The organism is Paraburkholderia sp. PAMB 6770, assembly GCF_057748135.1.
This window is the reverse complement of sequence record NZ_CM173239.1, coordinates 1,658,731-1,774,073: the sequence shown is the minus strand read 5'-3', so window position 1 is coordinate 1,774,073 and position 115,343 is coordinate 1,658,731. Positions and strand designations below refer to the sequence as shown.

Below are 115,343 nucleotides of genomic sequence, written 5' to 3'. Positions count from 1 at the left end.
GTGCCGGGCAGTACGACCGGCGATCCGCTCATCAAGCCGGGTTATTACGCCGGCGCAACGGTTTTCGTCGATGCGAACGGCAGCGGCACCCTGGAGCCGGGCGAACCGTCGACGACGACCGACGCATCCGGCCGCTTCACGCTGCAGAGCGCGGTCCAGGGTCCGCTCGTGGCCGACGTATCGACGCGCGCGACCAACACCGCGACCGGCGCGGCAGTGGCGAACCATCTGATCCTGCGCGCGTCGGCGGCGCAGATCGCCGATCAGGGCGCGTCGCACGTCGTGATCAGTCCCATGTCGAGCGAGGTGCAGCGTCTCGTCGAGGCGAACGGCACGTCCTACGCGCAGGAAAAATCGAATCTCGGCAGCCGCCTGAGCGGCCCGGTCCCGGGCGTGTCGGGCGGGTCGGTCGAGGTGAGCGGCACGCAGGCGCTGGCCGACGTCAACAGCCTGTCCGGCGCGCAGCAGGCAGCGGTGCTCGCCGAATACCAGCCGCTCACGAACCGCTATACGTACGCCACGACCAGGCTCGAACGCCGCGATCCCTATCCCGACAACCTTGCCGTGCCCGGCGGCGATCCGGCGCTGCCGCCGCTCGCGGCGGCCGGTTCGCACGTGACGGCCGCGACCGCCGTGACGCCGCTCGCGGCGCAGGCCCCCATCACGTTCGCGCAGGCGCAGCAGGCCGCGTTCAACATCGAGGGCATTCCGCGCTACGACGCCGTCTTCGTGATCATGATGGAGAACAAGAGCACGAACGCGATCCTGGGTTCGCCGAACGCGCCGAACATCAATGCGCTGCTGAAGAGCGGCAACCAGTTCACGACCTACTACTCGACGGGCAATCCGAGCGAGCCGAACTATACGGCGCTCGGCGGCGCCGACGACTGGGGAATCACCGACGACAACTGGTGGGGCTGCGGCGCCGGCGCGCCGGGGTCGGGGGTCAGCAACGCGCCGACAGACGTCGCGTTTGCCGGCGGCAGCGCGTCGGACGGCGCGCCGCTGGTGGCCACCGCCGCGATGCCGCCGCTCGACACCGCGCATCTTTCGTCCTATGGCAGCAGCGGCTGCGCGGTGGGCGCGGCCGCGAACCACAACGTCCAGGCGGCGAGCCTGTTCACGCTGATCTCGCAGGCGGGCCTCACGTGGCGCACGTATAGCGAGTCGATGAATCCGGGGCAGGACCCGCGCGCGGACAGCATCGCCGATGCGAGCGTCAAGGGGACTTACACGGGCCCAGGGGGGCCGGGCACGTCGAACTACGCGGTGCCGGCGGGTCTTTACAAGACCAAGCACCATCCGGGCATGGCGTACCAGAGCACGCGCAACCTGCCGGAGTTCTTCGCGGACAACCGCACGGTGGCGGGCACCCAGTGGAGCGCGGCCGCGTGGGCCAACGGGTCCGCTTACCGCATTCCGGCGGGCTACGACTACGATCAGCTCGGCACCGATCTCGCAACGGGCGACGTGGGCAACCTGAACTTCATCATGCCCGACCAGTGCGACGACATGCACGGCGTGGGGTCCGATCCGAGCTGCACCGGGACGAAGATCATCCAGCGCGGCGACGCTTATGTGCAGCAACTGATCAGCCGGATCCAGGCGTCGCCGCTGTGGACGAACCCGCTGCGCCGGGTGGCGATCGTCGTGATGTTCGACGAGGGCGGCGGCAGCAGCACGTCGTGCTGCGGCTGGAACACGTCCACCGCGAGCGGCGACCAGCCGCTGCAGCCAGGTGCGGGCGGCGCGTGGCTGCCGCCCGCGACGCCTGTGGCGAAGTACAGCGCGGGGAACCACGGTCACGGCAATTCGATTTTCGCCGTACTGACGAATCAGCCCGATGCGCCGAAGGGCGTGATCGACAGCGACGCATATAGCCACTTCTCGTTCGTGCGGACGCTGCAGGATATGTTCCAGATCGGCGATCCCGGCAACGACGCGTCCTACCTCAGCCGCGCGAAATACACCGAGCGGTTCATCGCGCAGAACATCGTGAACCTGCCGGAGTATGCGGGCAGTGCCGACACGCACTTCGATTCGGTGCGGCCGATGAATCACGCGTACGTGATTCCGGCGGGCTACACGCAGCGCCTGAATCCGGGCGACGTGTCCGGGACGTCGCTGTCCGCCGCCCAGGTCGGGCCGGACGCGTCGCAGGCCAACGTCTGGGCACTCCGGTAGGCCGGCGCATGAGTCAAGGATTCGCGATGCGCAAGCGGGCTGTCTACGCGTTATGTGCGTATGCGCTGAGCCTGTCGGCCTGTGGCGGCGGGGATGGCGGCAATCCCGCGCAACGCGCGGCAGCGGGCGACGCGTCGCCCGCTGCCGCCGACGGCGCCCCGGCTGCGCCCGCCGGCGCGGCCAGCCCGGTGCCGCCGGGCGCAGCCCCGTCGGCCCCGCTGAGTCTCGCGGCGCAAGTCGGCGGCCAGCTGTTTTTCGACGTCAATCTGTCGGGCAACCGGAACATGTCGTGCGCCACGTGCCATTCGCCCCAGTACGGCTACGGTCCGCCGGACAGCCTTGCCGTCCAGCTCGGTTCGGACGGCGTTTCGGCGGGTGTGCGCGCGGTGCCGTCGCTGCGCTACAAGGACATGACGCCGGCCTACAGCGACGATTCCATGAACCCGGACGGCGTGTCGCAGAATGCGCCCGGCGGCGGATTCATGTGGGACGGCCGCGCGGATACGCTGGCGGCTCAGGCGGCCCTGCCGCTGCTCAACCCGATCGAGATGAACAATGCGTCGAAGGCTGCCGTGGTGCAGAAGGTCCGCGACGCGCCATATGCGGCGCTTTTCGAGCAGGCGTTCGGCACGGGGGTGTTCGGCGACGCGGACGTCGCTTTCAGCGACATCGGCGCGGCGCTGCAGGCGTATCAGAGCGAGGAGCCGAGCTTTCATCCCTATTCGAGCAAGTTCGACCGGTATCTGGGCAACAAGATCGGCGGCACGCTGACGGCGGCCGAAATGCGCGGGCTCGCGCTCTTCAACGGGGCGGCCAACTGCGCGGCCTGCCACTATGGGGGCGCGAACTTCAACGGCACGGTGGCGCTCATGACCGACTTCACCTATCAGGCGCTCGGCGTGCCGCGCAACGATACGTCGATTCCGGGCAACCCGAGCCCGATTCCCGCCAACACCGCCGCGTCGTACTTCGACATGGGGCTGTGCGGCCCCTACCGAACCGACCACCAGCCCGCGTCGGCCGGCGCGGCGAACGCCTATTGCGGGCTGTTCAAGGTGCCGACATTGCGCAACGTGGCCACCCGCGGCGCGTTTTTCCACAACGGCGTGTTCCACTCGCTGCAGCAAGTGCTGCACTTCTACAACACGCGGGATACCAACCCCGAATACTGGTACCCGTCGAGCGGCGGCGAGCGCGGCAACGTAACGCACAATCCCGGTTACGCGCTGTTTCCGACCTATGCGTCGGGCGCCACGGTCTCGACGTTCAACGATTTGCCCGCAGCCTATCGCGGCAACGTGGACGAAGAGGCGCCGATGGGAACCGGCGCGGGCGGAACGAACACGCTCGGCAGCGGCACGCAGCCGCGCCCGGTGCACTCCGCGCCGGTGATGAGCGAGCGGGACATGCAGGACGTGATCTGTTTCCTGGACACGCTGACCGACGGCTACCAGCCGCCCGCGACGCCACCGGCGAGCGGCGTCTGTGTGAACTGATCCGGAATTGATCAAAAATTGATTCGGATTGCAGATAATCGTGCCGTGCCCCTGACGGGGACGGCACGCTTCCCATTTTTATCAGACCGGAAACCGGCCACGACACCATGAAGCAACCCCCTTTCGTTTCGCGGCGCGTTTGCGCGGCCGCGTTCCTGATCGCACTTGGCATGCTCGGCGGATGCCGCGACTCGCGCGAGGAGGCCAACCAGGCGAATTTCACGGCGGCGATCCGCGATTTCCTCGCGAAGCGGGGCCACCTGTGCGTGGCCAAATACGACTGGCCCATCTACGTGAGCGCCCAGGACGCGGCGGCGGGCACACGCGACGCGCGCCAGATGCCTGTGCTCGAACAGGTCGGCCTCGTCGAAAGCAAGGAGGTGATGCTCGAACGCAAGGACCAGGACGGCAAGACGATTCGCGCGCCGGGGCGCGCGTATGCGCTCACCGCGGAAGGCCGGAAATACTATCTGCACCTTCCGGTGGACGTGGCGAGCGCCCCCTCGCGCGTGACGCATCCGGGCGACCTCTGCGTCGCTTCGCTGTCGCTCGACAAGGTGGTGGGTTGGGAAACCCCGGTCACGCAAAACGGACAGCGAGTGAGCTCGGTGCTCTACACGTACCGGATTGCGCCGGCGTCATGGGTGCGCGACCCACGCGTGTTGCGCGCGTTTCCGATGGTGGCGCGCGTGATCGAAGGCGAGGGCACGATGCAGCTTCGCGAAGGCGTTCATCTCACGGACGCGGGCTGGGTCGCCGACGCGGTGTTCCCGCGCTGACGCAAGCAGGCCGCGAACGCGCTACGCGCGCAGCGGGAACCCGTTCACATAGCCGCGCGGATCGGCGCCGGTCCATTCGCGTCCGTCGATCATCAGCGCCGGCACGCGCTCGGGCGGCAGCGCGATACCCATCGCGCTTGCCGCCTCGCGATACAGCTGCGTCTGGTTGATCGACGCGGCGAGGGCCGCATAGTCGTCGCGCGCGTCGATCATGCGCCAGCGCTCGTATTGCGTGAGAAACCAGACGCCGTCGGCCGGGCGCGGGTAGTTGACCGCGCCGCCGTCGAAGAAGCGCACCGGCAGACGGCGCGGCACGGGCGTCGCGATTTCGCGCGCGAGGCGCTGCGCGATCAGCGCCTCGTCGATGCCGATGTACTCGGGCCGCACGAGCCAGCGCGCGATGTCGTTGCGATGACCGTCGCCGTCGAGCCAGCGGCACGCTTCGAGCATCGTCTGCACGAGCGCGCGGGCGGTGTGCGGGTGACGCAGCGCGAAATCGCGCCGGCACGCGAGCACCTTCTCCGGGTGGTCGGGCCAGATTTCGCTGCTGTACGCGACCGTGCGGCCGACGCCGCGCGCCTGCGCCGCCGCATTCCACGGTTCGCCGACGCACAGGCCGTCGAGGCGGTCGCCGGCGAGCGCGTCCACCATCTGCGGCGGCGGAATCACGACGCTTTCGACGTCGCGCAGCGGATGCACGTGCTGCGATGCGAGCCAGTAGTACAGCCACATCGCATGCGTGCCGGTCGGAAAGGTCTGCGCGAACACCGGCTTGCGACCGAGCGTGGCCAGCGCGGCCGGCAGCGAACCGTGGGTGGCGAGCGCATCGGCGAGACGGTTCGACAGCGTGATCGCCTGGCCGTTGCGGTTGAGCACCATCAGCACCGCCATGTCCGTGCGCGGCCCGCCGAGGCCCAGTTGCACGCCGTATGGAAGGCCGTAGAGCGCGTGCGCGGCATCGAGCTCGCCGGCCAGCAGCTTGTCGCGCAGCGCCGCCCACGACGGCTGGCGCGACAGTTCGAGCGTGAGGCCGTGCGCGTGGCCGAATTCGAGCAGCTTCGCGGCGACGAGCGGCGCCGCGTCCGACAGCGAGACGAAGCCGAGCCGGACATGGGTCTGTTCGAGCGCGGACGGGGCAGGGGCAAGGGCGGGCGGTTTCATGACAGGCGTATCAGGAAGCCGGGTCGGCGGCCGTGACGATCTGGCGCGCGATCTCGACGAGCTTCACGCCCTCGTTCATCGCGCGCTTGCGCAGGCTCGCATACGCGGCGGGTTCGGCAAGGTTCTGCTGGTCCATCAGCAGACGTTTGGCGCGGTCGATCAGCTTGCGCTCGGCAAGCTCGCCCTCGACCTGCGCAAGGCGCTCGCGCAACTGCGACTCCTGCGCGAAGCGCGCGAGCGCGACTTCGAGGATGGGCGCGAGCCGTCCGGTCGCGAGGCCCTCGACGAGATAGGCGGTGACGCCGGCGCCCACCGCGTCGCGGATCAGTTGCTGGTTCGCGTCGTGGCTGAACATCAGCACCGGACGCGGCGCGGTGGCGTTCATCACGGCGAGCTGTTCGAGCGTGTCGCGCGACGGCGATTCGGTATCGATGATGATCACGTCGGGCTTCTCGCGCTCGACGATCCGGTGCAGCGCCTGCGAGGTCGCGGTGTCGGCGAGCATGTCGTACCCGAGCCGCGCGAGCGCATCGCGCAGATCGCCAATCGGCTTGTCGGTGTCGGTTACGAGCAGTACACGCAGCATGTCGGGGCGGTTTCGTGCGGGATCGGGAACAAGGGGGCGAGGGGGCGCGACCGGGGCCGGCGGGCCGCGGGCGCCCGTCGAGCGGCTGAGCGCTCGAGCGGCCCGGTCGCTCGCAAGGGCGGGCTGGCCGACGGTGTGGACTGCGGGCGGTGGCGTTCTGGCGTCATGATGGCGTTCAATCGCATGCCGGCGGTGAGGCCGGCGACAGCTGGCGTCGAACGTCATTGCCCGACCGGAGGGACAACGGCGCACGGCGCGCCGCAACGGCACGCGCCGGAGCGGACCGGCGTCCTTGCCGGAACCCGCGCGCCGGTGCGAGGCGGCGCGGGCTCCGTACGGATGGCCCCGCGTCATTGCGAGGGTCGGGCTGTTTCAAGCAAGCGTCATGCCATGCCGATGACGGCGGCTTGGGCGGACCGCTCGCGCGAATGCTGTGGACACCGCGCGGTGGAGGGCGCACCGAAGCGGTGCGGCGCAGCACGTGTGCACCGAGGTGGCGCGAGGCGCGGCGTCATGGCGGACGCGGGTGGGCGCGCGGGAGGCGCGGCGCGTGGCGTTGGCGCGGAAGGCCGGTTTGCGGAGGCAGGCGTGCGGTGCAGCGCGTGGCTTTGGCACAGAGGCAGGCGTGTGGTGCGTGGCGGTGGCGCGCAGGCAGGTATGTGCTGCGCAGCGTTGGCACAGAGGCAGGCGTGCGGTGAGCAGCGCAGCGCGTGGCTTGGGCGCGGAAGGCCGGCGTGCGGTGCGTGGCGCAGCACATGGCGGTGACGCAGAGACAGGTGTGCGCGCAGGCTTACCCCGCTGCGCGCGCCCAAGCGTGAGCTGGACCGAAGGCACGCGCGTAGCTGCGCGGCGAGAGGACCCGCGTCAGCACGATCATTGCGCACAGGGTCAGTGCGAGCAGCAGCCACGCGGCGCGGAAGGTGCCGGTGGCCTCGCGCAGCACGCCTGCGATGAGCGGCGCGATTGCGGCGATCACAAAGCCCACGCCCTGCATGAAGGCCGCGATACGCGCCGCGAGGCGCGGCGCTTCGGCGTGGTCGAGCGCGGTGACGAGCGTGAGCGCGAAGGTGCCGCCGAGTCCCGCGCCGGCACTCGCCACCCATAGCAGCGGTGCACCGAGCGGCCACAGCGCAAGGCCGGCGATGCCTGCGAGTTGCGCCGCGAGACCGAGCACGAGCCACGGCCGCCGGTCGCGAAACGGCGCGGCCGCAAGCGGCAGCAGCACGGCGGCGGCGGCCTGGAAGAGCGTCATCGTCGCGAGCAGCGCGCCGCTTTGTGCGACGCTTGCGCCTTGCTGCTGGTAATACGCGGGCAACCACGCGACGAGCGTCGTGTAGCCGCCGTTGACGAGGCCGAAGTGCAGGCCGAGCGTCCATGCGCGGCGCCGGCGCCACAGCGGCGGACCGTCGGCGGCGGGCGGTGGTGGGAGGGGGGCGGCGCGGGTGGTGTTTGATGTATGCGGGGCGTGTGGGGTGTGTGCGTCGTGTGAGGCGTGTGGGGTGTCTGAGGTGTCTGAGGTGTCTGAGGTGTCTGAGGTGCGTGAGGCGGCGATAACGCGCGAATGCTCGCCGGGGTGTGCCGTGCGAGCGGCATCGGCGGTATCCGCCGCGCCTGCTGCACCTGTCGCCGCGCGCCTCGCGCATCGGCCGAGTGCGAGCCAGCCGGCCAGCGCGAGCAGCGCCGGCAAGGCCCAGAACGCAAGGCCGGCGTGCCATGTGCCTGCCCAGCGGCTGAGCGCGGGGCTGAGGCGCGCGCCGAGTCCGCCGCCGCCCATGAGCGCCGCGGAGAAGATGCCCATCGCGAGCGGGACGCGGTGACCAAAGCGCTGCTTGATGACCCCCGGCAGCAGCGCCTGGATGGCCGCGACGCCGATGCCGGCGAGCGTCGCGCTCGCGAGCAGGGCGGCGCCGCTATCCGCGCGCCAGCGCGTGCCGCACGCGAGCGCGATGGCGAGCAGTCCGAGCGCGACGCCGCGCGTCTCGCCGACTCCGCGTGCGAGCGGGCCGGCCGCGAACGCGCCGAGCCCCATCGCGACCACCGGCAGGCTCGTCAGCAGTGCGGCGCCTGCATAGCTCAGTCCGGTGGCCGCGCGGATCGACGGCAGCAGCGGGCTGATCGATGTCAGCAGCGGCCGCAGGTTCAGGCCGATCGCGACGATCGCGGCCAGCCATACCAGCGGGACGAGCCGCGCCTGGCAGGCTCGGGAAAAGCGGCGCATCACGCGTGGGCGGCCGTCGCGTGCGGCACAAACAGGGTCGGTCATGGGGCTGGGTCGGAAGGCGGAGACGCCGGGTGCGCGGTTTGGGGCGGTGTCCGGCGAGGCGGTTGCGGATCCGTTATGGTCAACCATAATGTCTAAAAATGGTTAACCATAATTGTTATGCCCGGTATCCGGAATCGGCTCGCGCAGCGCTTGAGGCGGCACGCCGGGTCCGCTACGATGACGCCCGTCATCGACTCTTCCATGCTGCTCGAGGCATGCTGCCATGACCACTCGCACCCGCCGGGCACCGGCCACCCATACCGAAGCTGCCGAAGCTGCCGAAGCCGCGCGCGTTGCGCCCGACCCCGAGGCGCGCGTGTACGCGGCGCTCGTGTCCGCGCTGCTCGCCGGCCGGCTGCCGCCGGGCACGCAACTGGTCGAGCGCGAACTCGCCGCGACGTTCGGCGCGACGCGCGGGGCCGTGCGCAAGGTGCTCGCGCGGCTCGGCGCCGAAGGCAAGCTGGTGCTCGAAACGAATCGGGGCGCGTTCGTGCCGTCGCCGACCGAAGCGGATATTCGCGAGGTCTATCGCGCGCGGCAGATCGTCGAAAGCGGCGTAATCGTCGCGCTATGCGGCGCGTGCGGCGCGCAGTCGCTGCGCCGTCTGCGCGCGCATGTGCGAGCCGAGCAGAAAGCGCAGCACGCGGCCCAGGTCGACGAGGCGGTCCGGCTTGCCGGGCAGTTTCATCTGTTGCTGACCGGGCTCGCAAGCGGCGGCGCGGCGCGCACGGAACTGCACGACTGCGTGGCGCGGCTCGTCGCGAAGACGGAGCTTTACAAGGCGCTGTTCGATCCCGCCAAGGGTACGCGTTGCGCGGCGGACGAGCACGCGCAGATCGTCGATGCGCTCGAATCCGGCGATCTGCCGGCCGCGCTCGACGCGATGCGCGCGCATCTGGGCGAACTCGAAGAACGGGTCGTGCGGCAGCGCCGGCGCGGCGCGGACCACGGGCTTGCCGCGGTGTTCAGCCTGTAGCGCCGGCACCGGTGGCGCCGGCCGCGAGTGGGCCCGACCTGGCGTGGCCCAGCGTGTTGAAAACGGGCGTTACGCAGAGCGGCATGGCCCGAGAAGGCGTGGCCGGGCTTGACGCAGCCCGGCATGACGCAGCCCGACGTGGCGTCGCGCAGAGCGGCATGGCCCGAGGAGGCGCAGCCCGGTGTGACGCAGCGTGGTGTAAGGCAGCCCGGCGATGACCGGTGAGCGTGGCGCTCCCGCGCGTGGGGTCGCACCTAGAGGTCGGCGACAGACTGGCCGTCGACGCGGCCGTCGATCAGTTGCTCCGCATGCGCCATGCACGCGATGCGCGCCTTGCCGGCCGCCTCGAAGGGCCACATGTAGGGCAGGCGGAACACGCGGCCGTCGGCGGACGGGTTTGCGCCGACGCGGCAGATGCGCACCGACGCTTCGTAGCCGGTGAGCGCATGACGTGCGCTCGCGGCGGGGCGGCTCGGATAGACGAGCGGGTGAATTTCGAAACCTTTATAAATCTTGACAGCAGAATTCATCGAATACTTGTCCTGTGAGACGGTAGCGCGCAAGCGCTGCGCCGCACGACGCGCGCACGAGGGCGACGGGTCGCGCGCCGCGTGAATAACGGCAGGCTGGGAGCCAGTCAGGGCCGAACGGGTCTGGGCCGAACCCGTTCGGCATGGATGCAAGCCGTCGGGGTTCGGTCGCGAAGAGCCGGCTGCGCCGGTTTCGGGATCCAGTCGGTCAATCGCGCGCCGATGCCGGGTGGACAGAAGGCGCGCAGCGGGTATCGATCCGTCGCACGCAACGCACATCGGGGCGGCGCGTGGCAGCGCGGACGCCGCAGGCGAGGCCTGCCCGGTGTGGGTGAAACGGAAGCGCTGCGAACAGCGGGGAGACAGCCGCGACGGCGTGCGCGCAGCAGCGCGTCGGTCGTGGCTGCTGCCGGATGCCACCCGTGCGGCATCCGGCAATCCCGTAATGATGCACGAAACCGCCGACGATGAATAGCACGGATGCGCGCCTCCCTGATTGCACGCCGTGCGCGGACGCCCGGATTGGCCCGGCCCGGCCTCGCTCCGCTCAGCTTGTGAGGTCGGCGGTGCGGCGGGTGCGCTCGCGCGCGGCTGCGAGCGGAATGCGCGCATCGTCCCAGGCGGCAAGCCATTCGATCTCCCGCGCGGTGAACACCGGCCCGTGATTGCGCAGCGCATATTGCAGCGAATCGATGATGTGATTGCGAATGATCTCGGGCGTGCCGTCATCGTCAAGCACGGCGCGCAGTGCTTCGAGCGTGGCCATCGTGGGCTCCGGGGAAAGGAATACTCCGCGTTATCGCATGAAAAAAATCGGCTCGCCAGGCGGACAAAAATGCGTATCAGCCGGGTGCGCGCGGCTGCGCTGCCGCAGGCCGCGCCGCGCTATGCCGCACCGCGCGCGCTACGATAGGTGCGTTACTCCCCGCACCCCGCACCCCGCACCCCGCACCCCGCACCCCGCACCCCGCACCCCGCACCCCGCACCCCGCACCCCGCACCCCGCACCCCGCACCCCGCACCCCGCACCCCGCACCCCGCACCCCGCACCCCGCACCCCGCACCCCGCACCCCGCACCCCGCACCCCGCACCCCGCACCCCGCACCCCGCACCCCGCACCCCGCAGACCCGCAGACCCGCAGACCTGCACCCCCGCACCCCCATGCATGCATTGCCCCCGATACAATGCCGGCTGGGATCGCACCCGCGCAGCGTTCGCGGCCTCCGCGCGCTGTGCGTCGTGCCTGGCGCATGTCCCGCTCTTTCGACACCTTGACCCGTTGTACGCACCGATGCCGAACACGCCTGCCCCCGACAACCGGGCATTCCTGTTGAGCCGCTATGCGCCGATCGCCGACGGCATTGCCGCATTGTTCTTCCCGTACGCGGAGGCGGTGATCCACGATCTGCGCGCGGGCACGATCGCTCACATCGCGAACAGCCTGTCGAAGCGTGCGGCCGGCGACGCGTCGACCCCCGACGAGACCGGCGATGTAGCCGACGCAGCCGACGCGGCCGGTCCCGGCGCGCGCGTCACCGGCCCCTATGAGAAGCTGAACTGGGACGGCCGGCGCATGCGCTCCGTGAGCAACGTGCTGCTCGACGATGCGGGGCAGCCGGCCGGCGTGCTGTGCATCAACTTCAATATCGCCGTGTTCGACGAGGTGCGCGCGACGCTCGATCTGTTCATCAAGGGGACGGGCACCGTCGCACCCGACGACGCGCTCTTTCGCGACGACTGGCAGGACCGCATCAACACGTTCCTGCACCACTGGTTGCGCGAGCGGCAATTGGGGCTGAACAGCCTCACGCGCGAACACCGGCGCGCGCTCGTCGAAGCGCTGTACGCCGAGGGCGCGTTTCGCGGCCGCAGCTCGGCCAATTACGTCGCGGCGCTGCTCGGCATGGGGCGCGCGACCGTCTACAAGCACCTGAAGGAGATGAAGGAAGCCGGCGGCTGAGCGCCGCGGCCCATCCGGCGCGCGGCAGCGAAGCGCGGCAAGCCGGCTGGCGTGCGATTCTTTTATTCAGGTATGCGAAGGATTGTCATAAGACGCAGCGACACGTCTTCGCCGTTTGCGCGCCCGCGAGAATGCCGCGATGCATCTCTCACGCGGGCGCGGCAGGCATATCCAGCGCGATGGCGTCCGGCGCGTCGAGCACCAGATCGGATTGCGCGATCGCGACACAAGGCAGGATGCAGCCTTCGGCCTTTTCCTCGCGCGACAGCCCGGGCCACTCGATCGTGTACGACACGCGGCCGCTGCGCAGATGACACAGGCACGTGCGGCACGTGCCGTTGCGGCACGAGCGCGGCAGACGCAGGCCGGCGAAGCCGGCGGCTTCGAGCAGCGTCAGCGATTCCGGCGCGTCGAACGTGTGTCCGAGCGGTTCGACGCGCACGAGAAAGGAGCGGGCGGGTTCAGTCATGGCGTGGGACCTCGGGCGAAGGCCGTCACGATACCGCAAAGCGGGGGCGGCGTCGGGGGACGGCGGATGCGCCGGCGCGCATCGGATACGTTTTGATGCTGCGCCGCGGCAAGCGGACCGGCACACCGTTTGCGCACGGCGTGTCCAGCCGGACCGATGCGGCTTGCGCGCCGGAGCGCCGGCGCGGCGCGCGCAACGAATACTTGCGGCGTGCCGCAAGTCGTCTAAAGTGATTGGAATCAGCGGCTTGATGCGGCGAAGCGGCCGGCCGCTGAGGCAGCCCGCGCGTCGCCGGCCGCATCGCGGCTTCCGTGAGGACGGCGCGCGGTTTCGGGTGATCCCGCTGTCAACCGAAGGCGAATCCCATGCAGATCCATTTCCCGAACGAAGCCCCCGAGTATTCGGGGCGCGAACTCACTCTCGCGTTTCCGGCGCTGGTCGATGGGGCGAGGGTCGAGTGCACGATCACGGCCGAAGCGCTCGAAGATCATTACGGCGCCGCGTCGTCGCGGCTCGAGGACATGGTCGGCGCGTTCGCCGAGCATCGTCCGAGGATCGAGGCGGCCACGCGCCGCCTGCTGTCCGAAACCCGCGCGCAATGTGCGGTGCTGCGCAGCGGCTATGTGCGCTTTTACGAGGCGAACTGGCCGAACTAGCGTTGCGTTCCTTTCGCTCCGGCGCATGACCCGGTGCACGGCGCCGGGCAGTGCGCCACCGCTGCCGCGGCGCACAGCGCAAAACGCCCGCGCAGCACGAACGACTTGTGCGCCACGACCCGCGCGCCACGGAGTCACCCGCGCAGCGCGAACTACCGCACCGCCTATTCGGAGCCGAGATAAAAGTAGCGGAACAGGAAAACGGCGGCGATCACCCAGACCACCAGCTTCACTTCGCGCGCGCGCCCGGTCAGCAGTTTCAGCCCCGCGTACGAAATGAAACCGAACGCGACGCCGTTGGCGATCGAGTACGTGAACGGCATCATCAGCGCGGTCAGCGCGGCGGGGATCACCTCGGTCGCGTCGTCCCACGGCAGCGAGCCCAGTTCGCGCAGCATCAGGCACGACACATATAGCAGCGCGGGCGCCGTCGCGTACGCCGGCACCACGCCCGCGAGCGGCGCGAAAAACAGCGACGCGAGAAACAGCACGGCGACCGTGAGCGCGGTCAGGCCGGTGCGGCCGCCCGCCTGCACGCCCGAGGCGCTTTCGATGTACGCGGTGGTCGACGAGGTGCCGAGCAGCGACCCGGCGAGAATCGCGCTGCTGTCGGCGAGCAGCGCCTTGTTCAGGCGGTCGAGCTTGCCTTCGACCAGCAGCCCCGCGCGGTTCGCGACGCCCATCAGCGTGCCGGTCGCATCGAACAGCTCGACGAGGAAGAACACGAGGACCACGTTCAGCACGCCGGTGGACAGCGCGGCGCGGATGTCGAGGTGAAACAGCGTCGGGCTGATCGACGGCGGCGCCGACACGATCCCGTGAAACTGGTTGCCGCCGAAGAAGAAGCTGAGCACCGTCACGCCGACGATGCCGATCAGGATCGCGCCGCGCACCCGCAGGAAATCGAGCGTGACGATCGCGAAGAAGCCGATCACCGCGAGCAGCACATGCACGTCGTGCAGGTTGCCGAGCGTGACGAGCGTGGCCGGGTTGCCGGTCACGACGCCGGACGTCTTCAGCGAAATGATGGCGAGAAACAGGCCGATGCCGGCGGTGATCGCGACGCGAATCGAATGAGGAATGCCCTTGACGATCACCTCGCGCACGCGAAACAGCGTGACGAGCATGAACAGGCAGCCGGAGATGAACACCGCGCCGAGCGCGGCCTGCCACGTGAAGCCCATTCCCTTGACGACCGTATAGGCGAAATACGCGTTCAATCCCATGCCCGGTGCGCACGCAATCGGGTAGTTCGCATACAGGCCCATGATCAGCGACGCGAGTGCCGCGACAAGGCAGGTCGCGACGAACACCGCGTCTTTCGGCATGCCGGCGTCGCCGAGAATCGCCGGGTTGACGAAGATGATGTAGGCCATCGTCAGGAAGGTGGTGAGGCCGGCCAGCATTTCCATGCGCACGGAAGAGCCGGATTCGGAAATCCGGAAAAAGCGCTCAGCCAGATTCATTGTTGTCGTTCCCCCAAGGTGTTGTTCTCGTGTAGCGGTTCAGATCGGATGACGGGTGCGGCAGCGCAAAATCACCCGCCGCCGCGCGGCGCGTACACCGCGCGGCCGGCGTTTGCACGGGGCTCGCTTCGGCGCGCCTATTTTACCGAAACCGGCCTTGCGCGCGAGGGGAACCGGCCGGTCCGCGCCGTGCGGCGGCGGTCCGTCACGTCTGCCGGCCGATGACCCGCGCGCGCCGCGCGAAGCACGGCGCGCACGGGGCGCGCTGGCGGCTTACGGCGCGCAGCGCGGCATGTCGTCGGCGGCGTCGCGCTGTTGCGCGACGATCCGCGCGGCCTGCTGCGCGTTGTCGGGATAGTCGACCCAGTCGAGCGGGTTGAAGCCCGCCGCTTCCCAGCGGATCAGGTCGGCCCTGACTTCGGCGCGGGTTTTCGGCACGGGCTGGCACGGCGCGGCCAGCGTCTGGGCGTGTGCCGCGCCGGCACATGCGGCAGTCAGGATGACACCGGACCACACGCGAAAAATGCCGTTCATGGCAGGCTCCTGTCAAACAGGCAACGGTGATGCTGACATTCTAGAAAGCACGCCGCGCGTTCGCCATGAAGGATTTCGCAATCCAGTATTGCGAGGAGGGCGGGCGACGCACGGTCGCGGCGGCTTGCCTTTGCGGCATCAGCGCCGCCGCCGTGCGCCGCGCGCGGGCCGGTAGTCGGCCGGCCGCATGCCGGTCCACTTGCGAAACGCCCGATGAAAGGCGCTCGGCTCCGCGAACCCGACGTGCGCGGCGATTTCCGCGATCGTGCGGCTGCCGTGCTGCAACTCGCCGATGGCGAGGTCGCGCCGCAAGTCGTCCTTGATCGACTGCACCGTGTGGCCTTCCTGCTTCAGATGCCGCCGCAGCGTCGCCTCGGCCACGTGCAGGCGCTGCGCGATCTCGTGCGCGGCGGGCCAGTGCGCGCCGGGCAGCGTGCGCAGGATCCGGCGGATGCGCGCGGCAAGCGAGTCCGGGTTGCGGTACTTGACGACGAAGCTGCCCGGCGCATCGCGCAGGAACGGCTTTACCGACTGCGCGGTCTGGATCACCGGCAGGTCGAGAAACGCCGGATCGAGGTCGACATGCGTGCCGGGTTCGCCGAAGCGCAGGTCGTCGCAGAACATCAGCCGGTACTCGTGCGCGGCCGCGGGGGCGGCACAGCGAAAACGCGCGGCGTGCAGCGGGATGCGCCGCCCGACCAGCCAGCATACGAGCCCGTAGACGACGATGAAGTAAGTGGCGTACGCAAACATCGTCGGAGGCGGCGCGCCTTCGCGGTGCGCGAACGCAATGCGCGCGTGCGTGGGTTCGATGCGCAGATCGGCGCTCAGGTCGTCGAGCACGAGGCGCATGAAGCCGAGCGCACGCGTGAGCGCCTGCGCACCGTTGCGTGCGGTGAGCGCGCTGTGCGTCATCGCGATGAAGCTGCCGAAGCGCATCGGATGCGAATCCTGGCCGAAGAACTCGTCGTCCATCGCGCGCGCGATGCCGGCCCACAGCGCGCCATATTGCGCGGACGAGATGCGGCTCTTCGGCTCGGCGAGCATGGCCGGCGCGATGCCGGCCGCCGCGACGAGCGGCAGCACGTCGACGCCGCGCGCGCGGGCGAGGGCAAGGGTCTCGTCGACGAGACGGACCGAAATCGTACCTTTGTCGTTCTTCATCGGGGGTGCTTCGGGGTTCGGTGATTGTCCGCCGGGACCACGCGGCGGTGGACGGCACGCTGGCCGATCCGCTCACCGCGCGACGCGGCCGCCGGTACACGATGCATCGTGCAAGACTTCTGCGTGGTCCTGCGCCATGCCGGTATGGCAAATGCGCTCACGCGAAATGATCGGCCAGAGCATCGCGGCTGTCCAGCCGCTTGCCTACACTTGTGCTGCGTTCAGCGTCGTCGCCGGCACGGCCCGCGCTGCGGCACGACATGACACGCATCCCGACAGGCTCCGCCGGATCTCGCAGATGGACGACTTCTACACCGACGAACAACGGATGATTCGCGACGCCGCGCGCGATTTCGCACGCCACCGTCTCGCGCCGCACGCGGCGCGCTGGGACCGCGATGCCCAACTGCCCGACGACGTCGTCGCGCAGATGGGCGAGCTCGGCCTGCTGGGGATGATCGTGCCGCCCGAGTGGGGCGGCGCATACACGGACTACGTGGCCTATGCGCTCGCGCTCGAGGAAATCGCCGCCGGTTGCGCCGCGTGCGCGACGCTGATGAGCGTGCACAATTCGGTCGGTTGCGGACCGATTCTGAACTTCGGCACGGCCGCGCAAAAGGACCGCTATCTGCATGCGCTGGCGAGCGGCCGCACGATCGGCGCGTTTTGCCTGACCGAGCCGCAGGCCGGCTCCGAGGCGAACAACCTGCGCACGCGCGCGCAGTGGCGCGACGGCCAGTGGATCCTGAGCGGCAGCAAGCAGTTCGTGACGAACGGCGCGCGCGCGGGCCTCGCGATCGTGTTCGCGGTCACCGATCCCGAGCGCGGCAAGCGCGGCCTGTCCGCGTTCATCGTGCCGACCGGCACGCCCGGTTTTCAGGTGGGTCCGCCTGAGCACAAGCTCGGCATTCGCGCGTCCGATACGTGCGCGATCACGCTCGACGGCTGCGCAGTACCCGAGGACAGCCTGCTGGGCGCGCGCGGCGACGGCTTGCGCATCGCGCTGTCGAATCTCGAAGGCGGGCGCATCGGCATCGCCGCGCAGGCGATCGGCATCGCGCGCGCCGCGTTCGACGCCGCGCGCGGCTATGCGCACGAGCGCATCCAGTTCGGCAAGGCGCTGAAGGATCATCAGAGCATCGCGAACATGCTGGCCGACATGGCGACCCGCCTGAACGCCGCGCGGCTGCTCGTGCATCACGCGGCGCGGCTGCGCAGCGCGGGGCGGCCGTGCCTGTCGGAAGCGTCGCAGGCGAAGCTGTATGCGTCCGAGCTGGCCGAGCAGGTCTGCTCGAACGCGATCCAGATCCACGGCGGCTATGGCTACCTCGAAGACTATGCGGTCGAGCGTCACTATCGCGACGCGCGCATTACGCAGATCTACGAGGGCACCAGCGAAGTGCAGCGAATGCTGATCGCGCGGCACGTTTGAGCGCAGAATAGGTCGCGGGCAGACCCCAGACAATGCGCGTTCGCGCCATTCAGGAGACGACGATGATCGGGAATACCGCTTCGCTGCAGCGATTTCTGGATGCACGCGACCTGCTGCTGCGCCACCGCACCGACTACGCGCTCGCGTACCGGACCTTCGCGTGGCCGGCGCTCGACACGTTCAACTGGGCGCTCGACTATTTCGACGCGATAGCGCAGCACAACGACCAGCCGGCGCTATGGATCGTCGACGACCCGGCGAGCGACGGCACCCGTTACTCGTATGCGGAGATGGCGCAGCGCTCGTCGCGCATGGCGAACTTCCTGCGCGGCGCCGGCGTGCGGCGCGGCGACCGTCTGCTGCTGATGCTGCCGAACCGCGTCGAACTGTGGGACGTGATGCTCGCGGCGATGAAGCTCGGCGCCATCGTGCTGCCCGCCACCACGCAGCTGACGCCGGATGACGTGCGCGAGCGCGTGCAGGCCGGCGGCGCGACGTTCGCGATCGTCGACAGCGGGGAAACCGCCAAGTTCGACGGCCTCGACGTGCCGCTCACGCGCCTCGCGGCCGGCGTGCCGCGCGACGGCTGGCTCGATCTCGCGGGCGCCGCCGCAGCCGACCCGCAGTTCGTGCCCGATGCGCCGACGCGCGCGAGCGACCCGCTGCTGCTCTACTTCACGTCGGGCACCACGTCGAAGCCGAAACTCGTCGAGCATACGCACGCGAGCTATCCGGTGGGCCATCTGTCGACGATGTACTGGATCGGCCTGCAGCCGGGCGACATTCACTGGAACATCAGCTCGCCGGGCTGGGCGAAGCACGCGTGGAGCTGCTTCTTCGCACCGTGGAATGCGCAGGCCTGCGTGTTCGTGTTCAACTTCGCGCGCTTCGTGCCGACAGACGTGCTCGACGTGCTGGTGCGCTGCGGCGTCAGTACGCTGTGCGCGCCGCCGACCGTCTGGCGCATGCTGGTGCAGGAGCCGCTCGCCGACTACCCGGTGCGGCTGCGCGAGATCGTCGGCGCGGGCGAACCGCTGAATCCCGAGGTGATCGAGCGGGTGCGTCATGCGTGGGGCGTGACGATTCGCGACGGCTACGGGCAGACCGAAACGACCTGCCAGATCGGCAACTCGCCGGGGCAGCCGGTGGTGCCGGGATCGATGGGCCGTCCGCTGCCGGGCTACCGGGTTGCGCTCGTCGACGCGGACGACCAGCCGGTCGGGGAGGGCGAGATCGCATTGCCGCTCGACGCCCGTCCGCTCGGCCTGATGACGGGCTATGCGAACCATCCCGCCGCGACCGCACAGTCGATGCGCAACGGCTACTACCACACGTCCGATGTCGCCCTGCGGCGCGACGACGGCTACTACGTGTACGTCGGCCGCGCCGACGACGTGTTCAAGTCCTCCGATTACCGGCTGAGCCCGTTCGAACTCGAAAGCGTGCTGATCGAACACGAGGCGATCGCGGAAGCCGCCGTCGTGCCGAGTGCCGATGCGCTGCGCCTCGCGGTGCCGAAAGCGTTCGTCACCGTGCGTCATGGTCACGAGCCGGGCGCCGCGCTCGCGCTCAGCGTGTTCCGCTTCTCGCGCGAGAAGCTCGCGCCGTACAAGCGGATTCGCCGGCTGCAGTTCAGCGAGCTGCCGAAGACGATCTCCGGCAAGATCCGCCGCGTCGAATTGCGCCGCCGCGAGCTTGAACGCGGCGCCGAGCCCGCGCGGATGCCCGGCGAGTTCTGGGAGGAGGACTTCCCGGAGCTGGCGGGCACGAACGGCAAATAGACGCGGCGCGTGTCTTCTCGCGGTCTTCTTCCCTCATCGCGGCGGCGCGCAGCCGCTGCGTTCACCCGGTCGGGCCGCCGCGCGGCCCTTGCACAGGAGCATCCAGCATGAGCGCATCGTCTCCGGCCACAGCCGGCTCCTCCCTGACGTCGTCCGCGGACGTGCCGCGCGTCAGGCTGCTGATCAACGGCGAGTTCGTCGAGTCTGCGACGCGCGAGTGGCGCGAGGTCGTCAATCCCGCGACGCAGCAGGTGCTCGCGCACGTGCCGATGGCTACGCTCGCCGAGGTCGACGAAGCGGTCCGCAGCGCGCACGCAGCGTTCTCGTCGTGGAAGCACACGCCGGTCGGCGCGCGCATGCGCATCATGCTGAAGTACCAGGCGCTGATCCGAGAGCATCTGCCGCGCATTGCGCGCACGCTGAGCGCCGAGCAGGGCAAGACGCTGCCGGACGCAGAGGGCGACGTGTTCCGCGGCCTCGAAGTGGTCGAGCATGCGTGTTCGGTCGGCACGTTGCAGCAGGGCGAGTTTCTGGAGAACGTCGCGGGCGGCGTCGATACGTACACGCTGCGGCAGCCGATCGGCGTCTGCGCGGGCATCACGCCGTTCAACTTCCCCGCGATGATCCCGCTGTGGATGTTCCCGATGGCGCTCGTGTGCGGCAACACGTTCGTGCTGAAGCCGTCCGAGCAGGATCCGCTGTCGACGATGCAGCTCGTCGAGCTCGCGCTCGAAGCAGGGGTGCCGAAAGGCGTGCTGAACGTGGTGCACGGCGGCAAGGACGTGGTCGACGCGCTGTGCACGCATGCGCTCGTGAAGGCGGTGTCGTTCGTCGGCTCGACGGCCGTCGGCACGCATGTCTACCGGCTCGGCAGCGAGCACGGCAAGCGCGTGCAGGCGATGATGGGCGCGAAGAATCATGCGGTCGTGCTGCCCGATGCGAACCGCGCGCAGACCCTCGATGCGCTCGTCGGCGCGAGCTTCGGCGCGGCTGGCCAGCGCTGCATGGCGACCTCGGTTGCGGTGCTGGTCGGCGCCGCGCAGCAGTGGCTGCCCGCGCTCGTCGAACGCGCGGCGAGGCTCAAGGTCAATGCCGGCAGCGAGCCGGGCACCGACATCGGCCCGCTCGTTTCGCGCGCGGCCAAAGCGCGCGTGCTCGGGCTGATCGACGCCGGCCTGAACGAAGGCGCGACGCTCGCGCTCGACGGGCGCGGCGTGCGCGTCGCCGGCTACGAGGAAGGCAATTTCGTCGGTCCGACCGTCTTCACGGACGTGACCACGGAGATGGAGATCTACCGCACCGAAATCTTCGGGCCCGTGCTGCTCGTGATCAACGTGCCGACGCTTGACGATGCGATCGCGCTCGTGAACCGCAATCCGTCCGGCAACGGCGTCGGGCTCTTCACGCAGAGCGGCGCGGCGGCGCGCCGGTTCCAGAGCGAGATCGACATCGGGCAGGTGGGGATCAACATTCCGATTCCGGTGCCGGTGCCGTTCTTCAGCTTCACCGGTTCGCGCGGCTCGAAGCTCGGCGATCTCGGACCGTACGGCAAGCAGGTCGTGCAGTTCTACACGCAGACGAAAACGGTGACCGCACGCTGGTTCGACGACGCGTCGGCGAGCGACGGCGTCAACACGACGATCAGCCTGCGCTGAACGCGCCACGCTTCACGCAACGGAGACGACATCATGAGGATAGGGTTCATCGGGCTCGGCAACATGGGCGCGCCGATGGCGCATAACCTGCTGAAGGCCGGCCACGCACTGAGCGTGTTCGACCTGAACGCGCAGGCGCGCGACGCGCTCGTCGCGGCGGGCGCGCGTGCGGCCGGCTCGCCGAAAGCGGCCGCAAGCGACGCCGAATGCGTGCTCACGATGCTGCCGGCGGCGGCCCATGTGCGCAGCGTGCTGGCGGGCGAGGACGGCGTGCTCGCCGGCCTCGCGCGCGGGGCGCCGGTCATCGATTCGAGCACGATCGATCCGGCGAGCGTCGCGGCCTGCGCGGCGCTCGCCGCCGAACACGGCAACCCGTTCGTCGATGCGCCGGTGTCCGGCGGCACCGGCGGCGCGGCGGCCGGCACGCTGACGTTCATGGTCGGCGCGAGCGACGCCGCGTTTGCGGCCGTCAGGCCGGTGCTCGCGGCGATGGGGCGCAACATCGTGCATTGCGGAGCGGTCGGCACCGGACAGGTCGCGAAAATCTGCAACAACCTGCTGCTCGGCATCACGATGGCGGGCGTGGCCGAAGCGATGTCGCTCGGCGAGTCGCTGGGCATCGATCCGCGCGTGCTCGCGGGCATCATCAATACGTCGACCGGGCGGTGCTGGAGTTCGGATACCTATAACCCGCTTCCGGGGGTCATCGACGGAGCGCCGGCTTCGCGCGGCTACAGCGGCGGCTTCGGTACGGATCTGATGCTGAAGGACCTCGGTCTCGCGACCGACGCGGCGCGCGCCGCGCGGCGGCCGGTGTTTCTCGGCGCGCTTGCGCAGCAGCTGTATCAGGCGCATAGCGCCGGCGGCGCGGGCAAGCTCGATTTTTCATCCGTCATCCGGCTGTATCGTCGCGAAGGAGCCGCACAATGATCGGCATCGACTATGCGCACGGCGGCGCCGTGGCGGTCCTCACGCTCGCGCGTGCGCCGGCCAATGCCTTCACGCCTGACGGGTTGCTGCAGCTTCAGCAGACGGTCGAGCGCCTTGATGATGAGGAGTCCGTCAGGTCTATCGTGATCACCGGAAGCGGGCCGAAGTTCTTCAGCGCCGGCGCCGATCTGCACACGTTCGCCGACGGCGACAAGGCCGCCGCGCGGCTTGCGGCCGCCCGCTTCGGCGCGGCGTTCGACGCGCTGCAGCACGCGCGGCCTGTGGTGATTGCGGCGATCAACGGCTACGCGATGGGCGGGGGCCTCGAATGCTCGCTCGCCGCCGATATCCGCATCGCGGAACGGCATGCGCAGATGGCGTTGCCGGAGGCGTCGGTCGGGCTGCTGCCGTGCGGCTGCGGCACGCAGACGCTGCCCTGGCTCGTCGGCGAGGGTTGGGCGAAGCGGATGATCCTGACCGGCGAGCGCGTCGATGCGTCGACCGCGGCGCGCATCGGGCTCGTCGAGGAAGTGGTCGAGACGGGGGCTTCGCTCGACGCGGCGCTGGCGATGGCGGCGCGCGTCGCGACGCTCAGCCCGCAGGCGGTCTCGTTCGGCAAGACGCTGATCCACCAGGCGCGCGACGGCGTGCCGCGCCGCGCGGCGCTCGCGCTCGAACGCGAGCGCTTCGTCGATCTGTTCGATGGCCCCGATCCGCGCGAAGGCGTGCGCGCGTTCCTCGAAAAACGCCCGCCGCGCTGGCATACCGGCGCGCGCAACGACGCACCGGTGCGCGCATGAGCACGGCTGCGCTCGCGCCGCCGCATAGCGGGACGGCGGCCGGCGCCGACGGCGCGGTGCGGTTGCGCGTGATCAACCGCGTGGCGGTGATCACGCTCGACCGGCCGGCGGCGCTCAACGCGCTGTCGCACACGATGGTGCGCGAGCTCGCCGCACGGCTTGCCTGCGTGCGCGACGACCGTGCGATCGTCGCGGCGGTGCTGTGCGGCGCGGGCGACAAGGGCTTCTGCGCGGGCGGCGACGTGCGTGCGCTGTACCGGATGAAAACCCGCGGCGAGACCGGCTGGCTCGACTTCCTTATCGACGAGTACCGGCTTTATTACGCGCTGCGCCGGTTTCCCAAGCCGCTCGTCGCGCTGCTCGACGGCGTGTCGATGGGCGGCGGCATGGTGACAAGGACCACTGTCCGCGCTGGACGCCCGCGACGCTGGCCGATGTCGGCAGCGACCAGGTCCGGCGTTTTCTCGCGTCGCCGTGGGCGCGCGATGCGCATCCGCTCGCCGACCTCGGTGCGCGCGCGGCGTAGCGCCGCGCCGCGTGCTCAGTCGTCGAGGTTTTCGTGGACCGCCGACGCACCCTCGCGCCAGTAAGCCGCCGCGCGGATGCGCGATTTGTCGATGCCGCGCTCGGTGCACAGGTGATAGCGCACCGCGCGCATCGTCGCGGCTTCGCCGGCGGCCCACACATAGCCTTCCCCTTCCGGCAGATAGAGTTCGCGCACCGCGTGCAGCAGCGCGTCGCCGCGATACGGGCTGTCGCTGCGATAGCACCAGAGCGCGTGCAGTTCCGCGGCGGTCGCGAAGTCGAGGCGCGCGGCGCGGTCCGCGACTTCGAGCACGACGGCCGCGCGCGTACCCGCCGGCAGCTCGCCGAGACGGCGCGCGATGGCGGGCAGCGCGGTGTCGTCGCCGATCAGCAGATGCCAGTCGAAGCCGGTCGGGATCACCAGCGAGCCGCGCGGTCCACCAATGCCGAGGGACTGGCCGACGCGCGCTTGCCGCGCCCAGCGGGTCGCGGGACCGGCGTCGTGCAGCGCGAATTCGAGGTCGAGTTCGCGTGCGTCGCGGTCGAAGCGGCGCGGCGTGAAGTCGCGCGCGACGGGCCGCGGTTCGCCTTCGGGAAACACCGGGCCATTCGGCCCGGCGGTGGGCAGCACCGGCTTGTCGGCGCCGGGAGCCGGAAAAAACACCTTCACGTGGTCGTCGAACGAGGCCGACTGGAAGTCGTGCAGATCGTCGCCACCGAGCGTGACGCGCAGCAGATGCGGTGTGACCGCGTGCACGCGTTTTACCTGCAGCAGCCGGAATTTCAGCGGATGCCGGACGCGGGTGACCGCGAGATCGAGCGTTTCGGACATGCGATAAGTCTCCAGAAAGTAGGGGGGTGGCGCGGTGCCGGCATCAGGCCGGCTGGCTGGGCGCGCCGCCTTCGATTTCGGCCGTCGCGCGCGCGAGGATCGCCGCGATGCGGCGCTGCTCGTCGGCCGGGATCGTGTCGCGACGCAGCAGCGCGTGCTTGAGCGCGCGGCGTGCCTCGACCAGTTCCGGCAACCAGCCGCCTTCGGCCGGGTCGAGCGGTTCTTCGCCGGCGAGCGCGCGGCGCACCGAGTCCATCTTGCGCGCGACGTGCGCGAGTTTTGCGAGCATCAGTTCCGCGCGCTCGCGCTGTCCGTCCAGGTACGCGAGGCCCGGCTCGGCGAGCGCATAGCGCTTGCGGTTGCCTTCGACCTGAACGGTCACGTAACCGAGTTCCTCAAGGTAGGTGAGGGCCGGATACACCATGCCGGGGCTCGGACTATAGAAGCCGTTCGAGCGGCTTTCGAGGTCCTTGATCAGTTCGTAGCCGTGACTCGGACGCGATTCCAGCAGCGCGAGCAGCAGCAGTTGCAGGTCGTCCGACGTGAACTTGCGGCCGCGCGAGAAGCGCTCGCCGTCGCCGAAATCGTTCGGGTCGCCCGGGAACCGGCCGCCCCGGTCGCCGCCGCGACCGTGATGATGCCGGCCGATTGCATGCCACCCGCCGTGCAGCGAAAAACGGCGCGACGCAAACGGCTCGCGCGCCGCGTCGACGAACGCGGCGCGGCGCCGCGCGTCGTATATCGCATGCCAGAGCGCGTGTAGCGAGAAGCGGGCGTCGTCCGGGAACGCATCGTGATCGCGATGGGGGCGGCGCAAGGGGTGTGCGTGGCGCATGGGATTCCTCGATGTATCGTAAGATGTGTCTTAAGATATATATCTTAAGACACGTTGTCAAAGGGGAAATGTGGGGCAGGATCGTGTCGGTGGGTCGGTGGGTCGGGCCGGCGGGCGCTGATGGCCGGTCTGAGCGGGTCGCCGGTCCGGGTGCCGGTCCGGGTGCCGTTGTCCTGAGGGCGGCGGGAGCCGCGGACGGGTGCTGGGTGTGTGGCATGCGTCGGCAGGTATTCGCCGGCGGACGCACGTGCGCGGGCGTCCCGGTTGCATCTCGCGGGCTCACCGGGCCCCGCGTCGCGGGCTACGCTTTAAATCACTTTTCCCACATTAAATTCAGAATTTTCTGCTTGTTTGTGGAATTTGGATTGTGAGATTATATTTTCATATAGCGAATTTAATTAATGCGGTTTAATTAAATTGAAAATTTCAGATTGATCTTTATTCGGTGATTTTGTTTGGCGGGCTCGGCAAATTCATGCGGCAAGTCATGCGGGGAAGCGGCGTGTTGCATGCTCGTGCGCCCGCCGGAAAGCCTTTTCAGCTATTCAGGACGCAATCCGTGAGCCGGCCGCTCGCATGCCCGAAGCCACTGCTTGACCCGTAGGTTTGACGCAATTTGACGCAAAATGCGATCGTTCGTCGTCAGGTGGGCGTCCGTATTGCATGTCGATGTGGTTTTCAGCGCAGTTCAATCCGCCGTTCAGTCTATCGCATTGGAATATATGGTCATGCCGCTCAATAAAACCCCGCTTGCTTTCGCCTTGCTCGCTTCCGCCAGCCTGATGCCGCCGGCCCATGCCGCCGGTCTCGCCACCGCCACCTTTCAGGTGCTGATAAAGATTCAGGACGAGTGCTCGGTCACGGCGGGCGCCGCGTCGAACATCAACCTCGGCACCGTGAGCGCTACGGCGGTGAACACCACGGGCAGCAACACGATCAGTGTCACCTGTTCCAAAACCACGCCTTATTACATCGGTCTCGCGCCGTCGGCGGCCAATGGCGGCACCACCACAGGCAGTGGCGCCATGAGCACGGCCGACGCGCTGGCCGGCAACACCGACAAGGTGCCCTATCAGTTGAGTTCGACGCCCGGCCCCTCGGGCACGCCGTGGGGCAATACAGCGACATCGACCGCGGTGGGCAACGGGGTCGGCGGCACGGGCACGGGGCTCGCGCAGACGCTGACGGTCTACGCGACAGCCGCAAGCGCCAACTTCACGCCGGATAGCTATGCCGATACGGTGACCGTCAACGTCAATTTCTGAGCGCCGCGATGAGATTCCCCCGGTCGCGGCACACGCTGTGCAGCGCGTTGCTCGGCAGCGTGCTGGCATGGGGCGGTCATGCTGCAGCAAGCGGTTTGCAGGTCGCGCCCACCAGCGTCACGCTCGAGCCCTCGCAAAACGCGGACGGGTTGTGGCTGAGCAATACCGGCGACACCCCGCTGCACGCCCAGGTGCGCGTCTACCACTGGACTCAGGACCGGCAGGGCGATCAGCTCAGCGAGTCGCGCGGCCTCGTCATCAGTCCGCCGATGCTGCAACTGGAGGCGGGGGATCGCCAACTGGTGCGGGTCATCCGTGTGGGAGCGCCACCGGTTGGCGCCGGCGCAGTCGAAGACGCCTACCGCCTGTCGATCGACGAATTGCCGGTCGACTCGCAGGGCAAGCCGGGGTTGCAGTTCGTCCTGCATTACTCGGTGCCGGTCTTCGTCAGGCCCGTGGGGGTGGCGGCCATTGCGCCAAAACTCGAATGGAACCTGGTGCGCGACGCCGATCATGCGTGGCTGCAGGTGAGCAATCACGGTGACGGCCATGCCCAACTGGCGAGCCTGAGCTACGTCGATGCGGCGGGGCACCGTGCCATCATCGCATCCGGCCTGCTCGGCTATGTCTTGCCGGGCGCAACCATGCGCTGGATGCTGAAACCGTCTGCCGCGTTCCTGACCGATGGCGGCACTCTTGAGGCAATGGTGAATGGTGCGAAGGCCACGCAAAACCTGTCGCCGGCCACACGTTCTTTCTAAAGCCTTCCTGCTGCAGAGTCTGTTTGTGTCCGTTGCTCACGCCGCTGATCATGCTGTGCCGACTGGACCCGCCGCCGCGGCGGCGTACCTCGTCGACAGCCGCGACAGCAATGCCAGCAACGACAGCAATGCCAGCAACGACAGCGTGAGCCGGCTCGGCGGCAGCGACCTGTATCTCGACACGACGGTCAACGGCGCTGCGCATGGTCTCGCGCATTTCGGCTATCGCGACGGCGAGCTTTGGGCGAGTGCCGCCACCTTGCATGAACTCGGTTTCGCGTTGCCTGCGGACACGGCCGATCCACTGCGGCTGGCGAGCCTGAACGAGGTGCAGGTGCACTATGACGCGCGCCATCAGGCCGTGGTCATCGACGCACCGCTCAGCATGCTCCGGCTCGACACCACGGTGCTCAATGCGCCCGACAACCGCCGCCCAGGCGCGACCGCGTCACCCGGCGTCCTGCTGAACTACGCGCTCTTCGGTACCGAGGGGCTGCAGGGCACCGCTTTGAGCGCATTCACGGAACTGCGCGCGTTCGACAGCGGCGGCGTATGGAGTTCCACGGCGCTTTCCGAGGCGATCCGCAACAACGGTGCCGGCTGGCAGGACCATGCCGTGCGTCTGGATACCAGCTGGAGCACCTCGTTTCCCGAGCGCATGCTGACGCTGAGGCTCGGCGACACGCTGACCGATGCGCTGTCGTGGTCGCGCGCCACCCGTATGGCGGGCGTTCAGCTCGGCACCAATTTCTCGCTGCAGCCGTATCGCGTGACGGCGCCGCTGCCGGCGTTCTTCGGTTCGGCCACGCTGCCGTCGAACGTGCAACTGTTCATCGACGGCGTGCAGCAATACAGCGGGAAAGTGCCGGCGGGGCCGTTCCAGCTCAATGCGATTCCCAGCGTCAGCGGGGCGGGCCGCGCGCAGGTGGTCCTGACCGATGCGCTCGGCCGCGCGTCCACCCTGAATTTCTCGCTCTACGACGAACAGCGGCTGCTGGCGCCGGGGCTCTCCGACTGGTCGGCAGAACTGGGCGTGGTGCGCGAAAACTATGGGTTGACCTCGTTCAGCTACGGGCACGATCCGCTTGTCAGCGGGACATGGCGTTACGGCGTCAGCAACTGTCTGACGCTCGAAGGGCACGCCGAGGGCACCGCGCGGCTGATTAACGGCGGCGGGGGCGCGACGTGGCTGCTGGGCAGCGCCGGCGGGGTGGTGTCCGCATCGGTTGCGCAGAGCGCGTATGCCGGCCACGGCGGCACCCTGTACGGCCTGGGCTATAGCTGGCGTAACGAGCGTGTCAGTGTCAGCGTCAGCGGCATCCGCACGCGCGGCCTTTACAGCGACGTCGCGACGCTCTACGGGCCCCCGCCGCCGCGCGTCAGCGCGCAGGCGTCGGCGGGGTACAGCACCCGGCACCTGGGCAGTTTCGGCGCCGGCTACGTCCAGCTGCGCTACCCGCGGCAGGAGGCTGCGCGGCTGCTCAGCGCATACTGGTCCGGCTCGGTCGGGCGGGCGCTGTCGCTCAGCCTCAGCTTCAACCAGGACATCGGCGGCGCGGGCGGCCGAAGCGTATTCCTCGTGGGCACGTTCGCTCTGGAACGCAACATCACGGTGAGCAGCAGCGCGGAACACACCGGGAACGGGACGGCATTCGTCGTCGACGCAAGCCAGTCGCCGCCCAGCGAAGGCGGTTTCGGCTGGCGCGCGGCCGTGCGCGCGGGCGATGACCAGCGCGGCGGGCAAGCGGAACTCGACTATCTGGGGCGTGACGCCCAGGTGCAGGCGGGCGTCGACGCGACCGGTCCGGCCCGCTACGGTTATGTCGGCGCCACCGGCGCGCTGGTGTGGATGGGCGGCGATGTGTTCGCGGCCCGGCAGATCAATACGGGGTTTGCCGTCGTCTCCACCGACGGCATGGCTCACGTGCCCGTGAAGCTTGAGAACAACCTGGTGGGGACCACCGACAGCCGCGGCCTGCTGCTGGTGTCGCCGCTGAACGCGTACCAGAACAACCGGCTCAGCATCGACCCGATGGATCTTCCCGCAAACGTCAGGATCGACCGCGTAAAGGCGCTCGCGACGCCCGCGGACCGCGCCGGAACATGGGTGCGCTTCGGCGTGACGCCGGTACGCGCGGCCTCGGTCGTCCTGCACGATGCCAGCGGTCAGCCGCTGCCCGTCGGCAGCCGCGTGACGATCGAACACCAGGCCGACCGCGGTGCGATGGTCGGCTTCGACGGCACGGTCTATCTGGATACGCTGAATGAGCACAACACGCTGATCGTTCGGACACCTTCAGGATCATGCCGGGCACGTTTCGATTACCGCAGCGATGGCCCGACCATTCCCTCGATCGGTCCGCTTGTATGCCGGCAGGACGCTTCATCATGAGCCGCTGCGGCCGGCGCATGCTGCTGCTCGTCCTGACGCTGCTGACCGGCGTGCTGGGCCTGCCGCTTGCGGCGCAGGCCCAGTCCGTCAGCTGTGCGAATCCGACGATCGGCAATGTCCAGTTCGGCACGGTCGATCTGACGAGCGGTACGGTCAACGTCAGCGGGTCGATCAACTGGTCCTGCACCAGCACCGGGGTTCTCGGGCTCCTGCTGTCGCCCGAGGCCAACATCGTCATGTGCGTGAACCTGAATGCCGGCACCGGGGGGAGCCAGGCCAATCCGCGCCTGCTCGCGAGCGGCGGCAATACCCTGCAATACCAGCTTTATGCGAATGCGGCGAACAGCCAGATCTGGGGCTCCACGGCGACACCCTCGACACCCTTGCCGCTGAGCATCTCCGTTGCCATTCCGGCCGGCCTGATCCTGTCGACCACGGTGACCGGGCAAACGCCGTTCTATGCACAGTTGCCGGCCGGACAGACGGGCGCCGTGGCCGGCACCTACAACAGCACGCTTTCCGCCACCGTGAGCGGTTCCTACAGCATCAACACGGGCACGCCGCCCAACGCCTGCACGAGCGGTCCCCACGCGCTCAATGCCGGAAGTGCCTCGTTCGTTGCCTCCGCAACCGTGCAGAAGGTCTGTATCGTGACGGCGGGCAGCGTCAATCTCGGCACGGTGGCGTCGACGGCCGTGAACACCACCGCCAGCAACACGCTCGGTGTGACCTGCACCAGCGGCACGCCGTATTTCGTCGGCCTCGCACCGTCCAACGGCAATACGGCGGGCGCCGGCGTCATGAAAGGCGCACGCAGCGGCAATACCGACGGGGTGCCGTATCAGCTCAGTTCGACGCCAGGCCCGGGCGGAACCCCCTGGGGCAACACGGCCACGTCGACGACCGCGGGCAACGGGAAAGCCGGCAGCGGCAACGGTCTGGCCGAATCGCTGACGGTGTACGCCACTGCGCCGAGCGCCAATTACACTCCCGACAGCTATTCCGATACCGTGACGGTCTATGTCAATTACTAGATGCGTTCGCGCGGCGCCACGGCCCGGCCCCGCGCGGGCGTGGGCAGGCGAAACCGGCCTCGCGCGGGGCCGCACGCGACGACACCGCGCTTGAAGCACCCCGTCCGCCAACGCCATAATGGCGTGCCGAAACGGCGCTGAACGAACGGGAGACGGGCTCGCCGTCGACGTCAACGTCATCAGGTCCGCTGCGGATCGGCAGGAGGCGTTTCCGGTGAATCACGACGCTGTATATCCCGTTGAAGGCGGCTGCGACTGCCGCACCCTTCGCTATCGCCTGCTGGGTGCGCCGCTGGTCGTGCATTGCTGCCATTGCCGCTGGTGCCAGCGCGAGAGCGGCGCGGCGTTTGCGCTCAATGCGATGGTCGAGAGCGACCGGGTCGAACTGACGGCCGGCGCGCCGAAGTGGGTCGACACGCCGTCCGAGAGCGGACGCGGCCAGCGGATCGCGCGCTGTCCGCACTGCTCGGTTGCGATCTGGAGTCACTATGCGGGGGCCGGCCCGCTGCTCACGTTCATCCGTGTCGGGACGCTGGACGATCCGGACCGGCTGCCGCCCGACATCCACATCTTTACCGCGTCGAAGCAGCCTTGGGTGGTGCTGCCGGAGGGCGCGCCGGCCGTGCCGGCGTATTACGATCGCGAACAGTACTGGTCGCGCGACAGTCTCGAGCGGCGCGCGCTTTTGCTGCCGCAGCTGAATGCCTATCGGGCATCGCTCGCGGCCGGCAAGACCTGATCGCCGCGGCGTAGCGTGCTCGCGCGCCGAACGCCTGCGAAACGTCGGCTGCGCCGTGCGGGCCGCGAGCGATGCGGGCGGCTGCCCGCCCGCATGCGGTCCCGGTCTTCAGAAGATCGACCGTCCGCTCAGCGTGGTCAACCGCTCCAGGGCCTGTACGCCGGCCAGCGAGTTGCCGTTTGCATCGAGTCCCGGCGACCACACGCATACCGCGAACTCCCCGGGCAGCACGGCCACGATGCCGCCGCCCACGCCGCTCTTCGCGGGCAAGCCCACGCGGTAGACGAAGTCGCCCGCGGCGTCATACGTGCCGCAGGTCAGCATGAGCGCGGAGAGCCGCTTGGCCGAACTGGCGTCCAGCACGCGCTCGCCGCTGGCGGGCGCGACACCGCCGTTCGCGAGAAACAGTGCGGCGCGGGCGAGTTCGACGCAGCTCATCGAGATCGCGCACTGGCGGCAGTACGCGTCGACCACGACGTCCGCGGGCATGTCCATGTTGCCGAAGCTGGCCATGAAGTGGGCCATCGCCTGGTTGCGGTGCGCATGCTGCAACTCGGATTGCGCGACACGCAGGTCATAGTCGATGTCCGGCGCGCCGGTCAGGCGCCGCATGAATTCGACGAGCGCCGTCTCCGCGCGCACGAAGCGGCGGCACAGCACGTCCGTGACGACCAGCGCGCCCGCATTGATGAACGGATTGCGCGGTTTGCCGTGTTCCGCTTCGAGCTGCACCAGCGAATTGAACGCCGTGCCCGACGGCTCGCGGCCGACCCGCTCCCATAGCGCGTCGCCCAGCAGGCGAAACGCCATCGTGCAGGCGAACAGCTTCGAGATGCTCTGGATCGAAAAGCGCGTGTCCGCGTCGCCGGTGCGGAACACCTCGCCGCGCGTCGTGACGATCGCCATGCCGAAGCGCTCGGCGGGGACCTTCGCGAGCTCGGGAATATAGTCGGCGACGCGGCCGGTGCCGAGATACGGTTGCAGATCGTCGCGGATCTGTTCGAGGATGCCGGGGTAGTCCATGGGCGTGCGCAAACGGGGGCGGGCACGCATTGTACGGCATGGGCGCCGTGGCGGCGCGCGATGCCGGGGCGGGTCCCAGGCACCCGCTCCTATACCGGCACTGGCACCGGGCCTCCGGTACCCGGTACCCGGTACCCGGCATCGGCAACGGCAACGGGCACCCGGCACCGGCACCCGGCATCGGCACCCGGCATCGGCACCCGACATCGGCAACAGGCCCCGGCCCCCGGCCGCGCGTGCGGCGCGGCTAGTGCGCGCCCGACGCACCCGGTCCGCCGCCGCCGTGACCCGGCCGCGTGATCCAGATGAGCGGAATGATCAGAATGAAAATGATCGCGGATACGTAGAAGATGTCGTTCAGGCCCATCATCGCGGCCTGCGAGTTCACGGTGGCGTCGAACAGCGCGTGCGCGGAGCGCGTATCCAGATGCAGCAGCGTGCGGGTCGTGTCGATCTGCTGGTTGAACAGCGGATTGTCGACGCTCGCGCGCTCGGTGAGGCGCGCATGATGCAGCACAGTCCGGTTGTTCCATTCGGTGCCCGCAATCGAGGTGCCCACCGCGCCGCAGAACACGCGTACGAAGTTCGACAGGCCGGCGGCCGCCGGAATCTTCTGCGGCGGCTGGCCCGCGAGGATGATCGCGGTGAGCGGCACGAAGAACAGCGCCATCGGGATGCCCTGCAGCAGCGTGGGCAGCACCAGATGCCAGGTATCGATCTGGATCACGTACTTCGAGCGCATGTAGAACACGATCGCAAAGCCGATGAACGCGAGCGTCGAGATCACGCGCGCGTCCGAGCGCGGCAGCACGCGCCCCATCACCGGCGCGAGGATCACCGCGAATATGCCGAGCGGCGCGGTGACGAGCCCGGCGTCGAGCGAACGGTAGCCGAGATACTCCTGCATCCATTGCGGCAGCAGCACCAGATTGCCGAAGAACACCCCGTAGGCGACCGAGATCGCGATCGTGCCGCCGAGGAAGTTGCGCTGCGCGAACAGACGCAGATCGACGATCGGATGCGCGTCGGTGAGTTCCCAGATGAGGAAGAACGCAAAGCTCACCGACGCGACCACCGCCAGCGCGACGATCAGCGGCGAGCCGAACCAGTCGAGGTCCTTGCCCTTGTCGAGCAGCACCTGCAGCGACGCGACCCAGCAGATCAGCAGGCCGAGTCCGACGACGTCGATCGGCGGCTTGCGGGTGGGCGTTTCGCGCTGCCGGTAGATCATCCACGTGACGCTCGCGGCGAACAGGCCGACCGGAATGTTGATGTAGAAGATCCACGACCAGCTGTAGCTGTCGGTGATCCAGCCGCCGAGCGCCGGGCCCGCGATCGGGCCGACGGTCGCGGTCATCGCCCACAGCGCGAGCGCGCTCGACGCGCGCTCCTTCGGATAGGAGCCGAGCAGGATCGCCTGCGACAGCGGAATCAGCGGACCCGCGACCGCGCCCTGCACGACGCGCGCGAACAGCAGCATCGGCAGCGACGGCGCGATCCCGCACAGCCACGACGACAGCACGAACAGCAGGATCGCGCCGACGAACAGCCGCACCTGGCCAATGCGCTGCGTGAGCCAGCCGGTCAGCGGAATCGACACCGCGTTGGCCGCGCCGAACACGGTGACGACCCACGTGCCTTCGTCGACCGACACGCCGAGGTTGCCGGAGATGGTTGGGATCGCAACGTTCGCAATCGACGTGTCGAGCACGTTCATGAACGTCGCGAGCGCGACCGCGAAGGTGGCGAGGACGAGCGTGCCGCCTTGCAGCGGCGGTGGAGGTGGGGCCTGGTTTTGCAAAGGCATTCCTGCGAGAGGTCGGGGGCGCGGGACTGTCACGGTCCCGGCAGCCGCGTGGGTGTCCGGCGCGGCGGCACGGCATGTCGCAGGTATCTTAATGAGAAACGCTGAAACGTGCCGGCGCGACGGCATGTGCCTGAGTCTGCGTCTGCTTCCGTGCATGCGCCTGTGTCTGTGCCGATTTCGCCGCCTCGCGAGGGGAAACCGCTCAAGCCGCGCAGCGCCGCGGATGGGGATACTTGTCCTCACCCGACACAACCAGACAGGAGACACGTTCATGCAGGATACCGCCCCCGCGCAGCCTTCCACGCCGCTTGCGCATGCCGCGCGCGCCGACACGGGACACGGCCGCTTCAGACGCCAGCTTTCGCTCGCGGACCTGACGTTCATCGGCCTCGGCGCGATCTTCGGATCGGGCTGGCTGTTCGCCGCCACGCATGTCGCGGCGATCGCCGGGCCGGCCGGCATCTTCTCGTGGCTGTTCGGCGGCGTCGCGGTGCTGCTGCTCGGCATCGTCTATTGCGAGCTGGGCGCGGCGCTGCCGCGCGCCGGCGGCGTCGTGCGCTACCCGGTGTTCTCGCACGGGCCGCTGCTCGGCTACCTGATGGGTTTCATCACGCTGATCGCGTTTTCCAGCCTGATTGCAATCGAGGTGGTCGCCGCGCGCCAGTACGCGGCCGCCTGGTTTCCGGGGCTGAGCGCCGGCCGCTCGGGTGCGCCCACCGCCGCCGGCTGGTGCGTGCAGACCGCGTTGCTGGGCGTGTTCTTCTACCTGAACTATTCGAGCGTGAAGACCTTCGCGAAAGCGAACAACGTGATCAGCGTGTTCAAGTTCGTCGTGCCGCTGTCGGTGATCGTCGTGCTGATGACGTTCTTCAAGCCCGCCAACCTCACGCTGCACGGCTTCGCGCCGTTCGGCGCGCGCGGCATCGAGATGGCGGTGTCGGCGGGCGGCGTGATCTTCGCGTATCTCGGGCTCACGCCGATCGTGTCGGTCGCGAGCGAAGTGCGCCACCCGCAGCGCACGATTCCGGTCGCGCTGATCCTGTCGATCCTGCTGTCGACGCTGATCTACGTGCTGCTGCAACTCGCGTTTGTCGGCGGCATTCCGTCAGCGACGCTCGCGGGCGGCTGGCAGGGGGTCGCGCATGCGTTTTCGCTGCCGTACCGCGACATCGCGCTCGCGCTCGGCGTCGGCTGGCTCGCCTACATGGTCGTCGCCGACGCGATGATCTCGCCCAGCGGTTGCGGCAACATCTATATGAACGCGACGCCGCGCGTCGTGTATGGATGGGCGAAGACCGGCACGTTCTTCCGCGTGTTCACCCGCATCGACGAGGCGTCGGGTATTCCGCGCGCGGGGCTGTGGCTCACGTTCGGGCTCGCGGTGTTCTGGACGCTGCCGTTTCCGTCATGGGATGCGCTGATCGATACGGTGTCGGCGGCGCTGGTGCTCAGCTATGCGGTCGCGCCGGTGTCGGTCGCCGCACTGCGCCGCAGCGCGCCGGATCTGCCGCGGCCGTTTCGCGCGAGCGCGTTCGCGCTGACGGGGCCGGCATCGTTCGTGGTCGCCGCGCTGATCGTCTACTGGTCCGGCTGGCACACGGTGTCCTGGCTGCTCGGCTTGCAGCTCGCGATGTTCGTCGTCTATCTGCTGTGTCGCCGCTGGGTGCCCACCGCGCATCTGAGCCTGCGCGAGCAGGTGCGCGCGGCGCTGTGGCTGGTCGCGTTCTATGCGGCCATCATCGTGATGTCCTCGCTCGGCAGCTTCGGCGGGATCGGCGTGCTGAAAGACCCGTGGGACTCGGTCGCCGTGGCGGCGATCGCGCTCGTCATCTATTACTGGGGCGCGCGCACCGGCGTGCCGGCAGCGAAGCTGCGGCTCGAAGACGACGAGGGGTGAAGCCGTGCGGGCTCCGGTTTGCACGCGCGGCGCCGCACGCGTGCCCGACCCGGCCGGGCCGCACAGCGCCGGCGCGGCACAACGCGTCCCGCTGGCGTATCCTCGCGGCTGTGCCGCACCGCTACGCGCCGCGCGGACCGCAGCCGCGGTCCGCGCGCGTCGCGCAGCGCCCCGGGGAGGGACATGGCGATGAGCTGGGAACGATTCGAACACGGCTGGCGCTGCGCACCGGCTGAAACGCCGGCGCGTGCGCTGGTGGTGCTGCTGCACGGGGTGGGCAGCGATGCGCAGGACCTGCTGCCGATTGCCGATCAATGGCGCGCGACGCTGCCTGACGTCGCGTTCGCGTCGCTCGACGGCAGCGAGCCGTTCGACGGCGGTTTTGGCGGCCGCCAGTGGTTCAGCCTGCAGCACGTGACGGAGGCGAACCGCAGTGCCCGCGTCGTCGCCGCCTATCCGGCGCTGCGGCGGATGCTGGACGCGGAATGCGCGCGCCTCGCGCTTCCTTTCGACCGGCTTGCGATGGTCGGCTTCTCGCAAGGCGCGATCATGGCGCTGCACCACGCGGCGACCTGTGCCGACGCGGCAGCCGCCGTGCTCGCGTATTCGGGGCGGCTCGCGTCGCCGGTCAGCGCGCGGCCGCGCACGCCGCTCACGCTGATTCACGGCGTCGACGATCCGGTGATTCCGGTTCACGAGCTCGAACGCGCGGCTCATGCGTTCAGCGACGCGGGTTTTGCGGTCGGCGCATTCGCGCTGCCGGGCGTCGGCCATACGATCTCGAACGAGGGCGTGACGCTCGGGCGCGATGCACTCGTCCGCGCACTGGGCACCGGGCCGAGCGCGAAATAAATGGAAATATTCTGGGTGCGAGAAACCGCTCTAAAGGTTTCTGCGCAGGTGCCGTTAACGGCTTAATCGCGCGACAATCTCGCGCGCCGCACACATTGCCGCGCCGCGCGGGCGTCCCAGCCGCGCGGACGAGGCGAACGGGGACCGCATCGCCACGCCCGACCCGGGCGATCACGACACTTGCAGAGCCTGCCCATGGCCAGTTCGAAGCCGCCTCATCCATTGTTCCGGAGCCTGCTGCGCGACAACGTGGCGGTCGACCTGGGCACGGCCAATACGCTGATCTATACGGACGACCGGGGCATCGTGCTGAACGAGCCGTCGGTGGTCTGTTTCCAGAAACAGACCGAAGCGCCGACCCGCACGATCGCGGCCGTCGGCCTTGAGGCGAAGCAGTTGCTCGGCCGCGCGCCGGTCAACGTGGAGGCCGTGCGGCCGATGCGGCACGGCGTGATCGCCAACTTTTCCGCTGCCGAGCAGATGATCCGCCAGTTCGTGGCGATGGCGCGGCCGCGCGCGCGGTTCGGCCGGCGCGCGGCGTTTACGATCTGCGTGCCGGCGGGCGCCACCGAGGTCGAGCGCCGCGCGATCCGCGAGGCGGCGCGCGCCGCGGGTGCGGGGAAGGTGAGTCTGATCGGCGAATCGCTTGCGTCGGCGGTCGGCGCGGGCTTGCCGGTGTCGGCGGCGACCGGGTCGATGGTGGTCGATATCGGCGGCGGCACGACCGAGGTCGGCGTGATCGCGCTCGGCGGGCTTGCCTACAACGGCTCGATCCGGGTGGGCGGCGACCAGTTCGATGCGGCGATCGTCAGCTATGTTCGTGGGCTGTACGGCGTCGTGCTCGGCGAGCAGACCGCCGAGCACGTGAAGAAGACGATCGGTTCGGCGCTGCGCGACGTGCCGCCCGAATCGATGCCGGCGACCGGGCGCAGCGTCGACGACGGCCTGCCGCGTACCGTGCAGATCAGCAACCGCGACATCGCCGATGCGCTCGACGCACCGCTGCGGCACGTGAGCAGCGCAGTGAAGTCCGCGCTCGAGGCGGCGCCGCCGGAGCTCGTGACCGACATTGCACATCACGGGATCGTGCTGACCGGCGGCGGCGCGCTGCTGGCGAACCTCGACCGGCGGCTGCGCGCCGAACTCGGAATCGACGTGCGCGTGGCCGACGAACCGCTGACCTGTGCGGTGCGCGGCGCGGGCGTGGCCGCCCGGGCGGGGCTCGTCGACGCATTCGCGATCGGGTAGCGCCTCTCGCGCGCCGCGCCACCACCGCGCCGCCACCGCGCGGCGGATGGCCGCCGCGTGCGGGACGATCCGTTGCCGCCGTGCCCTTGCTCCGTTCCGTTGCGCGTGCCGCGTAGCCGCCTTGCGGCATGCGCGGCCGCGTGCACCCGCTTATGCCTTGCGATGCGCGTCCGCGTCGAGCGCGTGTTCCGCTGCCTCGCCGACGAGGCCGTGATAGTACAGATGCACGCCGATCGCGAGCGAGTCGTTACGGATCTCCTGGAACGCGCGCCACGCCTTGGCCGGGTTCCTGAATACCAGATAATGGGCTTCGTTGGCGATCAGGTTGGCCGTCTCGTGCAGACCGTGGCCGTGCATCTTGGCGACCAGCGCGTCGAGGCTGTGATGCGTGCGTGCGTCCGTACGCGGATACAGCATGTGCAGCACGGCGACGTTTTGCGTCTTCAGTGCCGACGAGAGCGCCACGACGATGTCCTGGTGGTTCAGCGCGGTGACGATGCTGTCTTCGGTATGGTCGTGATCCGGAAACAGCGTTTCGAGCGAGGCATTCATCTGTTGTTCCTGTTCTGTCAAGCCGATTAAAAAAGCCCGTCGTGTGGGGGCGGGCAAAAAAACCGCTTCATGTTCGGGTGCCGGTGATTCATACCGGAATGCGCCGTGTACGCCAGTATCGCAGACCTGCTCGTGTTGCGCTGCACACCTGCGGAAAAACATTGTTGCGCGGACGACATCGCCTTTCATTTTGCTGGCAAATATCGCGAATCGTTACAGCCGGGCCGCGTCGCGGCGCAGTGCGAATGTTGCAAAGCGGGAGAGGCTGTGTTGCGTGGCGCAGCGCCAATCCGGGCGGCCCGCAACCGTAAAATGCACCGCGCAGGCCGCGTGCGATCTGCACGCCGGCCGGGTGCGGATCGTCCCGATTCGCGCACCATGAACACGAAAAGGACAGCGCCGATGAACGTCTCGAAGACCCACGCCACACTGAAGTTCTCCGATAGCGACCTGAGCGTCGAGTTGCCGGTCTACAAGGGCACGATGGGCCCGGATGTGATCGACATCCGCAAACTGTACGGCCAGACCGGCAAGTTCACCTACGATCCGGGGTTCATGTCGACGGCGGCGTGCAACTCGGCGATCACGTACATCGACGGGGACAAGGGGGAGCTGCTGTACCGGGGCTATCCGATCGACAATCTGGCGCAGAACGCGGACTTTCTGGAGACGTGCTACCTGCTGCTGAATGGCGAGTTGCCGGACGAGGCGCAGAAGACGGCATTCGTGAACACGGTGACCAAGCACACGATGGTGCACGAGCAGATGCACTTTTTCTTCCGGGGTTTCCGTCGCGACGCGCATCCGATGGCGATCCTGGTGGCGGCGGTGGGAGCGCTGTCGGCGTTCTACCACGACTCGCTGGACATCAATAATCCGCATCACCGGGAGGTGTCGGCGATCCGCATGATCGCGAAGCTGCCGACGCTGGTGGCGATGGCGTACAAGTACAGCATCGGACAGCCGTTCGTGTATCCGCGCAACGATCTGTCGTACAGCGCGAACTTCATGCGCATGATGTTCTCGAACCCGTGCGAGGAGTACGAGGTGAACGACGTGCTGGTGCGGGCGCTGGACCGCATCCTGATCCTGCACGCGGACCACGAGCAGAACGCGTCGACCTCGACGGTGCGGCTGGCGGGCTCGTCGGGGGCGAACCCGTTTGCGTGCATCGCGGCGGGCATTGCGTGCCTGTGGGGCCCGGCGCACGGCGGGGCGAACGAGGCGGCGCTGAACATGCTGGAGGAGATCGGCTCGGTGGAGAAGATTCCGGAGTTCATCCGCCAGGTGAAGGACAAGAACTCGGGGGTGAAGCTGATGGGCTTCGGTCACCGGGTGTACAAGAACTACGATCCGCGCGCGAAGCTGATGCGCGAGACGTGCCACGAGGTGCTGGAGGAGCTGGGGCTGCACGACGACCCGCTGTTCAAGCTGGCGATGCAGCTGGAGAAGATCGCGCTGGAGGACGAGTACTTCGTGTCGCGCAAGCTGTACCCGAACGTGGACTTTTATTCGGGGATCGTGCAGCGGGCGCTGGGGATACCGACGGCGATGTTCACGTGCATCTTCGCGATGGCGCGCACGGTGGGTTGGATCGCGCAGTGGAACGAGATGATTGCGGATCCGGAGCAGAAGATCGGCCGTCCGCGCCAGCTGTTCATCGGTGCGGCGCCGCGCGAGGCGAAGCCGATCGCGCAGCGCTGAGCGCGCTGAGCGATGCGCCGGGCGGCGCCGATGCAGGCCGCCCGGCACGCCGGCCCGCATGGAACGTGCCGGCTGCGCGGGTGCAAATCCCGCGTGCGCCTGTGTTAAGGTCGTTGCGTGGGCCGAGCGCTCCACCACCGGAACGAAGCCCCTTGCACAGGAGTGACTGATGCAGCAAGCCGAAGCCCTTGGCGGAATTTCGCACTCAGGCGGTGCGGATCACCACGAGCACGAACAGGACGGCGCATTCATCGCGCCGGAAAGCGAGAGCGTCGCGAGCACGGACCAGTCGGTGCTGAAATCGGGCGACACGTTCATCGTCAACGACGCGCTGGGCGACATCACGGGCCACGACGACGGCCTCTTCGTGAACGACACGCGCGTGCTGTCGCAACTGCGGCTCACCTTCGGCGGGCGCGCGCCGTCGCTGCTGTCCGGCGGCGTGAGCAGCGACAACGCGGCGTTCACCGCGCATCTGACCAACCGGCCGCTGCCGCCGCTCGGCGGCGACAGCACGCCCGAAGGCGTGATCCACGTCGAGCGCGTGCGCGTGCTGTCGGGCACCGTGCTCAACGAGGCGATCGCGCTCACGAACTACGGCACGAGCGATGCGGTCGTGCCGCTGTCGATCTCGTTCGCGAGCGACTTTCGCGACATGTTCGAGGTGCGTGGCCTGAAGCGCGAGCGCCAGGGGCGCATCGAGCCCGCGCGCGTCGAGAACGGCGAGGTGCTGCTCGGCTACGTGGGGCTCGACGACGTCGCGCGGCGCGTGCGCATCGCGTTTTCGCCGACGCCCGACACGCTGTTCGCCGATCGCGCCGACTACACGGTGCAACTGCCCGCGCAGGCATGCGTGTCGATCTATCTGGCGGTCTCGGTGCAGGTCGACGCCCACAAGGGCGGCGCGGACGCGGCCGTTGCGACGGCGACCCACGCGGTGAGCGAGGCGCATCTGTCGCAGATCGACGCGGCGCGGCCGCGCGTCGGGCGCGCCGCGGTGCGCGCCGCGCTCGTCGATGCGCACCTCGTGATGCGCGAGCGGCGCCGTGCCAGCGCGCGGGTGCGTTCGAGCAACCCGCTGTTCAACGCATGGATCGACCGCTCGCTCGCCGACCTCGGGCTGCTGACCACCGACCTCGACACCGGGCCGTACCCGTATGCGGGGATTCCGTGGTTCTCCACGCCGTTCGGCCGCGACGCGGTGATCACCGCGCTGCAGACGCTGTGGCTGCAGCCGGGACTCGCGCGCGGCGTGCTGCGCTTTCTCGCCGAGCATCAGGCGCGCGAGAACTCGGCGTTTCGCGACGCGGCGGTCGGCAAGATCATGCACGAGATGCGCAAGAGCGAGATGGCGGCCACCGGCGAGGTGCCGTTCGCGCTCTATTACGGCGGGGTCGATACGACGCCGCTGTTCATCGTGCTGGCCGGCGCGTATGTCGCGCGCACCCACGATCTCGCGCTGATCGACGAACTGTGGCCCGCGCTCGTGCGCGCCGCGCAGTGGGTCGCGGGCGTATGCGACCGCAATCGCTACGGGCTGCTCGATTATCAGCGCGAGTCGGCGGGGGGCCTCGCGAACCAGGGCTGGAAGGACAGTCACGACTCGGTGTTCCATGCGGACGGACGCTTCCCGGAAGGGCCGATCGCGCTCGTCGAGGTGCAGGCCTACGCGAGCGCCGCGTTCGATACGATGGCGCGCTTCGCGGCGCTGCGCGGCCTCACCGGCGACGCGCAGGCATACACGCAGCGCGCCGCGGGCATCCGGCGCTGCGTCGAGGAAAAGTACTGGATGGAGGAGGCCGGCTTCTACGGCATCGCGCTCGACGGGCACGGCGAACTGTGCCGCGTGCTCGCGTCGAATGCCGGCCATCTGCTCGCGTTCGGGCTGCCGGCGCGCGAGCGCGGCGAGGCCGTGGTGCGCGGCCTCGAATCGGCGCTGTTCCACACCGGCTGGGGCGTGCGCACGCTCGCGGCCGGCCAGGCGCGCTTCAATCCGATGGCCTATCACAACGGCTCGGTCTGGCCGCACGACAACGCGCTGTGCGCGCGCGGCGCCGCGCGCTACGGCGGCAAGGCGACCGCGGTGCACCTGCTGCAGGCGCTGTTCGAGGCGGCGGTGAATTTCGACATGCGCCTGCCCGAGCTGTTCTGCGGCTTTCCGCGCCGCCGCGGCGAGCCGCCCACCGCGTATCCGGTGGCATGCCTGCCGCAGGCCTGGGCCGCCGGCTCGCCGTTCATGATGCTCGAAGCGTGCCTCGGCGTGAGCATCGATGCGGCGCACCGCGAGGTGCTGATCGCGCAGCCCGCGCTGCCCGACGGCATCGACTGGCTCGAACTCGGCGATCTGCGGGTCGGCGACGCGAGCGTGACGATCACGTTCCGGCGTGTCGCGGGCAAGGTCGTGGCGTCTGCCGAACAGGGCGACGTGCGGGTCGTCGCCCTGCTCTGAGCGGGCGTCGGCGGGCGGGAGGCCCGGTGGTAACATCTGCCGTCACACGAGACCCGGACGCCCGCATGCCCGACAGCTTCGACCAGCTCGCCGCCCTGATCCGCGCGCGTTTTCCCGAACTGAGCCCGCAGTTCCAGCTGGGCGCGGCGTTTCTGCTCGACCATCCCGACGAAGTCGCGGTGCTGTCGATGCGCAAGGTCGCCGAGCGGGCCCAGGTGCAGCCCGCGTCGCTCGTGCGGCTGGCGCAGCAACTGGGTTTTCCGGGCTGGAACGAACTGCGCGGGCTGTTCGTCGCGCGTGTGCGCACGCGTCCCGAGCCGCTCGCGAGCCGCGCCCGCGCGCTCGTCAGGACGAGCGCGCGCGACGCCCTCGCGCGCGAGCTGCTCGCCGCGCAACGGCACAATCTCGACGTGACCGCCGCGCACAACGCGCGCACCGTCGTCGACGCCGCGCGCCTGCTGCGCCGGGCCGCGCATGTGCACGTCGCGGGTTTTCGCTCGTGCTATCCGGTCGCGTTCGGGCTCGTCTACGGGTACCGGCTGTTTCGCGCGTCGGTGTCGCTGCTCGGCGGCGAGGCCGGCACGCTCGAAATGCAGCTGCGCACGATCGGACGCGACAGCGCGACGGTCGTCGTCAGCTTCGCGCCATATTCGGCCGAGGCGGCGCGCGTCGCCGAAGCCGCGCTCGAAAAAGGCAGCAAGCTGGTCGCGATCACCGACAGTGCGGTGTCGCCGATCGCGCTGAACGCCGACAAGGTGCTGATTTTCGCGCACGAGAGCCCGTCGTTTTTCCCGTCGCTGGTCGCCGCGACCGCGCTCGCGGAATCGCTGGTCGCGCATCTGCTCGCGCTGGAGGGCCAGCAGGCGCTCGAACAGCTCGAACTCGCCGAGCGCGCGCTGCATGCGAAGGGCGCCTACGTGCCCTGATGGACGCGCCGTTTTCCTGCTGAAGTGAAGCTGTCCGCGATGCACGGGAAGCATCCACGCGTCCATGGCAACAACAAATGTTGTTATAATTTTCGTATGATTACCGAATGTTGAAATTAGGCGACGCCGCCGGCTCCTCGCGGCAGGGGCAGGCGGTCGTCGCCGCAACGAGGCGGGTGCGGCGATGCAACAGTGGAATGTGGTGAGGGTGACGGGCCGGCCGGACGATATCGGCTTCCAGCTCGGCGCGCTGGCGCGGCCCGTGATGGCCGGCTACCTCGCGCAAAGCGCGGCCTGGCGGGAGGTGAGCCGCTGGCGCGGCCATCCTTACGTGCGCGCGCTGCGCGCGGCGGCCGAAGCGCAGTGTCCGGCGCTCGTCGTGGAGCTCGACGGCATGGCCGCGGGCCTCGGCTGGTCCGTCGACGACGTGTTCCTGTGGAATTGCCGCGGCGAGCTCGCGCACCGCACGCCGGACGGCTGCACGACGCTCGCCGCCGTGTCCGGCCACACGCGCTTCATCGCGCACAACGAGGACGGCGATCCGTATCTGCGCGAGCGCTGCTTCATCGTCGACGTGCAGCCGGCCGGCAAGCCGGGTTTCGTCAGCTTTTACTATCCGGGCTCGCTGCCCGGCCACACGTTCGCCGCGAATCGCGCGGGGCTCGTCCAGGCGATCAACAACCTGCGCCTGCGCGAGCCCGCGGTCGGCGTGCCGCGGATGATCGTCGCGCGCGCGGTGCTCGACGCCGCCTCGCTCGACGAAGCGCTGACGCTGTTGCGCACGCTGCCGCGCGCGGGCGGTTTTCATCACACGCTCGGCAGCGCGGGCGATGCGCGCCTGTTGAGCGTCGAGGCGAGCGCGCGGCGCTGCGACGTCGTGGCCGTCACGTCGCTTGCGGGACACGCGAACCATCTGGTTCATGCCGGCAGCGAAGCCGAAGCGCAGATCGTCACCGCGTCCTCGCGCGACCGCCAGGCGCGCGTGGATGCGCTGCTGCCCGCGCTGCGCGCGCCCGTGAGCGGCGCCGCGCTGTTGCGCGTGCTGTACGACCGCGCGCCCGAGGGGCTACCGGTCTTTCGCGACGATCCGCTCGATCCGGACGGCGAGAACACGCTTGCGAGCGCGCTGTTTCGCATCGAGGCGGACGGCGTTGCCCTGCAGGTGCACCAGCAGGGGCACTGCACGTTCGACGCCTTCATTCCGGCGGCCGCCTCGCGCGGCGCCGCCTCCTGACCGTTTGGCCCCACCCGAGGATGCCCCGCATGAGCGCCGTCTTTCACCGTGTTCCCCGCCAGAGCCTGCCGGTCGCCGTGGCCGGCGACGGCATCGAGATCGTCGATGCGCAAGGCAAGCGCTATATCGACGCATCCGGCGGCGCGGCCGTATCGTGCCTCGGCCACAGCCACCGCCGCGTCATCGACGCGATCCGCCGGCAGGTCGAGCAGTTGCCGTATGCGCATACGTCGTTCTTCACGACGCAGGCGGCCGAGGAACTCGCCGCGCACCTGGTCGAGCACGCGCCGCCGGGGCTCGATCACGTGTACTTCGTGAGCGGCGGCTCCGAGGCGATCGAGGCGGCGCTGAAGCTGGCGCGGCAGTATTTCGTCGAGAAGGGCGAGCCGCAGCGGCGCCATTTCATCGCGCGGCGCCAGAGCTATCACGGCAATACGCTCGGCGCGCTCGCGATCGGCGGCAATGCGTGGCGTCGCGAGCCGTTCCTGCCGCTGCTGATCGACGCGCATCACGTGAGCCCGTGCTATGCGTATCGCGAGCAGCGGCCGGGCGAGGACGAGGAAGCGTTTGCGCAGCGCCTTGCCGACGAACTGGAGCAGACGATTCTCGCGCTCGGCCCGCAGACGGTCGCGGCGTTCGTCGCCGAGACGGTGGTCGGCGCAACGGCGGGCGCGGTGCCGCCGGTGCGCGCGTATTTCCGCAAGATCCGCGCGGTGTGCGACCGCTACGGCGTGCTGCTGATCCTCGACGAAATCATGTGCGGGATGGGGCGCACCGGCTATCTGTACGCGTGCGAGGAGGACGGCATCGCGCCCGATCTGCTCACCATCGCGAAGGGCCTCGGCGCGGGCTATCAGCCGATCGGTGCGACGCTCGCGAGCGCGCGCATCTACGAGACGATCGTCGGCGGCTCGGGCTTTTTCCAGCACGGCCATACGTACATCGGGCATGCGAGCGCGTGCGCGGCGGCACTGGAGGTCCAGCGCGTGATTGCCGAGGACGGGCTGCTGGAGAACGTGCGCGCGCGCGGCGAACAGTTGCGCGCGCAACTGCATGCGCACTACGCGGCGCATCCGCACGTCGGCGACGTGCGCGGGCGCGGCCTGTTCGTCGGCGTCGAACTGGTGCAGGAGCGCGGCAGCAGGACGCCGTTCGACCCGGCGCTGCGGGTGCACGCGGCGATCCGGCGCGAAGCGTTCGCGCGCGGGCTGATGGTGTATCCGATGGGCGGCACCGTCGACGGCCGGCGTGGCGACCATGTGCTGCTCGCGCCGCCGTTCATCTGCACGGCGCAGGACATCGAGCGCATCGTTGCCCGCCTCGCGGACGCGATCGACGCCGCGCTCGTATCATCCGGGGCACGCGCCGCGCGCTGACACGGCGCGCGATCGTGCCGCGGCCTGAGCGCGGCGCCCTTTTTCCCCAGCGAGGACCGGTTTCCGATGACGACGCGCCTTCCCCCCTTCGACCGCGCAAGCGCGACCCCCGAGCAAAAAGCGGTGCTCGACGAGATTCTGAGCGGTCCGCGCGGCAATCTGAACGGTCCGTTTCTCGGCTGGATCCACAGCCCCGCGCTCGCGCAGCATGCGCAGCGGCTCGGCGCATTTTGCCGCTATCAGACCGGTCTGCCGCTGCGGCTGTCCGAACTGGCGATTCTGGTGACGGCTGCCCGCTGGCAGGCGCAGGCCGAATGGTTCATCCATTATCCGATCGCGCGCAAGGCCGGCGTGCCGGAAGCGCTCGCGCAGGCGATTCGCTGCGGCGAGACGCCGGCGTTCGACGATCCTGACGACGCGCTGATTTACCGGTTCGCCGCCGAACTCTACGACACGAAGCGCGTATCCGCGGCGACGTTCGACGCCACGGTCGCCCGCTTTGGCCACCCGGTGACGCTCAACCTGGTGGCGCTGCTCGGCTACTACGCGCTCGTCGCGATGACGCTGAACGTCTTCGACATGCGCGCGGATGGCCAGCAGAGCCTGCCTTTTGCCGAACCCTGACGGTCTTCCCGGTTCTCGCCCAGCGTCCGTGCATGCATGTCCGTGCAAGTCCGCGCATCACGCATGCGCGGACGCCGCGTGAACCGCATCGCGCATTTCCGCATTGCAGCATCGCAAGCCGCGCCCATACGGAAAGCCTGCACAAAAATTACGCATTTTTCCGGGCCTGGCACGCCAGCATGACGCACGGATGACATAAACGGTGCAGCGCCGCACTTAAATCGCTCCGTTTCGCCCCCGGCTGATATTCATCCATGATTGCGTGATTTATGGATGGCCCCGTTCATTGCAATGCAATATAAATTGCAGCCTCATTAAAAAGACTTTGCAAAAGGCTATATTGCGGAAGGTTTTACGCCCGGCTGCCGCGCCGCCCAGGTAATGCCTGCCGACGCGGCAGGCAGGCCGGCAGTCCTGCGGATATCGAGGTTTTCCGGAGAGCATTATTTCGGGTTCCGGGCGAATGATCGTGCCGGTTGATATTCGCCGCGATGAAAACGGTATCACGAAAAATCGCTTGCAGCCTGAATATTCAATTGTTAATCTTGCGTCACTTCACCATTTCCTGAACCGCCAATCGTCTCCAGTCTGCGGTACCGGATAAAAATGGCTGGGCCTTTCACGCGGGGAATTGACACGGGGAATTGATATGCGGACTGCCATGCTCGATTCGTTTGATACGTCTTCAGTCCACCCCGTCAATGTGGGCGACGTGGTGACGCTGCGAAGCGGCGGTGCGCGCATGACGGTCACGTACGTCGGCCGCTCGGGTCGCGACGACGAAGGCGCACTGTGCCAGTGGTTCGACGAGCATGGCGAGCTGCGCCAGGAACGCTTCGATCATCATCAGCTGCAGCGCGAACCGCGTTCGATTCCGGCCGGCTCGGTGAAGCTGCGCGCGTTCACGCCGCTCGCGCAGACCCGCTGATTGCGGGATGACGCGGGTTATACGCGTCTTTTTCCGCCTCTGCCTCTGCCTCCGCCTCTGCCACGGTTCCCGCTTTCGCTCTTCTCATCGCGACGCGACAGCGCGCCTCGCGCGCGCCGCGATGCGCATCATGACGATTCGTTCTGCCGCTCGCTGCGGCGCCTCGCGCGCTGCGTGAGCAGCGTCGAGAAGTGCTTCATCCCGGTCGCGCGGCGCGTCAGCGTCACGTCCTGCGCGAGGCTGCGCGGCGGATTGGGCTGCAGCGCCCAGTACAGCGCGGCGAGCCAGCCGACCCCGGTCCAGCCGATGCACGCGTTGAACAGCGCAATGATCAGCACGTCGTCGCGCCGGCGCCGGTCGGCGATGATGGCCGGCAGGAAATAGAGCGCCAGCGTGACAAGCGCCGTCACGACCTGAACGACAACCCGGCTTCCCATGACACGCTCCGTGTTCCACGACGGTTTCCATTGTCGCGCGTTTTGCGGTGTACCGGCAGGCGCGGCGCGGCCTTTTGGGTTTGACGCGCGACGGGGCTATCATCGGGGTTTCGACTGCACGGACCGCTCATCATGATCTCAGACGATACCCTCGAGCACGGCGGCACGATCGACCACGATGCGCTGCGCGCGTTCGTCGATCGCAAGTGGAACGACGAGATCGTCCCCGCGCTCACCGACTACATCGCGGTGCCGGCGAAAAGCCCGGCGTTCGATCCCGACTGGGCGAGGCACGGCTACATCGAGCGCGTGCTCACGGACGCCGCGCAATGGGCCGAGCGGCAGCCGGTCAAGGGGCTGAAGCTCGAAGTGGTGCGCCTGCCGGGGCGCACTCCGGTGATCTTCTTCGAGACCCCGGCAACGCGCGCGGGCAGCACCGACACGATCGTGCTGTACGGCCACCTCGACAAGCAGCCCGAGTTCGACGGCTGGCGCAACGACCTCGGTCCGTGGACGCCGAAGCTCGAAAACGACAAGCTGTACGGCCGCGGCGGCGCGGACGACGGCTACGCGATCTATGCGAGCGTCACCGCGCTCGCGGCGCTCGATGCGCAAGGCATCGAGCGGCCCCGCTGCGTCGGCCTGATCGAGACCTGCGAGGAATCGGGCAGCTACGATCTGCTGCCGTATGTCGACGCGCTGCGCGAGCGGCTCGGCGAAGTCGGGCTGGTGATCTGCCTCGACTCCGGCGCGGGCAACTACGACCAGCTGTGGCTCACTACGTCGCTGCGCGGGCTTGTCGCGGGCGACCTCGAAGTGCAGGTGCTCGACGAAGGCATCCATTCGGGCGGCTATGGCGGCATTGCGCCGTCGAGCTTCCGCGTGATGCGGCAACTGTTCGACCGCCTCGAGGACGCCTCGAACGGCAACCTGCTGCCGAAGGGCTTCCATTGCCCGATTCCGGCCGAGCGGATGCGCGAAGCGGAAGCGACCGCGCGCATCCTTGGCGACGACGTGTGGAAGAAGCTGCCGTGGTCCTGTGCGCAGGACGGCCGCCAGGTGCTGCCGACCACCACCGATCCGAAGGAAGCGCTGATCAGTTCGACGTGGCGTCCGTCGCTGTCGGTGACGGGCGCGGCCGGGCTGCCCGCGCTGGCCGACGCGGGCAACGTGCTGCGGCCGCGCACCGCGTTCAAGCTGTCGCTGCGGCTGCCGCCGCTCGTCGACGCGGCGAAGGCGGTAGCCGAACTGAAGACGCTGCTCGAACTCGATCCGCCGTACAACGCGAAGGTCACGTTCCGGCCGGATACGGGCGCGGCCACCGGCTGGAGCGCGCCCGAACTCGCGCCGTGGCTTGCGGCCGCGCTGAACGGCGCATCGCGCGAGCACTTTGGCGCGGACTGCGCATTCATGGGTCAGGGCGGCACGATTCCGCTGATGAACGTGCTGCGGGAAGGCTTCCCGCATTCGCAGTTCATGGTGTGCGGCGTGCTGGGTCCGAAGTCGAACGCGCATGGGCCGAACGAGTTCCTGCACGTGCCGTACGGCCGCAAGCTGACCGCCACCGTCGCCGACGTGATCGCCGCCGCGCGCTGACGGGCCCGAAGACCGCCTGACCTGGCGCGCGGCGGCGAGGCGCACCACGCGACACGCGACACGCACTACGCTCCGCTCCGCGCCGGGTTCCTGATGACCGCCGCGACGACGTCGCGGCCCGCCGCTTGCGGGCGGGCGTCGCCGCTGCCGCCGTCGCCGCTCAATGACGATGCGCGAGCCGCATGCGCATCTGTTCGCGCGCCGGGCCGTCCGCGGCGTCCAGATAGACGAATTCCCCTGCCACGAGCTTCGCGACGGCCACGCCGTCCCGATAGAGCACGCGCGTGCCCGCGACAGCCGGCACCTTGTCGCCCGGCAGCAGCGTGCCGACCAGATTCAGCGGGTCGGTGCCGGCGACGCACACGAAGCTGCCGTCATGCGGATGGCGCCGCACCTCGCGCAGCAGCGCCACGGCCTCGGGCAAGGCGAACTGCTCGCCGGCGAAGCCGGCGACGAAGCGGCCACCTCGCAGGTCGCCGCGCGCTTCCAGCCGTTGCAGCGTGCGCAGCAGCTCGCGCCACGGCGGCAGCCACGCGGCCTCGCGTTCGAGCAGGCGCCAGAACACGACGCCGTAGCGGCGCAGCAGCGTCAGCGCGACGTGTTCGAGTGCTTCGGGCGACAGTGCGGGCCGATGCGGCGACCGCCCGGCGCGGCCCGGCGCGACGGTGCCGGCAGCGCTCGCTCGGTCCGGCGGATTCGCCGGGTCCACTGAGTCGCCGGCAACGGATGCGCCGCGCCTGAGCAGAGCCCAGCGCCCGGCGTCGTCCATGCCGCCGAGAAGCGGCCCGGAGCGCGCGCCGCGCCGTTTCGACCCGTGCGCGCGACGCGCGGCGGCCGGCCGCAGCAGCGCGCGCAAACCCGCGAAGCTGTCCGAATTGACGAGCCCCGCGGCCACCAGTTCGCCCAGAGCCTGTTCGAGTTCGATCGGCAGCAGATGCGCGTCGGCCGTCAGCTCGTCGAAGAACATCGCGCCGTGGCGCTGCAGCGCGTCGTACACGCGCTGCGCGCGAGCCGACAGCGCGGTGTCGGTTGGCGCCGCGCCGGCCGGCTGCGCGGCGTCGACGACGGTCTGCCACGGGAGGAGATCGCGGCGCGGCAGCAGGACGACCGGCGTGCTGCGCACCGGCGCCGCCGTGCGGGCGCGCGCGCCGAGGCGCGTCCAGACCAGCTTGCCGCCGCGGCACAGCGCGTCGAGCGTACTGCCCGCGTAGTCCTTCACGCGTGCCGGCAGGATCTCGTCTTCCCACGCGCCCGCCGCTGCTTCGAATCCGGCAAGCTGCGCGGCGACGGCGGCGAGCGCATCGTGACCGTCGCCGCGCGTGGCCGGGGTCAGATGCTGCCACTCGACCAGGAACCGCATGAAGTCGCGCGGCTCGACCGGCTCGATTTCGCGCCGCAGCCGCCGCACCGTATAGCGGTGAATCCGCGCGAGCAGATGGCGCTCGCACCATTCGTCGACGCTCGCCTGCGGGGTGAAGCGGCCGCGCATCACGTAGCCTTCGGCTTCGAGGCGCCCGAGCGCCTGGCCGATCGCGGCAACCGGCAGCGCGAGCGGCGCGGCCAGCGCGACGCCGCTCAGTGGACCGAGGCCGCTCAGGCGCGCGCGCACCACCTCGGTCAACGCATCGTCCGCGCTCCAGGGTTCGGCGAAGCCCTTCGGCGCGCATAGCGGCGGATCCGGTTCGACGCCCGGATAGAGCGCGCAGACACAGGTCAAGCGTTCGGCGGCGACCCATAGCGTCGCTTCCCGCGCGACGCGCAGCCGGGTCGCGCGTCCGCTTTCGGCCAGCGCGGCGAGCCATGCGGACCAGCCGGCGTCGCGCATGGCCTCCGCGTCGCTCACGCAGGCGAGCCCGTTCAGCGCTTCGTGCATTTCGTCGACGCTGCGCGGCTGCGGCCACGCTTCGTCGCAGACCGCGGCGATCGCCTGCGCGTCGAGCGCGCCCAGCTCGCTCGACGACGCGGGATCCGACCAGCGCCGGTTCAGCACGGCCTGGGTGCGGCGCTCTTCGAGCGGCGCGTCGTCGAGGAACGCGTAAGGCTTCGCGGTGAGGATCTCCGCGGCGAGCGGCGACGGCGCGGGCAGCTCGCGCGTGACGAGCCTGATCTCGCCCTGTTCGATCCGGCGCAGCACCTGCAGCCAGCCGTCGGCATCCATGGCGTCGTGCAGGCAATCGTCGATGGTCTGATCGACGAGCGGATGCTGCGGCAGCTCGCGCTCGCCGACGATATTCTCCAGACACGCGAGCTGCTCCGGGAACACCGCGGCGAGCAGATCCTCGCTGCGCATGCGCTGCAGCTGCGGCGCGCTCTTGCGGCCGGCGGTGAAGCGCGGCACCGCGAGCGACGTGACCGCGTTCCAGCGCCAGCGCGCGCCGAACAGCGGCGCGTCGAGCAGCGCCTGGACCAGCAGATGGCCCGCCGTGTTCGGGTGCAGGTAGCGCCAGACTTCGTCGAGCGCGAAGCTGTGGCTGCCCGTGAGCGACAGGATGATCGCGTCTTCGGTGGCGGCGGCCTGCAGCTCGAAGTTGAAGCTGCGGCAAAAGCGTTTGCGCAGCGCGAGGCCCCACGCGCGATTGATGCGGCTGCCGAACGGCGTGTGGATCACGAGTTGCGTGCCGCCGGATTCGTCGAAGAAGCGCTCCATCACCAGCGTGTCGTGTGTGGGCAGCGCGGTGAGCACCGCGCGGGCCCGCGCGAGATAGTCGACGATCTGCTGCGCGGCGGCCGGGCCGAGCGCGAGGGTGTCGCTCAGCCAGCGGAGCGCGCGGGCGGCCGCGTCGCTTGGGGCGTCCTTTTGTGCGTCGTTTTGTAAGTCCTTTTGCGCGTCGCTTTGCGCGCTGTCTCGTGTGCCGTCTTGCGCCGCGCCGGCCGCGTGCCCGGCGGGTGCGTCGAGCAGCGCGTCGAGTTGGGCACGCAGGCGCGCGACGCCGAACGACAGCGCGTCGCTGCGCCCCGGCGCTTCGCCGAACCAGAACGGGATGTTCGGCGGCTGTCCGTTCGCATCTTCGACCCGCACGCGGCCGGGTTCGATGCGCAGGATCCGGTACGACGTGTTGCCGAGCTGGAACACGTCGCCCGCGAGACTTTCGATTGCGAAGTCCTCGTTGACACTGCCGATGTTCAGCGCCTGCGGTTCGAGCAGCACGGCATAGTCCGCGTTGTCGGGAATCGTGCCGCCTGAAGTCAGCGCGACGAGCCGCGCGCCGCGCCTGCCGCGCAGCAGGCCGCCGACCGCGTCGCGATGCAGGTATGCACCGCGCGGTCCGTGGCGGCTCGTATAGCCTTGCGCGAGCATGTGCAGCACCGCGTCGTACTGCTCGCGCGCCAGCTGCGCGTAGGGTTCGGCGCGGCGCACCAGCGCGAACAGCGCGTCTTCGTGCCATTCGGCGCTGGCCGTCTCGGCGACGATCTGCTGCGCGAGCACGTCGAGCGGCGCGCGCGGGATGCGCACCGCGTCGAGCTCGCCGCGCCGCACGCAATCGAAGAGCGCCGCGCATTCGACGAGGTCGTCGCGCGACAGCGGAAAGAGCCGCCCCTTCGGGATCCCGCCCACGTGATGCCCGGAGCGGCCGACGCGCTGCAGGAACGGCGCGATTGCGCGCGGCGAGCCCAGCTGGCAGACTAGATCGACGTCGCCGATGTCGATGCCGAGTTCGAGCGACGCGGTTGCGACGAGCACCTGCAGCGCGCCGCGCTTCAGGCGCTGTTCGGCGTCGAAGCGCAGTTCCTTCGCGAGGCTGCCGTGGTGCGCAGCCACCGCTTCCTTGCCGAGCCGCTCGCCCAGGTGGCGCGCGACACGCTCGGCCATGCGGCGCGTGTTGACGAAGACGAGCGTGGTGCGGTGCTGCGCGACCAGCTCCGCGATCCGGCCGTAGACGAGCGTCCACGCGTCGTTCGACATGACCGCTTCGAGCGGCACCGGCGGCAGTTCGAGCGCGAGATCGCGCGCCCGCGCGTGACCGGTGTCGACGATCGCGCAGTCCGGCGCGGCGCGGCCGGCGTCCTCCGGCTGCGCCGCGCCCACCAGAAACCGTGCGATTGCGCCGATCGGCTTTTGCGTGGCCGACAGTCCGATGCGCGCGGGCGGTGCGCCGCACAGCGCGCCGAGCCGTTCGAGACTGAGCGCGAGGTGGCTGCCGCGCTTGCTGCCGGCGAGCGCGTGGATTTCGTCGACGATCACCGTGCGCGTGCTCGCGAGCATCCGGCGCCCCGACTCCGAGCCGAGCAGCACGTACAGCGATTCGGGCGTCGTCACGAGAATGTGCGGCGCGCGCTTGCGCGATGCATGGCGTTCCTGCTGCGTGGTGTCGCCGGTGCGCACCGACGTGCGGATTTCGAGCGCCGGCAGGTTGCGCGCGGCGAGTTCCGCGGCGATCCCTTCGAGCGGCTGCTGCAGGTTCAGGCGGATGTCGTTGGACAGCGCCTTGAGCGGCGACACGTACACGACCAGCGTGGCGTCGGGCAGCGTGCCGCCGTTCGCGAGGCCTTCGCGCACCAGTGCGTCGAGCGCCGCGAGAAAGGCGGTGAGCGTCTTGCCGGAGCCGGTCGGCGCGGCGACGAGCGTGGCGCGGCCGCTGCGGATCGGCGGCCATGCGGCCGCCTGCGCGGCGGTCGGCGCGGCGAACGTCTTCTGGAACCAGCCGGCCACCGCCGGATGAAAACCGTCGAGCACGCCGGGCGACGAAGCGGGGGCATTCATGCTGGCGAAAGTGGGGGCGTGACGGGCCATTTCCAGAGGGGGCTGCGGCTCAGCCATCGAAGGGAGCGGCTGCCAGTCTCGCAGGTTTGCGACGCATGCGCCATCCTGGCCGAACGGGGGATGGCAGCTTGCCGGTGAAATCGGGCACGCTGCAGTATTCTCGTTCCTCTGTCCCCTGACATGGAGTGCCCGCGATGCGTTATAACCCGCTTGGCCGCACCGGCCTGTTCGTATCTGAACTCTGTTTCGGCACCATGACCTTCGGGGGTGGCGAGGGTATCTGGCGCCAGATCGGCGACCTGCAGCAGGCTGACGCGGAACGCCTCGTCGGCCGCGCGCTCGACGCGGGCATCAACTTCATCGACACCGCGGACGTCTACGCGCAAGGCCTGTCCGAACAGATTACCGGACAGGCGCTGAAGAACCTGAAAGTGCCGCGCGATCAGGTGGTGGTCGCGACCAAGGTGTTCGGCATGACCGCACAGGCGCCGAATACGCGCGGCGCGTCGCGCGCGCATATCCTCGCGGGCGTGAAGGCGAGCCTGCAGCGTCTGCAGCTCGATCACATCGACCTCTACCAGATTCACGGCTTCGACCCCGCCACGCCGATCGAGGAGACCGTGCGCGCGCTCGACACGCTGGTCCAGCATGGCCATGTGCGCTACGTGGGCGTGTCGAACTGGGCTGCGTGGCAGATCGTGAAGGCGCTCGGCATCGCCGAGCGGCTCGGGCTGACCCGCTTCGAGTCGCTGCAGGCCTACTACACGCTCGCGGGACGCGACCTGGAGCGCGAGCTCGTGCCGATGCTCGCCAGCGAGGGCCTGGGGCTGATGGTCTGGAGCCCGCTTGCCGGCGGCCTGCTAAGCGGCAAGTACGGCCGCGAGCAGCAGGGCGAGGCGGGCAGCCGGCGCACCACCTTCGACTTTCCGCCGGTCGAGCGCGAGCGCGCGTACGACTGCATCGACGCGATGCGCGAAATTGCCCGGCACAAGGGCGTATCGGTCGCGCAGATTGCGCTTGCGTGGCTGCTGCATCAGCGCGCGGTGACGTCGGTGATCGTGGGGGCGAAGAAGGTCGAGCAACTGGACGACAACATCGCGGCCACCCTGGTCGAGCTCGACGCCACGGAGCTTGCCCGGCTCGACGCGGTGAGCGCGCTGCCGGCCGAGTACCCGGGCTGGATGCTGGAGCGCCAGGGCGGTCCGCGCCGCGAGCAGCTCGAGGCAGCGCGCCAGCATCCGCCGAAGGCGCGCTAGCTTGCGGCGCGGCGCTGGGCGCGCGCCTCGATGCGTGCCGCCCAGCGCCGTTCGATCCGGGCGATCAGCCAGCACACGAGCAACGCGCTGACCGTGCCGAGCGTGACCTCGCCGAGGCGCACGAGCGCCATCTGCCACGCGGGCCCGGCGCGCGGCACGAGCAGCATGATCGTTGCCGTGATGCCGCCGAGTCGCGCCGCGCTGCCGATATTCGCGCCCCAGCAGAGAATGATCGCGCCCGCCACGGCCACCGCGTATGCGGCGAAATGGCCGCCGCCGAACACGGCGCCCGCGAGACCGCACAGGCCGCCGACCATCGCGCCGATGAACTGGTCGCGCGACAGGTTGCGCGTATCCACGTAGCTGTGCTGCGCGACGCCGATCGCGGTAATCGCTGCCCAGAAGGGCTGCTGCGCGCCGAGCCGCTGCGCGAGCCAGTATGCGAGGCTCGCACCGGCCACGGCCTGCAGCGCCATCGCGCAGCCTTCGACGAGCCGGTCCGGCAGCGGCAGCGACTTCAGGAAAGCGAACAGCGAGTAGGCCGCGCTGGCGCGCGCGGCGCGCCGCTCGCGATGGGTGTTCGTCATGGCAGGGTGGGGGGATCTGAACTTCGTCATTCTAGCGGCTCGTCCCGGGGCGCGCGGCGCGGCGCCGCATGAGGCGAGGGCGCGCTGCGGGCCCGTCGCGCGCGCCGGCATGCCGTAACGACCATGACCGCCATGACCGTGGCGAGCCCGGGTAAAAGCGCGTGGGCCGTTGAAATTCTTGCGCTGCGGCGACGCTGCGCGACGCAGCGGCGGCGTTTTGTCGCGGAGGCGTCGCATGGCCGGGCGCGCGGCGTCTCGCGGGCCGCGGGGGTGCGGTCGCGCCGCACCGGCGTGCTTCTTGCTGTCGACCTGGGCAGAGGCCGGCGCGTCGCCTCGGCCCATCGGCATCAGCGGGGCAGGCGTGCCGCCGGCGCCGCTCGCGCGCCCGGACCGGGGCGAAGCGGGCGCATGATCGGCTTGGTTACGGGGACTGACATGCACATGGACAGACTGGATTCGCGCACGCGTACCCGACGCAGCGCGCACGGACAGACGGCGTTCGAGACGGGGCGGGAGCGCGGCGCGTTCCGGCACGAACCGTCCGGCGGCAGCAGGCTGATCGGCTGGCCGCGGACGCTGGTCGCGCTGCTTGCCGCGCCGCTCGCGTGGCTGCTGCAACTCGGCATTGCGCAACAGCTGGTGCGGCGGCGGTGTTTGTCGGACACCCTGTCATTCGTCGCGAGTCCCGGTGTATGGGCGTCGCCGGGTATGGTGGCCGCGGGGCTTGCGTGCATCGTGCTCGGCGGTGTGGGGCTCGCGGTCGCATGGCACAACCTGCGTCGCACGTCGCGGATCAACTGGCGGTTTCCGGCCGCCATGCGCGGCACGCGTGCCGAGCGCGACTGGTTTATTGCGCGGGTGTGCGCGCTGTCGAGCACGATGTTCGTGCTCTGCCTCGCCGCAACGGACGTCGCGCTGACGATGGCGCCCTGCGGGCTCTGATCGCCGCGGCGGCGGGCGGCGAGACCGCGCGTGCGGCGATCGCGCATCGTGCGATCGCTTCAGCGCAAACAGCGCAAACAGCGCAAACAGCATCAACGCAGCCGCGTGGAGCGGCTCCGTCAAGGTTTCGGGTTCACGGAAAAGGTTTCCGGTTCACGTGAGACCGGCGATGGTCGCACGCGGCAAACCGGCTCGCGAGACGGGCCGCCTACACCCAGAGCCGGGACGGCGTGCGCACCGGTGCGCTTGCACGGGCGGCCGGCAGCCGGTCGGTCGGCGGCGCGACGCAGGCGGCCTGGATCAGTCCGTCGCGCGGCGCGATGCGGCAGGACTCCGAGACGCGCGCCGCCCCGGCGCTCGCGCGCGGCGGCTGCAGCGTGTACTCGCGGACTTGCAGCACGACGGCCGAAGTAACCACGGCGACGCCGATCAGAAATTCTGTTCTCCTTATTTTCATCGCATATTCTCCTCGTCGTTATTGTTCGCCTGCCTTGCTTGCCTGCTTCGCCTGCGGCTCCCGGCGTGCAGGCCTCCGGGCGAGCGCGGTACCGTGTGCGCGGCCGCGGACGTGCTCCATCAAGCAGTATTCGTGCCACAGGCCGTAATGCCGCTGGCGGCCCGCGTGCCCCGGCCGGAGAGGCGCGTCAGGAGGAAGGGGACGTCAACGGATGGTCAGATCGGGAAGGCAGACAGCGCAGAATTTACCTGCCCGCGGCGAATCTGCCCGGGCGGCCGTGATGGGCGGCCGTGACGGCGTGTCCGCGCGCGCAACGACAGGCGGTCGCCGCAGCACGACATGCAGTCAAGCCAGGCGCCGGGCCTGGCTCGCGCTCCGCATCGCGGCGAGGGGACACAGGCGCCCGGCTCTCGTAGCCGGGCGCACGGCTGAGCGTCGTCGCCCGTATGACCTGCCGGCAACGCGCGCTCACCTGGCCGGCGCTGGCCACCTCCCGTCACCTTATTCAGCCACGACCCGCAGACGGTTCTTCACCGTGTGCACGCCGGACACGTCCTGGGCGACTTCGGCGGCTGCGGCCTTGTCGTCGGAGGTCGGAACGGTGCCTGTCAGCCAGACGACGCCCGAGCGCGTCTTCACATGGATATGCGCGGACTTGACGTTTTTCGCGGCGAGCAGATCGGCCTTTACTTTTGTGGTGATCGTGCCGTCGTCGATGTGCTGGCCCATCGTTTCGGATCCACCCGACGGCGCGGCCGCCGGGGTGGTTTGCGCGTGCGCGTTCAGCGCAAACGCAGCGCAGACGATCGCACCTGCGGCACCCGCGGTCTTGAGGAGGGGAAAGGTCTTCATGGCGTCGCTCCTTGATGTTGTCGGTCAATGCGGCGGCTTGCCGCCGGCGCGCAGGCGCCGGCAGGATATCCGTCCACATGGAGGCGTCCGCAAGTCGCGTGCCGCGTGCCGTGCCACGGCGCTGCACGCGCCGCGGCACGGGCCCGCAGGCGCGCTCCGGCGCACCGCGCGAACGGAGCAAAAGCAGCGCAAAAACAGCGCGCAAGCAGAACGCAGCGAGGGCATAGCGAGGGCATAGCGAGGGCATAGCGAGGACACAGCGAGGACACAGCGAGGACACAGCGAGGGCGCAATTTTCCGCCCAATTGTAAAAATCGCCGCGGCGCGCGTGCCGTGCCACGGCTTGCGGGCGGGCATAAACCTCGACAAAACAGTGTCTTGCAAAAACTGGTATAGCTGTTGCTCCAATACAGTCCTCCCGGATATCGCTCCGCCACAGGACTACGCACCATGCCTTCCATCGAACTCCGTACAAGACAGTCGCTGGCCCTGACCCCGCGCATGCAGCAGTCGGTGCGGCTGCTGCAACTGTCGTCCATCGAGTTTCAGCAGGCGTTGCGCCAGGCGCTCGATACGAATCCCTTTCTCGAATACGATCAGGCCGCTTCCGAAGACGTTGCGCTCGCAACCAGTCCGAATCATGACGACAGCGCGGCCGCCCACGATGCCGGCGCGGCCGACGGCGCCGGCGCAGCCAGCGGCGAAGCGGATGACGGCGGCGCGCGCGACGATGCGCCCGCGGACTTTCCCGCCGACTTCGCCGGCGAAACGTTTGGCCGCAGCGCGTCGCGCGCGCAGGGCGACGGCGAGGACAGCGACCCGGCGGACTGGGTGCGGATCCAGCCGTCGCTGCGCGAGCAACTGCACGATGCGCTGCGCCTGTGCCAGCTCGACGCGCGCGATCGCGAAGCCGCCCAGGTCGTGATCGAAGCCATCGACGACGACGGCTATCTGCGTCAGGAGTTCGCCGAGCTTGCCGCGATCGTCGAGATCGAGCCGCCGCTCGGCGAAGAGGAACTGCGCGTGGCGCTGCGCTTCGTGCAGACGCTCGACCGTCCGGGGATCGGCGCGCGCTCGCTCGCCGAATGTCTCACGCTGCAACTCGATGCGCTGCCCGCCGACGTGGCCGGCCGCGATCTTGCGCGCCAGGTCGCCGGGCATCATCTGGAGCGCCTCGCGCGCCGCGAGCACGCGGAGCTGCAACGGCAGCTCGGCTGCACGCCCGAGGCGCTGCGCATCGCGTGCGCGCTGGTGCGCCGGCTCGATCCGAAGCCGGGCAACGCATACGGCCGCGCCGACGGCAGCTATGTGGTGCCCGACGTGATCGTGCGCGCGGTGCGCAACCGCTTCAGCGTGACGATCAATCCGGCGGTGCAGCCGCGCGCGCGCATCAACCGGCTGTATGCGCGGCTCTTCGCGCAGGCGGGCGGTTCGAGCCGCTCGCCGCTGTCGCAGCAGTTGCAGGAGGCGCGCTGGCTGATCCGCAACGTGCAGCAGCGCTTCGATACGATCCAGCGCGTCGCGGAATGCATCGTCGCGCATCAGAAGGCGTTCTTCCAGTATGGCGAGATTGCGCTGAAGCCGATGGTGCTGCGCGACGTCGCCGAGGAACTCGGGCTGCACGAATCGACGATCTCGCGCGCGACGGGCAACAAGTACATGGCGACGCCGCGCGGCATCTTCGAGTTCAAGCACTTCTTTCCGCGCGAGCTGGGCACCGACAGCGGCGGTACGTGTTCGTCCGCGGCGGTGCGCGCGCTGCTCAAGGAAATGATCGCCGCGGAGGACGTTCACGACCCGCACTCGGACGTCACGCTCGCGCGCATGCTGGCCGAGCAGGGGGTGCTCGTCGCGCGGCGCACCGTCGCGAAGTATCGCAACCTGATGAAGGTCCCGCCCGCCGAGTTGCGCCGGCAACTGTAGGGGCAACCGTCGCGGCAAGCGTCGCCGCGATGGACGCCGGGTCCGCGCCCCATTACATTGACGACAGGACGTCGCCCGTTCGGGGCGCGCGTCGTGGTGCGTCAACGAAACGGGATGGCGGGGGTAAGCAGGATGCATTATTCGAGTCTGGTCGAGCGGCTGCAGGGCAGGCGCACGAGTGCATGGGAGATCCATCATGCGGCGCAGCAGGCGGCCGCGCGCGGCGAGGACGTGATCGTGCTGAGCGTCGGCGATCCGGACTTCGCGACGCCGGCGCCGATCGTCGAGCGCGCGGTGCAGGCGCTGCGCGACGGCGACACGCACTACAGCGCGGTGGTCGGCCGCGAGCCGCTGCGCGCGGCCATCGCGCGCGAGCATACGCGCATGAGCGGCCAGCCGGTCGGCGCGGCCAACGTGATGCTGTGCGCGGGCGCGCAGAACGGCATCTTCGCGAGCGCGCTGTGCCTGTGCGAAGCCGGCGACGAAGTGATCGTGCCGGAGCCGCTGTATCTGACCTATGAGGCGTGCGTGCGCGCCTCGGGCGCGACGCTGGTGCCGGTGCCGGTCGATCCGGCGCGCGGTTTTCACGTCGATTGCGACGCGCTCGAAGCCGCGATCACGCCGCGCACGAAAGCACTCTTCTTCGCGACGCCCTGCAATCCGACCGGCGTCGTGATGCCGCGCGCCGATCTCGAACGCATCGCGCGGCTCGCGTGCCGGCACGACCTGTGGGTGCTGGCCGACGAGGTCTATGCGGACCTCGCGTTCGAGCGCGAGCACGTGAGCATCGGCTCGCTCGACGGGATGGCGCCGCGCACCGTCACCGTGTCGAGCCTGTCGAAGTCGCACGCGATGGCGGGCTGGCGGGTCGGCTGGGTGATCGGCCCCGAGGCACTGATCGGCCACCTCGGGCGTCTTGCGCTGTGCATGCTGTACGGGCTGCCGGGCTTCGTCCAGGAGGCCGCGCGCGTCGCGCTCGAACACAAGCCGGCGATCGTCGCGCAGATGCGCGAGGTCTACCGGCGCCGCCGCGACGTGGTGTACGCGCGTCTCGCCCGGGTGCCGGGGCTGCGCTGCCTGCTGCCGGAAGCCGGCATGTTCATGATGGTCGACGTGAGCGGCTGCGGGCTCGATACCGTCGATTTCACGTGGCAGCTGTTTCGCGCGCAGCGCGTGTCGCTGCTCGACGCGAGCGCGTTCGGCGACACCGCGAACGGCTATGTGCGGCTCGGCTTCGTCGTCGACGAGGCGCGTCTCGCCGACGCGTGCGAGCGGATCGCGGCGTTCGTCGCGCAACTGCGCGCGGGGTCGCGGCTGCAGCAGGACGCTATAATTCGCGCTTGAGCGACGGCGCGGCGCGGCCGCGCGCGTCCCGCAGCCTCTTCACTGCCGTCATGCCCTTTCGCCCGATCCAGTCCTTCACGCGCAAGCGTCTGTCCGATGTCGTGTCCGATCAGATCAAACGGCTGATTTCGGACGGCGCGCTGATGCCGGGCGATCGTCTGCCGGCCGAACGCGATCTGGCGATGCAGCTCGGCGTGTCGCGACCGTCGCTGCGCGAGGCGCTGATCCGGCTCGAAGCCGATGGCTACATCGAGACCTCGGGGCGCGGCGGCTTCACGGTGGTCGACGTCACCGCGCCGGTGATCTCGAAGCCGCTCGCGGAACTGCTGCTGCAAAATCCGCGCACGAGCATCGACCTTCTCGAACTGCGCCAGGGGCTCGAATCGATCGCGACGGTCTACGCAGCCGAGCGCGCGAGCGCGGCCGATCTCGAGAAGATTCGCGCGGCCTTCGATGCGCTGAAGGCCTGCGCGCTGTCGGGCGACGGCGAGGAACTCGCGGAGCGCGACGTGGCGTTTCATCTGGCGATCGCCGACGCGACGCACAACATCGCGCTCGCGCATGCGATGCACGGCATACACGCGCTGATTCGCGAGGGCATGCGCCAATACCATCAACTGATCGACTACGACGACGCGAAGGAGCATCAACTGCTTGCACAGCATCAGGCGATCTTCGACGCAGTCAGCGCGCGCGACGCGCAGAAGGCCCGCCACGCGGCCGAGCGCCACCTGAGCTACGTGCGCGAGCTGTACGAGGCGCAAGCGGCGAAGTCCTGAGCGGGCCGCCTGCGGACCGCGCCCGAGCCGGCGGGCCGCGCCCTGCGCGGCGGCGTGGGGGGCGGTAAGGCAGCCGCAGCCCCCGCGGTGCCCCAATTGACAGCGTTTGCCCACTTCCTTATAGTCTTGGTCAGACCAACTTGACCAGTATGACTGGTCGAGCGAATGCCGCCGCATGCGTCGTTCGCTTGCCGCCCGCCGAGCCTTCAATTCATGAAAGTCGCGCTGTTCATCCCCTGCTTCATCGATGCGTTCTACCCGGAAGTCGGAATCGCGACGCTCGAACTGCTCGAACGCTTCGGCATCGAGGTCGACTACCCGCTCGCGCAGACCTGCTGCGGCCAGCCGATGGCCAACAGCGGCGCGCAGGCCGAGGCCGCCGGCGCCGAGCAGGTGTTCGTGCGCAACTTCGCCGGTTACGACTACATCGTCGGTCCGTCCGCAAGCTGCATCCATCATGTGCGCGCGCATCTGAACGCGATCGGGCAGACCGACGAAGTGAAGAAGGTGCGCGCGAGCGCCTGGGAGCTCGTCGAATTCCTGCATGACGTGGTGGGTGCGCGCGCGTTTCCGTGGGCCGAGTTTCCGTATCGCGTCGGCTTGCACACCAGTTGCAGCGCGCTGCGGCATCTGAAGGAGGCGTCGATGTCCGAGATCGCGGGCGCGCCGTTCTCGAAGCCGCGCGCGCTGCTCGAAGGCGTGAAGGGCATCCGCTTCGTCGCGCCGGCGCGGCCCGACGAATGCTGCGGCTTCGGCGGCACGTTCTCGGTCACCGAGGAGCCGGTGTCGGTGCGCATGGGCCAGGACAAGGTGCGCGATCATCTGGCGGCGGGCGCGCAGTACATCGTGTCGGGCGACATGTCGTGCCTGATGCATCAGCAGGGATGCGCGGAACGGATGGGCGCCGAGGTGCGCTTCATCCACATCGCGCAGGTGCTGAACGGAGCGCGTGCATGAGCCGGCTCGATCATGCGAAGGCGGCGGGCGCGTTCATCGCGAAGAGCGAGCATGTCGCGTTTCACGACCGGCGTCTGTGGGACTTGCGCAGCAAGCGCGATGCACAGGCGCATGCGCTGCCCGAATGGGAGACGCTGCGCGCGCTCGCGTCGGGCATCAAGGAGCACACGCTGTCGCACCTGGCCGACTACCTCGCGCAGTTCGCGCAGGCGGCCGAGGCCAACGGGGTGGTCGTGCACTGGGCGGACAGCGCCGAGGAGCACAACGCGATCGTTCATCAGCTGATGTCGGCGCGCGGCATGACGACGCTCGTCAAGAGCAAGTCGATGCTGACCGACGAGTGCGCGATGCGCGACTACCTCGAACCGCGCGGCATCACCGTGATGGAGACCGATCTCGGCGAGCGGATCCAGCAGCTCGACCATCAGGATCCCAGTCACATGGTCGTGCCGGCCGTGCACAAGCTGCGCGCGGACGTCGCGCAGCTGTTCGGCCGCACGATCGGCACCGATCCGCAGAACAGCGACATCCATTACCTCGCCGAAAGCCAGCGGATGAACACGCGGCCGTATTTCGTGCGCGAGAAGACCGCCGGGATGACCGGCTGCAACTTCGCGGTCGCCGAAACGGGCACCGTGGTGGTGTGCACCAACGAGGGCAATGCGGATCTGTCGGCGAATGTGCCGCCGCTGCATATCGTGTCGATCGGTATCGAGAAGCTGATTCCGGCCGTGGCCGATCTCGGCGTGTTCATCCGGATGCTGTCGCGCAGCGCGCTCGGTTCGCCGATCACGCAATACACGTCGCATTTCCGCGCGCCGCGGCCGGGCACGGAAATGCATTTCATCCTCGTCGATCACGGCCGCTCCGAGCGGCTTGCGATGCAGGACTTCTGGTATTCGCTCAAATGCATCCGCTGCGGCGCGTGCATGAATACGTGCCCGGTGTATCGGCGCAGCGGCGGGCTGTCGTATGGCGGCACGTACTCGGGGCCGATCGGCGCGATCATCAACCCGACCTTCGATCTGAAGCGCTATAGCGCGCTGCCGTTTGCGTCGACGCTCAACGGCAGCTGCACGAACGTGTGTCCGGTGAAGATCAATATTCACGAACAGATCTACAAGTGGCGCGAGGTGATCAGCGCGCGCCACGAGGTGCCGTTCGTCAAGCAGGAGGTGCTGAAGTTCGCGGGGCGGCTGCTCGCGAGCCCGACGCTCTATCGCGCGACGATGGCGTCGATGGGCGGCGCGCTGCGGCATCTGCCGAATTTCGTGCTGTACAACCCGCTGAACATCTGGGGCCGGCAGCGCGAGCTGCCGGAGGCGCCGAAGCAGACCTTCCATGCGTGGTACCGAAAGAATCGCGGAGGTGGCGATGGCCACGCGTGACACCTTCCTGGCCCGCGTGCGCGCGGCCCAGCCGCCGGCACAGCCGCGCCCGGAGGTGCCGCTCTTTCCGTCGCCGGAGGGGGATCTGCGCACGCGTTTCGCGGCCGCGCTCGAAGGCATGGGCGGCGCGTGCGTGGACGCGGCGAGCGGCGCCGACGTGCTGGCGCTGATCCACGCGCGCTTCGGCGCGGCGGCGTCGATCTGCTCGGCGGTGCCGGAGGTGGCGGGCACGCGCGCGCTGGAGGCGGACACGCCGCCGGCGTCGCTGCAGGACGTCGACGTCGGCGTCGTGCGGGCGCGCTTCGGCGTCGCGGAAACGGGCTCGGTGTGGTTCAGCGAGCAGGAGTATCGCGTGAACGCACTGGGGTATCTGGTGCAGCATCTGGTCGTGCTGCTCGATCCGGCGCAACTCGTCGACGGCCTGCAGCACGTGTACCGGCGCGACGATTTCCGGCACGCGCGCTACGCGGTGCTCGTGACGGGGCCGTCGGCGACCGCCGACATCGAAGGCGTATTGATTCGCGGCGCACAGGGCGTGCGGTCGCTGACGGTGGTGTGGTGGGGGGAGGGGGCGGGGTAGGGGGACAAGGTGGCGCAACAGATGCGATTTTCGGCCCGATGGAAATCTACGGGAATGCGGAATAAATTTCTCGGAATCTAAACGACAAATTTATTAATATAGTTTCCCTATTATATTTGTAAATCGTCAGGAAAATTTATTCATTTAATATTGCCGGATTTTCTTCGCTCAAGAGGATCCGATGTCTTGCCCAAGTTTCCGTGAAGCTTTCGCCGCCAACATGACTGCCTTGGGGTTGCCAGTCCCGGGAAGCCTGTTTTCTACGCAGCAGCAGGTTGTGTCGACGATTGCCCAGATCACCGGCGCCATCAAAACATTTGGAGCAAAGGTGACGATAGGGGAGTTGATCGGAGCAGGAACAATTTCTGAAGTTCTGGCTGCTGCTTCCGCGTTTTATGCGTCCTGGTATGTCGGTGGTCTGATAGGCAGTCTGATGGTGGCGGCGGACGCCAGACTGACTTGTAGTACGACCACTTCGGCGCTGCATGCCGTCACGTTCTGGTCGATGCGCACCGGGGTGTCTTTGCCGAAGCCGTTACTCGATCATATGGCGATGCATCCCGAGTTGATGCAGCCAGGTACTTCGCGCCGCAGTTACGCCGCTCTGGGCAAAACCGCATGACCGGCCCCTGGCTGAAAGACCGGCTCGCGCTTGTTGCCATCGCCGTAGCGGTCGCCGCAGTGTTTCTCGTCCTTTCGCTGTATGCCAACGGGCGCGCGTGGCTGGGGCCACTGATGGCTGCCGTGATGATCGTTGCGCTCGCATGGGAAAACAGCCGCTTGCGCAAGCTTCTGCAGAAGAACGGCATCGACCCGCGCAGCAGGCGCCGGTAAGCCGGGTAGCGCCCGCCCGCGGTCGCTTCCGCCGTGCCTCGGCCGGCCGCACGCTATCTGCGGCTCAAACTGCGCAGCGTCAACCCCGCGAGCAGCGCGGTCACGATCGCCGTGAACAGATAGAGCCCGCCCGGCCCGGTCAGCGCCATCGACGCCGATGCGAGCGCCGGCCCCGCGCTCGCGCCCAGCGAGAAAATCAGCAGCAGGCCGCCGCTGACCGCGAGCCGCTGATCGGCCGGCACGCAGTCGTTCACGTAGGACGTCACGACGCCATAAAGCGAGAACACCACGCTGACGTACAGATAGCTGGCCGCCTCGACCAGCATGCCGCTTCGCACGAGAAACAGCACCAGGCTGCACGCGGCCGCGAGCACCGTGATCGCGACGATCACCGCGCGCCGCTCGAAGCGGTCCGCGAGGCGCGCGACCGGCCATTGCGGCAGCAGTGCCGCCAGCAGCGCGAAGCCCATGAAATGCGCGACGTCCGTCACCGAATAGCCGAGCCGGCTCATGAAAACGGGCTGCATCGTGTAGAAGCAGCTATTCAGCAGACCGGCGGTGAGACAGCCGCACACGCCGAGCGGCGCCCATTTCGCGACGGTTTTCAGCCCCGCCAGCCCGCGCGCGAAGCGCGACAGCCCGCGGCCCGGCGCCGCGGGGCCGGTTGCGGGCGTGGCGCTCGCGTGGCCGGCAAGCGTCACCGGAATCAGCGACGCGGAGAACAGCGCGCTCACGAGACTGAACAGCGCGAAGCTGGCAGGGTCGGCGAGCCCGAGCAGAAACTGTCCGGTGCCGACGCCGAGATAGTTCGTGATCAGATAGGCGGAGAACACACGCGCGCGCAACGCGTTGCTCGCAACCTGATGCAGCCAGCTTTCGATCACCGTGAAAATACCGACGAGGCAGAATCCCATCACGAGCCGCAGCGCGACCCAGAGCGCTGGGCTCGCCGACGCGGCGAAGCCGAGCGCGCAGCATGACGACACCGCCGCGAACGTGACGAACGCGCGATGGTGCCCGACGCGCCCGATCAGGCTGCCGCCGCTCATCGCACCGGCCATGAAGCCGACGTAGTACGCGGACTGCACGATGCCGATCAGCAGCGACGAGCTGTGTTCGGCGATGAGCCGCAGCGAGATCAGCGTGCCGAGCAGGCCGTTGCCGGTGATCAGGATCGCATAGCCGGCGAGCAGGATCGCGGTGGCGCGCAGGCTGCCGGACGCGGTCGAGCCGGTGGCGGGGCGCGCGGTGACGGGCGCGTCGGCCCCAGCCGCTGCATCGGCCACGAGGGGCACTGGCGTTTCCGCCGTGCCGGTGGCGTAGACGGAGGGCGCGGCGGTGGGCGCGGCCGCGGTGTCGTGCGCGCCGCCGGAAGGAGTGGCCGCGTCGGGCATCCACGAGTCGTTGGCCTGCTTCATCGTATGCGTCGGTGGTAGGGCATGGGGCGGCTCTTCGACTGTAGCGGCCGCGCGCCGCGCGCGCCAGACCGCGAAGCGACACGGCCTTGCGCAAAAGCGCCGCGCTTGCGCAAGATCGTTGTCCGTCGTGAGTGTGTGCCGATGTTGACGCAACACCCGTAGGCGACGCAATTGCGGCAATTTACTCAATTGACGGGGTCGAGGCCGTACCATCCTCCGGGCATTGCACCGATCATACCGCCTCGCATGACCGCTACGCCTTGCGCGATTTCCCCGACAACAGGGACGATCAACGTTGGTGCAGCCCAGGCTCCGGTCCACGCTGCGCCAGTCCATATCGGTCTCCCGATCCCGATTTAACCCGGATGCGCAAAATGCCTGGCGAAAGGGAAGTCGATAAATAACAGATAAATCATCAAATATTGTCAGGTTGATATTAATTAAGACTTATCCGATGGCGATTTACAGATCGGCCTGTTAATCTCGCCGGCTACGCTCAAAGAGAATCGAAATGCGGCGCCTGCTGGTCGTCGTTTTCTTGTGTCGTCCATTGACTGGGAGGCGCCTCGCATCGGGCGGGCTTTATTCAGCATTACGGGTATAAGCATGAATAAAAACTGTTACCGGCTTGTTTTCAGCACGCTCCGGGGTATGCCCGTCGCGGTTGCGGAGACTGCAACCGGACATACGGCAGGCCAAAGCGACACCGGAGCGTCGCGCGCGCTTCGTCCGATGACGCTTTTCGCCCTGCGTCATGCGGCTTTTGCCGCACTGGCCCTCTTCGGGCTCGCTCCGGTTCTCGCGGATGCGCAGATCGTACCGTCGGGCGCGCACGCGCCGGGCGCCATTACTACGGCAAATGGCCTGCCTCAAGTAAACGTAAACAAGCCCTCGGGGGCGGGCGTCTCGCTTAACACGTATTCGCAATTTGACGTAAGCAAAAGTGGCGCGATATTGAACAATTCGCCCGTCAATGTGAATACACAACTCGCGGGCATGATATCCGGCAACCCGAATTACGGGGCGAACGACGCCGCAAAAATCATTGTCAACCAGGTCAATAGCAACAATCCGAGCCAGTTACGCGGTTATGTCGAGGTCGCGGGCCAGAAAGCGGCTGTTGTCATCGCAAACGGTTCGGGCATTGTGGTCGACGGCGGCGGTTTTATCAATACGTCCCGGGGAATTTTGACTACGGGCAATCCGCTGATCGACAGTAACGGCAACCTGACCGGTTTTAACGTAACCGGCGGGACAATTACTGTCCAGGGCGCGGGGCTCAATGCTTCAAATATCGATGAGGTTGATCTTTTGGCGCGTGCCGTACAGGTCAACGCGGCGATTTATGCCAATGCCCTGAACGTGACGGCCGGCTCGAACAGCATCGACTATGCGAGCCTGACGCCGGGCGCGGTCGCAGGCAGCGGAGCGCCCCCGGCCGTCTCGATCGACGTCTCGCAGCTCGGCGGCATGTACGCAAACCGTATCGTCCTGACGAGCAACGAGAACGGTGTCGGGGTCGCGAACGCCGGCACCCTCTCTGCGCAGGCGGGCGATCTGATCCTCACGGCTTCGGGCCAGCTTGTCCAGGCGGGCACAATGACCGCGAGCGGCAACGTCGCCATCAACGCGGCGAGCCTCGCCAATACGGGGACCATCTACGGGCAGCAGAATACCGCCATCGTCTCGGCGGGCGCGCTCACGAATAGCGGCACCGTTGCGGCCCAACAGGGCACGACCATCGATGCCGGATCGCTCGACTCGACCGGTATTCTCGGCGCGGGCGTGAACAACGACGGCTCACTCGGTAGCTCGGGAAACCTGAACGTCTCGACGAGCGGGCAGCTCAACGCGACCGGCGAGAACGTGGCCGGCGGCAACGCAACGCTGACGGGTAGCGGCGTCAATCTCGCCGGCAGCCAGACGGCGGCGAACGGCAACGTCTCGCTGACAGCGAACGCGGGCGGCCTCAACCTCGCGGGCGCGACGACGAGCGCGGGCGGCTCTGTCGCGGCGAGTGCGGCGGGCACGCTCGACAACGACAACGGTTCGCTGGCGGCGGGCCGTAGCGCAACGCTGACCGCAGGCAACCTCTCGAACCAGAACGGCGATATCTCGTCGCAAGGGCCGCTCGTCGCGCAGGCAGCCGGCCAGATCGACAATCAGGCCGGTTCGATGGTCTCGCAAGGCGCGATGCAGGTTCAGGGCGGCGCCATCGCGAACAGCGCCGGGACCATGCAGAGCGCGGCGGGCATGGCGGTATCCGGGTCCTCCGTTGACAATACCGCCGGCCGCATCACGTCGCTCAACGGCGACGGTCTCTCGGTCACGGCGACGGGCGCAATCACGAACGCGGCAGGGACGACCGCAACCGGCGCACAGGGCGGCCTCATCGGCGGCAATGGCGCGGTCGCGCTGCAAGGCGGGACCATTGCCAACCACGGGACGGTATCGGCACAGACGAACCTCCAGGTAACCGGGGTTCAATCGGTCGACAATAGCCGTGGTTTGCTCGGCGCGTCAGGCAATACGACGGTGAACGCGGGCGCGAAGCTGACCAATGGCGGCGGCTCGATTACGGCGGGCCAGACGGTGAGCGAGCGCGCGACGACGCTCGACAACAGCTCGGGCACGACGCAGGCCGCGCAGGTCTCGCTCAACGCGACGGACCTCGTCAATCACGCGGGCACGATCACGCAAACGGGAAGCGGCCCGATGACGGTCGCCGTATCGTCCACCCTCGACAATTCGGCTGGCGGCATCATCCAGACGAACAGTACGGATCTCTCGCTGACGCCCGTTACCCTCGACAACGACGGCGGCTCCCTTGTTCACGCCGGAACCGGAACGCTCACGCTCGACGCGGGCAGCGGCGCGGGGACGATCTCGAACGCGAACGGGACCATCGAGAGCAACGGAACGGTCGTCGCCGGGGCCAGCGCGTTCGACAATACGGCAGGCCTCGTGCTCGGCCAGACGGGTGTAACCGCAACCGTTGGCGGCGCGCTGGACAATACAAACGGCAAACTGCTCTCGAATGCCGGTCTGAGCCTCGCGAGCGGGTCGCTCAGCAACAACGGCGGCGAGGTCGGCGCGGCCTCGAACGGGACGGTCCAGAGCGGATCGATGACCAATAGCGGCGGCTCGATCGTCGCGCCGGATCTCACGCTCTCGATCGGCTCCACGCTCGACAATTCGAACGGCGATATCGAGGCGAACCAGCTCGCGCTCGGCGCGACGGATCTCCTCAACCACGGCGGGACGATCACGCAGTACGGCGCCTCGCCGATGAGCGTCAACGTCGGCAATACGCTCGACAACTCGGCGGGCGGCACGATCCAGACGAACAGTACGGACCTGACACTTTCGCCCGGCACACTCATCAACGACGGCGGTACGATTCTCGACGCCGGAACGGGTACGCTGACGATCGCGCCGGGCAACGGCTCGGGCTCCCTCTCGAACGTCGGCGGCAAAATCATCACTGCCGGCCAGATCGCAGCACAGGCCGGCAGCTTCGACAACGCGGGCGGCGTATTCGCTGCGCAGGGCAACATCGCGGCGAACGTCGCGGGCAATATCGACAACGCGCAGGGCGCGGTACGCTCGCTCGGGTCCCTTTCGCTCGCCAGCGGCGGCGCGTTGACGAACACGAACGGACAGATCCAGTCGGGTACCGGCGAGCCGGGCGATGCGAGCACGCTCAACGTTCAGGCCGCGTCCGTCGACAATACGGGCGGTCTCGTTAGCGGCCTCGGGACGGGCAATACGACCATCCAGGGCGCTAGCCAGATGATCAATACGGGCGGCGTCGTGACGGGCAACGGCAACGTCGCCGTCGATACCGCGGCGCTCTCTAACACGCAGGGCGGCCAGGTGAGCGGCGGTAGCGTCGGTATCCAGGCGAATACCGTCGACAACAGCAACGGCGAAATCGGCAGTTTCGCGGGTTCGACCGGCGACGTCGCGATCACGACGACCGGCGCGATGACGAATACGAACGGGCAGATCGGCGCGACCCATAACCTGAGCGTCGACGCGGCGACGCTGAACGGGGGCGGTGCCTATAGCGCGGCGAACGACGTCGCAATCAACATGCAGGGCGACTTTGCGCCGACCGCCGCTTTCTCGTTCAACGCCGGTCACGACCTTGCCTTTACGCTACCCGGCACGTTCGCGAATGGCGGCGCGCTGGAGGCGACAGATAACCTCGACATTCACGCGAGCGATATCCAGAACAGCGGCGCGATGATGGCGGGCGGCACGCTGACGACGCACTCGGCCACGCTGGAGAATACGGGCGCGATGGTCGGCGGTAGCGTCTCGCTCAATGCTACGCAGTCCGTAACAAACGTCGGACCGACCGCGCTGATCGGCGCGACCGACAGTAACGGCCTGCTCGAAATCCTCGCGCCCGATATCGGGAACCGCGACGATACGACGATGACCGATACGCAGGCGACGACCGCGATTTACGGTCTCGGCGCCATCGTGCTGGCGGGCGGCAAGGATGCGAACGGCAACTATACGAACGCGAACCTGATCCGCAACCAGTCGGCGCTGATCCAGTCGGCGGGCGACATGACGCTCGACGCGAACCAGGTCACGAATACGCGCACGACGATGACGACGACCGGCCTGAACCAGGCGGTCGATCCGAACCTGCTCACGCAGCTTGGCATCAGCCTGTCGGGTACGACGGGCCAGGTCGGAACGCCTTGCCCGACCTGTATCGGCGGCGTCTATACCGATCCGCCCCACGGCGGGCAGTGGAACTCGACGTATCAGTACACGACCTATACGGGCGTTGCGGTCGCGAACCTCATCGCGTCGATCAGCCCGCAGGCGCAGATTATCGCCGGAGGCAATCTTGACCTGTCGAACGTTGGCCTGTTCCAGAACGACTGGAGCGCGGTCGCGGCGGTCGGCAATATCGCGATGCCCGCAACGCTTGATGCGAATAGCTGGCAGGGGCAGCTCGCGCCCGAGGTCCAGGTGACGTACTCGGGCTACTACCATTACAACAACTACGACAACTCGGAATACAACTGGCAGTTGCCGTTTGGCGACCCGACGCCTTTGTTCCCGACCGGCCATCCGGGCGGCTATACGCAGGCCGCGCCCGCCGATGTCCGTACCTATGGACTGCCCGACTACGAATCCACCTGGACGGCTGGCGGCACGATTACCGGTACGGGCGTGAACATCGACAACACGGCGGGCAATGCGGGGATTCCGTCGCTCGGTCTTGTTCCGGGCCAGTCGCCCGGGGGCGTGAGCGTCGGCGGCGTCGCGGGCAACGCGGGCGGCTCGAAAGGCGCAGCCGCTTCGGTCAACGGCGGCCCGGGGCTCGTGAATGCCGTCATCGCGAGCGCGACGGCGGTGAACGTCCTGAGCAACCTGACGATTCCCCAGGGCGGCCTGTTCAGGCCCGATACCGCGCCCAATGCGCCGTACCTGATCGAGACGAACCCGGCCTTCACGAGCGCGGCCTCGTTCATTTCGAGCAACTACTATCTCCAGCAGCTCGGACTGAATCCGCAGAACGTCGAAAAGCGTCTCGGCGACGGTTTGTACGAGGCACAGCTCGTCCAGAACCAGCTGACCTCGCTGACCGGCAAGGCCGTCCTCGGCCCCTATACCGACGTCCAGTCGATGTACGAAGCGCTCATGGCGGCGGGCGCGTCGCTCGCCGAGTCGCTGAACCTGCCGCTCGGCATGGCCCTCACGCCGGACCAGGTCGCGGCGCTGACGACGAACGTCGTCATCATGCAGACCGAGATCGTCGACGGGCAGTCCGTGCTCGTCCCGGTCGTCTATCTCGCGAAGGCGAGCCAGCAGGACATGAACGGGCCGCTTATCGGCGCGACCAGTATCGATCTGCAGAACGCGCAAACCTTCAATAATTCCGGGACCGTAGAGGCGAGCAATACGCTCTCCATTCAGGGCCAGCAGATCAATAACGCGTTCGGTACGCTGCAAAGCGGCGGCCTCATGTCGCTGGCGACGACGGGCAATATCGACTTTACCTCGGCGAACGTGAACGCGGGAAGCCTCGCGCTGAACGCGGGCGGCAACCTGATCCTCAATACGGCGGCGAATACCGTCAACCAGGTCAGCGCGACGGGCGCGACGCGCACCACGACGACACTCGGCCCTATTGCGAACCTCAATGTGGCGGGCGACGCTGCGATCGTGACCGGCGGTAACGTCGAGCAGAACGCGGGCAACCTGAATGTCGGCGGCAATCTCGGCATGAGCGTCGGTGGCAACTGGGATATCGGTACGGTCCAGACCGGCGAGCAGAAAGTCGTGGCGCGCGCGAATGGCGTATCGGATACGAACATCAACCAGGCGACCGGGAGCAACGTCAATGTTGGTGGCGTGTCGGCAATCGGCGTGGGCGGCAACCTGACCGCGACGGGAGCGAACATCAATCTCGGCGGCGGCGGTACGGTTGTCGCGAAGGGCGACGTCACCCTCCAGGCGGCGACTGCAACCTCGACCGTCAACAGCAACAGTTCAGGTAGCGACAGCCACGGCAGCTACTCCGAGTCGTTGCATACGTCCACCGATACGTTGACGGGGACGACGCTCAATTCGGGCAATTCGCTGACCGTCGCCTCGGGTAACAACATCAACGTTGTCGGCAGCACGATCAATCTCGACCAGGGGACGGCAACGCTCGCGGCAACGAACAACGTCAATATCGGCGCGGCCACCGCGACCTATGTCGACAACTCGCAGGAGCAGCATAGCCACAGCAACGTGGTCAGCGGCAAGGAGGTCAGGAGTTCGAGCGATACGACGACGACGGTCGCTCAGGGTAGTACGGTCTCCGCCGATGCCGTGACGATCTCAAGCGGGAACGATATTAACGTCGCCGGCAGTACCGTTGTCGGGACGAACGACGTCAGTCTGAGCGCCGGGCACGACGTCAATATCACGACGACGCAAAATACGCAGCAGTCGTCGAGTACCTATCAGGAGAAGGATACGGGCCTCGGGACGAGCGGCCTGACCGTTACCATCGGTACCAACAAGCTCGCAACGACTGACCAGGAGTCGAGCGTCACGAACAACGGCAGCGTCGTCGGCTCGCTGAACGGGAACCTCTCGATTCAGGCGGGCAATACCCTGCATGTCACCGGCAGCGACCTCGTCGCGGCGCAGAACGTGACGGGTACGGCGGCGAACGTCATCATCGATTCGGCGACCGATACGAGCCATACGAGCCAGACCCAGCAGACGAGCAGCAGCGGCGTAACCATCGGCCTCTCGGGCAGCGTTGGCGATGCGATCAACGGCGCGTACCAGCAGAGCCAGACGCTCGCGAGCGGCAATAGCAACGGTCGCGCCGATGCGCTGCATGCGATCGCGGCGGGCGGCGACGCGGCGATTGCGGGGTACGGTGCGTACAGTCTGGCAAAGAACGGTATCTCGGATGCCGCCAACGCACCAAGCATTGGCGTACAGGTGAGCGTTGGTTCGAGTCATAGCCAGAGCCAGTCGTCGGAGGATCAGGCGACCCAGGTCGGCTCGAACGTTCAGGCAGGCGGTACCGCTGCATTCGTGGCAACGGGTAATGGTACGGAGGGTAGCGGCAACCTGACCATCGCCGGTTCGAACGTCAGCGCGAACGACGTCGTCCTCGCGGCAAGGAATCAGGTGAACATCGTCAATACGACGAATACCGATGTGACGCAAAGCTCGAATTCGTCGTCGGGTTCGAGCGTGGGCGTGTCGATCGGGACGAACGGCGTCGGCGTTTCAGCATCCATGCAGAACGCGCACGGCGACGGCAACAGTAGCGCGGCGATCCAGAACGCCTCGAACATCAACGGCGCGAACAGCGTGACCGTCGTTTCGGGCGGCGACACGAATATCATCGGCTCGCAGGTCAACGGTCACCAGGTCACCGCACAAGTCGGCGGCAACCTGAATATCCAGAGCGTCCAGGATACGACGGTCAGTACCGCGCACCAGAGCAGTTCGGGCGGCGGGTTCAGCATTAGCGAGACGGGCGGTAGCGCGAGCTTTAGCGCGCAGAACGGCCACGCCGACGCGAACTACGCCCAGGTCAACGGACAGGCGGGTATCAATGCCGGTAGCGGCGGCTTTGATATCAACGTCAAGGGCAATACGGGCCTGACCGGCGCGGTGGTTTCGAGTACTGCGGAAGCGGAGAAGAACACGCTCACCACCGGTACGCTGACCTACTCCGATATCCAGAACGAGTCGCATTATGACGCGACGAGTAACGGCATCGGTGCGGGTGTGGGCTGGGGCAACACGGGCAAGGCTGTCGGGATGGGCTCGGTAAGCGGCACACCTGCCGTTGCGCCGCTGATGTCGCAGAACGAGAGCGGCGACCAGAGTGCGACGACGCGCAGCGCAGTCAGCGCGGGCACCATCAACATCACGAACCAGGCCGCGCAGACTCAGGACGTCGCGGGCCTGAGCCGCGATACGACGAATACGAACGGGACGGTTTCGAATACGCCGGACGTCAGCAACATCCTCTCGCAACAGGCCGATACGATGCAGGCCGCGCAGGCGGCGGGCCAGGTGGTCGCGCAAGGGATCGGCGCGTATGCGGATAACAAGCGCAATACCGCCACCGATGCCGCCACGGCAGCGGCGTGGGCCGAAGGCGGAGATAGCCGCGCGCTATTGCAGGCAGCGGGTGGCGCGCTCATTGGCGGACTTGGCGGGGGCAGTATCTTTACTGCCGTTGGCGGTGCCGCAGGCGCGGGCATTGCTTCGAAGGCTGCCAGGGGAATAGCTGAAATCGAGCAAGGTGTGACGTTAGGTACTGGCTCGGAGGTGATCGGCAATCTCGCAGGCAATATAGCTGCCGGGCTCGGCGGAGCCCTCGTCGGCGGGACGGCTGGCGCGGCTACCGGCTCGGCTGTGCAACTGTATAACCAGTCGATGGACGACGAGGCGCAGTTGACGGGAGAAAGCAAGAGCAGCAACCCGTTTTCGCAGTCGCCGCTAGACCTGATTTTGCAGGGCATCCGTAACGGGCTGGGTGCTATTGTGGGCATGGATGGCGCTGAGCCGCCGACTACGGGTACGCAAGGTGTACTTGTAGATGGTGCAGGACAGGCGACGCCGGGAACACCGGGGTATGGGGCCGATACAGCCACGCTGGCAAAAAATGGGCAGTCATCGTCCGCTAATGATTCCAACACTCCAATGTTGGGCGCTGACGGAGCACAGTTTCCCAGCAAGACCATTTGGAAGGGGGACGGCAAGGAGCGAATTGACGTGGAGAATCCGAATCCCGGTCAGCGCCCTGGCCAGATTCACTATCAGGACAATCAAGGAAACAAATATCTTTACGATCCGGGCACGAATTCGTTCCCAGATGCGCCGAATTCAGTCAACAAGCTGCTGAACGATCCGGGCTTCAATGCCGCAATCCAGAAGGGACTGGACAAGTACCTTGGAGGTAAGTAATGAAAATTAATCGAGCTATGAAGCGTGCCTTGAGCGAAACACAATTGGACTGTTCGCTGAACCCCTCGCTAAAGAATATAGCAGATAGCGGGTTCGATCTGCGTAATGGGTGCTATGTCCTTCGTGGTCTGTCAGGAACCACGAATGTGACACGAGATAGCTTTCCCGATTGCACTGGCTACGAATGTTTCCTCAATTCACTGCATGTTGAAGACTACGACTCGGTGTCGCCGCTTGCACAGGCCATCTTGCTTGTGAAGGAGGTGTTTGCAGTATGGAACGCGGACCAACAGGCAGAGCGACTTGCTGCCGTCGTAAGTGCCGATGAATTTAGTGTTGTGACCAAATTTCACGGTCAACGACTTGGAGAGCAGTGGTTAAGTGATAACGTCGAAGGGTACGGTGATCCGGTTATGTCAATTAATTCAGATGAGGATATCGTTGCTCAAATAGCAATGGCTCGATGAAAAGGCTGCGCCGGGCCGATGATTACGCAGAACGAAAGCGGCGACCAGAGTGCGACGACGCGCAGCGCAGTCAGCGCGGGCACCATCAACATCACGAACCAGGCCGCGCAGACTCAGGACGTCGCGGGCCTGAGCCGCGATACGACGAATACGAACGGGACGGTTTCGAATACGCCGGACGTCAGCAATATCCTCTCGCAGCAGGCCGATACGATGCAGGCCGCGCAGGCGGCGGGCCAGGTGGTCGCGCAAGGGATCGGCGCGTATGCGGATAACAAGCGCAATACCGCCACCGATGCCGCCACGGCAGCGGCGTGGGCCGAAGGCGGAGACAGCCGCGCGCTGTTGCAGGCAGCGGGTGGCGCGCTCATTGGCGGACTTGGCGGAGGCAGTATCTTTACTGCCGTTGGCGGTGCCGCAGGCGCGGGCATTGCTTCGAAGGCTGCCAGGGGAATCGCTGAAATCGAGCAAGGTGTGACGTTAGGTACTGGCTCGGAGGTGATCGGCAATCTCGCAGGCAATATAGCTGCCGGGCTCGGCGGAGCCCTCGTCGGCGGGACGGCTGGCGCGGCTACCGGCTCGGCTGTGCAACTGTACAACCAGTCGATGGACGACGAGGCGCAGTTGACGGGAGAAAGCAAGAGTAACAACCCGCTTTCTCAGTCGCCGCTAGACTTGATTTTGCAGGGCATTCGTAACGGCTTGAGTGCGGTTGTTGGCATGGGTGGCGCCGAGCCGCCGACTACGGGTACGCAAGGCGTATTGGTAAACTCCCCAGCGGGACAGGCGGCGCCGGGAACACCGGGCTATGGACCCGGTAATGCGACGTTCGCAAAGGGTGATAGCGGAACGCAAGCGAGTTCGACCGATAATGGTGGTGCGCCGCCGCCGAACATGTCTCCTGATGGCGCAGGCCGTAGCGGTGCCTTCAATGAGGCAAAGCGCAACGCTGGAATTCCCGTGAGTCAACAACCGGTCGAAGTCAGGCCTAACGTTGATCGACAAGGAAACGTTCAGCCCGGTTATCAGTACGTGTACGAGGTTCCCTCAGAAGGCGGTGGAACAAAGGAAGTAATCATTCGCGATGATGCAGGCGGACATTTTTTCGGAAAGAATGATCCGCAGAATCGAGGTGCTCATTTTAACGATCCGGCAGGAAATCACTATGACTACTGAAATCAACGTAGACGTGGCCGAAAATGCATTCACGAAGAATGATCTAATTACACTGGAACGGTCAGCGTACGAAAAGACTATCGAGTTGTCGGCCGCTGATTGGATCGCAAAGAGAGTACCGCACGATGCGGCACTCTTAGAAGTTTTGCGTTTTGTATATTGCTCGATACGCGAACGTATGAGCGGATATTATCTTTGGCTTCTGCTAGGTAACACGCTTTGGCAGGATGACACGCGGATCATACGCTACAGGAAAATATTTAATTCCCTAAAGGCTCAGGGATTAGATTTTGAGGCACTCCAAGATCGACGAGAGTTCATGGTCGAGCAATGTGGAAAACTGAAGTTCTTTGGCGCCGTTCGCCTTGAAGAGGATGCCTTGGTACTCGTGCCTGAGACAATGCAGCCGGGATCGTGTACTTACCTGCTTGCCCTCCCTGACATTGCGCCGAATTTGTCAGAGTCCAGTGGATGGTCAGGCCGATTGAGCGACGATTTCAAATTGATCCAATCTAACGTAAAAAATGACGGTATCATTTTTCAACGCGTTGGCTACTTTGACGATCCCGAAGTCGGTCTGGTTGCACTTGGCAAGCCGGACGTTGTGGCGAAGCTTACCGCATAACGGGGTATGCGCCCGGTAATGCGACCCTTTCAAAGGGCTCGGACAACGGCACCCCGAGTCCTGCGCTATCAGATGATCCTTACAATCCGTCGAACGTGGGCGCGCGCGTGAAGCCCACGTATCAGACGAATCCAGCGCACGATACAAGCAGCCCACTGTATAACCCTAAAAAGACACCCGAGCCGGCAGACGCTCAAACTGCATACAAGAGTGGCGCAGTGCGTGGGGGTATGGGAACTTGGTATGCCCAAGGCGAGACTGGCTACTATCAGTACTTCTCGGACAACGCCGGAACGGTGCATTTCAGCGGCACAATCCCGGCCTCGAAGGTCCCGGCGAGTGTTCTGAAAATTCTGGGGAAATGAGTATGCTATACGGCGACAAAGCAAGGTTTGCGATCGAGTTTGAATTGAACGAACATTCTGGCGGCACATGGATGTTCGGTAGATTTTGCTATTGGATCGGTGGTGAACAAGTCGGGGACTTTGAAGAAGGAACCTCCTTGCGCGATGTCCTGTTTTCGATGCGATACATCATTGGCGACGCAGGGAAACGTACTGCGCCGCCTCTGGCACTTTTCGATGGAAAAAAGATCTTTCGCGTTATTCAGGAATCTCTGAATGAAAGTGGCGACGATCTAACAAGGCTGATTCCTGTCGACTTCATGCCGGCGTGCTTTGACGTTTGCCCGCACGTCGACATCTTCAACGCTTGGCATATCTACTTAGTGGATACGCGAGAGCTTTCGAAGGTTGTGTATTCGGCCGACGGCGGAAACAATGTAAAGACGGTCGAGTTAGCGGTGGGTGAATTTGATGCAGTCGCATCCACTGCCTACAGAGAACTGGATAGCCTGCTAGAAGCTTGCCAGTGAACAGTTAGATGCGTCGGGCAAATATGTCGCGCTGTCAGCGCTCACGCTATTGGCGGCATATCAGAACGTGCCGCCCGGCGCGCCACCCATGCCGCCGCCGAAGTCTGAAATGCAGCCCTATCGAACGCCGAACAGCAATGCATTCTGGGTTATGGGCTACTGGAGATGGAGTGGTGCGGAATGGGTCTGGATGCCGGGCCATCTCGCTCCTAAGCCATGAAATATGATTGAAGTTTTGAATCTAAGGTTCTTATGAAGAAGACAATATCAATTGCCCTACTTGTCGCAGCGTTGACTGGCTGCGCTTTCAGCTCTGGTCAAAGAACGGGAAATATGAAGCTTGAGGACGCGACTCAGGAGTCGCTGGCGGGTCAATTCAAACCCGAAGTTGCAACTAGAGATGACGTAGTTAGTCAATTTGGTCCGCCGGATAAAAAAATCACCGCTGGATCGCTGGAGATCTGGACATACTTGTATAAATCGAGTGCGTATGTGATTGTTGGGTTTGCATCAGTGCCAACGGGCATAAGCAAGGCAGCAAATTTCTATTTTGATGAGAAAACTGGAGTATTGAAGAAAGTTGAACTTGAGGCGCATCGAGGGTAAGGCGTACTGCGCTTTCCGTGTCGTGTTGGCTTGGCGAAGGTTCGAAATCTTTCTTTATAAGTAGAACACCTATCCGAATGAAAATCCGAAAAAGGCTGGCGGCTATGCCGCTCACAGCCCTGATATCACTCGCCCACGCGCAGCGAACCCCGCCCGATGTGGCAGCAGCAGCCCGCGCGAACGCCGAACAGCAACAGCAGGTTCAGCAGCAGCGCGACGCGCAGCAGCGCGCGGCGACCGTCGCCGCGCCCGTCGTGCGCTCGGCGGCGCCCGCAGCGGGGGAATGGCCCGTCCTGCCCGTCGAGACGCCGTGTTTCCGTATCGACTCGTTCTCGGTCAACGTACCCGATACGCTACCCGAAGCCGTCCGCGTCAAAGGCGCGTCCGCGCTTCCGATGGACCGATTCGCATTCCTGAATGACTGGCTGAAGCATTATGAGGGCCAATGCGTCGGCAAACAGGGCCTCGACCTCCTGACCAGGGGGCTGCAAGGCGTCATCCTGAGCCGGGGCTACATCACGACGCGCGTCCTTCTGCCGGCGCAGGACCTCTCAAAGGGGACGCTTAAATTCGCCCTCATACCGGGCGTTATCCGCAATCTCAAGTTCGCCGACGCCAATACGCGCGGCTCGCTCAAATCCGCGTTTCCTGCGCGGGACGGTGACGTGCTCCAGTTGCGCGACCTTGAGCAGGGTCTCGAACAGATGAAGCGCGTACCGAACCAGGACGCCACGATGGAGATTGTGCCCGGTACGTTACCGGGCGAGAGCGACGTCGTCGTGACCGTCAAGCGCACAAAACCATGGTCGCTTGTTCTCGCGGCAGACAACTCGGGGACCGACGAGACGGGCCGCTATATCGGTAACGCCTCGCTCGCGCTCTACAACCCCCTCGGCCTGAATGACGTCCTTTCGGGCGGCTTCAATCAGGATCTCCAGTTCGGCAATCACGACCTCGGCACGCATGGCTGGAATGCCTCGTATGCGGTCCCCTGGGGCGACTGGACCGGTACGCTCTACGGCTATACGAACACGTACTACCAGCAGGTTGCGCAGGCCAGCCAGATTTTCGTCGCGAGCGGCAACGCGGAGACGGCGGGCCTCAAGCTGGAGCGGGTCATGTACCGTAGCCAGAGCGACGTATCGGGCGTCGAGTTCCAGCTCATCAAGCGGTGGGGTGAGAGCTTTATCGCGGATACCTCCATACCCCAGCAGTACCGCGACAATACGTTTATCGAGGCGGGCCTGACCAATCGCCATTACTTCGGCGCGGCGCAGTTTGATGGCACCCTGGCGTACCGCCAGGGTATCGGCGCGCTCGGCGCGATGCCGGATACGTCCGGTGGCCCGACGTACTACTTTCACATGACGACGCTCGACGCGAACCTCTCGGTCCCGTTCGCGGTTGCCGGTCAGTCGCTTCGCTATGTCGGTACGTTGCACAGCCAGTTCACCAATGACGAGCTGAACTATCTCGACGACCTGAGTATCGGGAGCCGCTATACGGTGCGTGGTTTTAGCGGTCAGACGCTGCTCGCGGCGGAAAAGGGCTTCTACTGGCGCAACGAACTCCAGTATCCGCTCGGGCAGTCGGGGCAGGTTCTCTATGCGGGTATCGACTACGGCCATCTGTGGGGACCGTCCGCCGCCTACCTCGCCGGTACGCAGCTTGCGGGCGCGGCTATCGGCGTAAAGGGTTCGGTACCGTCGCGTCTCGGTACCTATAGCTACGACGTGTTCGCGGGTACGCCGATCTATGCGCCGTCAGGCTTTCCCGCGCCGAGCGTCACGCTCGGGTTTCAGGTGACGGCGCAATTCTGAAAGGGCGGAGGCGATTCGTTTCAGGCCGGATACTCTGGCAACTCGGGCTGAATCCGCAGAACGTCGAAAAGCGCCTCGGCGACGGTTTGTACGAGGAGCTGCTCGTTCATCACCCGCTTACCTCGCTGATCGGCAAGGCTGTCATCGGCCCCTATACCGACGTTCAGTCGATGGACGAAGCGCCCATGGCTCGAATTCCTGAGCATCGAGCGCGGCCAACACCCGCCCGAACGTTATCCATTTTTTAACGTTTGACGCGCTTACCCTGAGCACGCCGCACATCGGCCGAAGCGATCTTCGCGCGCACGCGGCGCGCGTTCACGCTCAACGCGCGCCGGATTCGAACCCGGCCCAGGCCCGCTCCCCACTCAATCCGCCGGCCCCGCCCGCCCCGCCCCCGGCGCTGCACCGTCGGGCGCGGCATCGTCCGCGTGCGCATCCGGCCGCAGCGCGACGCCCGCCGCGTCGCCCGGCACCATCACCGTGCGCTGCGGATTCGCGAACGCGATCCCGCGTGCGCGGAACTGGTCGGCGATGCGCCGGTTGAATTCGCGCTGCACGCCCCAGCGGCCGCTGTCGCGGCACTGGATCTGTCCGACCAGCGTGAGCGCGGCGCCGTCGACGGAGTCGACCCCCCAGTACGCAAAGTCCGACAGGATCGCGTTCTGGTACTTCGGATCCGCGCGCAACGCCGCGCCGATTTCGGTGAGCGTCGCGATCGCGCGGTCGATGTCCTCGCCATACGCGATGCTGACCTTCACGGATGCGTTGCCGAGCCCGCGATTCGTATTGTTGACCGTCGACACCGAACTGAACGGCACCGTGTACAGCGACCCGTCGCCGCCGCGCAGCCGCACGGTGCGGATCGACAGGTATTCGACCGTGCCGGAGACGCCCGCGAGCGTCACCCAGTCGCCCACCTGCATCGCGTTCTCCATCAGCAGGAAGATGCCGGTGATGAAGTCCTGCACGAGCTTCTGCGAGCCGAAGCCGAGCGCAACCCCGAAGATGCTCGCGCCCGCGAGCAGCGGCCCGATGTTCACGCCGAGTTCGCTCAGTCCCGTGAGCACGACGATCAGCGCGATGACGACGAACAGCGCGGTGCGCAGCATCGGCAGCAGCGTGCGCAGGCGCGCGGCGCGCACCAGGTCGCCCGCGTCGGTCCAGCGGCGCAGGCGCCGCTCCGCCGCGACGTTGGTCGTCTCCCAGACGAACAGCGCAACCACGGCCGCCACGGCGATCGTCACGAGCGCGGACGTGAGCCGCTGGCCGAGCGTGCCGCGCTCGAACAGCGCCGCGACGTTCACCCCCCACACCTCGAGCAGCCCGAGCACGGTCGCGATGCCGACCACCCATGACACGATCCCGCGCAGCAACGGGTAGTAGCGGTACGCATGCTGATGGACGAGCGACGGGTCGCCCGCGTCGTCGCGTACGTCGAACACACGCGCGAGCGCGCCGAACACGACGATCGATCCCAGCCGCGCGCCGATCAGCACGGCCACCGAAATGCCGCCCAGGTGCGTCAGCGTGTGGTAGCCATTGCGCACGTCGAGCGCCCAGACGAACCACAGCGCCATCACGAAGAAGATGCTCACGCTCGCCCACGAGTCGGCGAGCGCATTGCCGAACACCGCGAGCGACGGGCTCGCCGCGCAGCGTGCGCGGATGCGCGCGGCGACCGGCTTGCGGCACTTGAAGATCATCAGCGAGATCATCACGTGGGTCGCGAGCGCGACCACCTTCATCACCGCAAGCCGTGCGGGCTCGCTCAGTCCGAGCGAGGCGGCGGTGTCCGCGAGCGCCGAGCCGACGCCCGCCACGCCGACGATCATCACGACCCAGCGCTGCAGGAACTGCGCCCAGTGGTTGCTCATCTGCAGCAGCCGCAGCCGCGGCGCGTCGGGCTGCAGGAAGAAACCGGCGACGATCACGATCGTGCGGCTCAGCGCGTAAATGTCGACGATCGCGTCGAGCGCGTGCCCTTGCGGCGTGCCCTCGGTGGTGAGCAGCGGCATCAGCACGCTCGCAGCGGCGACGAACACGGCGAGCGGCACGAAGTGGATCAGCATGCGCAGCGCGGCACGCGGCAGTCGCCGCAGCAGCGACCAGTGTCGAACCGCGTGAAGCCGGCCGCGCGCGCTCGCCTGTGCCTGCGCCGCGGCATCGCGCGTGGCGCTGTCCTCGGCCGTGGTCGGCGCTGGGGCCGTTGGGGCCGCGGGAGTCGCGGAAGCGGCGGAAGCGGCGGAAGTGGCGGAAGTGGCGGAAGTGGCGGAAGTGGCGGAAGTGGCGGAAGTGGCGGAAGTGGCGGGAGTCGCGGAAGTGGCGGAAGTGGCGAAGGCGGCGGATCCAGCGGAGGCGGCGGAAGCAGCCGGCGTGCCGGCGACGTCCCGCGTGGCAGCGTCGGCCGGCGCACCCGGAGCGTCGTTTGCATCGGCGGGCGTTTCGTCGAGAAACAGCTCGCGTGGATCGATCGAACGGTGTGCCGCGAGCGCGAGCAGCGCCCGGCGCAGCAGACGGCGGGCGAGCCATTCGACCGCGAGCGCCGGCAGCAGCGCGCCGAGCAGCGCGAGCAGGATGCCGCCCAGTTCCGCGCGCCGGTGCGGATTGTGCAGCAGCGTCTGCCACCACGCATGCACCGATGCCGTATCGAGCAACGCGCCGAGCGAGCGCTGCAGCGCGCCGACGACCTTCCCGGCCCAGCGTGCGCCGTCACGCGCGAGCTGCGACGCAAGGCCGTTCGACTCTAGCGCCTCGCGCACTTTTGCAACCGGGCCGCTCGCGGCGGCCGGCGCCGGCGCGGCCGGTGCGGCCGGCGCGGGTGCGGCGGCCTGTGGGGCGGAGGCCGGGGTGCCGAGGGCGCCGGCCGCGGCGATCGCCTGCAGCGTATCGACGAGTTGCGCGCGGCGCTGCGGATCGTTGAGCGCCTGCACCGCCGTGCGCGCCTGCGCGGGCGTCAGCGTGACAGGCGCTGCGCGGGGGGCGGAGGCAGGCGCCGGCCCGGCCAGCACGGGAACCGAAAACAGCAGCAGGAGCGAGGCAACGAGCAAGGTACGCATAGGCAATGGGACAGTTCGGCAGTCACGACGAAGGGCATCCGGAAGCGGGGCGCAACCGTGCGGCCTGATGTGGAGCCGACAGCAGGGCCGCCGCGCAAGTTCCTCAGAAAGATCGCGGAAGGCGTCGCCCAGGCTGGGCAAGCCGGTGCCCGATGCCGGCTGATTGTAATGGCTGGGACGCTACGCTGCCGCGGCGCGGGCCGTTTTGCGAAGCGGTGCGCACGGGGCCCGGGGCCATCAAAGGGTGCGGTGGAAGCACGGGAAGCGCCGGGAGCGCCGGGAGTGCCGAGAGTGCCGGGAGTGCCGGGAGTGCCGGGAGTGCCGGGAGTGCCGTGCCGGGCGCGGCCAGCGCGCCTGGTCGAGCGTGGCCGCACGGTCCTCGTTGAGCGGAGTCCTGGATAGCGGGACGTGGGGTAGTGGGAGGAGGGGTATAGAGGTACAGCACGAGCGGTGCGCGGGGGCACCGCATGCGCGCCAATCCGTCGGCACGGGGTCGCCGGGCCCCCCGTCGGCGCCATCCGCCCGATCCTCGGCGGCGACGCAGGCCGCCGCGCTGCTGCGCCGCCGCGTTACGTCAGCGAAGGGACCCGCTGCTCCGTCCGGCTTGCCGCGTCGGTGCCGCCGGGCGCGGCGTCATGCGATGCCGCCGGATCGGCGCTCACGCGATTGGCATGCATCAGGCGGTACAGCGTCGCGCGCGACACGCCGAGATCGGCGGCGGCCTCGGTCAGCTTGTAGCCGTGACGCTGCAGCGCGCGCTCGATCGCGTCCTTCTCCGCCTTGCTGCGGATTTCCGCGAGCGTTTCGGTCGGCGCGCTGACGCGCTGCGGCAAGCCGAGATCCGCGGCGGTGATGAAGCGCCCCTCGCTCATCACGAGCGCGCGGCGCACGCAGTTGATCAGCTCGCGCACGTTGCCCGGCCACCCGTAGTTCGACATCGAGACGACCGCGTCGCTCGAAAAGCCGCGGATCTTGCGCGCACCGTCCTGGCGATACATGCCGAGCGCATAGTTGGCGAGCAGGCGGATGTCGCCGCCGCGCTCGCGCAGCGGCGGCTCGACGAGGCGCAGCACGCACAGCCGGTGATAGAGGTCGGAGCGAAAGCGTCCGTCCTCGACCGCCTTTTCCAGGTCCACGTGCGTGGCGGAGATCACCCGCACGTCGACTTCGATCGGCGTGTTGCCGCCGAGCCGCTCGATCGTGCCTTCCTGCAGGAAGCGCAGCAGCACCGCCTGGCACTCGTGCGGCATGTCGCCGATTTCGTCGAGGAACAGCGTGCCGCCGTTGGCCGCCTCGATCCGCCCGGTCTTGCGCTGCATCGCGCCGGTGAACGCGCCGCGCTCGTAGCCGAACAGTTCGGCTTGCAGCAGCGTCGGCGGAATCGCCGCGCAGTTGATCGCGACAAAGGCCTGCGTGGTGCGCGCCGAATGCGCGTGAATCGCGCGCGCGGTCAGTTCCTTGCCGGTGCCCGACTCGCCGGCGATGAACACCGGCGCATCGTTGGAGGCGCACTTGTCGATCTGGCGATAGAGCTGCAGCATCGCGGCGGACTGGCCGACCATCCCGTGCCGGCCAAGCGACGCCTCCGGCGCGACCTGCGCGCGGCGCAGGCTCGACAGCCCGTGCGCGTGACCGAGCGCGAAGATCAGCCGTTCGTTCAGACACGGCCGCGTGACGAAGTCGAAGCAGTAGTCGAGGATGAAGCGGCTCACCAGCGCATCGCCGGTCTGGCCCGGCTCGATCTGCGCAATCCAGTTCGCATCGACGCGCTGCATGCAGGCTTCGAGTGCGGACAGATGTTGCGGCGTACAGTGCGCCGGCAACTCGATGAGTCCGACGCGCACGCGGTCGCGCTCGATGATGCGCTCGGCGAGCGCAGTGGTTTTCGCGTGAGCCACCTGCCAGCCGCAGGCGGAGAGAAATTTCACCAGCATTTCGTCTGGCGTTTCGGATACACACAGCACCGTACGCTCGGAATCGCGTGGGGCGGGGGTCGTATTCATGTTCTTTTCCGGTGTCGTGACAGTCGTCGCCCCAAGGGCTGACGCTCGGCAGTCCTTAGTCCATCCACGGCATGCGGTGCGCGCGCGCCGCAAGGCGGTGGCGCTCCACTGAAGCGGAATTGAACGGGTGAGGGTCCACACGGCGCGCCACGGCGACAGCACGCATGGCGCGAACAGAGGCGGCGCCCGGCGGCGCGTTGCGCCCGGTGGCGCGCGACAGCGCGTCGACCCACGGGCGGGTGACGCGAACGAGATGCTGAAACAAGGTCTGGCTGAACATGTGTGCCCCCGCTGAGCCGGTACTGATCCCGCTCGTGTTCCGCTGCACCGAACGGGTGTCGCGCTCTGACGGCGCATGGCCTCAACATAGTTCAAACGCTTTCCGATTGCCATACGCGGAAATCAGAATGCCGAAATGATCGTAAGGCTCTAGTTGTGTTTATCGCAGACCCTTAAGGCTGCGTCAATCGCGACGTTGTTAAGGATTGACAAACGACGTGCGCGCATCGCACCGCGTCTCAAGTTTGAGAAAACTTTACCCCGCCCCATGCGCGGCGCAAAAGCACGGTGGTGCGAATCGGGCGTTTTGACCGCGCGGCCCGCGCGATGCCGTCCGGACGCGGGTCTGGCCGCACCGCACGCACGGCGTGGCCCGAGCCTCGCCTCGTGCAAACCTTTGCGCCGCCCGGCGGCGGGCGCGGCCGACCCGCGATCCGCGCTCGTTGCGCATCGCGCGAGCGTCTCATCGCTGAGACGTTTCAGACCATGTGGGCGAGCGCACATTCGCCCGTCGCGCGCGGCCGCCGCGGCGCCGCTCAGCATTGCGCGAAGCGTGTCGCGGCGCGCTTGCGCGGCCTGCGGCGCCGACTTCGCGGTTTGCGAGCCCGTGTGTGCGCGAGCGCACGGAACCGCTCACAGCAGGCACACGCGTCGTTTCATTTGGCTTACGAAGGTGAAACAGAATTTACAGCCCGGATAGGCCGATCCCCGCGCAGAAGCGGGCCTGAACCCGCGCAACCCTGTGTACACAAGGCTTTGCGCGGGTCTCGCGGGCCGCTGGCACGGTCGTCGCTAAATGCCCTGCACTCGCGGCAATGCGGCAACCCCGCAGCGGGTGTTTTCCCGACCACACTTTTTACGCAACGAGGACTGACAAATGAACGCCATCATCAACGAAGTGAAGCGCTTTGTCCGCGACGAAGACGGTGTCGCCGCGATCGAATACGGGCTGCTCGCCGGCCTGATCGCCGTGATGATCATCGCCGGCGCCACGCTCGCGGGCACGAGCCTCTCCACGCTGTTCAACAACGTCGGCACGCAGCTGAAGACCGCCGCCGCGAACACCAACGGCGGCTAAGCGGCGTGCTGCCCTGGGCAGCGCCGGGCAGCGCCTTGCGCGCGGCTCGCGCTTCCCGAGGGTGTCGTGCGGGCGTCGGCGGCGCGCTGTCGCGCGTGCGCCGCGCCGCAGCCGCAGCCGATTTTTGCATCACCGGATACAACGGGCCTTGCCATGAACACTTTCGCGTCTCCCGCCGTGCTGTGCATCCTCGTGCTCGCCGGTGCCGCCGCGTACACCGATCTGCGCACGCGGCGCATCCCGAACGTGCTGGTGCTCGCCGGCCTTGCCGCGGCGCTGCCGGTGCAGTGGAGCGCGCATCACGGCAGCGCGGGACTCTGGCAGGCCCTCGCAGGATGCGCAACCGGCGTCGCGGTCCTGCTGCCGTTTTATCTGCTGCGCGCGTTCGGCGCGGGCGACGTGAAGCTGATGGGCGCGCTCGGCGCGCTCGGCGGCGCATCGATGGTGTTGTCGATCGCACTCGCGACGTTCGTGATCGGCGGGCTCGGCTCGCTCGCGCTCATCGCCGCGCGGCGGCAGTGGCGCACGGCCGGCGCGAGCCTGTTCGTGCTGGCTGCGGGGCTCGCGCAGCCGGGCACGCGGGCCGCGCAGGGCACGGCGCTGGGACGGTTGCCGTACGGGGTGGCGATTGCGCTGGGCGCGCTCGTCGTCGTGATCGTCTCGCATTAGTCGCACGTCGGCCGCGCGTCGGCCGTACATCGCGAGCAGCACACAGGCCGTCGGCAGCAGGCCAGGATGGATCGAGGGAAGGGGCGGGGCCAACCGTTTGCGACAGCGCGCTCGCAGAAGCGCGTCAAACGGAAGATGGGATGGCAGCATGGGGTGGGGCGGCGCTACGGCAGGCCGCTCAGGACATGAAACAGTAAGGAGTGCGACATGAAAAACATGAGAGCGCTGACGATGCTGATCGTGGCGACGCTCGCCGCGCTGGCGGCCGTGCTGTTCGCATCGCGCTGGATGATGAACCAGACGCCGGCATCGACGCGGGTCGCCGTCGCCTCCACGGATATCAATCTCGGCCAGCGGCTCGGCCCGCAGGACATCCGGATGATCGACTGGCCGAGCGGCAGCCTGCCGCCGGGCGCGTTCACCGATGCGCAGAAGCTCGACGGCCGCGTGCTGCGGGCGAGCGCGCAGCGCGGCGAGCCGCTGCTCGAATCGAAGCTCGCGCCGATCGGCACCCAGGGCGGGCTGTCGGCGGTGATCGGCGAAGGCAAGCGCGCCATCACGGTGCGGGTGAACGACGTGATCGGCGTAGCCGGATTCGCGCTGCCGGGCAACTACGTGGACATCATCGTCGACACCCAGAAGGACGGCCCGGTGACGCCCGGCGATCCGCAGGACCGCAACATCTCGAAGATCGTGCTCGAAAAGATCCTCGTGCTGGCGGTCGCGCAGGAAGTGAGCCGCGACGACACGAAGCCGCGCGTCGTCAACGCCGTTACCCTCGAAGTGACGCCGGAGCAGGCGGAAAAGCTTGATCTGGCGCGCAGCGTCGGCACGCTGTCGCTGGTGCTGCGCAACCAGGTGGACACCGCCCGCGAGACGACCACCGGTGCGACGAAGGTGTCGCTGCTGAAGGAGCCGGTCGCGCCGCCGCCGAAGCCCGAGGTGCGGACCGTGCACGTCGTGCAGCGGATCGCCGCGCGTGCGCCGTCCGACTGCGTGAAGGTGATCACGGGCACGCAGGACAGCAGGGAATGCTTCTGAAGCGGGCGGGCCGCGTGACCGGCGGCCCCTCGCACACGCAATCGCACCAGCATGGGCCAGGGCCGGGCAACGGCCTCCTCCCGGGGGACATCACATGAACCATATCGATTACGGCGTTCAGCACACGGCCGGGCGCCGTACCGGACGCAGCCGGCACGCCACCCTGACGCAGCACGCAGCGGCCGTCGCCGTCGCGGCCTGCGTGTCGCTCTCGCTCGGCAGTGCGCCCGCGCTGGCGCAGACGAATGCGTCGGCCGCGAGGCCGCTCACGGTGGCGTCGAACGGCGTGAACCTGACGATCGGCGTGAGCCGCGCCGCGCCGGCCGCCGCGATGCAGCCGAAGGGCCCGAACTGCACCGGCGACCTGCGCGAGCACACTACGGTCAACGTGGCGGTCGGCAAGTCGACGATGGTCGATCTGCCCGAGGCGGTACGCTCGCGCACGGTCGGCAATCCGGACATCGTGCAGGCGATGCTCGTGTCGCCGACCACGCTGTATGTGCTCGGCACCGACGTCGGCGCGACCAACATGATCATCCAGGGCCGCAGCGGCTCGTGCAGCGTGATCGACGTCGAAGTCGGCGTCGATCCCGGCGGCCTGCAGGCGACGCTCGCGCAACTGATGCCGGAGCAGCACGACATCCACGTCAGCGCGGCGGCCGACAGCCTCGTGCTGTCGGGCACCGTGACGGACTCGGTGAAGCTGCAGCGCGTGCTGGAACTCGCGAATGCGTTCCTGCAGCGCGCGACGCGCCCGGTCGCGGCGCCGCAAGGCGGCGCAGGCGGGGCGGGCGGCGTGGCCGGCGCGGTTGCCGCCGCCGGCGGCGGCGTGGGGCAGACGGCCGACAAGAACCTGCGCATCATCAACATGCTGACGGTCGGCGCGCCGCAGCAGGTGATGCTCGAAGTGAAGGTCGCCGAAGTGTCGAAGACGCTGATCGACGAGCTCGGCGCCCAGACTTCGCTGAACGGCGGTTTCGGCAGCTGGAGCTTCGGACTGCTGGCGAATTTCCTGAGCGGCGGCGCCGGACAGGCAAGCCTGATCAAGTCGAACAAGCTGCCGCTCGGTCTCGCAGTCGACGCACAAAAGAGCGACCAGCTCGTGAAGATTCTCGCCGAGCCGAACCTGATGGCGATCAGCGGCCAGCAGGCGAGCTTTCTCGCGGGCGGCAAGGTGTTCATTCCGGTGGCGCAGACGGCCAACGGCACGACGACGATCACGCTGCAGGAAGAGGACTACGGCGTCAGCCTGAACTTCACGCCGACCGTGCTGGACGGCGGGCGCATCAACCTGACGGTCGCGCCCGAGGTGTCCGAACTGTCGCCGACCGGCGCGACCGTCACTTCGCCGACCGGCAACACGACTACGGTGCTGCCGCTGATCACGACGCGCCGCGCGTCGACGACGCTGCAGGTGATGGACGGCCAGAGCTTTGCGATCGGCGGCCTCATCAAGAACAACGTGACCGGTACGATCAACGCGTTGCCGGGCGCGGGCGAGATCCCGGTTCTCGGGGCACTGTTCCGGAGTACGAACTTCCAGCAGGATCGAACCGAACTCGTGTTCGTCGTCACGCCGCGCCTCGTGAAGCCGCTGCCGGATCACTATCCGCTGCCGACCGACCACTTCGGCGAAGTGAGCGAAGCGGGCGTGCTGCTCACCGGCAACATGGAAGGGCACAAGACGGCCCCGGCGTCCGCGCCCGCCACCGGCCTGCCGGCGGCGGCCCTGCCGGCGCCGGCTCAGGTACCGGCTCAGGCACCTTCGGCGGCGCCGGCTCAGGCACCGGCTCAGGCACCTTCCGCAGCACCGGCGCAGTCCGCTGCAGCCGGCGCGTTGCCGGGCAACGCGCACCATCCAGGCGGCGCGGGCAACGCGGGCAACGCCGCTGCCGCGAAGCCGTCGAACGGTGCCCCGGCCGCGCCCACGGCCGGCCGTGCGGCGACACCGGTTGCGCGCGCAACGGTTGAGCCGTCGCCAGCCGATGCCGTGCCGCCGGCGGTCTATGCGGTCGCGCAGCCCACCGCCACCGCCAGGCCGCTGTCGTCGGACGCGGGCGAGCCGCATTGAGCGCCGCGCGTACGCCTGCCATCCCGAACTGGAGCCGAACATGAACATGCTCAACACAATCATTCGCCTTGGCGTCTGCGCGGGCCTCAGCTTGACGCTGGCCGGCTGCCTCACGTCGACACCGCAATGGGACGCGCATTTCGGCGACGCCGTGCGTCAGGTGCGCGATGCGCAGGTGCTCGAGCCGCGGGCCGGCCGCAATCCCGATCCGGTGAGCGGCGTCGACGGCATCGCCGCGGCCGGCACGATGACGCGCTACGGCAAGTCGTTTGCGCAGCCGTCGGTCGCGGTGCAGCCGTACGGCGGCGGTTCGAGCGCCGGCACGCCGTGAACGCCGCGCGTGCGGCGCGTTGCCGTCAGCGTATCCGAGACGTGGAGTCAACGAAATGATCAAGATCCTGCTAGTGTCAAGCGACGCCGAACGCGCCAGACAGATCGCGGCCTGTGCGGCGGCGAGCGGCGTCACGCATCAACTGGCGACGCGCACCGATGGCCTCGCGCCGCTCGCCGCCGATCCGGATGCGCTGCAGGCAGCGGACCTGCTGATCTACGACGGCGGGCAGACCGGCGGGGCCGATCTCGACGCGCTCGAAAAACTGCTGAACCGCCATCGCGATCTGGTCTGCACACTGGTCGTGCCGGCGCCGTCGCCCGATCTGCTGATCCGCGCGATGCGCGCCGGCGTGCGGCACATCGCTCCCTGGCCGCTCGAACACGACAGCTTCGGTGCGGATCTGCAGCGCATTGCAGGGCGCCGCACCGAAGGCGCCCAGCGCCATGCGCAGGTGCTTGCCTTCGTGTCGTGCAAGGGCGGCAGCGGCACCACGTTCGTCGCGGCCAATCTCGCGTACGCGCTGGCGACGCTGCGCAACCGCCGGGTCCTGCTCGTCGATCTGAACCAGCAGTTCGGCGATGCCGCGCACCTCGTCTGCGACAAGACGTCGCCCGCGACGATCGCGGACGTGTGCGCGCAGATCGACCGGCTCGACGCGTCGTTTCTCGATGCGTGCCTCACGCACGCGCACCCGGGCTTCGACGTGCTCGCGGGCGCGGGCGATCCGGTGAAGGCGGGCGACATCAAGGTAAGCCACCTCGAACGGATCTTCGGACTGGTGCGCACGGAGTACGACGTCGTGATCTGCGACGTCGGGCAAAGCGTGAATCCGGTGTCGATCTTCGCACTGGACCACAGCGACCTGATTTTCCCGGTGCTGCGTCCGAGCGTCCCGCAGATTCGCGCGGCGCAGCGCCTGCTGTACCTGTTCCAGTCGCTCGGCTACCCGGCCGAGCGCCAGCGCATTCTCGTGAACCAGTACGAGCGGCGCAGCCAGATCGAACTGGACAAGCTCGAAGCGGTGCTCGGCGCGAAGGTGTGGAAGGTGCTGCCGCAAGACGCCGGCCCGGTGCTCGATTCGGTCAACCAGGGCGTACCGGTGCTGAAGCTGCATAAGGGCAGCGCGATCGCAAAGAGCGTCACCGCCCTCGCCGACAGCCTCGTGCCGGCGCCGCCCGCGCAGGGTCATGCGCTGCTCGGGCGGCTGTTCCCGGCGCGCCCTCACGTGCAGGCGCGCGCGACCTGAGGTTGCCCGCCTTCGCGAGATCCGTGCATGCCGTCGCCATCGAACCCGGAGCTTCTCATGTCATTGCGCGAACATCTTTTCAGGCAGGCCGAGGAACCGTTCGGCCTGCCGGCCCTCGCCGACACGGCGGCGTTCAACGCGCACGAGCCCGCGCCCGTGCGCGCGGCGGCCGCGCCCGAGCAGCCCGTCATCAGTTCCGCGGCGCGCCGTGCCTACCAGCAGCTCAAGATGGAGATGCACAGCGCGATCATCGAGCGCGTCGAGCTCGACAAGCTGCAGCGGCTCACCCCCGAGCAGGTGCGGCGCGAACTGGCGCAACTGGTCGCACGGCTGATCGAGGAGCGCAACATCCTGATGAACGATCTGGAGCGGCGTCAGCTCGTGCAGGACGTGCAGGACGAAATGCTCGGACTCGGTCCGCTCGAACCGCTGCTGAAAGACCCGACAATTTCGGACATTCTCGTCAACACCGCGTCCCAGGTCTATGTCGAGCGGCGCGGCAAGCTCGAACTGACCGACGTGCAGTTTTACGACGACGCGCACCTGATGAAGGTGATCGAGAAGATCGTGTCGGGCGTCGGGCGGCGCATCGACGAATCGGTGCCGATGGTCGACGCGCGGCTTGCGGACGGCTCGCGCGTGAACGCGATCATTCCGCCATCCGCGATCGACGGCCCGCTGCTGTCGATCCGGCGTTTCGCGGTGAATCCGCTGAAGGTCGCGGACCTGATCGAGTTCCAGACGTTCACGACGCCGATGGTGCAACTGCTCGAAGCGCTCATCAAGGCGAAGATCAATGTGCTGATTTCGGGCGGCACCGGCAGCGGCAAGACGACGATGCTCAATCTGCTCTCCGGCTTCATTCCGGCCGACGAGCGGATCGTCACGATCGAGGACGCGGCCGAGCTGCAACTGCGCCAGCAACACGTGCTGCGGCTCGAAACCCGTCCGCCGAACATCGAGGGCAAGGGCGAGATCAGCCAGCGCTCGCTCGTGAAGAACGCGCTGCGGATGCGCCCCGATCGCATCATCCTCGGCGAAGTGCGCGGCGCCGAGGCGCTCGACATGCTGCACGCGATGAACACCGGCCACGAGGGCTCGATGGCGACGATCCACGCGAACACGCCGCGCGATGCGCTCACGCGTCTGGAGAACATGGTCAGCATGGCGGGGCTCGCGCTGCCGCCGAAGGCGATGCGCCAGCAGATCGCCTCCGCGCTCACGGTGATCGTGCAGGCCTCGCGCCTCACCGACGGGCGGCGCAAGCTGATGAGCATTCAGGAGATCACCGGCATGGAAGGCGACATCATCAACATGCAGGAGATTTTCACGTTCCGGCGCACGGGCGTCGACTCGCATGGCCACGTGAAAGGCTATTTCTGCGCAACCGGCGTGCGGCCGCAGTTCAGCGAGCGGCTGCAGGCCTTCGGCGTGAACGTGCCCGATGCGATCTACGATCCGCAACGGCATTTCGAGGTCTGACCGGGACGGCGGGGGCGACAGATGAACCAGCTATATATGGGCTTTGCGGTGCTGCTGTTCATCGCCGTGGTGCTGGCGATCGAGGCGGTCTACCTGTGGTGGAACAGCCGTCACGGCCCCGTCGTGCGGCGGCTCGACCAGCGTATTCGCGCAATGTCGGCGGGCGCGCATGTCAGTGCGGACCAGTTGTCGATCCTGAAGGCGCGCATGCTGAGCGACTCGCCGGTGCTCGAACGGCTGCTGCTGAAGATGCCGCGCGTGCACACGCTTGACCGGATGCTGCAGCAGTCCGGTCGCAACGGGTCGGTAGGGCGCTTCGTCGCGCTCACGCTGCTGCTGCCGGCGCTCGTCGGCTTCGTTGCGTTCGTGCTGGCATGGCCCGTACTCGCCGGCGCGCCGCTCGCGGCGCTCGCCGCGCTGCTGCCGCTCGCCTGGGTGCGGCGCTGCCGCGCGAAGCGCATCGCGCAACTCGAACAGCAACTGCCCGAAGCCGCCGACCTGATCAGCCGCGCGCTGCGCGCCGGCCATTCGTTCCCGAGCGCGCTCGGGATGGTCGGCGAGGAACTGTCGAATCCGCTCGGCGGCGAGTTTCAGCTCACGTTCGACGAAATCAGCTTCGGCGTGTCGATGAACGACGCGCTGAAGAACCTGGTCGCGCGCGTGCCGCTGATCGACCTGCGCTACTTCGTGATTGCAGTGCTGATCCAGCGCGAGGCCGGCGGCAACCTGTCGGAGATCCTCGAAAACATCAGCCAGATCATTCGCGAGCGGCTGAAGCTGCTCAGCAAGGTGAAGGTGCTCTCCGCCGAGGGGCGACTTTCCGCGTGGATTCTCGGGGTGCTGCCGTTCGCGCTTGCCGGCGTGATCCTGCTGATCAACCCGGGCTTTTTCATGGGACTGATCCACGATCCGGCCGGCATGAAGATGATCTTCGGGTCGCTCGCCAGCATGCTGATCGGGATCGTGTGGATGCGGCGGATCATCCGCATCCGCGTGTAGCGCGATGTCTTGCAGGGCCATGAGCAGGACGATGAGCAGGACGAAAGGCAAGACCATAGGCAGCACCGGAAACAGGACGCCAGACGGCGGGATGCTTGTGAGGCAGACATGAATACCATGCAGATCGTATTGCTCGGCGCGACCTTCGTGATTGTCTTTTGCGCGGCGTTCGGGGTCATGCTGATCGTGCGGCCGAGCGTGCTGCAGCGGCGTCTCGACGCGCTCGCGCTCGGCCCGGACTACGCCGGCGACCGCAGCGCGAACGTCGCCGCGGACGTCGAGCAGGGACGCGCCGCATGGCTCGAAACGGTGGCGAAAGCGTCCGCGCACGTCGCGAAGCTGTCGCTGCCGAGCGAAGGCTGGGACAAGTCGGCCTTGCGCACGCGCTTCATGAATGCCGGCTGGCGCGGCGCATCGGCGGCGGCGCTGTACTTCGCCGCCAAGACCGTGCTCGCGCTTGCGTTGCCGCTTGCCGCGCTGCTCGCGCTCGGCAGCCTGCACGACGGGTTGCCGCACAGCCTTGCGCTGCTCGCCGCGCTGCTGATGCTGTTTGCGACGCTCGGCTATTACCTGCCGAACGGCGTGCTCGCACACTGCATCGACCGCCGCCAGCAGGAGATCTTCGAGAACCTGCCGGATGCGCTCGACCTGATGACCGTGTGCGTCGAAGCGGGCCTGGGCGTCGATGCGGCAATGCTGCGCGTCGCGGAGGAGCTGCACATGAAAAGCGCGGTGCTGAGCGACGAATTCTCGCTGGTGCTGCTCGAACTGCGTGCCGGGTCGAGCCGCGAGCGCGCGCTGCGCAATCTCGCGATGCGCACCGGCGTTGCCGACGTCGAGACACTCGTCACGATGCTGATCCAGGCCGAGCGCTTCGGCACCAGCGTGGGCGCCGCACTGCGCGTGCACACCGACATGCTGCGCACGAAGCGGCGTCATCTCGCGGAAGAGCGGGCCGCGAAGGTCGCGCTGAAGCTGCTGTTTCCGCTGATGTTCTTCATTTTTCCGGCGTTGCTGATCGTGCTGCTCGGGCCGGCGGTGGTACAGATCTATCGCGTGATGCTGCCGACCGTCAGCGCGATCGGCGGCTGAGGCGCGGCACGGCGACATGCACGAGTGCGGATACGCGAAACGGGAGAAGCAGATGAACACATCGGGATTTCGGACCGGCGCCCGCTCGCGGCGCGGCCAGCGCGGCGCGACCGCCGTGGAGTTCGCGATCATCGCGCCGCTGCTGATCTTCGTGATCTGCATGATCATCGACCTCGGCCTGCTGTTCTGGGTCACGCTGACCATGCAGTACGCGGTGCACGAGGGCGCGCGCTACGCGGTCACGGGGCAGAGCAATCTCGATCCGGACAGCGCGGACCCGCAGCGCTACCTGGCCGTGATCCAGGACATCCAGGACGCGTCGATGGGCCTCTACACGCTCGTCAACCCGTCGATCTCGGTGACCGTGAACGGCGCGCCGAGCACGTATGGCTCGAACATGTTCGGCGGGCCCGGCGACCTGATCGTGCTGCAGCTGAACTGCACGTGGCCGCTGCTCACGCCGCTGCTCAAGCCGTTTTTCCCGAACGGGCTGTACGCGTTCAGCGTCGCGGCCACCATGCGCAACGAGGCGTTCTGATGCGTGCCGCCCGCTTCCATCGCTCAGCGCGCCGCATGGCCGGCGTCGCGTCGGTCGAGTTCGCGCTGCTGCTGCCGCTGCTCGTGCTGCTCGCCGTGCCGGTCTACGATCTCGCGCGCAACATCCAGGCGAACCTGATCCTCGTGAACCTGAGCCGCGAGGGTGCGAATCTCGCGTTGCGCGCTTCGCTCACGTACCCGATGCAGACGATCATGGGCGACCTGATCGCGACCACGCCACCGCTCGACATGACGGACAATGGAATGATGTACATCACCGAGGTGATGGGCGACAACGAGAACTGCAATGCGCAGGGGACCAACTGCACGATCCGCAATATCGTGCTCGCGCAGTACCAGTGGCTGCCCAACGGCACGCAGAGCGCGTATGCGCCGACGAGCGCGGTGTGGAACTGCCCGAGCGTCGACTGGGCGAGCGACGGCAGTTGCAGCAGCATCGGCACGGGGCTGTCCGCGCCGACGGCCAACGTGCTGAGCGGGCAGCTGTCGGCGGGGCAGATCGTCTATGTGGTCGAGAGTTTTTACCGGATGCAGTATCTGTTCGGCTCCGCGAACTTCGGACTGGGCGCGAAGACGACGGTGCTCAATCCGGATCTGTACGCGATGAACGTATTTTGACCGGCACGCGGGGGCATGATGAAAACATCGATGAACGCTGGGCGCGGACCCGGCCGGAACGCACAGAGCGGGGCGGTGAGCATCGTCGTCGCGGCGTCGATCCTGCTGCTGCTCGCGGTGGTCGGCATCGCGGTGGATTCCGGGCTCGGCTACATGGTGAAGGCGAAGCTCGATGCCGCATCCGATGCGGCGGCGGTCGCCGCCGGCGAGGCCGTCACGAACGGCAGCAGCCAGGCCGCGCAGAGCGCCAATGCGATCGCGGCCGCACAGAGCTTTTTCAACGCGAACTATCCGACCGGCTATCTCGGCACGACAGCGTCGCTGAATACGCCCTCGGTGGTGTTCAACCAGGGCACGGTGACGATCGATACGTCGGCACAGGCGGTCCTGCCGGTGGGCTTCATGCACCTGTTCGGCTTCAATCTGCTGAACGTGGCGAGTGCGTCGGAGACCGTCAGAAAGGATCTCGACCTCGTGCTGATCATCGACACCACCGGCTCGATGGCGACCGACCCGGCCGTGCCGCCGGCCGTGCGTTCGGCTGCGATTACGTTTCTGCAGCAGTTCAACCAGCTGACCGACCGCGTCGCGCTGATTCACTTCGCCTACGGCACGGTGGTCGACCAGCCGTTCAACGGCAATGCGCGCGGCTTCAACATGGCCGCGATGACAAATAGCATCAATGCGTTTAATTTCGCCGGCAGCACCAACTCGGAAGAGGCGTACTGGAATGCGCTGAACCAGCTGAATACGGTGATCACGCAACCATCGAGCCTGCGCGTGATCGTGTTCTTCTCGGACGGCGCGCCGAACAGCTTTGCGTCGATCTTTCCGACCAGCAACAAGAATTGCAATTCGCTGGCCGGCACGATCATCAGCGGCGACACCCCGAATACGCCGTCTGCGCTCTACGCGGACAACGTGCAGAGCCAGCAGCTCGCGTCGCCGTGCTACAACAACACCGCGTCGAAGCTGGTCACGCAACTGCCGGCGTTCTATAACGCGCACAACACGTCGTGGCTGAACAACCAGACGATTCCGGTGATCACCAACACGCCGCGCGTGGTGACGAGCACCGTGAACTACGCGAACGTGAACAATGCCGGGCGCAATATCGCCGAAGCGATGGCCAACCTCGCGCGCACCGAGGGCACATATGTCTACGCGATCGGGCGCGGCTCGGAGCTGCTGCAGCCGGAGGGCGCGAACGGCGAAATCGGTCAGGACGTGCTCAAGTGCATGGCCAACACGCCGGATTCGCTCGCGCGCTGCTACAACCCGGCGCAGCCGGTCGGCGTCTACTGCAGTGCGTTGACGCCGGCGGACATGACGCCGTGTTTCTCGAAGCTGGCATCCGAAATCCTGAGACTGTCGAAGTAACCGATCCGCGCGGAGATCTGCATGATGAACACCGACAAAGCTTTACCCGGGAGCGGGTCCGCCGACTGGGGGGCGCGGTGCGTGGATGGGCTCGCGCGCGCGACTACCGTGCTGCTGATGAGCGTGTTCGCGGTCGCGGCGATCCAGCAGTGGCTCGCGAGGCCCCAGCGCGTGACGCTGCTGCTGCTGGTCGTGTCGGAGACGCTCGCGATCGCGTTGTCGCTGATTTCGCGCGCGCCACGGCGGCGCGACTGGGCACCGGCGACGTTCGTCTGCACGGTGGCCGCGACATACTACTTCCTCGCGGTGCGGCTCGCGCCAGGCCAGCATCTGATCCCCGAAGCGGCCGGCATCGCGCTGCAGACGCTGGGGCTGGCGTGGCAGATCTTCGCGAAGCTCTCGCTGCGGCGCTCGTACGGGTTGTTGCCGGCCAATCGCGGCGTCGTGTCGGGCGGCGCTTACCGCGTGATGCGGCATCCGATCTACGCAGGTTACGCGCTCTCCCACCTGGGTTTTCTGCTGGCCAATTTCGGCTGGCAGAATTTCATCGTCTATGCCGGGCTGTTTGCGCTGCAGGTCTACCGGATCCTGCGCGAGGAAAAGCTGCTGGGCGACGATGCGGCCTATCGTGCGTATTGCACCCGCGTGCGCTTTCGCGTGATTCCCGGCGTGTTCTGATCTTCATGGACGCGCGCGGGGCTGCCGTGAATGCGTGCGTTACGCGGGCGCGGCCTCGGCCTGCGCGAGCGGCGCGGCGGTCCAGGCGGCGACGCCCGCCGGGTCGAGGGCGAAGCGATGCTGCGTGCCGGGCCGCAGCCGGGCGTCCTCGCTCGCCAGTTCGAACGGCACGCCCGCGATGTCGACGAGCACGTAGCGCTCGCCGCGCCGCAGCTCGATCGCGTCGACCGTGCCCGTGAACGGGCCGTCCGCGTTCGCCGACCACGCGCGCGGCGCGACGCGCCACATCACCGGCGCGCCCGCATCGGCGCCGGGCCGAGGCACACGGATCTGCAAGCCCGGCGCGAGATCGAGCAGGTCCGGGGCGGCCATCCGCCCGGTACCGACATTGCGCAGCCCGAGCAATTCGGCCACGCGCATCGACGCGGGCCTTGCGTAAACCGCATCCACGGGGCCGGCCTGCAGCATCTTGCCGTGCTCGATCACGAGCACTTCGTCGGCGAGCAGCGCCGCTTCATCCGGGTCGTGCGTAACGATGATCGATACTGCCGCGATTTCCCGCTGCAGCGCGCGCAGCGCCTGCAACAGGCGCCGCCGGCGCGGCGTGTCGAGCGCGGCGAACGGCTCGTCGAACAGCAGAAGCTGGCTGTGGCGGGTCAGCGCGCGCGCGAGCGCGACCCGCTGGCGCTGCCCGAACGACAACTGGCGCGGCAGGCGATCGAGCAGTTCGCCGAGACCCAGATGCGCGAGCCAGTAGCGCGCGCTCGCGGCGTCCGCGCCGACCGGAAACGACAGCTGCTGCGCAACCGTCATGTGCGGAAAGAGCCCATAGTCCTGCGGCATGTAGCCGATCTGGCGCTGCTCGGGCGGCAGCGCACCGAGATCGGTTGCGCCGAGTCGCACGATGCCGCGTTCGTTGTGTTCGAGCCCGGCAAGCAGCCGCAGCGCGAGCGATTTGCCCGATCCCGACGGGCCGATCAGCGCGAGGCGCCGCGTGGCCGGGGCCCATGCGATGTCGAGCTCGAACGCACCCAGCCGGCGTGTCAGATGAAAGGCGAGCCGCTGCGGCCCGGACGCGGGCGGAGGCGCGTCGGCCGCGCGCGGCGCGAGGGTGTCGTCGGCGGCGTCGAGCGGCGCGGCCGCGGCGGTCTGGCGCCGGCTGTACAGCGACAGCGCCGCGCAGACGACGGCGATCGCGAGCGTCGGCAACAGCAGCGGCATCATCGCGGGCAGCCCCTGGCTGCCGAACACGACGTACGTATAAACGGGCAGCGAATAGGGATGGTACGCGACCATCACGGTCGCGCCGAACTCGCCGAATGCGCGCAGCCAGGAAAGCGCCAGCCCGGCACGGATCGCCGGCCACGCGAGCGGCAGCGTCACGCGCAGGAAACGGCTCGCGGCATGATGGCCGAGCGTGGCGGCGACGTCGTCCAGCACCGGATCGACGGCCGAGAACGCGGATTTTGCCGCGATGATCAGAAACGGCGCGGCGACGAACGTCTCCGCGAGCACGATGCCGGTGAACGAGTCAGTGAGCGTGCCGCCGGTCAGCCTGCCGAGCGGGCTGTAAGGGCCGATCAGGAAGAGCAGCAGCACGCCGCTCGTGAGCGGCGGCAGCGCGAGCGGCAACTGCACGACGAAGCCGAGCAGCGTCATGGCGCGCGACGTGCCGCGCGCGAGCAGATAGCCGAGCGGCACGCCGCCGGCAAGAATCAGCAGCGCGGCGACGCTCGCGCTCGCCGCCGAGACGGCGACCGCGGACCACGTCGCATGCCAGTCGACCTGCGACCAGCCGGCTGCGCCGAGCTGCGGCACGCTCGCGACGAACGGCGCGCACAGATAGACCGCGAGCAGCGCGGCAAGCCAGCCAAGCGGCCTGACAGCGGCACGCTTCATAAGGACTCCAGATAACTTATTGCGCCGCGTCGAGCACCGCCTGGATCGACGCGGCGATCGCGTCCCGGTTGCCGGTGACGGTGGGCTTCACCACGTCCACGCCGTGCTGCTTCAGCAACGCGCGGCCTTGCGCGCTCAGCAGGAAGTCGACGAAGCGCGCGGCGCCCGCGGCGTTCGGCGCATCGGTCAGCACCGTCAGCGTGTAGCTCGCCTTGGCGCCGAGTTCGGCCGGCGGCTGCACGGAAGGAATCTTCAGATCCGACGTTTCGGTGGAGTAGAAGAAGCCGGCGTCGAGCTGACCGGATTGCAGACGGCCCACCAGGGTTTCCTCAGGCAGCACCTGTGCGGGATTTTCCGGCGCGCCGAGGGTCTTCTCGACGAGATCCGGCTCGTGATAGAAAGCGGCGGCCTGCTTCATCAGCGTGATCGTGAACGCGCCCTTCGGATCGAGCCTGGGGTCGGTGCGGCCGATGCGGATGCCCGGCTCCTGCAGCACCTGATCCCAGCGTTTGGTCTTGAAGTCGGCGGCAAAGCGGCTGTGCGGGTTGTAGCCGATCAGCAGCGGCGATTGCGCGAAATTCACGTACCAGGTGATGTGATTGCCGTTTACCTCGCCCATCAGGCTGTGGTTGACCTTCGGGCTCGCGCTGATGAACACGTCGGCGCGGCGCAGCTTGCCCTTGATTTCATGGGCGAGCTTGTTGGAACCGCCCGCGTAGCCCTCGAATTGCAGGCCGGTCGCGGTGTCGAAAGCGGGACCGACGCTGCGTTCCATCAGGTTGACGAGAGAGCCTGCGTACATCACGTTGACCGTGTTGTCGGCGGCATAGCCGGGCGCGGCGGCCGCGAGACCGGTGGTGAGCGCGAGGCCGGCAATGAGCTTGCGAATCATACCCGTTCCTTTATCGTTATAAAGAACGCTATATTACGACGTGATCGGCCGCGCGGGGCGGATTTTCTGGCTGCTTTCGGGGCGGCGTTTGCGCGCGGCGCGTCGCTCGGCAGGCGCGAAGCGCGGTGGCACGGGGGGCGGCTGCGATCATCGGCGCCGCGATATGTCGGGTATGTGTCCGACGAGACTGGGTCGGCATAGGGCACGGCACGTAATATTCGCAAGAATATGTCGAGAGGCGGCCACGCACGCGCCTCGATGCCCTGTTTCACGCTGTTTTGCAGACGGAGAGCCAACGGATGGACCTGATCAATCTCGCTGACGCGTCGCCGCTGCAGGCCGCGGACAGCGATTTCGTGCTGGAGGGCGCGGTGCTGCGTCCATTGTCGCTGTCGGTGGAGCAACTGCGCGGCTACGAAAGTGCGCTCGCACGGCCGTTCACGCTGCGCTGCTTCACGACCCGGCGCCTGATTCGCGAGGTCGGCGCGTACCGGGGCGTGCGTCTGATCGACCTGATCGACGAAGCCGGCTTGCGCAACGATATGCCAGGCGACTTCAAGCGCACCGTGTTCGTTGCGCGCGCACACGACGGCTACGCGGTGACGTTCTCGTGGCACGAACTCTTCAATACGGCGGTGGGCGACAGCGTGCTGATCGCCTACGAGTGCGCGGGCGAGCCGCTGCGAGTCGAAGACGGCGTCCCGGTGCTGTATTCGGGCGCGGACATCATGGCGGCGCCGCGCCATCTGAAGCGGGTGACGAAGGTGATCGCGCAGGTGCTGGACGTGCGCTGACCGCAGGGCCGCGGTGCGCTTGCCGTGCTTTTATTGTGGTCTTGCGGCGGTCTTACTGCGCGCTTGCTGTACGCTGACGCAGCACGCAGCACGCAGCACGCAGCACGCAGCACGCAGCACGCAGCACGTGCCGCGCATGCGCGCGTGGCTGCCGTCTCGCGGTACGGTTCGTGTATGCTTGCGCGCATGACCGATCCCGCCAAGCGCTCACCCAAGTCGTCCAGTCCGGCCCAGTCAGCCCGCCCGCGCGCGCGCGCCGGCGAGTCGCCTGACGTGCGTTTTCGCATGCGCATCTGCCGGGGCGACGTGGTCGCGCTCGGGCCGGGCAAGGTCGCGCTGCTCGAAGCGGTGCGCGAGCAAGGATCGATCACCGCGGCCGCGCGTCATCTCGGCATGTCGTACCGGCGCGCCTGGCTGCTGATCGACGAGCTGAACCGGTCGCTGAAATCACCCGCTACCGTATCCGAGCAAGGCGGGCAAAGCGGCGGCGGCTGCGTGCTGACGCCGGTGGGCGAAGCAATCGTGCGTCTTTACCGCGAGATCAATCAGGAGGCGCATCGCGCCGCCGCGAAACAGATCGCCGAACTCACGCGGCTGATGCGCGGATAGCGTCGATCCGCGTCACGCACCTCGGATGCACCGCCTCGGATGCACCGGATGCGCTGCGCTAGCCGTGCCGCAGGCAGAAAGCCGAAGGCGGCCGTCCCTGTGTCGCGACGGCCGGCGTCGGCGCCGGCGCGCGTTCCAGCCGAGCGATCAGTTCCACGAAGCTCGCGACGCTCGCGGTGCGCAGCGGGTGATAGCGCACGCCATGCCGCTCGCACACCCGTTTGATCGTCCCCATCGAATCGTGATCAATGCAGTCGACCGGAAACGCGACGAAGTCGGCGCGCGCGAGCGCCCCCGAGAGCAGGCCTTTGCGATCCTCGAGCCCGCCGTCGTGCACGACGAGTTCGCCGCCCGCCGCGCTCACGAGCGTCCTGAGCGCGGCCTGGGTGCCCGGCCGCCCGCCGACATAGACGATGCACTTGCCGCGCACGCTGTCGAGCGCGACGCGGCGCGCACCGGGCTGCGCATCGGGCGCGCCGAGCGTGGCGCTTTCGAGCGCCTGACACTCCGCTTGTACCGCGTGCAGCAGCGCGAGCGCGTCGTCGCGGCTCGCGCGCAGCGCATCGGCGCTGGCCTGCTGCTGCGCGAGCCGCTGCTCGGCCGCCTCGCGGCGGCCCGCTTCGTGCGCGACGCGCTGTTCGCTGTCGGCGAGCTGTTGCTGCAGCGTGCGCGTGTCGGCCGACGATGCGTCCTGTCGCTTCGCCTGCCCGGTGAGCCGGACGATCTGCGCGGTCAGCCCGGTGCTGACGGCCTGATGTTGTGCGCTCAACTGTTGCAGACGCACCTGCTGCCGCGCGACCTTCTCACGCAGCGCGGCGTTCTCCTCTTCGAGCGCGACCAGACGGCGCAGGTCCGCGCGGTTTGCCGCGCCGACCAGATGCGACAGCATGTGCACCTCGCCGAACGCGGCCTGGCGCACGCGCAGCGTTGCCTGTGGATGGGTCATCAGCGCCCAGTACGCGGGCGGGATGTCGCCTTGCCGGACCGCTTCGTGCCACTGCGCGAGCAGCGCCTCTTCGCTGGCCAGCGGAGCGAAGCGGCGCACCGCGCCGGCGTGCCGCTCGTCGAGCGCCTTGTGCAGCGCCTTGCTGGCCGCGCCGCCGGCGATCGCGAGCTCGACCGCCGCGTGATGGATCTCCAGGTCGCTGGCATGCTGCCGGTCCAGCGCGCTGAACTTCGTCACCAGATTGCGCAGTTCATGCACGCTCAGGCACGTACCGATCACCGAGCAATGCAGATGCGGATCGAGTTCCGCGAGACGCGCGCGTCGCCGCGGCGCCGCGGGCCGTGCGCGTGGCGGGCCGAGGGGTGCCGCGGGTGGCACCTCGGGTGGCACTTCCGGTGACGTTTCCGGCGACGCGTCGCCGGTGCGTTGCGAGAGCAGTTCGGCGGGCAGCAGGCGGGCGTGGCGGGCAAGGCGAAACGGGGGCGCGTGCATGAGGTTCTCGGGTCCGGTGCAGGGGGGGGCGACGAGGGGGCTGTTACGCCGTCGTGCCGGCGGGATCGGCCGGCGCGCCGGCATGCCGCTGCAGCACGTGTTCGACACATAGCTCGACCAGCGTGGCGTCGAGCCGTTCGAGTTCGGCGGCGGTGCGGCGCAGCGTCGCCAGATCGTGACTCGCGTCGCTAAAGAGCGTGTCGCGCAGCGCTTCCGCATCGCGCGCCGCATCGATCGCGGCCAGCAGTTCGGCAAGGCGGCCGAAGCCCGCGGCCCGACCCTGCGCCGCCAGGCGCGACAGCAGCGGACCGAACGCCGCCGGCAGCGGCTCGGCAGGCGTCGCGGCGAACATCTGCGCGAAGCGCCGCACGGTGCCGTGCAGGCAGCGAAAGGCGTCGACCACGTCGCGAATCAGCCCGGCGCGCGCCGGATCGGAGGCGCGGCGCAGCACCTGTATTGTGGTGCGCGGGTCATCGGCCGGAAACCGGCGCGGGCGCGGCAATGCGCGCAACGCGCTTCGGCCGCGGATCAGTCTGGGATCCATCGGGTTCGCTCTCGTGAGCCGGGACCGTGATCGGCGCCGCGGCATCGTGGGTCCATCGGTTGTTCATCGTTCGTAATATCCGCAAGAATATAACGGATCGGGCGCGGCGGCATAGCGGTACCGCGATCGCGCCGCATGGCGGCTTGATTCAAACGGGACGGATGAGGCAGTATGGGCGGAGTCGGGAGGCCGGCACGCGCCGGTTTGTTGAGCGTACAACCAGGGGGACGAGCACTTATGCCAGTCGTGGATGCGGCCTGGGAGACATGGCTAGCCACCAATACGGAGCGGGGCTGTTCGGCGGAATCGATGATCGAAGCGATGGTGCGCGCCGGCTTCGACGTGGTGTCGGCGAGTGCGGCGGTGCAGCGCGCGGCGGGTACGCCGGCGGCCGCCGCGGCGGCGGGCACGGTCGCGCAGTCCGCACCGGCGCTGCCGCGCGATTACGTGTACGACCCCTCGCCGGTCGCCCAGGGCAACCTGATTCGGGCGTTCGACCGCGACGTCAAGGTGCTGATGCGTTGCGAGCGTCCACAGGTGATCGTGTTCGGCGACGTGCTGTCGCCCGACGAGTGCGACGCGATGATCGAGCGTTCGCGGCATCGGCTCACACGCTCGACCACCGTCAATCCGGACACGGGCGCCGAGGATGTGATCCGCAACCGCACCAGCGAGGGCATCTGGTTTGCGCGCGCGGAGGATGCGCTGATCGAACGTCTCGACCAGCGCATCGCAAGCCTGATGAACTGGCCGGTGGACAACGGCGAGGGGCTGCAGATCCTGCATTACGGGGTGGGCGGCGAGTACCGGCCGCATTTCGACTACTTCGCGCCGGACCAGGCCGGCAGCGCGGTGCACACCGCGCGCGGCGGCCAGCGCGTCGCGACGCTGATCGTCTACCTGAACGACGTGCCCGACGGCGGCGAGACGATCTTTCCGGACGCGGGCCTGTCGGTGGTCGGGCGGCGCGGCAGCGCCGTCTATTTCCGCTACATGAACGGCGCGCGCCAGCTCGATCCGTTGACGCTGCACGGCGGCGCGCCGGTGCGCAGCGGCGACAAGTGGATCATGACCAAGTGGATGCGCGAGTGCGCGTACCTCTGACGCGCGGCCAGCGAGGCGCCGCCCGCATGCGCGGGCGGCCTCCTGCCGGCCTGGCTCCGGCGTCGCTCAGCCGGCCTGCAGCGCCGCGTCGCGCGCGGCGCCGTGCGGGCTCGCGCCGCGCGCGATCGCGTCGAAGAAGCGGGCCTGCGCATCGGCCGGGCAGCGCGCATACGCGCGGTTGATCCCGCTGATCACCGCGCGAATCGACGCGGTGGTCAGGTTCTCGTCCACCCCGACGCCGAACGCGCTGCCCACCACGTCCGCGCCGGCCATCTCGGCAATTGCGATGGCCCGCGCGTCGGCGCCTTGCGTCAGCGCGCGTTCCTCGTAGTGCTGGACCTGCACTGGCGTGCGCAGCGCGTGCATCAGCGCGTCGAGCGGTCCGTTGCCGGCGCCTTCGACACTCACCGGCTTGCCGTGCAGTTCGACCGTCAGGTCGATGTGCTCGCGGCCGTTCGCTTCAGACAGCGTGTGTCCGACATAGCGCAGCGGCGCCACGCTGCGCACGTACTCGTCCTGGAACACGTCCCAGATCTGCGCGGCGCTCACTTCGTGGCCGCTGTCGTCGGTGAGGCGCTGCACGGCCGCGCTGAAATCGACCTGCAGGCGGCGCGGCAGCACGACACCCTGGGTCTGTTCGAGCAGGTATGCAATGCCGCCTTTGCCGGACTGGCTGTTCACGCGGATGATCGAATCGTAGGTGCGGCCCAGGTCGCGCGGATCGACTGGCAAGTACGGAATTTCCCAGCGCGCGTCGTCCTGCTGCGCGGCAAAGCCCTTCTTGATCGCGTCCTGATGCGAGCCCGAGAACGCGGTGAACACGAGATCGCCGACATACGGATGGCGCGGATGGATCGGCAACTGCGTGCAGGCTTCGGCGGTGCGGGCGATGTCGTTGATGCGCGAGAAGTCGAGGCCCGGGTCGACGCCCTGCGTGTACAGGTTCAGCGCGAGCGTGACGAGGTCGACGTTGCCGGTGCGTTCGCCGTTGCCGAACAGGCAGCCTTCGATGCGGTCGGCGCCCGCCATTACCGCCAGCTCGGCCGCGGCCACCGCGGTGCCGCGGTCGTTGTGCGGATGCACGGACAGCACCAGCGCGTCGCGTCGGGCGAGGTTGCGGTGCATCCATTCGATCTGGTCCGCGTAGAAATTCGGCGTGCCGACTTCGACGGTGGCCGGCAGATTGACGATCGCCTTGCGCTCGGGCGTCGGCTGCCACACGTCGAACACCGCGTCGCAGACTTCCTTCGCGAAGTCGAGCTCGGTCGCGGTGAAGGTCTCGGGACTGTATTGCAGCGTGAAATCGGTGTCCGGCATCGCATCCGCGCAGCGCTGCATCGTGCGCGCCGCCCGCACTGCGAGCTCGCGCACGCCGGCGCGGTCGAGCCCGAAAACGATCTTGCGGAATTCCGGCGCGGTCGCGTTGTACAGATGCACGATCGCGCGTTTTGCGCCGCGCAGCGAGTCGAATGTGCGCTCGATCAGGTCGTCGCGGGCCTGCGTGAGCACTTCGATTGTCACGTCATCGGGGATGTGGCGGCCCTCGATCAGCTCGCGCACGAAGTTGAAATCGGTCTCCGACGCCGACGGAAAAGCGACTTCGATCTCCTTGAAGCCGATCTGCACGAGCGTCTTGAACATGCGCATCTTGCGCTCGGCGTTCATCGGCTCGAACAGCGCCTGGTTGCCGTCGCGCAGGTCGGTGCTCATCCAGACCGGCGCACGCGTGATCGTGCGCGACGGCCAGGTGCGGTCAGGGAGGTTGACGGGCGTGAACGGGTGGTACCTGGTCGCAGGATTTTTCAGCATGATGGGCTCGCGGGGTTGAAGTGGATCAAGGTTGCTGCGGGGCGTGCGAAACGTCGCGCGTCAGTCATGGGCCGGCTGCGGCAGCGAAGCTGTCGACCGGAGGCAGGAAAACGGGACGAAGCAGAACCGCCGGTCAGGCAACCGGGGCGAGGTCGGTGATGCGGGAGAAGCGGGTGCGCGGGGCGCGCGTTAGAAGCGCGATGCGCGTAGCAACAGACCTTGCCCGTGGGAGCGGGCTAGTAGCAGGTGGGATAGCAGGGTCTGTGCGGTCAGCATGGCCGTAATGGAATCACAAAGCGCGGCGGGCGTCAAGCGGGATGGGGCCGGCATGGCGGCGCGGCGGCACTGTGCCAGCATGGCGGCGCACCGGCACTGTGCCAGCACGGCGCCCGCGCGGACCGCGCCGCGAGCGGCGGCCCGGAACCGGCGCGGCCGCTTACGACGACGTGCGTCGCGAGCCGCCGCCGACGCTTTGTCCGGCGTCGTGTGCGAGCCCCCAGTAGCCGCCGACCGACGCGAGCGTGACGAGGCCGGCGGCGAGAAACGCAAGTTCGAAGTCGGCCAGCGTGAAGCGATGCCCGGTGTGTTCGCCATGCCACGCGGCGGCCGCGCGCAGCGCCACCGCGCCGAACGCGATGCCGAGGCCGATCGTCATCTGCGCGGCGGCGCTCCAGAGCGTGCTGGCCGCGCTCGTCTGCGCGGGCGCGACATCCGCGTAGGCGAGGGTCGCGAGCGTCGAGAACTGCATCGAGCGCGTGACCCCGTAGCCGAACACGATGAACAGCACCCAGGCGAGCGGCGAGAGCGGCGTCAACATCCCGCACGCAATCGTGAAGAGAGCGGCAGCCGCGACGTCGACGATCGACACGCGGCGAAAGCCGAAGCGCTGCAGGATGCGCGTCGTCAGCGCCTTCATGCCGAGATTGCCGAGCGCGCTCGCGAGCAGCAGCAGCCCCGACTTGAACGCGGACAGGCCGAAGCCGATCTGGAACAGCAGCGGCATCAGATACGGCACCGCGCCGATGCCGATGCGCGTGAACGAACCGGTCACGACGGTCACCGAGAAGGTCGGAATGCGCAGCGTCGAAAGATCGATCAGCGGATGGGGATGGCGTCGCGCGTGACGCACCGCGATCGCGCCGATCGCGAGTCCCGCCAGCATGAAAGCGCCGCCGTACCACGGATTTTCCGCGGGCTGGCTGGCGAGTTCCGCGCCGTACAGGATCGCGGTGAGCGCCGCGCCGCTCAGCACGAGGCCGGCCCCGTCGAGCGGCTTGCGTTCGTTGCCGCGCAGGTTCGGCACCAGCGCGGCGACGGCCGCGAGCGCCGCGACGCCGAACGGCACGTTCAGCATGAAGATCCAGCGCCAGCTCGCGTAGGTCGTCAGGAAGCCGCCGACCGGCGGCCCGACCACCGGTGCGGCGATCGCCGGCCAGGTGATCGTCGAGATCGCTTCCATCAGACGGTTTTTCGGCGTGCTGCGCACGACGATCAGGCGTCCCACCGGCACCATCATCGCGCCGCCGATCCCCTGCAGCACGCGCGCCGCGGTGAATTGCGCGACGCTCTCCGACAGGCCGCACAGCACCGACGCCAGCGTGAACACCGCGATCGCGCTCAGAAAGACGGTGCGCGAGCCGCAGCGGTCCGCCACCCAGCCGCTCACCGGAATGAAGATCGCGAGCGCGAGCATGTAGGCGGTCATCCCGAGGCTCACGCTGTTCGGGCCGACGCCGAATGCTTGCGCCATCTGCGGCAGCGCGGTTGCGATCACCGTCGTGTCGAGGTACTCCATGAAGAAGGTGCCCGCAACGATGTACGGCAGCCAGCCGATGAAGCCCGTGGTCCCGCTGCGCCCGCTCATCGCACGCTCCGGGCGGCCTGGCGGGGCGGGCGGGGCGGGCGGGGCGGGCGGGGCGGGCGGGGCGGTGCGCCCGCGCCAGGCGGGAACGGGCGCGGGCCGGGCCGCTTGCCTCGTGCGGCGGCGTCGGTCCAGCGCGCCTTTGAATAGCTATGAACAATCATTGTCATTTAAACAATCAACTTTTTCTATGAAGCGGTTGCCGACATACTGTACTCACTTTCTCCCAACCCTGTACACACGAGGACAGTCAAGATGCCGATCATCAACACCCCGATCAAACCGTTCAAGGCTACTGCTTACCACAATGGCGATTTCCGCACCGTGACCGATGCCGACTTCAAGGGCAAGTGGTCGGTCGTGTTCTTCTACCCGGCGGATTTCACGTTCGTGTGTCCGACCGAACTGGGCGACCTCGCGGACCGCTATGACGAGTTTCGCAAGATCGGTGTGGAAATCTACAGCGTGTCGACCGACACGCACTTCACGCACAAGGCGTGGCACGACACGTCGGAGACGATCGCGAAGATCCGCTACCCGATGATCGCCGACCCGACGCTGGCGATCTCGCGCAACTTCGACGTGCTGATCGAAGAGGAAGGGCTCGCGCTGCGCGGCACGTTCGTGATCAACCCCGAGGGCGAGATCAAGCTGTGCGAGATTCACGACAACGGTATCGGCCGCGATGCGGGCGAGCTGCTGCGCAAGGTCCAGGCGGCGCAGTACATCGCGGCGCACCCGGGCGAAGTGTGCCCCGCGAAGTGGACGCCGGGCGCCGAAACGCTGACGCCGTCGCTCGATCTCGTCGGCAAGATCTAGGCCGCGCACGGCAGCCAGGAATGCAGCACTGACACGTGGGCGGCGCGCTCGCGCCGCCCCACGGCCTTTTCGTCAAGGGCCGGTTCGCCCCACTCTCGCTACGGAACCCTTCGCCATGCTGGACGCCTCTCTCAAGACCCAGTTGAAAACGTACCTCGACAAGCTCAGCCGTCCGGTCGAGATCGTCGCGTCGCTCGACGACAGCGCGAAATCGCAGGAATTGCGCGCGTTGCTGGACGACATCGCGTCGCTGTCGGCGCGCGTGACGGTGATCGAGCGGCGCGGCGACGCGCAGCGCACGCCGTCGTTCTCGATCGGCGAGCCAGGCAAGCCGGGCGGCATCCGCTTTGCCGGCGTGCCGCTCGGCCACGAATTCACGTCGCTCGTGCTCGCGCTGCTGCAGACCGGCGGCCACCCGGTCAAGCTCGACGAGGCGGTGATCGAGCAGATTCGCGCGCTCGACGGCGACTATCAGTTCGAAACCTACTTTTCGCTGTCCTGCCAGAACTGCCCGGAAGTCGTGCAGGCACTGAACGTGATGGCGCTCGTGAATCCGCGCATCCGTCACGTCGCGATCGACGGCGCGCTGTTCCAGGACGAAGTCGACGCGCGCCAGATCATGGCGGTGCCGACGATGTACCTGAACGGCGCGGTGTTCGGCCAGGGCCGCAGCAGCGTCAAGGAGATTCTGGCGCGGCTCGACGCGAACGCCGGCACGCGTGCCGCGCAGCAGCTCGCGCACAAGCCGGTGTTCGATACGCTGATCGTCGGCGGCGGGCCGGCCGGTGCGGCCGCGGCGATCTACTCGGCGCGCAAGGGGATTCGCACCGGCGTGCTCGCGGAGCGCTTCGGCGGCCAGGTGCTCGACACGCTCGCGATCGAGAATTTCGTCTCGGTGCAGGAAACCGAGGGGCCGAAGTTCGCGACCGCGCTCGAACAGCACGTGAAGCAATACGAGGTCGACGTGATGGACGGGCAGCGCGCCGAAGCGCTGATCCCCGGCGCCGTGCACGAACTGCATCTCGCGAACGGCGCGGTGCTGAAGGCGCGCACGATCGTCCTCGCGACCGGCGCGCGCTGGCGCGAAATCAACGTGCCGGGCGAGCGCGAGTACCGCAATCGCGGCGTCGCGTACTGCCCGCACTGCGACGGGCCGCTGTTCAAGGGCAAGCGCGTCGCGGTGATCGGCGGCGGCAATTCCGGCGTGGAAGCGGCGATCGATCTTGCGGGCGTCGTGAGCGCGGTCACGCTGCTCGAATTCGGCGCGCAACTGCGCGCGGACGAAGTGCTGCAGCGCAAGCTGCGCAGCCTGCCGAACGTGACTGTGATCACCGACGCGCAGACCACGGAGATCGCCGGCGACGGCGCGCGCGTGAACGGCCTCGTCTATCGGGACCGGCGCACCGGGGCGAGCGCGCGTATCGATCTCGAAGGCGTGTTCGTGCAGATCGGCCTCGTGCCGAACACCGAATGGCTCAAGGGCACGCTCGAACTGACACAGCACGGCGAGATCGTTGTCGATGCGCGCGGCGCGACGTCGGTGCCGGGCGTGTTCGCGGCCGGCGACGTGACGACCGTCCCGTTCAAGCAGATCGTGATCGCGGTCGGCGAAGGGGCGAAGGCCTCGCTCGGCGCATTCGACCATCTGATTCGTCACAGCGCGCCGCAAGCCGAAGCGCGGCAGGCGGAGGCCGAACTCGCGGAAAGCTGAGCACCGCGCCCGCCGCGCACATGACGCGCGCGGCGTCGCGACATCCGCGGGCCGTTCGCGTTCAGGCGCGCGCGGCCTGCTTTTATTGCAGCGCGGCAGCGCTTTCGTGCGCGCACGCCATCCAACGGACGTTTCATTCATCCGCTTGAGCACAGCCGGTGCGGCGCAGCGCGCGCCGGGCGCTCGCGGTGGACGTGGCGCAACGAGGTGCTGCAGGCGTGGTCGATGACGGCGCTGCTCTGGGCCGCGATGATCGCGCTATTCGGCCGCACGGTGCTGCCGTTCCTGCTGATCCAGGCCGTCTATGGCGCGTCGCTGCTCGAAGTGGTCAACTATCTGGAGCACTACGGGCTCGGCCGCAGGC

Annotated in this window: 92 protein-coding genes and 2 pseudogenes (2 of these 94 only partly in view); 65 read left to right on the top strand and 29 right to left on the bottom strand. The window is 67.8% G+C overall.

The genetic code is table 11. The annotated features are described in order from the left end of the window. From AC3AP7_RS25245 to AC3AP7_RS25235, 3 genes are all read left to right on the top strand, one after another. A protein-coding gene (locus AC3AP7_RS25245) for an alkaline phosphatase family protein (RefSeq protein WP_487363033.1) crosses the window boundary here: on the top strand, positions 1–2,184 show its 3' portion. Its footprint begins 216 nt before the window's first position; the window shows 2,184 of its 2,400 coding nt (coding positions 217–2,400); its start codon lies off the left edge, out of view; it ends in the stop codon at positions 2,182–2,184. A gap of 26 nt (positions 2,185–2,210) precedes the next feature. Further along, positions 2,211–3,680, top strand: coding sequence for a cytochrome-c peroxidase (locus AC3AP7_RS25240; protein WP_487365013.1), 1,470 nt, complete (start codon positions 2,211–2,213; stop codon positions 3,678–3,680). A gap of 107 nt (positions 3,681–3,787) precedes the next feature. Next, the gene (locus AC3AP7_RS25235) at positions 3,788–4,459 is read left to right on the top strand and encodes a hypothetical protein (protein WP_487363032.1); all 672 of its coding nucleotides are present in this window, start codon (positions 3,788–3,790) and stop codon (positions 4,457–4,459) included. A gap of 21 nt (positions 4,460–4,480) precedes the next feature. On the opposite strand, the gene AC3AP7_RS25230 is transcribed toward AC3AP7_RS25235, so the two are convergent. The 3 genes from AC3AP7_RS25230 to AC3AP7_RS25220 form a co-directional block, all read right to left on the bottom strand. After that, a complete protein-coding gene (locus AC3AP7_RS25230; RefSeq protein ID WP_487363031.1) occupies positions 4,481–5,620 on the bottom strand; it encodes a CmpA/NrtA family ABC transporter substrate-binding protein in 1,140 nt (379 codons plus the stop codon). A 10-nt stretch (positions 5,621–5,630) separates the two neighbouring features. Beyond that, entirely contained in the window at positions 5,631–6,206 is a 576-nt protein-coding gene (locus AC3AP7_RS25225; protein WP_487363030.1) for an ANTAR domain-containing response regulator, read from the bottom strand. A gap of 790 nt (positions 6,207–6,996) precedes the next feature. Beyond that, a complete protein-coding gene (locus tag AC3AP7_RS25220; protein WP_488324828.1) occupies positions 6,997–8,469 on the bottom strand; it encodes an MFS transporter in 1,473 nt (490 codons plus the stop codon). Between the two features lie 223 nt (positions 8,470–8,692). On the opposite strand from AC3AP7_RS25220, the gene AC3AP7_RS25215 reads away from it, so the two are divergent. Further along, on the top strand, positions 8,693–9,445 hold the full coding sequence (locus AC3AP7_RS25215; RefSeq protein WP_487363029.1) for a GntR family transcriptional regulator: 753 nt from the start codon (positions 8,693–8,695) through the stop codon (positions 9,443–9,445). Between the two features lie 254 nt (positions 9,446–9,699). Here the strand turns inward: AC3AP7_RS25215 and AC3AP7_RS25210 are convergent, their stop codons facing one another. After that, positions 9,700–9,975, bottom strand: coding sequence for a hypothetical protein (locus AC3AP7_RS25210; RefSeq protein ID WP_487363028.1), 276 nt, complete (start codon positions 9,973–9,975; stop codon positions 9,700–9,702). Between the two features lie 547 nt (positions 9,976–10,522). After that, positions 10,523–10,741, bottom strand: coding sequence for a hypothetical protein (locus AC3AP7_RS25205; protein WP_487363027.1), 219 nt, complete (start codon positions 10,739–10,741; stop codon positions 10,523–10,525). A gap of 527 nt (positions 10,742–11,268) precedes the next feature. Here AC3AP7_RS25205 and AC3AP7_RS25200 point away from each other — a divergent pair. Further along, positions 11,269–11,937: a helix-turn-helix transcriptional regulator gene (locus AC3AP7_RS25200; protein ID WP_487363026.1), complete on the top strand. Its 669-nt coding sequence runs from the start codon at positions 11,269–11,271 to the stop codon at positions 11,935–11,937. A 148-nt stretch (positions 11,938–12,085) separates the two neighbouring features. Here AC3AP7_RS25200 and AC3AP7_RS25195 read toward each other — a convergent pair whose 3' ends face one another. Then, positions 12,086–12,406 (bottom strand): 2Fe-2S iron-sulfur cluster-binding protein, encoded by a 321-nt coding sequence (locus AC3AP7_RS25195; protein WP_487363025.1) that lies wholly within the window; start codon positions 12,404–12,406, stop codon positions 12,086–12,088. 365 nt (positions 12,407–12,771) lie between these two features. Here AC3AP7_RS25195 and AC3AP7_RS25190 point away from each other — a divergent pair, with 365 nt between their 5' ends. Further along, positions 12,772–13,062: a DUF1488 family protein gene (locus AC3AP7_RS25190; RefSeq protein ID WP_487363024.1), complete on the top strand. Its 291-nt coding sequence runs from the start codon at positions 12,772–12,774 to the stop codon at positions 13,060–13,062. 164 nt (positions 13,063–13,226) lie between these two features. Here the strand turns inward: AC3AP7_RS25190 and AC3AP7_RS25185 are convergent, their stop codons facing one another. From AC3AP7_RS25185 to AC3AP7_RS25175, 3 genes are all read right to left on the bottom strand, one after another. Next, positions 13,227–14,528 (bottom strand): NCS2 family permease, encoded by a 1,302-nt coding sequence (locus AC3AP7_RS25185; RefSeq protein WP_487363023.1) that lies wholly within the window; start codon positions 14,526–14,528, stop codon positions 13,227–13,229. Between the two features lie 273 nt (positions 14,529–14,801). Then, the gene (locus AC3AP7_RS25180; RefSeq protein WP_487363022.1) at positions 14,802–15,062 is read right to left on the bottom strand and encodes a DUF4148 domain-containing protein; all 261 of its coding nucleotides are present in this window, start codon (positions 15,060–15,062) and stop codon (positions 14,802–14,804) included. A gap of 138 nt (positions 15,063–15,200) precedes the next feature. After that, positions 15,201–16,226, bottom strand: a complete 1,026-nt coding sequence (locus AC3AP7_RS25175; protein WP_487363021.1) for an AraC family transcriptional regulator — start codon at positions 16,224–16,226, stop codon at positions 15,201–15,203. Between the two features lie 298 nt (positions 16,227–16,524). On the opposite strand from AC3AP7_RS25175, the gene AC3AP7_RS25170 reads away from it, so the two are divergent. The 6 genes and pseudogenes from AC3AP7_RS25170 to AC3AP7_RS25145 form a co-directional block, all read left to right on the top strand. Next, entirely contained in the window at positions 16,525–17,658 is a 1,134-nt protein-coding gene (locus tag AC3AP7_RS25170) for an acyl-CoA dehydrogenase family protein (RefSeq protein ID WP_487363020.1), read from the top strand. Positions 17,659–17,720: 62 nt separating this feature from the next. Further along, positions 17,721–19,439: an AMP-binding protein gene (locus tag AC3AP7_RS25165; protein ID WP_487363019.1), complete on the top strand. Its 1,719-nt coding sequence runs from the start codon at positions 17,721–17,723 to the stop codon at positions 19,437–19,439. A 107-nt stretch (positions 19,440–19,546) separates the two neighbouring features. After that, positions 19,547–21,094: a CoA-acylating methylmalonate-semialdehyde dehydrogenase gene (mmsA, locus tag AC3AP7_RS25160; RefSeq protein ID WP_487363018.1), complete on the top strand. Its 1,548-nt coding sequence runs from the start codon at positions 19,547–19,549 to the stop codon at positions 21,092–21,094. A 33-nt stretch (positions 21,095–21,127) separates the two neighbouring features. Continuing rightward, positions 21,128–22,024, top strand: coding sequence for a 3-hydroxyisobutyrate dehydrogenase (gene mmsB / locus AC3AP7_RS25155; protein WP_487363017.1), 897 nt, complete (start codon positions 21,128–21,130; stop codon positions 22,022–22,024). Continuing rightward, entirely contained in the window at positions 22,021–22,824 is an 804-nt protein-coding gene (locus AC3AP7_RS25150; protein ID WP_487363016.1) for an enoyl-CoA hydratase, read from the top strand. Before mmsB ends, AC3AP7_RS25150 begins: the two co-directional genes overlap by 4 nt. Continuing rightward, positions 22,821–23,213 (top strand): annotated as a pseudogene (locus tag AC3AP7_RS25145) (enoyl-CoA hydratase/isomerase family protein); the annotation flags it as partial. The gene AC3AP7_RS25150 and the pseudogene AC3AP7_RS25145, both read left to right, overlap by 4 nt. A 152-nt stretch (positions 23,214–23,365) precedes the next feature. On the opposite strand, the gene AC3AP7_RS25140 reads toward AC3AP7_RS25145, so the two are convergent. Both AC3AP7_RS25140 and AC3AP7_RS25135 read right to left on the bottom strand, forming a co-directional pair. Then, on the bottom strand, positions 23,366–24,181 hold the full coding sequence (locus AC3AP7_RS25140; protein WP_487363015.1) for a siderophore-interacting protein: 816 nt from the start codon (positions 24,179–24,181) through the stop codon (positions 23,366–23,368). Positions 24,182–24,224: 43 nt separating this feature from the next. Then, positions 24,225–25,016, bottom strand: a complete 792-nt coding sequence (locus tag AC3AP7_RS25135; RefSeq protein ID WP_487363014.1) for a PadR family transcriptional regulator — start codon at positions 25,014–25,016, stop codon at positions 24,225–24,227. A gap of 728 nt (positions 25,017–25,744) precedes the next feature. Between AC3AP7_RS25135 and AC3AP7_RS25130 the strand changes: the two genes are divergently transcribed. The 5 genes from AC3AP7_RS25130 (at position 25,745) to AC3AP7_RS25110 (ending at position 31,207) form a co-directional block, all read left to right on the top strand. Beyond that, positions 25,745–26,281: a spore coat protein U domain-containing protein gene (locus AC3AP7_RS25130; protein WP_488324827.1), complete on the top strand. Its 537-nt coding sequence runs from the start codon at positions 25,745–25,747 to the stop codon at positions 26,279–26,281. Positions 26,282–26,289: 8 nt separating this feature from the next. Continuing rightward, a complete protein-coding gene (locus AC3AP7_RS25125) occupies positions 26,290–27,042 on the top strand; it encodes a fimbrial biogenesis chaperone (RefSeq protein WP_487363012.1) in 753 nt (250 codons plus the stop codon). A 55-nt stretch (positions 27,043–27,097) separates the two neighbouring features. Continuing rightward, the gene (locus AC3AP7_RS25120) at positions 27,098–29,434 is read left to right on the top strand and encodes a fimbria/pilus outer membrane usher protein (protein ID WP_487363011.1); all 2,337 of its coding nucleotides are present in this window, start codon (positions 27,098–27,100) and stop codon (positions 29,432–29,434) included. Further along, positions 29,431–30,468 carry a Csu type fimbrial protein gene (locus AC3AP7_RS25115; RefSeq protein ID WP_487363010.1) on the top strand — a complete coding sequence of 346 codons (1,038 nt, stop codon included), beginning with the start codon at positions 29,431–29,433 and terminating at the stop codon, positions 30,466–30,468. The genes AC3AP7_RS25120 and AC3AP7_RS25115 overlap by 4 nt, the downstream gene beginning before the upstream one ends. Positions 30,469–30,682: 214 nt before the next feature. Then, a complete protein-coding gene (locus tag AC3AP7_RS25110) occupies positions 30,683–31,207 on the top strand; it encodes a GFA family protein (protein WP_487363009.1) in 525 nt (174 codons plus the stop codon). 108 nt (positions 31,208–31,315) lie between these two features. Here the strand turns inward: AC3AP7_RS25110 and AC3AP7_RS25105 are convergent, their stop codons facing one another. Both AC3AP7_RS25105 and AC3AP7_RS25100 read right to left on the bottom strand, forming a co-directional pair. Beyond that, positions 31,316–32,230, bottom strand: coding sequence for a glutaminase (locus tag AC3AP7_RS25105; RefSeq protein ID WP_487363008.1), 915 nt, complete (start codon positions 32,228–32,230; stop codon positions 31,316–31,318). Between the two features lie 247 nt (positions 32,231–32,477). Beyond that, on the bottom strand, positions 32,478–34,037 hold the full coding sequence (locus AC3AP7_RS25100) for a DHA2 family efflux MFS transporter permease subunit (protein ID WP_487363007.1): 1,560 nt from the start codon (positions 34,035–34,037) through the stop codon (positions 32,478–32,480). A 271-nt stretch (positions 34,038–34,308) separates the two neighbouring features. Here AC3AP7_RS25100 and AC3AP7_RS25095 point away from each other — a divergent pair, with 271 nt between their 5' ends. The 3 genes from AC3AP7_RS25095 to mreB all read left to right on the top strand — a co-directional run bounded on the left by AC3AP7_RS25095 (position 34,309) and on the right by mreB (position 38,034). After that, positions 34,309–35,934, top strand: a complete 1,626-nt coding sequence (locus AC3AP7_RS25095) for an APC family permease (protein ID WP_487363006.1) — start codon at positions 34,309–34,311, stop codon at positions 35,932–35,934. Between the two features lie 189 nt (positions 35,935–36,123). Further along, complete coding sequence (locus AC3AP7_RS25090; RefSeq protein ID WP_487363005.1) at positions 36,124–36,786, top strand: alpha/beta hydrolase; 663 nt, start codon at positions 36,124–36,126, stop codon at positions 36,784–36,786. A gap of 195 nt (positions 36,787–36,981) precedes the next feature. Beyond that, complete coding sequence (gene mreB / locus AC3AP7_RS25085; protein ID WP_487363004.1) at positions 36,982–38,034, top strand: rod shape-determining protein MreB; 1,053 nt, start codon at positions 36,982–36,984, stop codon at positions 38,032–38,034. 150 nt (positions 38,035–38,184) lie between these two features. Here mreB and AC3AP7_RS25080 read toward each other — a convergent pair whose 3' ends face one another. Then, a complete protein-coding gene (locus AC3AP7_RS25080; protein ID WP_487363003.1) occupies positions 38,185–38,586 on the bottom strand; it encodes a hypothetical protein in 402 nt (133 codons plus the stop codon). Between the two features lie 402 nt (positions 38,587–38,988). Between AC3AP7_RS25080 and gltA the strand changes: the two genes are divergently transcribed. The 7 genes from gltA (at position 38,989) to AC3AP7_RS25045 (ending at position 47,827) form a co-directional block, all read left to right on the top strand. Continuing rightward, complete coding sequence (gene gltA, locus AC3AP7_RS25075) at positions 38,989–40,290, top strand: citrate synthase (protein ID WP_487363002.1); 1,302 nt, start codon at positions 38,989–38,991, stop codon at positions 40,288–40,290. Between the two features lie 169 nt (positions 40,291–40,459). Next, entirely contained in the window at positions 40,460–42,739 is a 2,280-nt protein-coding gene (locus AC3AP7_RS25070) for an amylo-alpha-1,6-glucosidase (protein WP_487363001.1), read from the top strand. 65 nt (positions 42,740–42,804) lie between these two features. After that, entirely contained in the window at positions 42,805–43,665 is an 861-nt protein-coding gene (locus AC3AP7_RS25065) for a MurR/RpiR family transcriptional regulator (protein WP_487363000.1), read from the top strand. A 184-nt stretch (positions 43,666–43,849) separates the two neighbouring features. Further along, positions 43,850–44,899, top strand: a complete 1,050-nt coding sequence (locus tag AC3AP7_RS25060; protein WP_487362999.1) for a C45 family autoproteolytic acyltransferase/hydrolase — start codon at positions 43,850–43,852, stop codon at positions 44,897–44,899. 29 nt (positions 44,900–44,928) lie between these two features. Further along, a complete protein-coding gene (locus AC3AP7_RS25055; protein WP_487362998.1) occupies positions 44,929–46,275 on the top strand; it encodes an aspartate aminotransferase family protein in 1,347 nt (448 codons plus the stop codon). Positions 46,276–46,341: 66 nt separating this feature from the next. After that, positions 46,342–46,899, top strand: a complete 558-nt coding sequence (locus tag AC3AP7_RS25050) for a carboxymuconolactone decarboxylase family protein (protein WP_487362997.1) — start codon at positions 46,342–46,344, stop codon at positions 46,897–46,899. Between the two features lie 649 nt (positions 46,900–47,548). Further along, positions 47,549–47,827 (top strand): YodC family protein, encoded by a 279-nt coding sequence (locus AC3AP7_RS25045; RefSeq protein ID WP_487362996.1) that lies wholly within the window; start codon positions 47,549–47,551, stop codon positions 47,825–47,827. A 128-nt stretch (positions 47,828–47,955) separates the two neighbouring features. Here the strand turns inward: AC3AP7_RS25045 and AC3AP7_RS25040 are convergent, their stop codons facing one another. Then, on the bottom strand, positions 47,956–48,264 hold the full coding sequence (locus tag AC3AP7_RS25040; RefSeq protein ID WP_487362995.1) for a superinfection immunity protein: 309 nt from the start codon (positions 48,262–48,264) through the stop codon (positions 47,956–47,958). 132 nt (positions 48,265–48,396) lie between these two features. Between AC3AP7_RS25040 and AC3AP7_RS25035 the strand changes: the two genes are divergently transcribed. Then, positions 48,397–49,860, top strand: a complete 1,464-nt coding sequence (locus AC3AP7_RS25035) for a M20 family metallopeptidase (RefSeq protein ID WP_487362994.1) — start codon at positions 48,397–48,399, stop codon at positions 49,858–49,860. A 160-nt stretch (positions 49,861–50,020) separates the two neighbouring features. Here the strand turns inward: AC3AP7_RS25035 and AC3AP7_RS25030 are convergent, their stop codons facing one another. Beyond that, positions 50,021–54,562, bottom strand: a complete 4,542-nt coding sequence (locus tag AC3AP7_RS25030) for a DEAD/DEAH box helicase (protein ID WP_487362993.1) — start codon at positions 54,560–54,562, stop codon at positions 50,021–50,023. A 194-nt stretch (positions 54,563–54,756) separates the two neighbouring features. Here AC3AP7_RS25030 and AC3AP7_RS25025 point away from each other — a divergent pair, with 194 nt between their 5' ends. Beyond that, the gene (locus tag AC3AP7_RS25025; protein WP_487362992.1) at positions 54,757–55,818 is read left to right on the top strand and encodes an aldo/keto reductase; all 1,062 of its coding nucleotides are present in this window, start codon (positions 54,757–54,759) and stop codon (positions 55,816–55,818) included. Here the strand turns inward: AC3AP7_RS25025 and AC3AP7_RS25020 are convergent. After that, the gene (locus AC3AP7_RS25020) at positions 55,815–56,405 is read right to left on the bottom strand and encodes an FUSC family protein (protein ID WP_487362991.1); all 591 of its coding nucleotides are present in this window, start codon (positions 56,403–56,405) and stop codon (positions 55,815–55,817) included. The two genes, AC3AP7_RS25025 and AC3AP7_RS25020, sit on opposite strands and share 4 nt — an antisense overlap. 441 nt (positions 56,406–56,846) lie before the next feature. Here AC3AP7_RS25020 and AC3AP7_RS25015 point away from each other — a divergent pair, with 441 nt between their 5' ends. Continuing rightward, positions 56,847–57,347 carry a hypothetical protein gene (locus AC3AP7_RS25015; RefSeq protein ID WP_487362990.1) on the top strand — a complete coding sequence of 167 codons (501 nt, stop codon included), beginning with the start codon at positions 56,847–56,849 and terminating at the stop codon, positions 57,345–57,347. Between the two features lie 208 nt (positions 57,348–57,555). Here AC3AP7_RS25015 and AC3AP7_RS25010 read toward each other — a convergent pair whose 3' ends face one another. Then, positions 57,556–57,804, bottom strand: coding sequence for a hypothetical protein (locus tag AC3AP7_RS25010; protein ID WP_487362989.1), 249 nt, complete (start codon positions 57,802–57,804; stop codon positions 57,556–57,558). Positions 57,805–58,305: 501 nt separating this feature from the next. After that, the gene (locus AC3AP7_RS25005) at positions 58,306–58,656 is read right to left on the bottom strand and encodes a BON domain-containing protein (RefSeq protein WP_487362988.1); all 351 of its coding nucleotides are present in this window, start codon (positions 58,654–58,656) and stop codon (positions 58,306–58,308) included. A 450-nt stretch (positions 58,657–59,106) separates the two neighbouring features. Here AC3AP7_RS25005 and AC3AP7_RS25000 point away from each other — a divergent pair, with 450 nt between their 5' ends. The 8 genes from AC3AP7_RS25000 to AC3AP7_RS24965 all read left to right on the top strand — a co-directional run bounded on the left by AC3AP7_RS25000 (position 59,107) and on the right by AC3AP7_RS24965 (position 66,461). Next, positions 59,107–60,579, top strand: a complete 1,473-nt coding sequence (locus AC3AP7_RS25000) for an RNA polymerase factor sigma-54 (protein ID WP_487362987.1) — start codon at positions 59,107–59,109, stop codon at positions 60,577–60,579. 132 nt (positions 60,580–60,711) lie between these two features. After that, complete coding sequence (locus AC3AP7_RS24995; RefSeq protein ID WP_487362986.1) at positions 60,712–61,923, top strand: pyridoxal phosphate-dependent aminotransferase; 1,212 nt, start codon at positions 60,712–60,714, stop codon at positions 61,921–61,923. Positions 61,924–61,973: 50 nt separating this feature from the next. Further along, complete coding sequence (locus AC3AP7_RS24990) at positions 61,974–62,702, top strand: FadR/GntR family transcriptional regulator (protein ID WP_487362985.1); 729 nt, start codon at positions 61,974–61,976, stop codon at positions 62,700–62,702. A gap of 213 nt (positions 62,703–62,915) precedes the next feature. Continuing rightward, positions 62,916–63,659, top strand: coding sequence for a (Fe-S)-binding protein (locus tag AC3AP7_RS24985; RefSeq protein ID WP_487362984.1), 744 nt, complete (start codon positions 62,916–62,918; stop codon positions 63,657–63,659). Continuing rightward, positions 63,656–65,047 (top strand): lactate utilization protein B, encoded by a 1,392-nt coding sequence (locus AC3AP7_RS24980; RefSeq protein ID WP_487362983.1) that lies wholly within the window; start codon positions 63,656–63,658, stop codon positions 65,045–65,047. The genes AC3AP7_RS24985 and AC3AP7_RS24980 overlap by 4 nt, the downstream gene beginning before the upstream one ends. After that, complete coding sequence (locus AC3AP7_RS24975) at positions 65,034–65,627, top strand: LutC/YkgG family protein (protein ID WP_487362982.1); 594 nt, start codon at positions 65,034–65,036, stop codon at positions 65,625–65,627. The genes AC3AP7_RS24980 and AC3AP7_RS24975 overlap by 14 nt, the downstream gene beginning before the upstream one ends. Positions 65,628–65,904: 277 nt before the next feature. Beyond that, positions 65,905–66,249 (top strand): hypothetical protein, encoded by a 345-nt coding sequence (locus AC3AP7_RS24970; RefSeq protein ID WP_487362981.1) that lies wholly within the window; start codon positions 65,905–65,907, stop codon positions 66,247–66,249. Then, the gene (locus AC3AP7_RS24965; RefSeq protein WP_487362980.1) at positions 66,246–66,461 is read left to right on the top strand and encodes a hypothetical protein; all 216 of its coding nucleotides are present in this window, start codon (positions 66,246–66,248) and stop codon (positions 66,459–66,461) included. The genes AC3AP7_RS24970 and AC3AP7_RS24965 overlap by 4 nt, the downstream gene beginning before the upstream one ends. 53 nt (positions 66,462–66,514) lie before the next feature. Here the strand turns inward: AC3AP7_RS24965 and AC3AP7_RS24960 are convergent, their stop codons facing one another. After that, the gene (locus AC3AP7_RS24960; protein ID WP_487362979.1) at positions 66,515–67,879 is read right to left on the bottom strand and encodes an MFS transporter; all 1,365 of its coding nucleotides are present in this window, start codon (positions 67,877–67,879) and stop codon (positions 66,515–66,517) included. A gap of 606 nt (positions 67,880–68,485) precedes the next feature. Between AC3AP7_RS24960 and AC3AP7_RS24955 the strand changes: the two genes are divergently transcribed. The 8 genes from AC3AP7_RS24955 to AC3AP7_RS24920 all read left to right on the top strand — a co-directional run bounded on the left by AC3AP7_RS24955 (position 68,486) and on the right by AC3AP7_RS24920 (position 82,912). Then, positions 68,486–77,344 carry a two-partner secretion domain-containing protein gene (locus AC3AP7_RS24955; RefSeq protein ID WP_487362978.1) on the top strand — a complete coding sequence of 2,953 codons (8,859 nt, stop codon included), beginning with the start codon at positions 68,486–68,488 and terminating at the stop codon, positions 77,342–77,344. Continuing rightward, complete coding sequence (locus AC3AP7_RS24950; protein ID WP_487362977.1) at positions 77,344–77,811, top strand: hypothetical protein; 468 nt, start codon at positions 77,344–77,346, stop codon at positions 77,809–77,811. The genes AC3AP7_RS24955 and AC3AP7_RS24950 overlap by 1 nt, the downstream gene beginning before the upstream one ends. A gap of 18 nt (positions 77,812–77,829) precedes the next feature. Further along, positions 77,830–78,987 (top strand): HNH/endonuclease VII fold putative polymorphic toxin, encoded by a 1,158-nt coding sequence (locus tag AC3AP7_RS24945; protein ID WP_487362976.1) that lies wholly within the window; start codon positions 77,830–77,832, stop codon positions 78,985–78,987. After that, complete coding sequence (locus tag AC3AP7_RS24940; protein ID WP_487362975.1) at positions 78,977–79,612, top strand: hypothetical protein; 636 nt, start codon at positions 78,977–78,979, stop codon at positions 79,610–79,612. Before AC3AP7_RS24945 ends, AC3AP7_RS24940 begins: the two co-directional genes overlap by 11 nt. A gap of 367 nt (positions 79,613–79,979) precedes the next feature. Continuing rightward, complete coding sequence (locus tag AC3AP7_RS24935; RefSeq protein WP_487362974.1) at positions 79,980–80,486, top strand: immunity 42 family protein; 507 nt, start codon at positions 79,980–79,982, stop codon at positions 80,484–80,486. A gap of 67 nt (positions 80,487–80,553) precedes the next feature. Continuing rightward, the gene (gene bcpO / locus AC3AP7_RS24930; protein WP_488324876.1) at positions 80,554–80,706 is read left to right on the top strand and encodes a CDI system lipoprotein BcpO; all 153 of its coding nucleotides are present in this window, start codon (positions 80,554–80,556) and stop codon (positions 80,704–80,706) included. Positions 80,707–80,738: 32 nt separating this feature from the next. Further along, on the top strand, positions 80,739–81,092 hold the full coding sequence (locus AC3AP7_RS24925; RefSeq protein ID WP_487362973.1) for a membrane lipoprotein lipid attachment site-containing protein: 354 nt from the start codon (positions 80,739–80,741) through the stop codon (positions 81,090–81,092). Positions 81,093–81,169: 77 nt separating this feature from the next. Continuing rightward, the gene (locus AC3AP7_RS24920) at positions 81,170–82,912 is read left to right on the top strand and encodes a ShlB/FhaC/HecB family hemolysin secretion/activation protein (protein WP_487362972.1); all 1,743 of its coding nucleotides are present in this window, start codon (positions 81,170–81,172) and stop codon (positions 82,910–82,912) included. A gap of 368 nt (positions 82,913–83,280) precedes the next feature. Here the strand turns inward: AC3AP7_RS24920 and AC3AP7_RS24915 are convergent, their stop codons facing one another. The 3 genes from AC3AP7_RS24915 to AC3AP7_RS24905 all read right to left on the bottom strand — a co-directional run bounded on the left by AC3AP7_RS24915 (position 83,281) and on the right by AC3AP7_RS24905 (position 88,254). Next, on the bottom strand, positions 83,281–85,971 hold the full coding sequence (locus AC3AP7_RS24915; RefSeq protein WP_487362971.1) for a mechanosensitive ion channel domain-containing protein: 2,691 nt from the start codon (positions 85,969–85,971) through the stop codon (positions 83,281–83,283). 569 nt (positions 85,972–86,540) lie between these two features. Next, on the bottom strand, positions 86,541–87,974 hold the full coding sequence (locus AC3AP7_RS24910) for a sigma 54-interacting transcriptional regulator (protein ID WP_487362970.1): 1,434 nt from the start codon (positions 87,972–87,974) through the stop codon (positions 86,541–86,543). Positions 87,975–88,029: 55 nt separating this feature from the next. After that, the gene (locus AC3AP7_RS24905) at positions 88,030–88,254 is read right to left on the bottom strand and encodes a hypothetical protein (protein ID WP_487362969.1); all 225 of its coding nucleotides are present in this window, start codon (positions 88,252–88,254) and stop codon (positions 88,030–88,032) included. Between the two features lie 876 nt (positions 88,255–89,130). Between AC3AP7_RS24905 and AC3AP7_RS24900 the strand changes: the two genes are divergently transcribed. From AC3AP7_RS24900 to AC3AP7_RS24840, 13 genes are all read left to right on the top strand, one after another. After that, positions 89,131–89,331 (top strand): Flp family type IVb pilin, encoded by a 201-nt coding sequence (locus AC3AP7_RS24900; RefSeq protein ID WP_487362968.1) that lies wholly within the window; start codon positions 89,131–89,133, stop codon positions 89,329–89,331. A gap of 153 nt (positions 89,332–89,484) precedes the next feature. After that, positions 89,485–90,000 (top strand): A24 family peptidase, encoded by a 516-nt coding sequence (locus AC3AP7_RS24895; protein WP_487362967.1) that lies wholly within the window; start codon positions 89,485–89,487, stop codon positions 89,998–90,000. A gap of 207 nt (positions 90,001–90,207) precedes the next feature. Next, positions 90,208–91,041, top strand: a complete 834-nt coding sequence (gene cpaB, locus AC3AP7_RS24890) for a Flp pilus assembly protein CpaB (RefSeq protein WP_487362966.1) — start codon at positions 90,208–90,210, stop codon at positions 91,039–91,041. A 94-nt stretch (positions 91,042–91,135) separates the two neighbouring features. After that, the gene (locus AC3AP7_RS24885; RefSeq protein WP_487362965.1) at positions 91,136–93,112 is read left to right on the top strand and encodes a type II and III secretion system protein family protein; all 1,977 of its coding nucleotides are present in this window, start codon (positions 91,136–91,138) and stop codon (positions 93,110–93,112) included. A gap of 40 nt (positions 93,113–93,152) precedes the next feature. Beyond that, positions 93,153–93,443 carry a hypothetical protein gene (locus AC3AP7_RS24880; RefSeq protein ID WP_487362964.1) on the top strand — a complete coding sequence of 97 codons (291 nt, stop codon included), beginning with the start codon at positions 93,153–93,155 and terminating at the stop codon, positions 93,441–93,443. 55 nt (positions 93,444–93,498) lie between these two features. Next, positions 93,499–94,692: a CpaE/TadZ family protein gene (locus AC3AP7_RS24875; RefSeq protein WP_487362963.1), complete on the top strand. Its 1,194-nt coding sequence runs from the start codon at positions 93,499–93,501 to the stop codon at positions 94,690–94,692. A gap of 57 nt (positions 94,693–94,749) precedes the next feature. After that, positions 94,750–96,174, top strand: a complete 1,425-nt coding sequence (locus AC3AP7_RS24870; RefSeq protein ID WP_487362962.1) for a TadA family conjugal transfer-associated ATPase — start codon at positions 94,750–94,752, stop codon at positions 96,172–96,174. A gap of 21 nt (positions 96,175–96,195) precedes the next feature. Further along, positions 96,196–97,173, top strand: coding sequence for a type II secretion system F family protein (locus AC3AP7_RS24865; protein WP_487362961.1), 978 nt, complete (start codon positions 96,196–96,198; stop codon positions 97,171–97,173). Between the two features lie 108 nt (positions 97,174–97,281). After that, positions 97,282–98,265, top strand: a complete 984-nt coding sequence (locus AC3AP7_RS24860) for a type II secretion system F family protein (protein ID WP_487362960.1) — start codon at positions 97,282–97,284, stop codon at positions 98,263–98,265. Positions 98,266–98,317: 52 nt separating this feature from the next. Beyond that, positions 98,318–98,803, top strand: a complete 486-nt coding sequence (locus AC3AP7_RS24855) for a TadE/TadG family type IV pilus assembly protein (protein ID WP_487362959.1) — start codon at positions 98,318–98,320, stop codon at positions 98,801–98,803. Further along, entirely contained in the window at positions 98,803–99,441 is a 639-nt protein-coding gene (locus tag AC3AP7_RS24850) for a TadE/TadG family type IV pilus assembly protein (protein ID WP_487362958.1), read from the top strand. Before AC3AP7_RS24855 ends, AC3AP7_RS24850 begins: the two co-directional genes overlap by 1 nt. Positions 99,442–99,516: 75 nt before the next feature. Beyond that, positions 99,517–100,821 carry a VWA domain-containing protein gene (locus tag AC3AP7_RS24845; protein ID WP_487362957.1) on the top strand — a complete coding sequence of 435 codons (1,305 nt, stop codon included), beginning with the start codon at positions 99,517–99,519 and terminating at the stop codon, positions 100,819–100,821. A 21-nt stretch (positions 100,822–100,842) separates the two neighbouring features. Continuing rightward, positions 100,843–101,499, top strand: a complete 657-nt coding sequence (locus AC3AP7_RS24840; protein WP_487362956.1) for a methyltransferase family protein — start codon at positions 100,843–100,845, stop codon at positions 101,497–101,499. 39 nt (positions 101,500–101,538) lie between these two features. On the opposite strand, the gene AC3AP7_RS24835 is transcribed toward AC3AP7_RS24840, so the two are convergent. Next, entirely contained in the window at positions 101,539–103,398 is a 1,860-nt protein-coding gene (locus tag AC3AP7_RS24835; RefSeq protein WP_487362955.1) for an ABC transporter ATP-binding protein/permease, read from the bottom strand. A gap of 16 nt (positions 103,399–103,414) precedes the next feature. Next, a complete protein-coding gene (locus AC3AP7_RS24830; RefSeq protein WP_487362954.1) occupies positions 103,415–104,290 on the bottom strand; it encodes an extracellular solute-binding protein in 876 nt (291 codons plus the stop codon). Positions 104,291–104,589: 299 nt separating this feature from the next. On the opposite strand from AC3AP7_RS24830, the gene AC3AP7_RS24825 reads away from it, so the two are divergent. Further along, positions 104,590–105,084 (top strand): molybdopterin-dependent oxidoreductase, encoded by a 495-nt coding sequence (locus AC3AP7_RS24825; protein ID WP_487362953.1) that lies wholly within the window; start codon positions 104,590–104,592, stop codon positions 105,082–105,084. A gap of 285 nt (positions 105,085–105,369) precedes the next feature. Then, positions 105,370–105,693, top strand: coding sequence for a winged helix-turn-helix domain-containing protein (locus AC3AP7_RS24820; RefSeq protein ID WP_487365010.1), 324 nt, complete (start codon positions 105,370–105,372; stop codon positions 105,691–105,693). 58 nt (positions 105,694–105,751) lie between these two features. On the opposite strand, the gene AC3AP7_RS24815 is transcribed toward AC3AP7_RS24820, so the two are convergent. Further along, positions 105,752–107,131 (bottom strand): DUF2325 domain-containing protein, encoded by a 1,380-nt coding sequence (locus AC3AP7_RS24815; RefSeq protein ID WP_487362952.1) that lies wholly within the window; start codon positions 107,129–107,131, stop codon positions 105,752–105,754. A gap of 43 nt (positions 107,132–107,174) precedes the next feature. Continuing rightward, positions 107,175–107,675, bottom strand: a complete 501-nt coding sequence (locus AC3AP7_RS24810) for a hypothetical protein (RefSeq protein ID WP_487362951.1) — start codon at positions 107,673–107,675, stop codon at positions 107,175–107,177. 237 nt (positions 107,676–107,912) lie between these two features. Here AC3AP7_RS24810 and AC3AP7_RS24805 point away from each other — a divergent pair, with 237 nt between their 5' ends. After that, the gene (locus tag AC3AP7_RS24805; protein WP_487362950.1) at positions 107,913–108,779 is read left to right on the top strand and encodes a 2OG-Fe(II) oxygenase; all 867 of its coding nucleotides are present in this window, start codon (positions 107,913–107,915) and stop codon (positions 108,777–108,779) included. Between the two features lie 66 nt (positions 108,780–108,845). On the opposite strand, the gene leuA is transcribed toward AC3AP7_RS24805, so the two are convergent. Together leuA and AC3AP7_RS24795 are read right to left on the bottom strand one after the other, a co-directional pair. Further along, entirely contained in the window at positions 108,846–110,588 is a 1,743-nt protein-coding gene (leuA, locus tag AC3AP7_RS24800; RefSeq protein ID WP_487362949.1) for a 2-isopropylmalate synthase, read from the bottom strand. A gap of 436 nt (positions 110,589–111,024) precedes the next feature. Next, positions 111,025–112,452, bottom strand: coding sequence for an MFS transporter (locus AC3AP7_RS24795; protein ID WP_487362948.1), 1,428 nt, complete (start codon positions 112,450–112,452; stop codon positions 111,025–111,027). Between the two features lie 252 nt (positions 112,453–112,704). Between AC3AP7_RS24795 and ahpC the strand changes: the two genes are divergently transcribed. The 3 genes and pseudogenes from ahpC to AC3AP7_RS24780 all read left to right on the top strand — a co-directional run. Then, the gene (gene ahpC / locus AC3AP7_RS24790; RefSeq protein WP_487362947.1) at positions 112,705–113,268 is read left to right on the top strand and encodes an alkyl hydroperoxide reductase subunit C; all 564 of its coding nucleotides are present in this window, start codon (positions 112,705–112,707) and stop codon (positions 113,266–113,268) included. Between the two features lie 115 nt (positions 113,269–113,383). After that, positions 113,384–114,979: an alkyl hydroperoxide reductase subunit F gene (ahpF, locus tag AC3AP7_RS24785; RefSeq protein ID WP_487362946.1), complete on the top strand. Its 1,596-nt coding sequence runs from the start codon at positions 113,384–113,386 to the stop codon at positions 114,977–114,979. A 171-nt stretch (positions 114,980–115,150) separates the two neighbouring features. Next, a pseudogene (locus AC3AP7_RS24780) lies at positions 115,151–115,343 on the top strand (alkane 1-monooxygenase) (its annotated part continues 335 nt past the right edge of the window); the annotation flags it as partial.

Excerpts from the sequence above, each read along its gene's own strand:
- AC3AP7_RS25220 (WP_488324828.1), bottom strand. The coding sequence starts at position 8,469 with ATGACCGACCCTGTTTGTGCCGCACGCGACGGCCGCCCACGCGTGATG.
- leuA (WP_487362949.1), bottom strand. The coding sequence starts at position 110,588 with ATGCTGAAAAATCCTGCGACCAGGTACCACCCGTTCACGCCCGTCAAC.
- AC3AP7_RS25165 (WP_487363019.1), top strand. The coding sequence starts at position 17,721 with ATGATCGGGAATACCGCTTCGCTGCAGCGATTTCTGGATGCACGCGAC.
- AC3AP7_RS25115 (WP_487363010.1), top strand. The coding sequence starts at position 29,431 with ATGAGCCGCTGCGGCCGGCGCATGCTGCTGCTCGTCCTGACGCTGCTG.
- AC3AP7_RS25080 (WP_487363003.1), bottom strand. The coding sequence starts at position 38,586 with ATGAATGCCTCGCTCGAAACGCTGTTTCCGGATCACGACCATACCGAA.
- AC3AP7_RS24960 (WP_487362979.1), bottom strand. The coding sequence starts at position 67,879 with ATGAAGCAGGCCAACGACTCGTGGATGCCCGACGCGGCCACTCCTTCC.
- AC3AP7_RS25090 (WP_487363005.1), top strand. The coding sequence starts at position 36,124 with ATGAGCTGGGAACGATTCGAACACGGCTGGCGCTGCGCACCGGCTGAA.
- AC3AP7_RS24955 (WP_487362978.1), top strand. The coding sequence starts at position 68,486 with ATGAATAAAAACTGTTACCGGCTTGTTTTCAGCACGCTCCGGGGTATG.
- AC3AP7_RS25000 (WP_487362987.1), top strand. The coding sequence starts at position 59,107 with ATGCCTTCCATCGAACTCCGTACAAGACAGTCGCTGGCCCTGACCCCG.
- AC3AP7_RS25200 (WP_487363026.1), top strand. The coding sequence starts at position 11,269 with ATGCCGAACACGCCTGCCCCCGACAACCGGGCATTCCTGTTGAGCCGC.
- AC3AP7_RS24815 (WP_487362952.1), bottom strand. The coding sequence starts at position 107,131 with ATGCACGCGCCCCCGTTTCGCCTTGCCCGCCACGCCCGCCTGCTGCCC.
- AC3AP7_RS24830 (WP_487362954.1), bottom strand. The coding sequence starts at position 104,290 with ATGATTCGCAAGCTCATTGCCGGCCTCGCGCTCACCACCGGTCTCGCG.
- AC3AP7_RS25100 (WP_487363007.1), bottom strand. The coding sequence starts at position 34,037 with ATGCCTTTGCAAAACCAGGCCCCACCTCCACCGCCGCTGCAAGGCGGC.
- AC3AP7_RS25140 (WP_487363015.1), bottom strand. The coding sequence starts at position 24,181 with ATGTCCGAAACGCTCGATCTCGCGGTCACCCGCGTCCGGCATCCGCTG.
- AC3AP7_RS25205 (WP_487363027.1), bottom strand. The coding sequence starts at position 10,741 with ATGGCCACGCTCGAAGCACTGCGCGCCGTGCTTGACGATGACGGCACG.
- AC3AP7_RS24885 (WP_487362965.1), top strand. The coding sequence starts at position 91,136 with ATGAACCATATCGATTACGGCGTTCAGCACACGGCCGGGCGCCGTACC.
- AC3AP7_RS24875 (WP_487362963.1), top strand. The coding sequence starts at position 93,499 with ATGATCAAGATCCTGCTAGTGTCAAGCGACGCCGAACGCGCCAGACAG.
- AC3AP7_RS24860 (WP_487362960.1), top strand. The coding sequence starts at position 97,282 with ATGAATACCATGCAGATCGTATTGCTCGGCGCGACCTTCGTGATTGTC.
- AC3AP7_RS25040 (WP_487362995.1), bottom strand. The coding sequence starts at position 48,264 with ATGGGAAGCCGGGTTGTCGTTCAGGTCGTGACGGCGCTTGTCACGCTG.
- AC3AP7_RS25210 (WP_487363028.1), bottom strand. The coding sequence starts at position 9,975 with ATGAATTCTGCTGTCAAGATTTATAAAGGTTTCGAAATTCACCCGCTC.
- AC3AP7_RS24825 (WP_487362953.1), top strand. The coding sequence starts at position 104,590 with ATGGACCTGATCAATCTCGCTGACGCGTCGCCGCTGCAGGCCGCGGAC.
- AC3AP7_RS25045 (WP_487362996.1), top strand. The coding sequence starts at position 47,549 with ATGCGGACTGCCATGCTCGATTCGTTTGATACGTCTTCAGTCCACCCC.
- mmsB (WP_487363017.1), top strand. The coding sequence starts at position 21,128 with ATGAGGATAGGGTTCATCGGGCTCGGCAACATGGGCGCGCCGATGGCG.
- AC3AP7_RS24975 (WP_487362982.1), top strand. The coding sequence starts at position 65,034 with ATGGCCACGCGTGACACCTTCCTGGCCCGCGTGCGCGCGGCCCAGCCG.
- mmsA (WP_487363018.1), top strand. The coding sequence starts at position 19,547 with ATGAGCGCATCGTCTCCGGCCACAGCCGGCTCCTCCCTGACGTCGTCC.
- AC3AP7_RS25130 (WP_488324827.1), top strand. The coding sequence starts at position 25,745 with ATGCCGCTCAATAAAACCCCGCTTGCTTTCGCCTTGCTCGCTTCCGCC.
- AC3AP7_RS25150 (WP_487363016.1), top strand. The coding sequence starts at position 22,021 with ATGATCGGCATCGACTATGCGCACGGCGGCGCCGTGGCGGTCCTCACG.
- AC3AP7_RS24905 (WP_487362969.1), bottom strand. The coding sequence starts at position 88,254 with ATGTTCAGCCAGACCTTGTTTCAGCATCTCGTTCGCGTCACCCGCCCG.
- AC3AP7_RS24915 (WP_487362971.1), bottom strand. The coding sequence starts at position 85,971 with ATGCGTACCTTGCTCGTTGCCTCGCTCCTGCTGCTGTTTTCGGTTCCC.
- AC3AP7_RS25105 (WP_487363008.1), bottom strand. The coding sequence starts at position 32,230 with ATGGACTACCCCGGCATCCTCGAACAGATCCGCGACGATCTGCAACCG.
- AC3AP7_RS24940 (WP_487362975.1), top strand. The coding sequence starts at position 78,977 with ATGACTACTGAAATCAACGTAGACGTGGCCGAAAATGCATTCACGAAG.
- AC3AP7_RS24935 (WP_487362974.1), top strand. The coding sequence starts at position 79,980 with ATGCTATACGGCGACAAAGCAAGGTTTGCGATCGAGTTTGAATTGAAC.
- AC3AP7_RS25030 (WP_487362993.1), bottom strand. The coding sequence starts at position 54,562 with ATGAATGCCCCCGCTTCGTCGCCCGGCGTGCTCGACGGTTTTCATCCG.
- AC3AP7_RS24880 (WP_487362964.1), top strand. The coding sequence starts at position 93,153 with ATGAACATGCTCAACACAATCATTCGCCTTGGCGTCTGCGCGGGCCTC.
- AC3AP7_RS25225 (WP_487363030.1), bottom strand. The coding sequence starts at position 6,206 with ATGCTGCGTGTACTGCTCGTAACCGACACCGACAAGCCGATTGGCGAT.
- AC3AP7_RS24795 (WP_487362948.1), bottom strand. The coding sequence starts at position 112,452 with ATGAGCGGGCGCAGCGGGACCACGGGCTTCATCGGCTGGCTGCCGTAC.
- AC3AP7_RS25035 (WP_487362994.1), top strand. The coding sequence starts at position 48,397 with ATGATCTCAGACGATACCCTCGAGCACGGCGGCACGATCGACCACGAT.
- AC3AP7_RS25195 (WP_487363025.1), bottom strand. The coding sequence starts at position 12,406 with ATGACTGAACCCGCCCGCTCCTTTCTCGTGCGCGTCGAACCGCTCGGA.
- AC3AP7_RS24985 (WP_487362984.1), top strand. The coding sequence starts at position 62,916 with ATGAAAGTCGCGCTGTTCATCCCCTGCTTCATCGATGCGTTCTACCCG.
- AC3AP7_RS25190 (WP_487363024.1), top strand. The coding sequence starts at position 12,772 with ATGCAGATCCATTTCCCGAACGAAGCCCCCGAGTATTCGGGGCGCGAA.
- AC3AP7_RS25175 (WP_487363021.1), bottom strand. The coding sequence starts at position 16,226 with ATGAAGAACGACAAAGGTACGATTTCGGTCCGTCTCGTCGACGAGACC.
- AC3AP7_RS25235 (WP_487363032.1), top strand. The coding sequence starts at position 3,788 with ATGAAGCAACCCCCTTTCGTTTCGCGGCGCGTTTGCGCGGCCGCGTTC.
- AC3AP7_RS24995 (WP_487362986.1), top strand. The coding sequence starts at position 60,712 with ATGCATTATTCGAGTCTGGTCGAGCGGCTGCAGGGCAGGCGCACGAGT.
- AC3AP7_RS25180 (WP_487363022.1), bottom strand. The coding sequence starts at position 15,062 with ATGAACGGCATTTTTCGCGTGTGGTCCGGTGTCATCCTGACTGCCGCA.
- cpaB (WP_487362966.1), top strand. The coding sequence starts at position 90,208 with ATGAAAAACATGAGAGCGCTGACGATGCTGATCGTGGCGACGCTCGCC.
- AC3AP7_RS24920 (WP_487362972.1), top strand. The coding sequence starts at position 81,170 with ATGAAAATCCGAAAAAGGCTGGCGGCTATGCCGCTCACAGCCCTGATA.
- AC3AP7_RS24965 (WP_487362980.1), top strand. The coding sequence starts at position 66,246 with ATGACCGGCCCCTGGCTGAAAGACCGGCTCGCGCTTGTTGCCATCGCC.
- AC3AP7_RS25215 (WP_487363029.1), top strand. The coding sequence starts at position 8,693 with ATGACCACTCGCACCCGCCGGGCACCGGCCACCCATACCGAAGCTGCC.
- AC3AP7_RS25065 (WP_487363000.1), top strand. The coding sequence starts at position 42,805 with ATGCCCGACAGCTTCGACCAGCTCGCCGCCCTGATCCGCGCGCGTTTT.
- AC3AP7_RS25070 (WP_487363001.1), top strand. The coding sequence starts at position 40,460 with ATGCAGCAAGCCGAAGCCCTTGGCGGAATTTCGCACTCAGGCGGTGCG.
- AC3AP7_RS25005 (WP_487362988.1), bottom strand. The coding sequence starts at position 58,656 with ATGAAGACCTTTCCCCTCCTCAAGACCGCGGGTGCCGCAGGTGCGATC.
- AC3AP7_RS25185 (WP_487363023.1), bottom strand. The coding sequence starts at position 14,528 with ATGAATCTGGCTGAGCGCTTTTTCCGGATTTCCGAATCCGGCTCTTCC.
- AC3AP7_RS25010 (WP_487362989.1), bottom strand. The coding sequence starts at position 57,804 with ATGAAAATAAGGAGAACAGAATTTCTGATCGGCGTCGCCGTGGTTACT.
- AC3AP7_RS25230 (WP_487363031.1), bottom strand. The coding sequence starts at position 5,620 with ATGAAACCGCCCGCCCTTGCCCCTGCCCCGTCCGCGCTCGAACAGACC.
- AC3AP7_RS25050 (WP_487362997.1), top strand. The coding sequence starts at position 46,342 with ATGACGACGCGCCTTCCCCCCTTCGACCGCGCAAGCGCGACCCCCGAG.
- AC3AP7_RS24895 (WP_487362967.1), top strand. The coding sequence starts at position 89,485 with ATGAACACTTTCGCGTCTCCCGCCGTGCTGTGCATCCTCGTGCTCGCC.
- AC3AP7_RS24835 (WP_487362955.1), bottom strand. The coding sequence starts at position 103,398 with ATGAAGCGTGCCGCTGTCAGGCCGCTTGGCTGGCTTGCCGCGCTGCTC.
- AC3AP7_RS25170 (WP_487363020.1), top strand. The coding sequence starts at position 16,525 with ATGGACGACTTCTACACCGACGAACAACGGATGATTCGCGACGCCGCG.
- gltA (WP_487363002.1), top strand. The coding sequence starts at position 38,989 with ATGAACGTCTCGAAGACCCACGCCACACTGAAGTTCTCCGATAGCGAC.
- AC3AP7_RS24990 (WP_487362985.1), top strand. The coding sequence starts at position 61,974 with ATGCCCTTTCGCCCGATCCAGTCCTTCACGCGCAAGCGTCTGTCCGAT.
- AC3AP7_RS24865 (WP_487362961.1), top strand. The coding sequence starts at position 96,196 with ATGAACCAGCTATATATGGGCTTTGCGGTGCTGCTGTTCATCGCCGTG.
- AC3AP7_RS24950 (WP_487362977.1), top strand. The coding sequence starts at position 77,344 with ATGAAAATTAATCGAGCTATGAAGCGTGCCTTGAGCGAAACACAATTG.
- AC3AP7_RS24840 (WP_487362956.1), top strand. The coding sequence starts at position 100,843 with ATGATGAACACCGACAAAGCTTTACCCGGGAGCGGGTCCGCCGACTGG.
- ahpC (WP_487362947.1), top strand. The coding sequence starts at position 112,705 with ATGCCGATCATCAACACCCCGATCAAACCGTTCAAGGCTACTGCTTAC.
- ahpF (WP_487362946.1), top strand. The coding sequence starts at position 113,384 with ATGCTGGACGCCTCTCTCAAGACCCAGTTGAAAACGTACCTCGACAAG.
- AC3AP7_RS24850 (WP_487362958.1), top strand. The coding sequence starts at position 98,803 with ATGCGTGCCGCCCGCTTCCATCGCTCAGCGCGCCGCATGGCCGGCGTC.
- AC3AP7_RS24980 (WP_487362983.1), top strand. The coding sequence starts at position 63,656 with ATGAGCCGGCTCGATCATGCGAAGGCGGCGGGCGCGTTCATCGCGAAG.
- AC3AP7_RS25055 (WP_487362998.1), top strand. The coding sequence starts at position 44,929 with ATGAGCGCCGTCTTTCACCGTGTTCCCCGCCAGAGCCTGCCGGTCGCC.
- AC3AP7_RS25135 (WP_487363014.1), bottom strand. The coding sequence starts at position 25,016 with ATGCGCCACGCACACCCCTTGCGCCGCCCCCATCGCGATCACGATGCG.
- AC3AP7_RS24855 (WP_487362959.1), top strand. The coding sequence starts at position 98,318 with ATGAACACATCGGGATTTCGGACCGGCGCCCGCTCGCGGCGCGGCCAG.
- AC3AP7_RS24945 (WP_487362976.1), top strand. The coding sequence starts at position 77,830 with ATGATTACGCAGAACGAAAGCGGCGACCAGAGTGCGACGACGCGCAGC.
- mreB (WP_487363004.1), top strand. The coding sequence starts at position 36,982 with ATGGCCAGTTCGAAGCCGCCTCATCCATTGTTCCGGAGCCTGCTGCGC.
- AC3AP7_RS25025 (WP_487362992.1), top strand. The coding sequence starts at position 54,757 with ATGCGTTATAACCCGCTTGGCCGCACCGGCCTGTTCGTATCTGAACTC.
- AC3AP7_RS25060 (WP_487362999.1), top strand. The coding sequence starts at position 43,850 with ATGCAACAGTGGAATGTGGTGAGGGTGACGGGCCGGCCGGACGATATC.
- AC3AP7_RS25240 (WP_487365013.1), top strand. The coding sequence starts at position 2,211 with ATGCGCAAGCGGGCTGTCTACGCGTTATGTGCGTATGCGCTGAGCCTG.
- AC3AP7_RS24805 (WP_487362950.1), top strand. The coding sequence starts at position 107,913 with ATGCCAGTCGTGGATGCGGCCTGGGAGACATGGCTAGCCACCAATACG.
- AC3AP7_RS24910 (WP_487362970.1), bottom strand. The coding sequence starts at position 87,974 with ATGAATACGACCCCCGCCCCACGCGATTCCGAGCGTACGGTGCTGTGT.
- AC3AP7_RS25020 (WP_487362991.1), bottom strand. The coding sequence starts at position 56,405 with ATGACGAACACCCATCGCGAGCGGCGCGCCGCGCGCGCCAGCGCGGCC.
- AC3AP7_RS24870 (WP_487362962.1), top strand. The coding sequence starts at position 94,750 with ATGTCATTGCGCGAACATCTTTTCAGGCAGGCCGAGGAACCGTTCGGC.
- AC3AP7_RS24820 (WP_487365010.1), top strand. The coding sequence starts at position 105,370 with ATGCGCATCTGCCGGGGCGACGTGGTCGCGCTCGGGCCGGGCAAGGTC.
- AC3AP7_RS24925 (WP_487362973.1), top strand. The coding sequence starts at position 80,739 with ATGAAGAAGACAATATCAATTGCCCTACTTGTCGCAGCGTTGACTGGC.
- AC3AP7_RS24810 (WP_487362951.1), bottom strand. The coding sequence starts at position 107,675 with ATGGATCCCAGACTGATCCGCGGCCGAAGCGCGTTGCGCGCATTGCCG.
- AC3AP7_RS25095 (WP_487363006.1), top strand. The coding sequence starts at position 34,309 with ATGCAGGATACCGCCCCCGCGCAGCCTTCCACGCCGCTTGCGCATGCC.
- AC3AP7_RS25125 (WP_487363012.1), top strand. The coding sequence starts at position 26,290 with ATGAGATTCCCCCGGTCGCGGCACACGCTGTGCAGCGCGTTGCTCGGC.
- AC3AP7_RS24900 (WP_487362968.1), top strand. The coding sequence starts at position 89,131 with ATGAACGCCATCATCAACGAAGTGAAGCGCTTTGTCCGCGACGAAGAC.
- AC3AP7_RS25015 (WP_487362990.1), top strand. The coding sequence starts at position 56,847 with ATGGACAGACTGGATTCGCGCACGCGTACCCGACGCAGCGCGCACGGA.